The sequence below is a fragment of the Bradyrhizobium sp. LeoA1Lang genome (assembly GCF_055413685.1).
The window spans coordinates 1-82,457 of sequence record NZ_JBVAPG010000016.1 but is presented as its reverse complement, the minus strand read 5'-3'; the positions used below and the strand labels follow the sequence as shown (position 1 = coordinate 82,457).

74 protein-coding genes and 1 pseudogene are annotated in these 82,457 nt (G+C 62.5%); 47 read left to right on the top strand and 28 right to left on the bottom strand.

The features are described from left to right. Window positions 1-503 precede the first annotated feature (503 nt). Complete coding sequence (locus ACZYOF_RS08700; protein ID WP_130577567.1) at window positions 504-713, bottom strand: hypothetical protein; 210 nt, start codon at window positions 711-713, stop codon at window positions 504-506. Between the two features lie 423 nt (window positions 714-1,136). Between ACZYOF_RS08700 and glsA the strand changes: the two genes are divergently transcribed. The 8 genes from glsA (at window position 1,137) to ACZYOF_RS08660 (ending at window position 9,264) form a co-directional block, all read left to right on the top strand. Continuing rightward, window positions 1,137-2,129 carry a glutaminase A gene (gene glsA, locus ACZYOF_RS08695; protein WP_463715488.1) on the top strand — a complete coding sequence of 331 codons (993 nt, stop codon included), beginning with the start codon at window positions 1,137-1,139 and terminating at the stop codon, window positions 2,127-2,129. A 74-nt stretch (window positions 2,130-2,203) separates the two neighbouring features. Beyond that, the gene (locus ACZYOF_RS08690; protein WP_463715487.1) at window positions 2,204-3,853 is read left to right on the top strand and encodes an MFS transporter; all 1,650 of its coding nucleotides are present in this window, start codon (window positions 2,204-2,206) and stop codon (window positions 3,851-3,853) included. 42 nt (window positions 3,854-3,895) lie between these two features. Beyond that, complete coding sequence (locus ACZYOF_RS08685) at window positions 3,896-4,459, top strand: HdeD family acid-resistance protein (protein WP_394569091.1); 564 nt, start codon at window positions 3,896-3,898, stop codon at window positions 4,457-4,459. 185 nt (window positions 4,460-4,644) lie between these two features. After that, a complete protein-coding gene (locus ACZYOF_RS08680; protein WP_463715489.1) occupies window positions 4,645-5,955 on the top strand; it encodes a metal-dependent hydrolase family protein in 1,311 nt (436 codons plus the stop codon). 267 nt (window positions 5,956-6,222) lie between these two features. After that, the gene (locus ACZYOF_RS08675; RefSeq protein WP_463715486.1) at window positions 6,223-7,254 is read left to right on the top strand and encodes a peptidylprolyl isomerase; all 1,032 of its coding nucleotides are present in this window, start codon (window positions 6,223-6,225) and stop codon (window positions 7,252-7,254) included. Between the two features lie 71 nt (window positions 7,255-7,325). Then, on the top strand, window positions 7,326-7,910 hold the full coding sequence (locus tag ACZYOF_RS08670; RefSeq protein ID WP_394569089.1) for a YbjN domain-containing protein: 585 nt from the start codon (window positions 7,326-7,328) through the stop codon (window positions 7,908-7,910). A gap of 18 nt (window positions 7,911-7,928) precedes the next feature. Further along, window positions 7,929-8,387: a hypothetical protein gene (locus tag ACZYOF_RS08665; RefSeq protein ID WP_463715485.1), complete on the top strand. Its 459-nt coding sequence runs from the start codon at window positions 7,929-7,931 to the stop codon at window positions 8,385-8,387. 13 nt (window positions 8,388-8,400) lie between these two features. Further along, window positions 8,401-9,264, top strand: coding sequence for a lytic transglycosylase domain-containing protein (locus tag ACZYOF_RS08660; RefSeq protein ID WP_463715484.1), 864 nt, complete (start codon window positions 8,401-8,403; stop codon window positions 9,262-9,264). Window positions 9,265-9,536: 272 nt separating this feature from the next. Here ACZYOF_RS08660 and ACZYOF_RS08655 read toward each other — a convergent pair whose 3' ends face one another. Continuing rightward, the gene (locus ACZYOF_RS08655) at window positions 9,537-10,784 is read right to left on the bottom strand and encodes a multidrug effflux MFS transporter (protein WP_463715483.1); all 1,248 of its coding nucleotides are present in this window, start codon (window positions 10,782-10,784) and stop codon (window positions 9,537-9,539) included. A gap of 358 nt (window positions 10,785-11,142) precedes the next feature. On the opposite strand from ACZYOF_RS08655, the gene ACZYOF_RS08650 reads away from it, so the two are divergent. Next, window positions 11,143-11,976, top strand: coding sequence for a DUF1194 domain-containing protein (locus ACZYOF_RS08650; RefSeq protein WP_282532476.1), 834 nt, complete (start codon window positions 11,143-11,145; stop codon window positions 11,974-11,976). 471 nt (window positions 11,977-12,447) lie between these two features. Further along, on the top strand, window positions 12,448-12,630 hold the full coding sequence (locus ACZYOF_RS08645; RefSeq protein WP_463715482.1) for a hypothetical protein: 183 nt from the start codon (window positions 12,448-12,450) through the stop codon (window positions 12,628-12,630). 93 nt (window positions 12,631-12,723) lie between these two features. On the opposite strand, the gene ACZYOF_RS08640 is transcribed toward ACZYOF_RS08645, so the two are convergent. Further along, complete coding sequence (locus ACZYOF_RS08640) at window positions 12,724-13,683, bottom strand: abortive infection family protein (RefSeq protein WP_463715481.1); 960 nt, start codon at window positions 13,681-13,683, stop codon at window positions 12,724-12,726. 27 nt (window positions 13,684-13,710) lie between these two features. Here ACZYOF_RS08640 and ACZYOF_RS08635 point away from each other — a divergent pair, with 27 nt between their 5' ends. Together ACZYOF_RS08635 and ACZYOF_RS08630 are read left to right on the top strand one after the other, a co-directional pair. Continuing rightward, entirely contained in the window at window positions 13,711-14,343 is a 633-nt protein-coding gene (locus ACZYOF_RS08635) for a hypothetical protein (RefSeq protein WP_463715480.1), read from the top strand. Window positions 14,344-14,548: 205 nt separating this feature from the next. Beyond that, window positions 14,549-14,800 (top strand): hypothetical protein, encoded by a 252-nt coding sequence (locus tag ACZYOF_RS08630; protein ID WP_463715479.1) that lies wholly within the window; start codon window positions 14,549-14,551, stop codon window positions 14,798-14,800. Here the strand turns inward: ACZYOF_RS08630 and ACZYOF_RS08625 are convergent. The 3 genes from ACZYOF_RS08625 to ACZYOF_RS08615 all read right to left on the bottom strand — a co-directional run bounded on the left by ACZYOF_RS08625 (window position 14,797) and on the right by ACZYOF_RS08615 (window position 17,456). Next, window positions 14,797-15,186, bottom strand: a complete 390-nt coding sequence (locus tag ACZYOF_RS08625; RefSeq protein WP_463715478.1) for a hypothetical protein — start codon at window positions 15,184-15,186, stop codon at window positions 14,797-14,799. The genes ACZYOF_RS08630 and ACZYOF_RS08625 overlap by 4 nt on opposite strands. Window positions 15,187-15,333: 147 nt before the next feature. Continuing rightward, window positions 15,334-15,678: a hypothetical protein gene (locus ACZYOF_RS08620; protein ID WP_463715477.1), complete on the bottom strand. Its 345-nt coding sequence runs from the start codon at window positions 15,676-15,678 to the stop codon at window positions 15,334-15,336. A 41-nt stretch (window positions 15,679-15,719) separates the two neighbouring features. Beyond that, window positions 15,720-17,456, bottom strand: coding sequence for an ABC transporter permease (locus tag ACZYOF_RS08615; protein WP_463715476.1), 1,737 nt, complete (start codon window positions 17,454-17,456; stop codon window positions 15,720-15,722). Window positions 17,457-18,507: 1,051 nt separating this feature from the next. Between ACZYOF_RS08615 and ACZYOF_RS08610 the strand changes: the two genes are divergently transcribed. The 4 genes from ACZYOF_RS08610 (at window position 18,508) to ACZYOF_RS08595 (ending at window position 23,342) form a co-directional block, all read left to right on the top strand. Then, window positions 18,508-19,428, top strand: a complete 921-nt coding sequence (locus ACZYOF_RS08610) for a helix-turn-helix domain-containing protein (RefSeq protein WP_130584320.1) — start codon at window positions 18,508-18,510, stop codon at window positions 19,426-19,428. Between the two features lie 210 nt (window positions 19,429-19,638). After that, entirely contained in the window at window positions 19,639-21,975 is a 2,337-nt protein-coding gene (locus ACZYOF_RS08605; RefSeq protein ID WP_463715475.1) for a TonB-dependent siderophore receptor, read from the top strand. Between the two features lie 9 nt (window positions 21,976-21,984). Further along, window positions 21,985-23,148, top strand: a complete 1,164-nt coding sequence (locus ACZYOF_RS08600; RefSeq protein ID WP_130580317.1) for a PepSY-associated TM helix domain-containing protein — start codon at window positions 21,985-21,987, stop codon at window positions 23,146-23,148. A gap of 17 nt (window positions 23,149-23,165) precedes the next feature. Continuing rightward, entirely contained in the window at window positions 23,166-23,342 is a 177-nt protein-coding gene (locus tag ACZYOF_RS08595) for a hypothetical protein (protein ID WP_245476389.1), read from the top strand. A 12-nt stretch (window positions 23,343-23,354) separates the two neighbouring features. Here the strand turns inward: ACZYOF_RS08595 and ACZYOF_RS08590 are convergent, their stop codons facing one another. Next, the gene (locus ACZYOF_RS08590; RefSeq protein ID WP_463715474.1) at window positions 23,355-24,764 is read right to left on the bottom strand and encodes an aminotransferase-like domain-containing protein; all 1,410 of its coding nucleotides are present in this window, start codon (window positions 24,762-24,764) and stop codon (window positions 23,355-23,357) included. Between the two features lie 46 nt (window positions 24,765-24,810). On the opposite strand from ACZYOF_RS08590, the gene ACZYOF_RS08585 reads away from it, so the two are divergent. Then, complete coding sequence (locus ACZYOF_RS08585) at window positions 24,811-25,257, top strand: DUF983 domain-containing protein (protein ID WP_463715473.1); 447 nt, start codon at window positions 24,811-24,813, stop codon at window positions 25,255-25,257. A 505-nt stretch (window positions 25,258-25,762) separates the two neighbouring features. After that, the gene (locus tag ACZYOF_RS08580) at window positions 25,763-26,584 is read left to right on the top strand and encodes a class I SAM-dependent methyltransferase (protein WP_463715472.1); all 822 of its coding nucleotides are present in this window, start codon (window positions 25,763-25,765) and stop codon (window positions 26,582-26,584) included. Window positions 26,585-26,602: 18 nt separating this feature from the next. Here the strand turns inward: ACZYOF_RS08580 and ACZYOF_RS08575 are convergent, their stop codons facing one another. The 4 genes from ACZYOF_RS08575 to ACZYOF_RS08560 are packed head-to-tail and all read right to left on the bottom strand — an operon-like array spanning window position 26,603 to window position 30,266. Beyond that, complete coding sequence (locus ACZYOF_RS08575) at window positions 26,603-27,016, bottom strand: hypothetical protein (RefSeq protein ID WP_207234519.1); 414 nt, start codon at window positions 27,014-27,016, stop codon at window positions 26,603-26,605. Beyond that, entirely contained in the window at window positions 27,013-28,188 is a 1,176-nt protein-coding gene (locus ACZYOF_RS08570) for a glycosyltransferase family 4 protein (RefSeq protein ID WP_463715471.1), read from the bottom strand. The genes ACZYOF_RS08575 and ACZYOF_RS08570 overlap by 4 nt, the downstream gene beginning before the upstream one ends. A 9-nt stretch (window positions 28,189-28,197) precedes the next feature. Then, entirely contained in the window at window positions 28,198-29,472 is a 1,275-nt protein-coding gene (locus tag ACZYOF_RS08565; RefSeq protein ID WP_130580321.1) for a glycosyltransferase, read from the bottom strand. After that, window positions 29,469-30,266, bottom strand: a complete 798-nt coding sequence (locus ACZYOF_RS08560; RefSeq protein WP_463715470.1) for a WecB/TagA/CpsF family glycosyltransferase — start codon at window positions 30,264-30,266, stop codon at window positions 29,469-29,471. The genes ACZYOF_RS08565 and ACZYOF_RS08560 overlap by 4 nt, the downstream gene beginning before the upstream one ends. 206 nt (window positions 30,267-30,472) lie before the next feature. Between ACZYOF_RS08560 and ACZYOF_RS08555 the strand changes: the two genes are divergently transcribed. Beyond that, a complete protein-coding gene (locus tag ACZYOF_RS08555) occupies window positions 30,473-31,576 on the top strand; it encodes an endo-1,4-beta-xylanase (RefSeq protein ID WP_463702713.1) in 1,104 nt (367 codons plus the stop codon). Window positions 31,577-31,584: 8 nt separating this feature from the next. On the opposite strand, the gene ACZYOF_RS08550 is transcribed toward ACZYOF_RS08555, so the two are convergent. From ACZYOF_RS08550 to ACZYOF_RS08505, 10 genes are all read right to left on the bottom strand, one after another. Then, window positions 31,585-33,021 carry a lipopolysaccharide biosynthesis protein gene (locus ACZYOF_RS08550; RefSeq protein WP_394565394.1) on the bottom strand — a complete coding sequence of 479 codons (1,437 nt, stop codon included), beginning with the start codon at window positions 33,019-33,021 and terminating at the stop codon, window positions 31,585-31,587. A 2-nt stretch (window positions 33,022-33,023) separates the two neighbouring features. After that, window positions 33,024-34,076 carry an acyltransferase family protein gene (locus ACZYOF_RS08545; protein WP_463715469.1) on the bottom strand — a complete coding sequence of 351 codons (1,053 nt, stop codon included), beginning with the start codon at window positions 34,074-34,076 and terminating at the stop codon, window positions 33,024-33,026. After that, complete coding sequence (locus ACZYOF_RS08540) at window positions 34,073-35,182, bottom strand: acyltransferase family protein (RefSeq protein ID WP_463715468.1); 1,110 nt, start codon at window positions 35,180-35,182, stop codon at window positions 34,073-34,075. Before ACZYOF_RS08540 ends, ACZYOF_RS08545 begins: the two co-directional genes overlap by 4 nt. 4 nt (window positions 35,183-35,186) lie before the next feature. Further along, entirely contained in the window at window positions 35,187-36,260 is a 1,074-nt protein-coding gene (locus tag ACZYOF_RS08535) for a glycosyltransferase (protein ID WP_463715467.1), read from the bottom strand. Window positions 36,261-36,280: 20 nt separating this feature from the next. Next, window positions 36,281-37,573, bottom strand: a complete 1,293-nt coding sequence (locus ACZYOF_RS08530; RefSeq protein WP_463715466.1) for a VpsF family polysaccharide biosynthesis protein — start codon at window positions 37,571-37,573, stop codon at window positions 36,281-36,283. An 80-nt stretch (window positions 37,574-37,653) separates the two neighbouring features. Beyond that, window positions 37,654-39,972 carry a polysaccharide biosynthesis tyrosine autokinase gene (locus tag ACZYOF_RS08525; RefSeq protein WP_130580326.1) on the bottom strand — a complete coding sequence of 773 codons (2,319 nt, stop codon included), beginning with the start codon at window positions 39,970-39,972 and terminating at the stop codon, window positions 37,654-37,656. After that, window positions 39,953-41,224 carry an outer membrane beta-barrel protein gene (locus ACZYOF_RS08520; protein ID WP_463715465.1) on the bottom strand — a complete coding sequence of 424 codons (1,272 nt, stop codon included), beginning with the start codon at window positions 41,222-41,224 and terminating at the stop codon, window positions 39,953-39,955. The genes ACZYOF_RS08525 and ACZYOF_RS08520 overlap by 20 nt, the downstream gene beginning before the upstream one ends. 457 nt (window positions 41,225-41,681) lie before the next feature. Continuing rightward, complete coding sequence (locus ACZYOF_RS08515) at window positions 41,682-42,275, bottom strand: polysaccharide biosynthesis/export family protein (protein WP_130580328.1); 594 nt, start codon at window positions 42,273-42,275, stop codon at window positions 41,682-41,684. Between the two features lie 137 nt (window positions 42,276-42,412). Next, window positions 42,413-43,147, bottom strand: coding sequence for a metallophosphoesterase family protein (locus ACZYOF_RS08510; RefSeq protein WP_463715464.1), 735 nt, complete (start codon window positions 43,145-43,147; stop codon window positions 42,413-42,415). 88 nt (window positions 43,148-43,235) lie between these two features. After that, window positions 43,236-43,373: a hypothetical protein gene (locus ACZYOF_RS08505; RefSeq protein WP_165421215.1), complete on the bottom strand. Its 138-nt coding sequence runs from the start codon at window positions 43,371-43,373 to the stop codon at window positions 43,236-43,238. Between the two features lie 561 nt (window positions 43,374-43,934). Between ACZYOF_RS08505 and ACZYOF_RS08500 the strand changes: the two genes are divergently transcribed. From ACZYOF_RS08500 to ACZYOF_RS08460, 9 genes are all read left to right on the top strand, one after another. Next, window positions 43,935-44,696: a sugar transferase gene (locus ACZYOF_RS08500; RefSeq protein WP_130580079.1), complete on the top strand. Its 762-nt coding sequence runs from the start codon at window positions 43,935-43,937 to the stop codon at window positions 44,694-44,696. Between the two features lie 40 nt (window positions 44,697-44,736). After that, window positions 44,737-46,170 carry a mannose-1-phosphate guanylyltransferase/mannose-6-phosphate isomerase gene (locus ACZYOF_RS08495; protein ID WP_463715463.1) on the top strand — a complete coding sequence of 478 codons (1,434 nt, stop codon included), beginning with the start codon at window positions 44,737-44,739 and terminating at the stop codon, window positions 46,168-46,170. A gap of 79 nt (window positions 46,171-46,249) precedes the next feature. Beyond that, the gene (locus tag ACZYOF_RS08490; RefSeq protein WP_463715462.1) at window positions 46,250-47,041 is read left to right on the top strand and encodes an FkbM family methyltransferase; all 792 of its coding nucleotides are present in this window, start codon (window positions 46,250-46,252) and stop codon (window positions 47,039-47,041) included. A 45-nt stretch (window positions 47,042-47,086) separates the two neighbouring features. Next, window positions 47,087-48,406 (top strand): UDP-glucose dehydrogenase family protein, encoded by a 1,320-nt coding sequence (locus ACZYOF_RS08485; protein WP_463715461.1) that lies wholly within the window; start codon window positions 47,087-47,089, stop codon window positions 48,404-48,406. 372 nt (window positions 48,407-48,778) lie between these two features. Beyond that, a complete protein-coding gene (locus ACZYOF_RS08480) occupies window positions 48,779-51,094 on the top strand; it encodes a bifunctional salicylyl-CoA 5-hydroxylase/oxidoreductase (RefSeq protein WP_463715460.1) in 2,316 nt (771 codons plus the stop codon). After that, window positions 51,091-51,873: an SDR family NAD(P)-dependent oxidoreductase gene (locus tag ACZYOF_RS08475; protein WP_463715459.1), complete on the top strand. Its 783-nt coding sequence runs from the start codon at window positions 51,091-51,093 to the stop codon at window positions 51,871-51,873. The genes ACZYOF_RS08480 and ACZYOF_RS08475 overlap by 4 nt, the downstream gene beginning before the upstream one ends. Window positions 51,874-51,910: 37 nt before the next feature. Further along, complete coding sequence (locus tag ACZYOF_RS08470) at window positions 51,911-52,750, top strand: enoyl-CoA hydratase family protein (RefSeq protein WP_394565385.1); 840 nt, start codon at window positions 51,911-51,913, stop codon at window positions 52,748-52,750. A gap of 21 nt (window positions 52,751-52,771) precedes the next feature. Beyond that, window positions 52,772-53,167: a RidA family protein gene (locus tag ACZYOF_RS08465; protein ID WP_282529212.1), complete on the top strand. Its 396-nt coding sequence runs from the start codon at window positions 52,772-52,774 to the stop codon at window positions 53,165-53,167. A 131-nt stretch (window positions 53,168-53,298) separates the two neighbouring features. After that, window positions 53,299-54,543 carry a flavin-dependent oxidoreductase gene (locus ACZYOF_RS08460; RefSeq protein WP_394565384.1) on the top strand — a complete coding sequence of 415 codons (1,245 nt, stop codon included), beginning with the start codon at window positions 53,299-53,301 and terminating at the stop codon, window positions 54,541-54,543. A 248-nt stretch (window positions 54,544-54,791) separates the two neighbouring features. Here ACZYOF_RS08460 and ACZYOF_RS08455 read toward each other — a convergent pair whose 3' ends face one another. After that, window positions 54,792-55,244 carry a cupin domain-containing protein gene (locus ACZYOF_RS08455; RefSeq protein ID WP_463715458.1) on the bottom strand — a complete coding sequence of 151 codons (453 nt, stop codon included), beginning with the start codon at window positions 55,242-55,244 and terminating at the stop codon, window positions 54,792-54,794. A gap of 28 nt (window positions 55,245-55,272) precedes the next feature. Then, on the bottom strand, window positions 55,273-56,439 hold the full coding sequence (locus ACZYOF_RS08450) for an ABC transporter substrate-binding protein (RefSeq protein ID WP_463715457.1): 1,167 nt from the start codon (window positions 56,437-56,439) through the stop codon (window positions 55,273-55,275). 274 nt (window positions 56,440-56,713) lie between these two features. On the opposite strand from ACZYOF_RS08450, the gene ACZYOF_RS08445 reads away from it, so the two are divergent. The 3 genes from ACZYOF_RS08445 (at window position 56,714) to ACZYOF_RS08435 (ending at window position 59,802) form a co-directional block, all read left to right on the top strand. After that, window positions 56,714-57,208 (top strand): MarR family winged helix-turn-helix transcriptional regulator, encoded by a 495-nt coding sequence (locus ACZYOF_RS08445; protein ID WP_027582003.1) that lies wholly within the window; start codon window positions 56,714-56,716, stop codon window positions 57,206-57,208. Then, the gene (locus ACZYOF_RS08440) at window positions 57,205-58,017 is read left to right on the top strand and encodes an alpha/beta hydrolase (RefSeq protein WP_463715456.1); all 813 of its coding nucleotides are present in this window, start codon (window positions 57,205-57,207) and stop codon (window positions 58,015-58,017) included. The genes ACZYOF_RS08445 and ACZYOF_RS08440 overlap by 4 nt, the downstream gene beginning before the upstream one ends. A 141-nt stretch (window positions 58,018-58,158) precedes the next feature. After that, the gene (locus tag ACZYOF_RS08435; RefSeq protein WP_463715455.1) at window positions 58,159-59,802 is read left to right on the top strand and encodes a benzoate-CoA ligase family protein; all 1,644 of its coding nucleotides are present in this window, start codon (window positions 58,159-58,161) and stop codon (window positions 59,800-59,802) included. A 255-nt stretch (window positions 59,803-60,057) separates the two neighbouring features. On the opposite strand, the gene ACZYOF_RS08430 is transcribed toward ACZYOF_RS08435, so the two are convergent. Further along, window positions 60,058-60,960: a LysR family transcriptional regulator gene (locus ACZYOF_RS08430; protein WP_130580067.1), complete on the bottom strand. Its 903-nt coding sequence runs from the start codon at window positions 60,958-60,960 to the stop codon at window positions 60,058-60,060. A gap of 163 nt (window positions 60,961-61,123) precedes the next feature. On the opposite strand from ACZYOF_RS08430, the gene ACZYOF_RS08425 reads away from it, so the two are divergent. The 9 genes from ACZYOF_RS08425 to ACZYOF_RS08385 all read left to right on the top strand — a co-directional run bounded on the left by ACZYOF_RS08425 (window position 61,124) and on the right by ACZYOF_RS08385 (window position 69,399). Then, the gene (locus ACZYOF_RS08425; protein ID WP_463715454.1) at window positions 61,124-62,344 is read left to right on the top strand and encodes an amino acid ABC transporter substrate-binding protein; all 1,221 of its coding nucleotides are present in this window, start codon (window positions 61,124-61,126) and stop codon (window positions 62,342-62,344) included. Between the two features lie 108 nt (window positions 62,345-62,452). Beyond that, window positions 62,453-63,319: a branched-chain amino acid ABC transporter permease gene (locus ACZYOF_RS08420; RefSeq protein WP_130580065.1), complete on the top strand. Its 867-nt coding sequence runs from the start codon at window positions 62,453-62,455 to the stop codon at window positions 63,317-63,319. Further along, complete coding sequence (locus ACZYOF_RS08415; protein ID WP_130580064.1) at window positions 63,316-64,251, top strand: branched-chain amino acid ABC transporter permease; 936 nt, start codon at window positions 63,316-63,318, stop codon at window positions 64,249-64,251. Before ACZYOF_RS08420 ends, ACZYOF_RS08415 begins: the two co-directional genes overlap by 4 nt. Further along, complete coding sequence (locus tag ACZYOF_RS08410) at window positions 64,244-64,993, top strand: ABC transporter ATP-binding protein (protein ID WP_463715453.1); 750 nt, start codon at window positions 64,244-64,246, stop codon at window positions 64,991-64,993. Before ACZYOF_RS08415 ends, ACZYOF_RS08410 begins: the two co-directional genes overlap by 8 nt. Beyond that, window positions 64,986-65,717, top strand: coding sequence for an ABC transporter ATP-binding protein (locus ACZYOF_RS08405; protein ID WP_394565376.1), 732 nt, complete (start codon window positions 64,986-64,988; stop codon window positions 65,715-65,717). The genes ACZYOF_RS08410 and ACZYOF_RS08405 overlap by 8 nt, the downstream gene beginning before the upstream one ends. Before the next feature lie 45 nt (window positions 65,718-65,762). Beyond that, window positions 65,763-66,512, top strand: a complete 750-nt coding sequence (cnbZ, locus tag ACZYOF_RS08400; protein WP_463715452.1) for a 2-amino-5-chloromuconate deaminase CnbZ — start codon at window positions 65,763-65,765, stop codon at window positions 66,510-66,512. A 306-nt stretch (window positions 66,513-66,818) separates the two neighbouring features. Continuing rightward, window positions 66,819-68,414, top strand: a complete 1,596-nt coding sequence (locus ACZYOF_RS08395; protein ID WP_463715451.1) for a flavin monoamine oxidase family protein — start codon at window positions 66,819-66,821, stop codon at window positions 68,412-68,414. Then, a complete protein-coding gene (locus ACZYOF_RS08390) occupies window positions 68,411-68,836 on the top strand; it encodes a c-type cytochrome (protein WP_463715450.1) in 426 nt (141 codons plus the stop codon). Before ACZYOF_RS08395 ends, ACZYOF_RS08390 begins: the two co-directional genes overlap by 4 nt. A 71-nt stretch (window positions 68,837-68,907) precedes the next feature. After that, window positions 68,908-69,399 (top strand): RidA family protein, encoded by a 492-nt coding sequence (locus ACZYOF_RS08385; protein WP_463715449.1) that lies wholly within the window; start codon window positions 68,908-68,910, stop codon window positions 69,397-69,399. A 17-nt stretch (window positions 69,400-69,416) separates the two neighbouring features. Here the strand turns inward: ACZYOF_RS08385 and ACZYOF_RS08380 are convergent, their stop codons facing one another. The 3 genes from ACZYOF_RS08380 to ACZYOF_RS08370 all read right to left on the bottom strand — a co-directional run bounded on the left by ACZYOF_RS08380 (window position 69,417) and on the right by ACZYOF_RS08370 (window position 73,894). Beyond that, window positions 69,417-70,589 (bottom strand): PepSY-associated TM helix domain-containing protein, encoded by a 1,173-nt coding sequence (locus ACZYOF_RS08380; RefSeq protein ID WP_463715448.1) that lies wholly within the window; start codon window positions 70,587-70,589, stop codon window positions 69,417-69,419. Between the two features lie 279 nt (window positions 70,590-70,868). Continuing rightward, a complete protein-coding gene (locus ACZYOF_RS08375; RefSeq protein ID WP_463715447.1) occupies window positions 70,869-71,891 on the bottom strand; it encodes an extracellular solute-binding protein in 1,023 nt (340 codons plus the stop codon). An 8-nt stretch (window positions 71,892-71,899) separates the two neighbouring features. After that, window positions 71,900-73,894: a TonB-dependent siderophore receptor gene (locus ACZYOF_RS08370; protein WP_463715446.1), complete on the bottom strand. Its 1,995-nt coding sequence runs from the start codon at window positions 73,892-73,894 to the stop codon at window positions 71,900-71,902. 157 nt (window positions 73,895-74,051) lie between these two features. Between ACZYOF_RS08370 and ACZYOF_RS08365 the strand changes: the two genes are divergently transcribed. The 7 genes from ACZYOF_RS08365 (at window position 74,052) to ACZYOF_RS08335 (ending at window position 82,324) form a co-directional block, all read left to right on the top strand. After that, window positions 74,052-74,327, top strand: a complete 276-nt coding sequence (locus ACZYOF_RS08365) for a hypothetical protein (protein ID WP_463715445.1) — start codon at window positions 74,052-74,054, stop codon at window positions 74,325-74,327. Window positions 74,328-74,549: 222 nt separating this feature from the next. Next, window positions 74,550-75,977, top strand: coding sequence for a M20/M25/M40 family metallo-hydrolase (locus ACZYOF_RS08360; RefSeq protein ID WP_463715444.1), 1,428 nt, complete (start codon window positions 74,550-74,552; stop codon window positions 75,975-75,977). A gap of 328 nt (window positions 75,978-76,305) precedes the next feature. Next, window positions 76,306-77,178 (top strand): FAD binding domain-containing protein, encoded by an 873-nt coding sequence (locus tag ACZYOF_RS08355; protein WP_463715443.1) that lies wholly within the window; start codon window positions 76,306-76,308, stop codon window positions 77,176-77,178. Then, window positions 77,168-77,659, top strand: a complete 492-nt coding sequence (locus tag ACZYOF_RS08350) for a (2Fe-2S)-binding protein (RefSeq protein WP_463715442.1) — start codon at window positions 77,168-77,170, stop codon at window positions 77,657-77,659. Before ACZYOF_RS08355 ends, ACZYOF_RS08350 begins: the two co-directional genes overlap by 11 nt. Continuing rightward, window positions 77,656-79,998: a molybdopterin cofactor-binding domain-containing protein gene (locus ACZYOF_RS08345; RefSeq protein WP_463715441.1), complete on the top strand. Its 2,343-nt coding sequence runs from the start codon at window positions 77,656-77,658 to the stop codon at window positions 79,996-79,998. Before ACZYOF_RS08350 ends, ACZYOF_RS08345 begins: the two co-directional genes overlap by 4 nt. Beyond that, complete coding sequence (gene atzD / locus ACZYOF_RS08340) at window positions 79,995-81,113, top strand: cyanuric acid amidohydrolase (RefSeq protein ID WP_463715440.1); 1,119 nt, start codon at window positions 79,995-79,997, stop codon at window positions 81,111-81,113. Before ACZYOF_RS08345 ends, atzD begins: the two co-directional genes overlap by 4 nt. Further along, on the top strand, window positions 81,113-82,324 hold the full coding sequence (locus tag ACZYOF_RS08335) for an FAD-dependent monooxygenase (protein WP_463715439.1): 1,212 nt from the start codon (window positions 81,113-81,115) through the stop codon (window positions 82,322-82,324). The genes atzD and ACZYOF_RS08335 overlap by 1 nt, the downstream gene beginning before the upstream one ends. Before the next feature lie 28 nt (window positions 82,325-82,352). Here ACZYOF_RS08335 and ACZYOF_RS08330 read toward each other — a convergent pair. Continuing rightward, window positions 82,353-82,457: pseudogene (locus ACZYOF_RS08330) on the bottom strand (IS110 family transposase); the annotation flags it as partial.

Here is an 82,457-nt window from a genome sequence, read left to right as displayed (position 1 = left end):
TAAAGCCTTCGTGGTAACGCTTGTCATGGCGTGGTCTCCAGCCCGGCGCGTCAACGCCGGGTGATTCGAGGTTGATCACCCCGGAGACTACGCCACTTTCAATTCCAACCGCTTTTCGGACGGCACCGCGTCGGGCCCCGATTGTCTTCAAAAAACGGACGGACAGCAGAAACGCCTCAGAAGGGCGCCAAGCGGACATCTGCCCGATGTGCCAAGGTCTGCAGTGGGTCAAAATGCGACTTACATCCTGCGTCTGCTCTTGGGGCAAAGCGGACTTCAAGGTCAGCAAGTCGAGGGTGGGTAACCGGGAGGGCCCTAGACTTGATGGCCTCGCTATTGGCTTAAATCGACTCGCTTTTACCTTTAGGGCACATGTGCGGAGGCAAGCGCCTGGTAACGCGGACTGCTGATCGTCAACAACCGCCCATTGTCCGAAGTGGCGAACGAAGTGAACCGCTATCGCAGCTGGCACATCCTCATTCTCAACGCCAACCGCAAGCCAGCTATCCGAGCGGGCTTCCTTGATTCCGTCTGATGATCTTGAGCGTGAGCAGGACGGCGCCAAGCACAAGAAACAGAACGCCGACAGTCGTTGTGCTGGTGGATTCGAACGTCACGCCAACTGCCGTCAGCAGGCATCCGATGATAATCGCGACCAACCCACCAAGCTTCTTCACCAGCAGGAAATGTCCGTCACTCGTACTTGCCACCATGATCAGCCTCGCTGTTCAGATGATGTCCCGCCTTCTCCAATTCTCGTCGCGTCCGTTTTTTCTCAGCTAGATTGAGCATGATCTTTTCGGAAAACCGGTTTCCACTTTTCCGTATCATGCTCTAAGCGGCAGGCTCGCGTGAGCAAACACAATCGTACACTCGAACGGCCACGTTGCAAATTTCCCGGCGTTCGGATTCTGCAGTCAATGGCGGCTCTTTGATTCAATTGCGTGCGACAACGATTGCGACAGCCTGCCTTACCTAACGAGCGTTGGAACCTTGCTCCGTCGTGAGAAGAGAACTCGATGGCAATCGGCACATTTGCTGGTCTGTCAGCAAATTGTTGCACGGGTTGCAGATTGACTCGTTTTAAACGTAGGCGTTAGATCAACAACATAGCCCCCGTCGGGCGGAGTGGTGCGATGGCGTCACGATCGGCGATCGATGAACGGCCTTACGTTTCGACCGGTCATCTACCGAATCCCGAGATGGTGCAGTCGCTGGTGGAAGACGCGCACCGGCGCCTTAAATCGAACGCTGACGGCAATAATTCACAGGTCTACCCGGCGCTCGCCCGAGTCCCGAGCGAGCTGTTCGGCGTTTGTGTCGTTGGAACCGATGGGCACGTCTACGGCGCGGGAGACATAGGCTACGAATTCTCCATCATGAGCGTGTCGAAGCCATTCGTGTTCGCGCTGATCTGCGAGACCATTGGTCCGGAACAAGCGCGCACGAAGCTCGGCGCCAACGCCACCGGACTTCCATTCAACTCGCTTGCCGCGATCGAGAATGGAAGCGGGCGTACCAATCCGATGGTGAATGCTGGTGCGATCGCGACGACGAGCCTCGCGCCGGGAGCGTCCGCCGAGGCGCAGTGGGAGTTTATCCACGATGGGCTGTCGCGCTTCGCAGGCCGCAAGCTTCCGCTCAACGAAGAGGTCTACGCCTCCGCGTCGCAGACCAATTTCCGCAATCGCAGCATCGCGCGGCTGTTGGAGAGCTACGACCGGATCTATTGCGACGCCAAGCAGGCGACCGATCTCTACACGAGGCAGTGTTCGTTGAACGTGACCGCCAAAGACCTCGCCGTGATGGGGGCGACGCTGGCGGACGGTGGGGTGAACCCTATCACGAAGCAACGCGTGGTCGATGCTGCGGTTTGCCATTACGCCTTGGCCGTGATGATCACGGCCGGCTTGTATGAGACGTCAGGCGATTGGCTTTACGACATCGGCCTGCCCGGAAAGAGCGGGATCGGCGGCGGCATTGTCGCGGTTTCTCCTGGAAAAGGCGGCTTCGGCACTTTCGCTCCGCCGCTGGATGCGGCCGGCAACAGCGTGAGAGGACAACTCGCCGCGAAATTCCTGTCGCAGCGATTGGGCATGGATCTGTTCGTCTCGCAACCGGAAGACTGACAAATGTTGACCGGATCGGCGTCCCGTCCACCTAGTCGATCCTGAAAAGCCCGAGCAAATCGGAGGACGCCATAGTGACACAGACAATCTCGATCGGCGGCATCCACCAGGAGGAACGCGCATCATGGATTCCCATGATCGCGATCGCGCTCGGCCAGATGATCATGTCGTTCAATGTCGCTTCGTTGCCTGTGGCGATGGGGGGAATGGTCAAGAGCTTTGGCGTTCCTCCGACCACGGTCGCAACCGGCATCGTGGCCTATTCCATGCTGGTCGCCGGCTTCGTCATGCTGGGCGCAAAGCTCGCGCAGCGATACGGCGCGCTGCAAGTGTTCCGCGCGGCCGTCGTGCTGTTCTTCATATCCCAGGTCATGATGACGTTCAGCCCCACGGCCGTCGTGATGATCACGGCGCAGGCGCTCTGCGGCGCCGCCGGCGCGGTGATCGTACCCTCGCTGGTCGCCCTCATTGCCGAGAACTACACCGGACGCCAGCAGGCAACCGCCGTGGGTGCGCTCGGCTCCGCACGCGCGGCAGCCGGCGTGCTCGCATTCGTCATCGGCGGCGTACTGGGCACCTATATCGGCTGGCGGCCGGTGTTCGGAATTCTCATCGCCGTTGCCGCCATTGTTTTCCTGCTGAGCTTCCGCCTCAAGCGCGACCATGGCCGGCCGGACGTCGAAGTCGATATCGTTGGTGTCATACTCGCAGCAGCCGCGATCATTTGCATCAGCTTCGGCTTCAATAATCTCAACAGATGGGGGCTCGTGTTGGCGAGCCCAAACGCGCCGTTCGGCCTTCTCGGCCTGTCTCCCGCGCCGATCCTGATCGTGGCGGGCATCGTCTGTGGCCAGGCATTCCTGATGTGGACACACAAACGCGAGGAGGCAGGCAAGACTCCTCTCCTCGCGCTTCAGGTGATCGATTCACCTGAGGAACGAGCGGTCGTCTACGCGATGTTCACAGTCGTCGCGCTGGAGGCCGCTCTCAACTTCTCCGTCCCGCTCTACATTCAGATCGTGCAGGGTCGTAGCCCGATCGCCACTGCGGTGGCGATGATGCCGTTCAACCTTACTGTATTCTTTGCCGCGATGCTGATCGTGCACGTCTATGATAAGCTGACGCCGCGGCAGATCGGGCGAGCAGGCTTCTTCCTTTGCACCGTCGCGCTGTTGTGGCTTGCATTCGTCGTGCGCAACGACTGGAGCGAGGTGCCGGTGCTGCTCGGGCTCGTTGTCTTTGGTATCGGGCAAGGCGCGCTTGTCACGCTGCTGTTCAACGTGCTGGTCACGGCTTCGCCCAAGGAGCTCGCAGGGGACGTCGGATCGCTGCGCGGCACCACCAACAACCTCGCCGCCGCCGTCGGAACGGCAGTGGCTGGCGCGCTCCTTGTTGGTCTGTTGAGTGCGATCGCGCTGAGCAGCATCGCCGCGAGCCCCAAGCTCACACCCGAACTGCAGGCGCAGGTCGATCTCGACAACATCAATTTCGTCAGCAACGACCGACTGCGGACCGCGCTGGAGGGCACCAGCGCCACGCCGCAGCAGGTCGAGGAGGCGGTGCGGGTGAACACCGAGGCGCGGCTGCGTGCGCTGAAGATCGGGCTGTTGATCATGGCAGGCCTTGCGTTGCTTGCGATCATTCCGGCCGGGCGGCTGCCGAACTATCGACCGGGAGAGATTCCGAGCGATGAGACGGCGGGCGAACGCGGACAATCGAGTTGATGCGTAACGGGTTCGACGACTTCTGGAATCGAGGAGAATGATATGACCACCTATGACAACGGTCCGGCGATGCGTCTCACCGGGCTGCCGACACCGCCTTTATGGATATGCATCCTGCTCGGGATCGTGATGATCATCGCGGGCCTGCTGGTCCTCGGCGATCTCGCACTGTTCACCGTGATCAGCACCATCTTCATCGGCTGGATGGCGATCATCGCCGGTGGATTCGAGATCATTCACGCCTTCTGGACCAAAGGGTGGGGAGGGTTCGTGTGGCAACTGCTGCTCGGCGCGCTCTATCTTGCATTCGGCGTCGTGCTGGTGACCCAGCCGCTGACCAGTGCGCTGATCCTGACCCTTGTTCTCGGTCTGCTGCTTCTGATCTCCGGGTTCGTCCGTATCCTGGTCGGCATCAGCCATTGGCAGCAGTTCGGCTGGATCATACTGCTGTCCGGGCTGTTCGGCGTCCTGGCGGGTCTCATCATCCTGACGGGATTTCCGGCCACCGGGACGTGGGTGCTCGGATTGCTGCTGGGCATCGACCTCTTGTCTCACGGCATCGGCTGGCTGACCCTTGCCTGGCTGCCGGCCGTAAGAACTGGGTAGCGGCCGTCGATTGACAGGGGACTGGCAATACACTCGCTGACCGCCCGCGATCACGTCGGGCGTTCCCTCCCGCACAGCAAGATCAATGCGAGCCTTGCGCCACGCACCATTGGCGGAGATCAGATATGTCAGGTTTGAGAACGCCGGGTCGAACTTTCATTGCTGCGCTACTGGCTTCAATCGGAATGAACTTCGCGGCCTCGCCGACGGCGCAGGCTCAACAAGCTTCCGCTGTGCTGTTCCAGAACGTTCGCATCTTTGACGGAAAGAATGCCGCGCTCTCCGCGCCGTCCAATGTCCTGATCCGCAACAACAAGATCGAGAAGATTTCGGTTGCGCCGATCCAGGCTGACGCTCAGGTGATCGCCGGCGGCGAACGCGTGCTGATGCCCGGGCTGATCGACGCGCATTGGCATGCGATGCTGGTACGCCCAACGCCGGCGGCCGCCCTGGCTGACGACGTCGGCTACAACAATCTTCTTGCGGCAGCGGAAGCCACCGCCACGCTCATGCGGGGCTTCACCACGGTCCGCGACATGGGCGGGCCGAGCTTTGGGCTCAAGCGCGCGATCGACGACGGTCTCGTCGCCGGCCCGCGCATCTATCCGTCCGGCGCCGTGATCACCATCACTGGTGGCCATGGCGATTTCCGGCAGCTTACCGATCTGCCAAGAACGATCGGCGGCATGCTCAGCCGCATGGAAAGAATTGGTGGCAGCATGGTGGCGGACAGTCCGGATGAGGTTCGTGTGCGCGCCCGCGAGCAGCTCATGCAGGGGGCATCGCAGGTCAAGCTCACCGCGGGCGGTGGCGTGGCTTCGCCGTTCAGCCCGCTCGATGTGTCCACGTTCACCGAGCCCGAGCTGCGTGCCGCCGTCGAAGCTGCCGAGAACTGGGGCACCTATGTGGCCGTGCACGCCTATACGCCGGCTTCGATCCAGCGCTCGATCGCGGCGGGAGCAAAGTGCGTCGAGCACGGCCACCTGATGGACGAGGCCACGGCGCGCCTCATGGCCGAGAAGGGAATCTGGTTGAGCACGCAACCTTTCCTTGATCTGGCAGGCGCAAGTGCGCTGGGGCCGTCGGAGCAGGCGAAGATGCGGCAGGTGGTTGCCGGCACCGATAGAGTCTATGCGCTGGCAAAGAAATACGGAATCAAGACCGCGTTCGGCACCGACATTCTGTTCTCGCAGGCGCTGGCTGAGCGGCAAGGAGCCATGCTGGCCGATCTCACGCGCTGGTACACGCCGGCTGAAGCGCTGGCCATGGCGACATCGACGAATGCCGAATTGCTCAGCCTGTCCGGACCGCGAAATCCATATCCCGGCAAGCTGGGCGTGGTGGAGGAGGGCGCGCTCGCCGACCTCCTGCTGGTCGATGGCAATCCAATCGACAACATCAAGCTCGTGGAAGATCCGGCGAAGAATTTCCTGGTCATCATGAAAGGCGGAAAGGTCTACAAGAACCTTCTCGCCCAAGAGCCTTCTCGGCGCTGATCCGCCATGCGCGTACAGAGATACCAGTAACCGGCCAAGATCGGTCGCCAACTGATGGACTGTTATGAAAATGTGACATTTGGTGAGTAGTGGCTAACGAACCGCTACTCGGTTTCCGTCGCGTCGAGATCCAGAACCTGTTGCAGGATTACGGCGACCGGATTCTGAACCAGAAGATCGAACCCTGAGGTCACTATGATTGCCTATCGTCCTGCGTTTGAACGCCCAACACCGCGATACCGTCGCGATCGTGTCGGCCGTCACCTCGTGGCTTTGGCGATCATCGGACTGGCCGGCGGATTGGGCGGGGCCGAACCCGCTTTCGCGCAAAATCCTCCCCCGGCGGCACCGCAGCGGGTGGTGAAGCCGAAGGCGCCCGCCGCCGCGCCCGCGCCTGTTGCTGCGGCCCAGCCAGCCGCTCCGGCGCCACATGCCGAGGCGGCGGCGTCGGGCAACGAGCCGGTGGCGCGCGTTGGCGGACGTGACGTCTCCTCGTCGGAAATCCGCGCCTTCCTGGCCGCCGTCGGGCCCGATCAGCGCGCCGCGCTCGCCCGCGATCCCGCGCTTCTCAACCAGACGCTCCGCGCGATGTTTGCAAGGCAGCTCGTCCTCAAGGAAGCCACGGACAAGAAGTGGCAGGACCAACCGGCCGTCGTCGCTCAACTCGCCAAGCTGCGCGAGGAGGCCATCTTCGAGACCTACCTGCAGTCGGCGTCGGTGCCGCCGGAAAATTATCCGGATGAGGCGGAAATCCAGAAGACCTATGACGCCAACAAGGGCGCGCTGATCATGCCGCGCCGCTTTCATCTCGCCCAGATCTATGTCGCGCTGGCGGAAGGATCGGACGCCGCGGCCGAAGAGAAGGCCAAGGCGAAGCTCGCGGACATTCAGGCCAAGCTGAAGCAGCCGAAGGCGGATTTCGCCCAGATCGCCAAGGACACCACCGACCAGCGCGAGCAGGCTGACAAGGGCGGCGATCTCGGCTGGCTGCCCGAGCCGCAGCTCGTTCCCGAGATCAAGAGCCGCGTGATGGGAATGGCCGTCAATACCGTGAGCGAGCCGATCAAGCTTGCCGACGGATATCACATCGTCAAGCTGATCGAGACCAAGCCGTCCGAAACCATGCCGCTTGCCGACGTGCGGGACACCCTGGTCCAGCGCCTGCGGGCACAGCGTGCCGAGCTCAATCGCCGCGCCTACCTTGCCCGCGCGCTCGAGCAGAATCCGCCCGCGATCAACGAAATCGCTCTGTCCCGCATCGCCAGCGAGCTGACGCAGTCGGCAGGCGCTGCCCGCTAACCGCGTTTGTCGTCCCAGATCCCAAATAGCTGTTGCAAACCTGATCACGTTATTGGACAGAGGAGATTAACATGTCCATGAGCACTAGCGTCGCGCAAGCACCCGCAGATTTGTCCAACGCCGGGATGCAGTCCTTTGTCACGCTCGAGGAGCTGCGCGCGGCGCTCCAAACCGCCGGCTATCGCGCCGAGCTCGTGACCGACGGCAATATTTCTCTGTTGCGGTCGGCGAGCAACGGCCTCGGCTTCGACGTCCGCCCGGGCAATGCGTTTCCCGGCAAGCCTGATCATTTCGCGGATGTCGCCTTCGTTGCGGTCCTGACCGTGCAGGGATCGATGCCGCTCGATCTCGTGAACAAGTGGAATCGCATGCACAGGTTCTGCCGGCTGTTCGTGGACAAGCCGCAGGGCACCGATGAATTTCTGGTGCTGACGCTCGATCTCTCCATCGCCGGCGCGGTCTCGCCGAACTATGTCCGCACCCAGCTCCAGATCTGGGACAGTTTGATCCAGCAGCTCATCCCCTGGTTGCGCGAGGAGCTCGGCAGGTTGGCCTCGAGCCTCGAATCGGCCAAGGAAACACCCAAGCAAGCGTCCAAGGAAGCATCCAACGCGGACGCGAACCTGGCGCCGCCGCGGCCGGCCCTCAATAGCTGATCGGACAGCACTGTAGCGATGGCGTCGAAATCCCCGATCAACGGGAATCCCGGCAGGCTGCGGCGTCTGCTGCACTCGTTCGGCCTCGTGGCGCTCGGCCTTTCCGCCGGGCGCGCGCCGGCTGCGGCGCAAAGCACAGACTTCAAGGCCGCATCCGAGGCGCCCGCCGCCTGGCGCGAGTATGCGTCCCGGCTGCAGGGTGCCTTTCAGCATCAGATCGAGGGCGACGGCGACATGTCGCAGTGGCTTGTGACTTTCGCGGCGGGGCGCGAGAAGGACAACAAGCCGCTGACATTCGTGGTGAGCGCCTCGATCCTGCCGGACGGCAGGATGGACCGCATCGCATTCGACAGCAGCATGGATCCGGAGCTCGGCGGCCGGCTGCGTCCGCTGCTCGCCGCCGCCAATGCCGGCGCGCCACCTCCCGACATGCTTCAGCCGCTGCGTCTTCGCCTGCGGCTTCGATCCACAGAGTGAGCGAGGCGGGGGCGTGCGGGGGCATCGGCAGACCAGGCTGTTACTCGGGTGGTTGCTTGCGCTGGCGACCGGCGTCGGTCTGCTGACGAGCACCTTCGCGTTCGCCGATACGGTGCCCGCGGTGCCGGAGGAAGCTCCCGCTGCTGAGGCGCCAAGCGAGCCTGAAAAGAGCGAGCCTGAAAAGGAAGCCGCTCCAGCCAAGGAAGCTGCGCCGGCCGAGACGCCGTCGGCCATCGAACGGCGATGGCGCGAGAATGCCAAGATCGGGTTGCCCCCGACGCGAGGGGGCGCGACCTCGACCTCAACCTCCAGCGCACAGCCTCGCTCCCGCTATCGCGACCTGATCGAGAAGCAGACCTCCGGCACGGGCCTTGCGCCCGAGATCGCGGAAGCCGTGATGGGCGTGGAGAGCGGCTACAATGCGGGCGCGATCGGCGGCGTCGGTGAAATCGGATTGATGCAGGTGCTGCCCTCGACCGCGCGGATGCTTGGCTTCACCGGCACCAATGCTGAACTCGCCGTGCCCGAGACCAACATCCGCTATGGCGTGACCTACCTCGCCCAGGCATGGCGGCTGGCGCGCGGCGATCTCTGCACGGCTGTGATGAAATACCGCGCCGGCCATGGCGAGACGCGCTTCTCCCATCTGTCGGTGAGCTATTGCCTCGCGGTGCGCTCGCGGCTGATGGCGCGCGGCTTCCAGGTTACCGGCACCGTTCCCGTCGCCACCTTCGGCGATCCGGCCCGTGGCGGCGGTGGTGGCGGCGGCGGATGCAAGCGCAGATGCATGGCCGGCCTGGGCGGCGCGAATGTCGATTACAACAAGCTGAACGCCCGCCTGAGCGCGCTCGTGATCCAGGTGCGCGGCGGAAAATAAGCGCAAGGATGCGAAGCGATTGACGACCCCTCTCCCTCTCCCCGTTCTTACGGCCGTTCTTACGGGGAGAGGGTTGGGTGAGGGGCTGTCTCCGCAAGTACGGTGAGAGATGAGCTCGTGGAGGCTCCCCCTCACCCGAAATTCAAGCGGAGCCTGTCATCGGGCGGCGCTTCGCGCCGACCCGTTGGCTTGAATTTCGACCTCTCCCCGCAAGCGGGGCGAGGTGAATCCGAGCCATTGCTCTATTCAAGAAAAGCATCACACCTGCGCAACTACATCGTCGTATGATGCGGCTTGAACAGGCGGCCCTTTTCCGTCGCCAGCACCACTGCGAGCGCCGCCAGCGCGCAGAGGAAGAAGCCGGTCGAGAACGGCAGCAGCGTGCCGTCGTAGCTCTGGCCGATCACGATGCCGATGCCGATGGCGAGCAGCGTCGTGATCGATCCGTACAGCGACGAGGCGGTTCCGGCGATATGGCCCTGCGGCTCCATCGCCAGCGCGGTGAAGTTGGCGATCATCAGCCCGAACGTGAACATCATCAATGCCGCCAGCGTCATCAACAGCGACAGCGGCAACATCTGCAGCCTCGCCGCCACCAGCATCGTAGCGGCAACGAGGACGAACGCGACCAGCCCGCCGTGCGAGATCACGCGCATGCCGAGCCGCCCGACAAAGCGGGAGTTGAGAAAGCCCGCAATCGCGATGCCCGCCGCGATCGAAGCGAATGCCAGCGGAAAGTAATGCCCGAGCTGGTAGATGTCGGTGAAGAGCTGCTGCGAGGTGAAGACGAAGGAGAACAGCGCCCCCTGTATGCCGCCGGCCGCCAGCGCATAGCCCAGCGTCTGGCGATTGGTGAGCGTCTGCCGGAAGGCGCCGAGCACGTCGCGGATCGCGAGCGACTTGCGCAATTCCGCCGGCAGCGTTTCCGGCATGCGCAGCGCGCTCCAGGCCAGTGCGATCACGCCGTACAGCATCAACGCAACGAAAATGCCGCGCCACTGCGTCAGCAGCAGCACCGCCTGGCCGAACGATGGCGCGACCACGGGCACCGCGATGAAGACCATCATCGCGAGCGACATCACGCTCGCCATGCGCCTTCCGGCGTAGCAGTCGCGCACGATCGAGGTGGCGATCACGCGCGTCGCCGACGTGCCGAGGCCCTGCAGCGCACGCGCCAGCAGCAGCGTCTCGAAAGATGTCGCCGCGATCGCAAGCAGGCTTGCGACACCATAGACGGCCATGCCACCGAGCAGCACCGGACGGCGGCCGAAGCGATCCGACAACGGCCCCATCACGAACTGTCCGACGCCGAAGCCGAACAGGAAGATCGACAGCACCATCTGCGGATGGTTGGCATCGGCAATGTTGAATGCGGCGCCGATGCTCGGCAGCGCCGGCAGCATCATGTCCATGGCCAGCGGGTTCAGCGCCATGATCGATGCGATCGCAACTACGAATTCGGGGAAGCCCATCGGGCGGTGGCCTGACGATACCCAGGCCTCGGCATTAATTTCAGACACGTGGCATCCTTTTGCGGAGGCGCAATCTAGCCATCGTGCTGCAATGCACAATCCCGTGTTTCGGAATGGGGGACCGGCGGTTCCAGACGGGTTAGGCAACACGGCGCGCTTTTAGGCAGCCGTGACTTGCCGAATTCCGGAATATGGACACCGAGTCGCCAATCTCTCCGCTTTGCCCTGTGAAACTTGCGTGTCACCATCATATCGAGGCCAGAGCATGATCCGGAAAAGTGGAAACCGGTTTTCCCTCGCGACAAACGCGAAGCGTTTGCGCGGAGATCATGCGCAAACAAAGAGCTAAAGCGGGATGACGATTCGAAGAAAAGTCATCGCGCTTTAGGGATCGAGGAGGTCCGCGATGCGATGGTGCATCTCGATCGCAGCGGTGCTGGCCGCCGGCATGCTCGCCGGCGCCGCGGGCGCTGCGGCGCCTGGTCAGCCACCGGCACTTGCCGACCGGCAGGGCCCGCCTTCCGTGGATATCGAGCTTATCATTGCGGCCGACGTCTCCTATTCCATGGATACGGACGAGCTCACGGTGCAGCGCGAGGGGTATGCTGAGGCCATCGTTTCCAGGGAATTCCTGCAGGCGCTGAAGGGAGGCCCGAACGGAAAGATCGCCTTGACCTACTTCGAATGGTCGGCGTTCGGCGACCAACGGGTGATCATTCCCTGGCGGGTGATCGACGGCCCCGAGACGGCCGACGCAGTCGCCAGCGAAATCATGCAGGCGCCGATCCGGCGCGGGTCGCGCACCTCAATTTCGGGCGCCATCCTGTTCGGGACGCCGCTCTTCGACGAGGACCCTAGCCGCGGCTTTCGGCGTGTCATCGACATTTCCGGCGACGGCCCCAACAACAACGGACCACCTGTCACGCCCGCTCGCGACCAGGCGCTGGCGAAAGGCATCGTCATCAACGGCCTGCCGATCATGATCAAGGAGCCGTCCCATTCAATGATGGATATCGATAATCTCGATTGGTACTACGAGGATTGCGTCATCGGCGGGCCCGGCTCCTTCGTCGTGGCAATCAAGGATCGCGAACGATTCAAGGAAGCCATTCGCACCAAACTGGTACTCGAAGTGGCCGGACGTGATCCCGAGCACAAGGTCGTTCCCGCCGCCGTGAAGGAACCAAGGATCAATTGCCAGATCGGCGAAAAGCTCTGGGAGGACCGTTGGGGACGCTAGAGCATGATCCGATCAGATGGAATCGGATCACGATCTCTCTCTTTGTTTGAGCATGATCTTTTCAGGAAACCGGTTTCCACTTTTCCGGATCATGCTCTAGCAGGCGGGTTAGCAGGCCATCGGGCAAGGGGACGGCTGGCCATGTGCCAGATATCTGGCATGATCTTGGCCGCAATCCTTGCCGTACGCGATCTGGTTGAATTCGATTCGCGTCGAGGTCAAGGACTGTGAATTTGTCTGATGCAGCGGGTTTATCCACGGGTATCGACTAGTCACCCGCGAATCTCTTGCACAATAAGCGTGTCGGCGAATCTGATTCGCCTGATGATGAAAAAACCGGGCCAACCCCTGCAAGGACGCCCGGCTTTCCTGAATTGTAACTCCCATGCGGCCTTTTGGCCGTCTCTTATAACTTCAGTAATACTGAAGGTATGAGTCTGGTCAAGGGGTCCAATACAAAGGACTCTAAAATTGAAGAAGACGAAGTTTACGTTCGACGAAGCTGTGGATGTCTGGTTGCGTTATTGGGGTGGCCAGCTTCAGCACGACATCGCTGCCGATTTCCGCCTCAATGCGGGACGCGTCAGCGAGGTCCTGACTGAGAAGACTCATCTAGGTAGCAGGCAAGTCGCAGCTTCCAAGCGTTCTGCGTAAACTACTACGGACGGGCGGCTTCGGCCGCCCGTTTTCTTTCCCCAACGCGGTATTGGCGAACGAGTCAGTTTTGTCTGCGCTTTACCCCCTGCGTCATTTCTTTCGCCCACGGGCTTCCCATGTCTCCAAAATGAACAGCGTCATAGTATGTGCGGCATGCACCGCGAGTCGTGCATGTCTGGCTTCGATTTTATATGTTTTGTTCGCGTGACCATGCGCCGAGCCTTCGTGGGTTCGGAGAGCACCAACTCCGGCGGCGATGCTGAATAACCCTGACAGGATTTGTTTGAGGTCGTCATCAGCCATCTGGCCGGGGGAGAGGCCCAGGTTCTTGGCCACTTCCGTCCACAGCGGCGCAATCGTCTGTTTGTTGGGAAGCGGAATATTCTCGGTCTCAAGGTAGTGTTTGCATACCGCTTCAACGATTGCGCAGGCGGCCGTCACCGCAGCTCCGGGGTCGGAGCCAATCGAGTTGTAAGCGCGCTGGTACTCGAGATCTACAGCGGCAAGACCACCCGCCTTGAGGCGTTCTCCCAAAGACCTCGAAGGTCCCTTGAGATGAGCCCCGATGATGTAACCACCCCGCCGGTAGGTTAATTGCTCTTTTTCGAGGACAGTTTTCATTCGCTCACGGGCGTCACCATCCTTTGCATACTGCTCCATTCGCCACGGTGTGGGTTCAACGTCCATCAACTCGGCTATGAGCGTTCCAAACAGGCTCAGCGGGTCCGCGCACTCTACATTCGCTCTGCGCAGCCAGGACAGGCACTTTTGGGTCTTATTGCCCTCTGGGGGATCGCCTGGAAAGCCCGCCTGCATAAACAGGGCATTGAGTTCTGCATGAGTATAGTGTGCGTCAAGAATCGGGGCCGTTGTCCCTATTAGGGCTGGCGGAATTTGGGTCATTTCAAGTCCACTATCTAACGGGCTTTTGGGGGAGCCGTCATGGTCGACGCTAGATCGTTTTTTAAGGCAATCCGGAAGAACCCGGCGCAGTATTTTATCATACACTATTCGTCTGAAATGCTTTTCGATGAAAATCTTGAGGGCCACTCACCTCGCATTACATCGATCGTGGTCATGCATTACCCGACCAGCCAAACGCAGAGTTTTGCCTTTCATGTATCGGCCGATCTGCTGAATATTCGAAAAGACGACGTAGACAACCATCTAGACGACATCGAGATGGACTTGCTGTCAAAGTTCTACAAGTTCGCCCGCGACCGGCGCCAGATGTATTGGATACATTGGAATATGAGGGGACAATTATTCGGGTTTGAACACCTCGAACACCGCTATCGCAAGTTAACAGGCTTGGACGCTCCTAACATCCCGGTCGAGGTCCGACTTAACCTAAACGACATTCTCCGCGAGCGTTATGGTCGCGACTATGCCGACCACCCCCAACTCAAAAATCTCATGTTGCTCCAAGGCGACCTTCCGAAGGGATTTCTTGAGGGCAAGGAAGAAGCAGAGTGCTTCAACAAGCGCGAATTCATCCGCATGAATGAGTCCACTAACACCAAGGTGCACTTCTTTCGGCACATCATCGACCTAGCACTGAGGGGCAAGCTTAGAACCGCTGGCCAATCCATTGCGAACCGCATCGACAAATTGCTGGAAAGCCGTACCTCACGTGTCTTGGCGCTGACCGGCACTGTTCTCGGCCTGCTAAGCTGGGTAGGCTGGCTAGTTTTGATCGTGAAACCCTAATTTCACCTAAGCCAGCTCCCAAGGCCAAATCCTAACGGCCCGCGCGACTTCGACAACTGAATATTTGCGGGCTTCGCCCAACCGCTCGGCCAGCTTGCGGTAAAACATCATGCGGTGATCGTGCATTGCAGGGTAAGAGCGACTCTTGTAGTGGCGGCTGGAATGTTTGATAGATTGCACACAAGCACTGTCAGGGTGTCCTGAAATGAAGATCGCGATCCTATCTGCCGCAGATGTTTCCGGTTGGTATGGTGCTACGCTAATGGAGCGTGGGCACAAAATCATATTTGGCCCCTTCGGTCATGTTCCCACGGCAGTGGCGACCATGATCAAGGATGGGATTGAGGGCGTTCTTATCTTGACTGACGATGATGAGAACTTGGAGGAGATTGCAGCGTGCTTCACTAAGGCGACCGGCCGCCCTGTATGGCGCAACCTGACTGAAATCCCGCGCTAGCCCACAGCCACTTCCGTGGGCTCAGCTGCATAGGTCTCCTCTCGCACCCGGTTGATTGCGCCGTTTCTCAGCCAGCGCGGCCATCGGATCCGGGTGCCACTGCGAATGCCGTTACTTAGCATCTTATGAAGCAGTTTGGCCCCTCGCTTCTCATTGGCGTCCGGATGTTTGAGTGATGTCACGTCAGATGGCGGGACTTCCCAAGGCGATAACTTCAGGCTTACTGTTTGCGCGCATGAGGCAGCAAACCGCGCGACGTCTTCCCACTTCTCATGCTCCAGTTTTCTGTCAAGCTGGTCACTGCGTTTCTGGCTTTCCCGTCTCGCGTATTGCATCGCCAAGGTGAGCGCGGCGTAATCATCTGGCCGTAATTGGTCATATTGCATCACTCGTCATCGTCATCGAACATGGTGTCATAAGGGGACGGCTGGACACTGACACCGCTCGAAGGAGGACGACCGGGTCCGCGCCTTGGCCCTATCGCCAAGCCGAGCTTGTGCAGCGTGCGGACCAGAAACACGCGCGACAAATGTTCAACCCGCAATAGCGGGTGTGCTCGCAAGCCTGACTTGCCTTGTATGGTCATGCCGTCTTTTCCGATAATCCTGATCGCCGTCCTCGATCCTGTCGGCGGCGAGGCAGCACTGCGTGATCAGTTCGAGCTCCGATGGATTGTCGCCAACCCTGAATTCGGTGATTTCGGCCCACAGCTTCTCACCGGCCTTGCCGAATTTGTCGGGCTTGCGCGGCTTGGCATCGTAAGCCGATCTACGCAACCGAGGTGCCGCGCGATAACTAGCGGTTGGCACCAGCTTTAATGGCGGTTGTGTCCTAAAGCGCCAGGCGATCAGGTTGAATCGATTGCCGATCGGCTTCACCTCCACCGCAAGAGGCGGAGCGAGCGCAGCTTCTCCGCTCCTCAGCCGAGACGAAGACGACGTTCGCCGAAGGCATAGAGCTGCCGCCAGAGCAGGCGATTGAACAGCGTCACCATCACGCACATGACGGCGATGCCGAGCACGACCCGCGGAAAATCGCCGGCTTCGGTCGCTCGCGCGATATAGGAGCCGAGGCCAATGGCGGTCAGATGGGTGTCGCCCCAGCTTGCGACTTCCGCGACGATCGAAGCATTCCACGACCCGCCCGAGGCGGTGATCGCTCCGGTGACGTAGTAGGGAAAAATGCCGGGCAGGATCACCTTCACCCACCAGCGCCATCCCTTCAGGTGGAAGCTGCCGGCGGCTTCCCGCAAATCGCTCGGGAAGGCGGCGGCTCCGGCGATCACGTTGAACAGGATGTACCACTGGGTGCCGAGGATCATCAGAGGGCTGAGCCAGATGTTCGGGTTCAATCCGAAATGCACGATCAGCACGACAAACACCGGAAAGGCGAGGTTGGCCGGGAACGCCGCCAGGAACTGCGCGAGCGGCTGCATGCGCTCGGCGAGTTTCGGCCGCAGCCCGATCCAGACGCCGATCGGCACCCATACGATCGTTGCCAGCGCAATCAGCACGACCACGCGCGCGAGCGTGGCGAAGCCGTATCCGACCGCGGCGGTCACGTCTGACCAGCCGAGCGTGGCGGAGAGATATTGATAGATCTTCCATGCGGCGTAGCTCGTCACGGCGGCGACCACCGCCACCCATACGCCGTCGACGACGCGCGAGGGTTGGCTGCTCTTGGCTGGTGGCCGCAGCACCGCGGGCACGCCGATGCGCAGCGTCGAAATGGCCTTGTTCGCGGCGCCGAGCGGATAGGTCAGCGCACGCAGCGCACGCGTGCGCCGGAAGAGGTCGAGCATCCAGGACGTCGGCGGCTCGCCGGAGGCGGTCTGCTCAAAACGGAATTTGTCGGCCCAGGCGACGATCGGACGAAACAGGAGCTGGTCGTAGGCGATGATGACGAGAAGCATGGTCATCAGCGCATAGACGATCGCCGGCAGGTTCTGCTCTTGAATGGCGAGCGCGACATAGGAGCCGACGCCGGGCAGGGTGACCGTTGTGTTGCCCACGGTGATCGCCTCCGATGCCACCACGAAGAACCAGCCGCCGGACATCGACATCATCGCGTTCCAGATCAGGCCTGGCATCGCAAAGGGCACATCCAGCCGCCAGAACCGCTGCCAGCCGGACAGGTGAAAGCTTTGTGTCGCGTCCTCGAGATCCTTCGGCACGCTGCGCAGCGACTGGTACATGCTGAAGGTCATGTTCCAGGCCTGGCTGGTGAAGATCGCGAAGACACAGGCCAGCTCGGCGCCCAGCACCTGCCCCGGAAACAGGTTCATGAAGAACACGACCGTGAAGGTCAGGAAGCCGAGGATCGGCACCGACTGCAGGATGTCGAGCAGCGGGATCAGCACGATCTCCGCGCGCCGGCTCTTGGCGGCGAGCGTGGCATAGATGAAGGTGAAGACGGTCGAGCAAATGATCGCCAGCAGCATCCGCATCGTGGTCCGCAGTGCGTAGAGCGGAAGATTGCGCGGATCGAGCGTAACAGGCGTATGCTCGAGCTCCGACAGCGGCTCAATCGTCTGCTGGCCGCCATAGACGATCAGCACCAGGACGCCGATCAAGAGCAGCAGCGCCACGAGATCCCAGACATTGGGCCGGAGCGAGTTTTGCCCGAGGACGGCGGCGCGAATATTCTGAAACGTCATGAACCACCTCTGGTCAGAACTCGGCGCGGTCGGCCCGAGAGGATCGAGACCGGACCGCGATCGGCGTTATAGGCAGGGTTCACGACGAACCGATAGTCGAGGCCGGTCGTGAGCTGCCCGAGCCGCGCGCAGAGTCACGTTTGGACGAATTTTATGAATTATTTCAATGTGATTTGCCCCGTCCAGCGCTGCGGTGAAAAATAAACCGCTTAACCCGTCGGGCAAATCAGTGATTTAACTCCGCGTGTCTCACCCGAATGAGGGGCGGCTCGCGATCGTCACGAACGTTGCGGTGAGATGCGGTGGACGCGATGGGTGTGACTGACGAGCACGCGCATCACGGACGGCGAAGTCGTGTGGTCCTGGCGCCCCGACGCTGGCGCTAAGTCCTGGGGGATGGAAACATCCCTAAGGGTGACGGTGGCAAGAAAGCCCGGTCACCGGGGAGAGCACGAAGGAAGCCGTAACACCATCGCGCAGGGAAAGCCGGAATGCTTCGGTTGAACCTGTGGTCCTACCCCCGTGCTTTTTGTTGCACGGGACCCATGGGTGCAACCGGCACCCGGCTTTCCCTGCGCCCTCTGATTTCGAGGAGGGTGAAACGAGACGCAAAGCTCGGACGCAATGCGCCGCGAGAATGCGAGCGCACATCCCGCCATCATACTCCATCGTCATGCCCCGCGAAGGTGGGGCATCCAGTACTCCGCGGCGTCTCAACTTAAGCTCAGCCGCCCCTGGAATACTGGATCGTCCGCCTTCGCGGACGATGACAGCGGAGAGCTGTTTGACATTTGAATCAGAACTCTCCCCGTCATTGCGAGCAAAGCGAAGCAATCCATGCGCTTTCGCGGGGACGACAATCGTAGGATGGGTAGAGCGCAGCGAAACCCATCATTCGCGCCGCTTGCTCCATGGCGATGGGTTTCGCTGCGCTCTCCCCGTCCCACGGACTGCGGACACAGCGCTGCACTTTGAAAGCGTTCTAATTGCCTCGGCAACGGTTGAGAGGCAGATAGACTCAAGATTCGCTGGCCGGCTCTAGGCAAAGGACGTGACGCACATTTATCATCGCATCTTCGATCAGTTCCGCGTCCTCGATTCCGAGGGTGCATCAAGGGAGGACGACTTCGCGGAGACCGCGCGATGGCTCGAATTTCCCGGCTGCCTGTTCCAGCGAAACAATTTCATCCTTGATCGCATCATACGCAGCGAAGGCGTGATCAAGGCCGGATTGTTTGTCACCATCGTGTTGAAGGGCTCGGGGCAGGGAGGTCCGCACCGCGACGTCACGCGGTTCCGCTACTCGGAAAATTCGATTGTCGTGATGGCCTTGCGAAAGCCGCAGCTCTGGACCGGCGAGACGTCCGGCGGCGGGCGCATGTTCGCCGCTGGCCTGGCGTTTCCCAAGGCATCGATCGATCGCCTCGGCCTGCAGCGCGAGTTCCTCGAGCTGTTTTCCTCGGCGGAATCGGATGAATTCGTGGTCACGCTGAAGGCGCCGCCACGCATTCTTGCGATGGCAACCGAAATGCTGTCTCCGACACTGGATGGACGCGCCGAAGAGCTGCTGCTGTCCGCGCATGCCATGGAGATCCTCGCGCGGGTCATATCGATCGCGGGCAAGCGCGCGAGCATGGAGATGGCGGGCGATCACAAGCAGCGGCGGCTGCGCGCGATCCGCGATGCGATCGACGCGGATCTGCGGCGTCCGTGGAAAGTCTCCCAATTGGCGCGCGAGGCAGGCATCAGCCGCCGCTCCTTCAACACCCACTTTCGACGGGCGTTTGGCGTCAGCGCCTCCGAATATCTGCGGACGCGTCGGCTCGAATCGGCGCGCGATGCGATCATCGAGCAGGGCGTATCGATCAACGAGGCGGCCTATCTCGCGGGTTATGGTAACCCCGCCAACTTCGCGACCGCGTTTCGCAAGCACTTCGGATATGCCCCCAGTCGCTGCCGTCCACCGAATTAGAATAAGAATAATTCTACACAGCAGGCCAGACGATTGCGACGTGTGCACCAATCTAGCGGAGCGTGTACTGCGACGGAACGTCTCGACGGAAGTCTGGAGCTTGTCGACAATAGATCAAAGAGTTTTTGCGCAATCGCAAAGGCGTGAGCTTCGCAATTCTTGCACTCAATCCCCTGAGTCTGCGGGCGTTCCGCGACGGGGGATCTAGCGATGGAATTCAAGCGAAGGAGCGAGTGGGGACTCGCCCTGATGACGATTTGTGGGATCGCCGCGGTGGCACTCACGGACACGCCGGCACTGGCGCAGAGTCCGTCCGGCGCGGAGCAGCCGAGATCGAACAGCGAATTGCCGCCGGTCACGGTCGATGCGCCACGCCAACAGCGCAGCCGCGTGGCTCCGGTGCGATCGACGCGGGCGGCGCGATCCGGCCGCAACGTCGCGCGGCGGACGCCGGCTCCAGTGACGCAGGAAGCCGCCGCGCCGGGCGGAGCAGCGGGACGCTCGACCGGGGAGAGGGGCACTGGTCCGGTGGTCGGCTATCTCGCCAAGCAAAGCGTGAGCGCGACCAAGACGGACACGGCGATCCTGGAGACGCCGCAGTCGATTTCGATCGTCACCCAGGACCAGATCCAGGCGCAGGGCGCGCAGAACGTCGCCGAAGCATTGCGCTATACGCCTGGTGTCACGGTGCAGAGTTTCGGCGCCAACGCCTTCTTCGACAATTTCAAGCTGAGGGGGTTCGATGCGCCCAGATATCTGGATGGCCTGCGGCTGCCGCAGGACAACACGACCTTCGCCGTGCCGCGGATCGAGACCTATGGGCTCGAGCGGATCGAGGTGCTGAAGGGACCGTCGTCGGTGGTCTATGGGCAGTCCGATCCGGGCGGTCTGCTCAACATGGTCAGCAGGCGGCCGACGGCGACGCCGCAATACACGATCGAGGGTACGTTCGGCTCATTCGATCGCTTCCAGGGCGCGTTCGACCTCGGCGGCCCGATCGACAAGAATGGCGAGTTCCTCTACCGCATCGTCGGGCTCGCACGCGACAGCAATACCCAGACCGACTTCGTGCAGGACAACAAGCTGTTCATCGCGCCGAGCTTCACCTGGGCCCCGACGACGGACACCAGCTTCACGCTGCTCTCGCAGTATCAGAAGGCCGACAACAGGGGTTACCAGCAATACGTGACGGGCCAGGTGTCGTTCCTGCCCAACCCGAACGGACACGTTCCATACAGCCGTTATCTCGGCGTACCCGGGGCTGACGGCTACAATCTCGAGCAGTTCATGGTCGGTTATGCCTTCGAGCACCGCTTCGACAACAACCTGCAGTTCCGCCAGAATCTGCGCTACACGGACGTCACCAATGATCTCTCCTCGGTTCGGACGGAAGGCATGGCAACCGACCGTCTCGTCAACCGCAGCTATAACTATGTGAAGGCAAGCGCCGCCAACATCACCGTCGACAACCAGGTGCAGGCGGATTTCCTGACCGGACCGCTCGCCCACAAGGTGCTATTGGGCTTCGACTACTTCAATCTCTGGTCCCGCACCGACTATCGATCCGCCGGCATCGCTCCGATCGATGCCTATGCTCCGGTATATAACACTGCGATTCCGTCCTTCGCGTCATTGGCGCCATTCATCCTGCGCGACGACAAGCTCAGCCAGGCCGGTCTCTATCTGCAGGACCAGATCAAGCTCGACCGCTGGACGCTGACGCTGAGCGGACGCAATGACTGGGCCAGCACGGATTTCAAGAGCTTCGCAGTCTTTCCGCTCGCCGGCAGCTATTCCCGCGACGACCGGGCGCAGACCGGACGCGTCGGCCTCAACTATCTCTTCGATTTCGGACTGTCGCCCTATGTGAGCTATGCGACGTCGTTCACGCCGAACCTCGGCGCCGATCTCGCCGGCAATTCGTTCAGGCCGACGACCGGTGAGGGGACTGAAGCCGGCGTCAAATTCATGCCGAACGGATCGAACCTGATGCTGACGGCGGCCGTGTTCGAGATCAAGCAGCAGGACGTCCTCACCGCAAGCCCGATCAATCCGCTGTTCAACGTGCAGACCGATGCGCTACGCGTTCGCGGCTTCGAGTTTGAAGTGAAAGGCAACATCACCCGCGAACTGGAGATCGTCGGCGGCTACAGCCATCTCGATCCGAAGGTCTCGGCGAGCATTGCCGGATATGCCGGCAAATACATGATGAACACGGCCCAGGACCAGGCTTCGCTTTGGGGTAAGTACACCTGGTACGATGGTCCGGTTGCGGGTCTTGGGCTCGGGTTCGGCGTGCGCTATGTCGGCGAGACCTACGGGGACAGCTTCAACACGTTCGTCATCCCGGCCTATACGCTGTTCGATGCCGCGGTGAGCTACGATTTCGGCTATCTGCGGCCCGACTGGAAGGGATTGAAGGCGCAGGTCAACGTGACCAACCTGACCGACCATTTCTACGTCGCGTCGTGCTTGACCGGCTTGCCCTATTGCGGATTGGGGAATGGGCGTACGGTGCTCGGCACATTGAAATACAGTTGGAACTAGGAAGGCAAAGTGACGGCGGCGACCAGGTCTCTTCGGCGATGGGGTTTCGTCCACAAATGGACGAGCCTCATCTGCACGGTGTTCATGCTGCTCCTGTGCGTCACGGGGTTGCCGTTGATCTTTCATGAGGAGATCGACGACCTCCTGCACAGCCAGGTGAAGCCGGCGGAGGTGGCGGCGGATGCGCCGCTGGCCGATCTCGACCATCTGCTTGCCAATGCAATCGCCAATGCAGCGGGACAGGTCCCGCATTTCCTGATCTGGGACCGTGACGATCCGAACGCGATGTTCGTCAGCGTCGGGCCTTCGATCACGTCCGATCCGAGCAAGAACCTCTTGATCCGGATGGACGCGCATACGGGCGCCTATCTGGACGCGCCTGATGTCACCGGCCGCTTCACCTACATCATGCTCAAACTGCATACGGACATGTTCGCAGGCCTGCCGGGCAAGCTCTTCCTTGGCCTGATGGGCATCCTGTTCTGCGTCGCCATCATCTCCGGCATCGTCGTCTATGCCCCCTCGATGCGGAAGCTGAGCTTCGGCACGTATCGCGCGGGCCGAACCCGCGTGGTGCGCTGGCTGGACGTCCATAACCTTGCCGGCATCCTTCTCGTTGCGTGGACGCTGGTGGTCGGCTTCACCGGCGTCATCAACACATGGGCCGATCTGGTCCTGAAGATGTGGCAGTATGGCCAGCTTGCCGAGATGACCGCGCAATATCGCGATCGCGCCCCGCCCGCGAAGCTGACGTCGGTCAATGCGGCGGTCGAGGTGGCGGCCCATGCGGTGCCGGGGATGACGCCTAGCTTCGTCGCGTTCCCCGGCTCGATCTTCAGCAGCAAGAGCCACTACACCGTGTTCCTGCGCGGCAACACGCCGCTCACCTCGCGCCTCTTGAAGCCGGCCCTGATCGACGCCGAGACCGGCACGCTCACCGACAGCCGCGACATGCCCTGGTACGTCTCGACGCTGTTCGTTTCCCAGCCGCTGCATTTCGGCGACTATGGTGGCATGCCGCTCAAGATCCTCTGGGCACTGCTCGACGTGCTTACGATCATTGTCCTCGTCACCGGGATCTATTTGTGGGTGCGGCGGCGAAGGGCAGGGGTCAGCGTCGATCGCGTGATCGCGCACTCCTCCGGCGTCGAAAGTCCCGCATTATCGTCCTGATGATGTCGCGCAAATCCATGCATCGTACGCTTCGGCAGATCTTCATCGCGCCCCTGCTGGTCGCGATCGTCAGCACGCTCGGCCTCGTCGGCGCGCTCGTGGGAGACGGCTGGTGGGATGCCCTCGCATGGGTGACCCTGGCCGTCCCGGTTGTCCTCTACTCGCTCTTCATCTGGTGGCGAAAGCCGAATTGAGCGGCCGGCGCCTCAGACGATCTGCGTCGCCATGACCGACAATTTCATGGCCGCGGCGAGCACCTGCATGGCCTGGCTGACATCGGCGCGGTTGCGCGCCGCGCCGAGGGAGACGCGGATCCCGCGCGGCGGCTTGTCGACGACGGCGAACGCATCTTCGCCGACAACGGCAAGCCCGTGACGCAGCAGATGCGAAAGCAGGTCCATCCGATTCCAGGATGGCGGTATCTCCAGCCAAAGGTGATGGCTTGCGGGACGGGATGCGAAAGCGATGCCCTTCAGGATACGGCCCGCCAGTTGCTGTCGTCCCTTGGCTTCGTTGCGTACCGCCTCGATGATCTCATCGGCGATGCCGTTTCGAATCCAGTGGGTGACCAGCGCGACCATCAGGGGTGGTGACATCTGCATCGTCGCCTGCAATCCGCTGCGCATGGTCTGCGCTGCGATGGAATCAGGTGCCTGCAGATAGGCGACGCGCAGTCCTGGTGCGATGCATTTCGACATGCTGGCAGCGAAATAGCTCCGCTCGGGGATCAGGTTTGCGATCGGCGACGTCGACGGCTCAAGCGCACCATAGGCGTCGTCCTCGATCAGGAAAGTCCCCGCATAGCGGATGATTTCGGCGATAGCCTTGCGGCGCGCCGGACCCGCCGTCGCAGTCGTCGGGTTCTGCTGCGTCGGCACCAGATAGACGGCCTTGGGCTTGTGCTTGCGGCATGCGTCCTTGAGCGCGTCCGGCCGCACGCCTTGCTCGTCCATCGGCAAGCCGATCAGGCGAACGCCCAATCGGGCGGCCGCCGTCTTCAGGCCGGGATAGGTCAGCGCCTCCGTCAGAACGACATCACCGGGCGAGGTGAGGACGAGAAGCGCATTGAAGACGATAGCCTGCGATCCCGGAAAAATCACGAGACGCTCGGCGTTCGCGTCGTGCACGCGATGGCGCAGCCAGTTTGCCGCCGTCTCCAACTCGAGATCGCTGCCGCCGGGTCTTGCGTAGGTCAGGAATGCGCCGAAGCCGCTTTCCCTACGAATGGTCTCCAATCCCTGCGCGATCCGAAGATCCAGATTGGCTTCCACGGGTTGAGGCGGAAGATTCATCGAGAGGTCGATCGTGACTTGCGAGGGAACGTGCGACGGCGAACGCACCGTCGTCTCCGAAACGAACGTTCCCTGGCCGACCCTGGCGTCCAGCAGCCCGCGCCGGCGCGCTTCGCCATAGGCGCGGGTGACGGTGGTGAGATCGATGCCGAGTTCGGTCGCGAGCGCGCGGTGCGTCGGCAGCCTTTGTCCGCGAACAAGCCGGCCGCTCTCGATGTCGGACGCGAGCGCATCGACGATGCGCATGAACAGGGGGCCTTGCCATTCGGAAAGTGTAGGGATCCAATCCATACAATAGGCCTGTTTGTCTTTGATTGTATCCATACATTCTCGTACCGTATGGACATGCCTCAGGTCAAGGAATTCAGCCATGACACAGCCAGTTTCGCTTGCCCAAGCCGTGCGGCGCGGCTTCACCATGCGATGCCCCAATTGCGGGAAGGGTCATCTTTTCCGCCGCTTCCTGAAGGTCGTGGATCACTGCGAAGTCTGCGGCGAGGATTACACGCCGCAGCGTGCCGATGACTTTCCCGCCTATCTCGTCATCGTCGTCGTCGGACACGTGGTGGTGCCGGCGTTGCTCGCCGTCGAGATAGCTTACGCGCCGCCGGCGTGGCTGCAGCTTGCGATATGGCTGCCCGTGACGCTGTTCTCATCGCTTGCGCTGCTTCAGCCGACGAAGGGTGCGATCGTCGGCCTGCAGTGGCAGACGGGAATGCATGACTTCGCGGAATCGAAGAACCGCAGGTCCGCTAGTTCCACGAAATCGACCCAGTCCACCAACACCACGTCGATGAAGAGCCACGCGCTCATTTGAGCTCTGCTCGGACTGACTATTCGAGCAGAGAAGTTCCGTGAACCATCCTCACACAATCAGTCCACGATCAAGATCGCGGCGACGATCGGCGTAGCCATCGTGCTGACAATTTGAAGATTCATTCTCTCATCCGGAAGCGCGGGCTCGCATCGCTGCGTGACGTGACCGGCGGCGGTTGTGTTGTGGCTTGCTGAAGGCGAGTCCATCCGACCACCACACAGAACCATCTTGCCCCGCACGCGTTGGCTTGTTGTGTCGCACAGGCGCCGCAATTTGCATCAAAAAATCGAGACACAGTTAGTTCCTAGGCGGAACCCAGGAACGTCGCTTGAACCAAGGGGCCTCATTGGATTCCTCTGTCACCGACCGATTGGACACATGGGCGCAGACCGATTGGTGGCGGCGCGCGGTTCGCTGTCCCCGCTGTGCGGCGTCGCTGCGCGAGATCGACGCGCGACCGTTCTGTTCCAACGTGACGTGTGAATACTCTGGAAGCGGGTTTCCGGTGGTCGAGGACCAGCCGGTGCTGATCGATTTCGCCGCCAGCGTCTTCGAGCGCGGAATGTATCGCGGCGGCAATGGTTCGGTCTTTCACCGCGATGTGTCGCGCCGCTCGATCAGTTCGCGCCTCCATCAGCTCACCTTCGGCGGCAATCAGGTGGCACAATCCAACTGTGCACGCTTTATCGAGCTCCTGAAGCAGGAATCCGAACGGCCGGTCGTGCTCATCATCGGCGGAGGTGCGGTTGGCGACGGCGCCGACGAACTCTACGCGGATGACTGCCTCGAGTTGATCGGGACGGATGTCTACGCGTCGCCCTACACGCTGCTGGTGGCCGACGCGCACCGGCTGCCGTTCGAGGACGGCGTGTTTGACGGCGTCTGGGTCCAGGCCGTGCTCGAACATGTCCTTGAGCCTGCGTCCGTCGTCAACGAGATTCACCGCGTGCTTCGGCGCAGAGGCCTCGTCTATGCCGAAACGCCGTTCATGCAACAAGTGCATGAGCGCGGCTATGATTTCTCGCGCTTCACGCGGAGCGGCCACCGCTGGCTGTTCAAGCAGTTCTCGGAAATCTGCGCGGGCCGCGTCGGTGGCGCAGGCGTCGCGCTGGTGTGGTCGATCCGCTATTTTGCCCGTGCGCTCGGTGCCGGCGACAAGCTGTCGCGTCTGATCGCGCTACCGTTCTTCTGGATCCGCCTGCTCGATCCGTTGACGCGCGGCCGCCCCGGATCGGATGCGGCGAGCGGCTTCTTCTTCCTCGGACGCCGGGCGGAGCGCCCGCTCGATCCGCACGTCATGCCGCGATATTACGACGCGCAGAGATGACGCTCGGCGACTTCGGCTTCAGGTGAGTCCTTTGATCTTCTTGCAGGGTGTCGCCGAGGTCGACGAAAGCTGCACGATCCCGACGACGGATTTTATCGTCAGTACTTCCTTGCTGGTGAGGAAGCGCAGCGTCGCGCTCGGATAGGCGTCGCAGAATTGCGACAATGTCGACGCCGTGGCAGGAATGGTGTCCTGCTTGGGAACGACCGCGATGCCGCCGTCCTTGAGGATATAGGCGTCCTTGACATTCGTCATGCTGCTCGCCGCCAGGCAGATCTTGAACAGATCGGTGTAGGATTGGGGCGGCAACTTCAGATCGCCGCCGAGGCTACCCAATAGATATTCGCGGCTTCGGCGGCAGTTGTCGGCGCCGGCGTGTGCCGCGCCGGTGGCGAGCACAAGCAGGATCGCGGCGGCGACGATCTGTCTCATGCCGTCACGACTTCGGCCTGGGGCGCAGGCCGCTCGTTCCGAGACAGTCCGTAGGTCGCGGTGGCGCAGCGTTCCCAGGACAATGCGCGTGCATGGGCCAACGCGCCTGCGGCAAGGCTCCCACGCAGTTCATCATTCTCAGCGAATCTGGCGATCGCCGCGCAAATGCTGTCGATATCGGGCGGAACAAGAATGCCGCTTTGATCCGGCATCACCGCGTCGGGAACGCCGCCGACGGCCGTCGCAACGCTCGGCACGCCGCCGGCACCGGCCTCGAGATAGACCAGTCCGAATCCTTCGACCCTGCCGGAGGAATCCGGAAGCCCCGTCAGGCTAAACAGATCGGCCGCGCCATAGATGTCGCGGATCTCTTCGTTCGGTAGCGGACCGAGCAGGCGAACATCGCAGTTCGCCGTTTCGATCAAGCGCTGAAGTTCGTTGACGTAGTCGGCCTCGCCGTTCGGGCCGATCACGAGCCAGGTGATACGCTGGCGCAGCCGCTCGGGGAGGCGCGCCAGTGCCGCGAGCGTCAGATGATGTCCCTTGCGGTGGGTGATCCGCGCGACGGTGACCATCACCAGCCGCTCCGGCGCCAGCCCAAGCCCTGCGCGGATGTCCGCCCGATCGCGTCGATCTCCGAACCAGAAGTCGGAAACGCCGAGACTGATCGCGCTGATCTGTCCTGCGTCGACGGAAAACCGCTCGCAGAACAGATCCCGGGTATAGCGGCTGTTCGCAACGATCTCGGTCCGAGGTCCGAACACGCCGGCGCTGCGGATTGCCAGCCGCTTCAACGGCGTCTGGGTTTCGTTGATCTCGGTGCCGTGCACCGTCATCAGCACGCGTGCCCGCGTCTGCCAGCGCGACAATGCGACAGGAATGAAGAACGGCCAGTCGGCCGCATGAATCACATCGTATGGGCGCTCGCGAACCCTATTGCGTGCCAGCATCATTTTCGCCGGCAAGTCCGTCATCGAATGCAGGCCACCGGCAAAGCGGGCCACTTCGAACGGCAGCGTGCGATCGCGGCCTGCATTGTCCTGTCCGTAGTCCGGCGCCACCACGGTGACGCGCGCGCCGAGCCGCGCCGCGGCGGCGGCGATCTCCCCTGCGTAGGTGCCGATCCCGCCCATGGCGGGCGCAAACTCACTCGTCAGCAGCAGGATGTCCACGTCGATGCCTCAAGAGGCCGTGGCGGCGGCGAAGCCGCGGGCGTCCTGAATTTCCTGATGGTAGCGGTACACGCGCGCCAGTTGCGTGGCCGGCGTGAAGTCCTGGATCGCATCGGCGACCTGCTCGGGCGTGATCTTGCCGCTGTCGATGGCGTCGCGGACATCGATGAAGCGCTGTGCGAGAGTCTCCACCATATCGTCACGGCTGCCATCGCGTGTCACCAGATAGCCGCTCTGGCCGTCATGGATGACCGACTCGAGCTGCGGCAGATGCATCGCGACCACGGGACGGCCGACCGCGAGCGTTTCCAGCACGCAGCGCGGCATACCCTCGAATTCGGAGGTGAGAATGCCTGCATGCGCGTCCGCCAAGGTCTTCGCCATGCCCATGGCATCCTTGAAGCCGTGGCGAACGGTGATGTCCTCGATCGCGGCAAACTCGCTGAAGCGGTGCGGATCGCTGGTGCCGATATAGTGAAAGCGGATCGGGCCGTTCAGCCGCTGCCGGAAACGATCGATGGTGCGGAACATCAGCGGCGGATCCTTGAATTCGTCGAGCCTGCCGGCGAACACGATCTGGAACGGCGACATGCTTTCCGGGAACGGCTGCGGCTGGAAGATGTCGGTGTTGACCCAGGTCCACAGCGTATCGATCTTCTCCTTGCTGCGCGGATAGGTCTTCTGCATCCGCTCGGTGATGAACGGATTAACGCAGAGGAACTTCTCGCTCATCGTCACCGCGAACCGCTCGCCGGTATTGTGCACGAAGGAATATTTCCGGAGCAGCGAATCCATCTGCAGTTTCGGCGCGCCCTCGCCATGCAGCATCTGCACGAAGGGAAGACGAAGTACCGCCGGCAGCCAGGAGAACTCCACCCGTCGCAGGTCGATTGAACACCGCCGTGTCCGTACCAGCCGTGCGATCTGGCCGAAATGACGCAGCAGCGCCACGAAGAACTGGCCTGTCAGCGAGGAACGAATGGTGCGCGCGGCTTCACGCGCCTGGGCATCGCTGTAGCGCAGGATCGGAAGGAAATCGAAGGTGCGGCCGCGGAACGTAACCCGGTGCACTTCGCCGAGGGTGAGGTCACCGATCGAATCCACGCCGACGAACAGGATGTCGGTGTTGTCAGGATGGAAGGTGATGAAGTCGCGGATATAGGTCTCGAGCCCTCCGACCTTTTGTCCGCGCGGGTCGAACGGATGGAGCAGGCAGATCTGATAGCGTGGCCGAACGCGGCTTGCATTGCGGGCGCGCAGCGCCAGTGTCACGGTCGAGGTCATGCGGTCTTCCGGATTCGTGCGTTGATGATCTGGGGCAGGGTCCGCGCAACGAGTCCCGGAACGGCGGCCATGCAACGGGCATAGCGCGGTCCGAGCCGGCTTGGATTGTTCAGCATGCGCCAGGCCCATTCGAGCCCGGCCTTCTGCGTAACCGACGGCGCGCGCTTCTGCGTGCCGGCGATGAAATCGAGCGCGGCGCCGATGCACAACACGCCGGTGCCATCGAGCTCGTCGAGACAGCGCGCGGCAAATACTTCCTGGCGTGGCGCTCCGAGCGCAACAAAGCAGAGTCTTGCACCGGACTCGCGGATCAATTCGATCGCATGGTCGGCCTCGGCGGAATAAGGATCGAAGTTGGGGCCGGGCGCGTACCATCCCACAACTTGCAAGCCTTGGAACCGTTCCGATAAACGTTGCGCGGTCATCTTCAATGTCGCGTCATTCGACCCGAGAAGGAACACAGGAAGGCCTTTCTTCCGCGCTTCCTCGCAGAGCGGTTCCACAAGATCGGCGCCGGTGGTTCGCTCGATATGCGTACCAAGCAAGCGCGACAGCACCACGATCGGGAACCCGTCAGCCGTCACAAATTTGGCACGACGATAAGCCGCCCGGAAGTCGGGCCGATGTTGCAGTTGAACGACATGATCGAGATTCAACGTGCACACGCTGAAATTCTCGCCTCGTTGCGCAGCCGATACGATCGAGTTCACCGCTTCGGGAAGTGAACCAATGTTGATGGCGATGCCATCAACATTGAGATTGGATGTCGCAGGCTGCGTCTGTATTTCCGGCATGTCGATCTCCAGGTGAAAGAGAAGCCGAGGTGCGCTGATGGAAGTCGTCGGCATGCTCAATGCTTGTGCGATGGGAACTCGCATCTCGAAGACTCTTCCTCGACGAGCGCCGCCACGAAATAGAACTATTGCGTCGCAACGATGGCGTTGCCGCTGTGCAAAAATGATTCAGCGCAGCGAATGCATTCACTTGATGGAGAGCAGCCATGCAGATGTCGCGACGAAATGCACTCGCCATTCTCGCAGGGGCAGGCGTCGCTGCGCGTGCCGAAATGTCGACGGCCGCGCCGGCGCAAAGTCAGGGTCTCGGCGCGATCGCTGCACAACATGGATTTGCTTTTGGTGCTGCCGCTGGTCCTGTCATTGACAAGGATCTTGCCTATCGCGAGCTCTACACGACACAGACGCGCATCATCACGACCGACATTGCGATGAAAATGGGCACGATCGCGCCACAACCTGGCCCCAAACGTTTCGAGAGCGCGGATCGTCTGCTGCAATTTTGTGCGAGCAATCATATCCCGATGCGCGGCCATTGTTTGATCTGGAACGAATGGGTTCCGCAGTGGATCAAGAATATGAGCAGCGCGGAGCGCCAGGCGTTCTTCGATTCCTACATAGAGGAAGTTGTCAGCCGCTATGTCGGCAAGTTGCATTCTTGGGATGTCGTCAACGAGCCGTTCTGGCCGGGCCACAAGGCGCCCGGCGGCTACAGACTCGGACCGTGGTATGACGCATTTGGCGGAACCGGCTACATCCGCCGCGCTTACGAACGCGCGGCCATGGTCGACAAGAAAACCAAATTTGTTCTTAACGAGGCGCAGACCGAGCGCGATGACGAAGTGGGGCACATCGTACGTAGCGGATTGTTGCGTCTTGTCGATGAATTGAAGCAGGCTGGTGTGCCGCTCGCGGCCGTCGGCCTGCAGGGGCACCTGCAGCCGCGCTATCCGCATGATCCGGGACGGTTTGCCGAGTTCCTGCACGAACTCGCGTCACGCGGCGTGGATATCTACATCACGGAATTCGATGTGCGCGACGACACGTTCCCGGACGATATCGCCACCCGCGACGCGATGATCGCCGAGACCGGCGAGAAATTCCTCAACAACGTATTGCGAGTGCCTGCGGTCAAGATGGTAATCGCCTGGGAGCTCGCGGACAATTATTCGTTCTACACGGACGCGGCCAAGAAGAAGGATCCGCTCGCGCAACGCCTGCCGCGGCCGCTGCCTTATGATTCATCGATGCAGCGAAAGCCGTTGTGGTTCGCGATCGCGCGCGCGTTCGAGAATGCAAAGAAGGCATAACAGAATCGTCACGCGCCGGAATGTTGCGGGCGTGCCCGCAACATCTTCAGCAGTGACGGTGCGTACAGCAGCGCCAGTACTGTGAGATAGACTGCCGCACCTGCGGCGATATGCGCGGCGAGCATGATCGCGTTTCCCGCTTCCGGGAACTCGCGCAACAGCGCCGCCATCGCGACGGTCGCAACCGCGATCCGCGCCAGGTGTGAAAACGGAAGGGTCAGCCCGAACAGCGAGAAGCCGATGCTGAAGCTCGTGGCGGCTGCCGCAGTTGCGGCGAGAACGGTGGCGCCGGCCGCGCCGGCAAGTCCCCAGTAGCGCAGGCACACCACGCTGAGGATCACCGTCAGGGTGGCATCGATGGCGGAAATCGCCATCATCCAGCGCGTGCGGTTGTGCAGCAGGAAGACCTGGTCGCCGAAATGGGCACGAAGGTTGCGGATCGCGCCGGCGAGCGTTGCGAGCGGCAGCACGCTCAGCGTTGCCTGCTGAAACGGCGCGGCGATCAGAAGATGCACGATCTCGAACCGCAGCATGAAGATGCCGGTCAGGCTTGGCGCGAGGATCGCAACGAGCAGCGCGGTGTTGTCGGCAAGCTGCCGCATGGCGGCCTTGCTGCCGCTTTGTTCCATGCTCTTGACCGCCAGCGGAAAGGCGGCGGCCGTCACCAGCATGGCGGCGACCGCGGCGGCGCGCTGGCCGAGTCCGTAGCCGACGGCGAACAGGCCGGCGGCGGCCACACCCGACATTTCGTTGATGATGAAGCGTGAGGCATTGAGCCCGACCCAGCCGAGCCCGCCGCCGATGATCAGGGGAACGCCGTAATGCAATGCGTGCACTACGATCTCGCGATCGATCGGCCACAGGCGGCGACCGTAGGCGATCTTCGGCAGCACCACCAGCGCGGCCGCGAGTTGCGCGATGGCGTAGCCGGCCAGCGGCCATTCGGCGGATTGGCCGAACAGCTTGATCATCACAAGGCCCACGGCAAAGCCAACCGCGGGCCCGACCACCTGCTGGATCGTGTAGACCCAGATCTGCTGCTGGGCGCGAGCGCGCTCGCCGATATAAAGGTTCAGCGAACGCGTGACCACGTAGGCGATGGCGGCAAGCAGCATGCCGAAGTGCGCATCGGGGGAAATGACGAGGCGCAGCACGACGACGATGACGAGGCTCTGCAGCAGGACCGACGCCAGCAGCACCGCATTTTCGGTGCGGTAGAAGCGTGGCGCGTCGCCATCCTTGTAGCGACCGGAGAAGCGCAGTGCGTATTGCGACCACCAGGCGAGGAAGGCGATCTGCAGGAATTCGTGCGTGGCGGTGACCAGTGTGATGATGCCCAGCGTGTGATCGTTGACCACATGGGTCCACACGATCATCGCGATCAACTGGAACAGCGGCCCGACGAACTGCGCAGGGAGATACAGCAGGGTGTGGCGCAGCAGCATCGTTACGCTCCCAGCCAGCGGGCGACGCGCGCGGAGGAGAGCTGCCTGACCGCGCCGAGCGCAGCGATACTGACCATCGCTGTCAATCCGAAGGTGATCGCAAAACTCGCCGCCGAGCCGAACTGGCGCAATCCGGCGTGGTCGCGCAGCAACATCACGATGAAGATGTGCCAGAGATAGATGAAATAGCTGCCCGAACCGAGGCTCGCGAGCCAGGCGGCGCTCGGCTGCAGCACCAGCAGCGCAACGCTGAACAGCGCCGCGTAGAGGAAGAATGCCGTTGAATCGTAGACCGCGGCATCGCCGACCCCGGACAGGCGGACGGCCAGATACAGCAAATAGGCAAACAGCATGGCACCGACGAGGATCGCGCGCATGTTCCGCGCGGTCGCGCCGGCGAAAGATGCCGTCAGCGCGCCGAGTGCCATGAACGAAAACCAGAAGGGGATATCGCGCATCCGAACTTCTTCGACGAAGGAGTCGGCAAAGCCGAGATGGAACAGCAGGGGATCGAGGTAGCTTCCAGCGACAAGCCCGAAACCGATCGCAAGAGCAAGCAGGATTGTCATCCGCTGCGCTGTGTCCTGCCGGTCCGTTCCGCCGGCAGCATAGATCAGCCACAGTACAATGGTGCAGCCGACATAGACGAACACGTAGTAGTACACGAATACATAAGCGAGCGCGAACCGCGCCACCGTCGTGGTTACGCGATGATCCATCGCGGGATTGTGCAGGGTCATGTAGAGATAGGCCGCGATGAAGGCGATTGTATAGGGGATCACCGCAGCCTTCAGCCGCTTGAACAATGGCACACGTCCGGCGCGCGCGGTCAGGTAGCCGGACGCGAACAGGAAGATGGGTACGCAAGGCCGCAGCGCGGCATCGATCGCTTTGGTCCAGGCGAGATCGAGCGGCTGCGGCAGGGAATGGATCCCGATCACCATCAGGATGGCAACGCCCCGCATAGTGTCGATCACGGCGTCGCGGCCCTTCGCCCGAGCGTTCGCGCGGGTGTGAACGAGTTCTGCCTGAGCGGATGCCGCGAGCGTCATCATGCGATCTCCCGCTGCGGGATCGGTGCCGCTACCGCCGGTGCGAAGCGGCGATCGTAGAGGTCGGTCAGGTAGCGCCGCGCCGGCGTCTCGAAGTATCGGTAGGACAGCACACTGGTGATGCCAAGGACGATGAACGACACCGGCGCCAGGATCAGCTTGGCTTCTGGAGAGGCGAAGAGCACCAGACGCGAATCCAAGGTGATGATGACGGTCGCGATGGGCATGTGCAGCATATAGCTGGAATAGGTCAGCGGTGCGAAGCGATCGAGCCTGAGCATCGATAACAACGTATCGCTGCCGCTGCAGTCGAGTTGGATCGCAAGTACAGCGATCACGTAGACCGCAACCAGCGCACCCATTGGTGTTAGCCACGAGCCGAACAGGGTGAACCCGCCGAGCGCCAACATCAGCGCGCCTCGCGTCGCGGGCCAGCGCGCGATCTGGTCGCGGTAGACGGAACAGGCAATGCCGAGGCTGAACGCGGGCACCGCGCGGAAGGCACCGCCCTCGTTGATCCACTCGGACCATGGCAGGGTTTCCATGGTCGCGGCCCAAACGCTGTTGGCAAACGCGGACAACGCCACGAACACGATGATCAACGTTTTGCGCCGCAATGCGAGCGCAACGATCAGCGGAAACAGCAGATAGCAGAACATTTCCGCCGACAATGACCAACTCGGAAAGTTGAACGTCAACCGTTCGCCGACGAATGCATGCAGCAACAGAAACTGCGCCGGCAGATCGGAGAACGAATAGCGCGCGGGATTGTCCGAGCGCGCCATGCCAAAGGAAAGCGCGAGGGCAATACAAATATAGAACGTCAGCGTGGCGAGATGCAGCGGGTAGATGCGGGCGATGCGCCGCCAGAGGAAGCGTCCGATTGCTGCGCCGTCGCCGACGTGATCAAAATATTGGCGCGCGATGACGAAGCCGGAAACCACGAAGAACAGGTCGACGAACAGGTTGAAATGCCAGAGATGGGCGATGATGATGCGCCCGAGCGGCAGCTCCTTGAAATAATCGGAATAGTGCAGAATCACCACGGCGCAGGCGGCGATGATCCGCAGGCTGTCGAGGTGCCGCATCGCGTTGGTGGTCTTGTGCAAAAGTCTAGATCCGCTTCGGGTTGAACTGGCTGGAAGTGTGGGGGTGGGCAGCAAGGCGTGAGATCAGGTCGATCACAGCTTCGCGGTCGCCATGGGCAAGCGCATTCCAGCGAGCAAGATTCTGCTCGGCGAGCGCGACGTAGCGCGCGCGCCAGTTCTGGATCGACAGCGCGGCCGCGATTTGCGCCGCGGCGGCGGCGGGCTCGGCGGGATTGATGAAGATGCCGGAGGTGTCGAGCACCTCGCGGAAGATCGGCGCATCGGGTGCTGCAATCGGCAGCCCGGCATATTGCGCTTCGAGCAAGGGCAGGCCGAGCCCTTCGTCATGTGACGTGCAGACGAACAGGTCGGCCGTATCAAGCAATTCCCTGACGCGCTCGGTCGGCTGATAGTCGTGCAGCGTAACGCCCGGCATGGCTTCCAGCGCTTGCCAATCGTCGCCCCAGCCACGCCGGCCGACAATATCGAGCATGGCGTCGGAAAAACCTCTTCCGCGCAGCGCCCCAACGAGCGCGGCGGCCGCCTTGAAATTCTTCCGCGGCTCGACGGTGCCGAGTGCGACCAGTCGCAGCGGTCGCGGCGCAGTCGCGCGGCCGGCGCGCTGCTCCGACTGTAATCCGAACACGTTGCGCACGGAGGGACGGTACAGCGTGATCTCGGCATCGGGTCGGGTATAGGCGGCGATCCGGCGCCTTGTATCGTTGGAATTGGCAAGGAAGCGGGGATAATGCCGCAGCGCCAGCTTGAAAGGACGCGCCATATAGAGGCGGGCACGTGCGTTCAGTTCGGCGGGCCGCGTCACCAGGAAATCATCGTGGATGTAGGGCAGCACGCGTGAGGCGAACGGCAGCAATAGCGGGCTGGGCGGAAAGCCGGGGCAAAGCAGCATCGCCGACGAGGTCGCAAGCCGCATCGGCAAGCCAAAGGTCTGCGTCGTCACCATCTGGCGTGTGCCGCGCGCGGTGACCGGCACCACATTGAGCGGAGCGAGCGCGGACGCCGAAAACAGTTCGAGCGTGATGCGCTCGAGCCCGGTGACGTGACGTCCGAGATGGGTGTTGTCGACGTAGATATCCATACGATGTCCTGACGCCAGATTTACGCGGGAACAGGCCGGTAACGGCGCTGGGCGACGGGAGGCGGAGCGGCTGTCCGCCGATATTCGTCGCGCGGCAGCAGCACGGTGATCAGGACGATGAACTGCGCAAGCTGGATATTCTTGGACGAGAAGCTCACCGAGCTCGCAGCGATCGTCAACATCAGCAGCAGCATCGCCCAGACGCCGCGATCGGCGCGCCGGATGATCTCGGTGAAGAGGCAAGCGAGCCCAACTGTCAGCGCCACGGTGTGGATGACGCCGAACTGCGCGATGCAAGAGATCCAGAAATTCTCGATGCCATAGTCGAGGCCGAGCTGGCTCTGCAGTGAAGTCACCCGGACCGGATTGGGGCCGAGGAGCAATTCTTGCCAGTCGAAATACGACAGCAGGTGAAAGGTGGCATAGCGTGCCAGCGTGCTGCCCTTGTCGGAGGAGAAGCGCAACAGCATCTTGTCGAAGATGCCGAGGTCGAGCGCCGCAAATCCGACTGCGCCCGCTGCGAACAGCAGGCATATGGCGAGGATCGCGGCAGAGAGCGGGATGCGCTTGCCCCGCAGCATGTGCAGCATCTCGATCCCGACAAGCAGTCCCATCACGATCAGCACGGTCACCAGCGCGGTCCGGCCGCCGAACGCCATCAACGAGGCCAGGCTGAAAGCGATCAGCGGCACCCGTATCAGAATCGGAGGGCAGAGCGCCGGCCGCAGCAGCAGGGCCAGCACATAGCCCGCGACGACGCCGGATGCCGTGAGGGGATGGCCGAGAAACGCCGAGGAGCGCCATTCGCCGAGGACGACGATGTCGCCCATTGTCAGTGGAATCAGGCGGTGACCCGAGAAATACTCATAGTAGCCGACCACGATATTGACGAGAATCGTGACATGGATCGCCCACGCCAGCGGCCGTCGTTGCGACGGCGAGAGCTGCCAGATGGCAAGGCACAACACGACCGGCGTCAGGAACGTGTCGAAGATCACCGTGAACGGCCGTTCCAGCACGAACATCTGCACCAGCAGGAACAGCCAGCAGAGCAGATAGAACAAGAGGAGTTTCGACTGCGAGAACATCCGGTCGATCTCGCCGATCGGCCCGCGGCTGCGCATCAGCAGCAGGAAAAAGGCGAGGAAGGTGAAGTACGTCGCCGGATGCAGCTTCTCGTAGAAATTGCCGCCCGCCGTCAGATAGTGGATCTTCACGTTGGTGAGCATGCCCGCCGAGAGCATGAACATCGCTACGATTGCGAGCACAAGAAAGCCCGTCGCCAGCCACTCGACAAAAGTGTCGAACGTCATCCCACGCGTCCGCGTTCCGGACGGAGCGTGCGACACCGCGCCAGGCAGGCTTAAAGGTTGGCTGGCAAAGCTGCGCGTGTTCACCGCGCCGCTCCGGGGCTGAGGTTCGCGGTTCCGTATGGCTTGAGATAGGCGGAACTGCGGTAATAGTCGTAGAACTGCAGGCGGCTGAGGTCGACGCGGGTGAGCACGGTGCCGAGGATGCGATCGGAGACCGGCGACAACAGGTCGATGGTGTGGCTCAGGACCTCGCGCGGGGTCTGATCCCAGGCCAGCGCCAGGATGATGCGGTCCGCAAGCTCGGCCAGCGCCCGGCCGTCGACCAGCGGCACCAGCGGCGGCGAATCGACGATGATCAATTCGTAGCGATGGCGCAGATGATCGAGCACGTCGACGATGCGGTCGGAGAACATCAGCTCGGTGATGATCTCGGCCTGCTTGACCGCCGTCGACGGCAGCACGGACAGGCCGGTGCTTTCGTCGGTCAGGATCGCCTGCTCGATGGCCGCGCGTCCCAGGGCAACGTCCAACAATCCGATGTCGGCACGCGGGCAGAGCGAGCGGGTGAGTTGCGGGTTGCGGAGATCGCCGTCGATCAGAAGCGTCCGGATACCCAACGTCGCCAGCGACTGCGCCAGATTGCCGGCAAGCGTGGTCTTGCCTTCGCTGTCGAGGGCAGAGGTGACGAGCACGACCCTGACCGGCTGCATCCGCATCGTCCGTTGCAGCGCCAGGCGAACCGAGCGAATCGCTTCCGCGAAGAATGTGGCGGGCTCGTCGATCGCATAGCGCATCAGGGGCGGTTGCAAGGCGGCAGGCAACAGCTTGACCGTTCTCGGATCATGATTTTCGAGTTCGCCGCGCCCGCGCCGCCGCGCCAATCCTGCAAGTTCCCTTGTGCCGATCAACGGCACGGCAGCCAGCGCCGGCACGCCCGATATTGATTCCGCCTGCTCCAGCGTCTTGATGCGGCCATCGAGATAGTCGGCGCCGAAGGCGAGCACGCTGCCAAAGCCGAGGCCGAGCATCCCGGCAAGGCCCAGGATCAGCATGGTCTTCGGCGAGGAGGGACGGATCGGAACGCTGGCCTTGGTCACCACCCGCGAGTCCGGCAGCTCGAGGCTTTCCTGCGACGTCGCTTCCTTCGAGCGCGCCAGATAGGATTCATAGAGAGTGCGGTTGGCTTCGGCCTCGCGCTGCAACTCATGCAGCCGCACCTGAGCCTGGCTCGACGTATTGGATACGTTCTGCAACTGCTCCAGGCTCTGGCTCAGCGAATTTTCGCGGGAGAGCGCCACGTCGTAATCGTGCTTGGTGCTCTCGAGGATCCGCTTGATTTCCTCGTTGATCAGCCGCTGGGTGTCCTTGAGCTGCGCGCGCACATTGGTGACGAGCGGATGTCGCGAGCCGTATTTGCTGGAGAGATCGGCCTCGTTCTTGGCGATGTCGGCATATTGCGTGCGCAACTTCGTGATCATATCAGACGAAATCGCCGCATTGATGCCGCCGGGGTCACCACCGGATTTGGCGATCTGCTGCACCTGATCATATTTGGCGCGCGCCTCCGCGGTCTGCACCCGCGCGGCGATCAGCTTGTTGTTGAGATCGGTGATCTGCTGGTCGTTGACGGTCACGCCCTGCGAAACCGTCAGATTGTTGGCGGAGCGGAAATCCTCGACCGCCTTCTCGGAGGTGACGACTCTCGATTTGAGATCGTTGATCTGGCCGCCGAGCCAGTTCGCGGCGATGCGGGTCGCGTCATTCTTGGCGCGGACCTGGTCCTCGAAATAGGCGTCCGCGACCGCGTTGGCGATAATAGCGGCCTTCGACGGCGATTCCGAGCTGACATTGATGTCGACCAGGAAGGTCGTGCCTTGCCGCGTCACTTTCATGCGCTTTTGCAGGATTTCGATCGAGCGCGCGCGCGCCGCGTCTTGCGGGTCCGCGGCCCCCTCGGGTGCGGCCGAGGCGAACAGCCGCTTGATCGGATCGAGGAGGCCCGGTGTCGGGATGAATTCCGGATCTTGCGTCAGCTTCAGCCTGCGGACCACGCGGTCCAGGATCGCGATCGACTGGATCAGCAATGACTGGCTTTCGATGGTTGCATCATCGGTGCCGTAGTTCGAAAGCGCGGTCTGGCTGTTGGTCTCGACGGCCGCGGCTCGGCGTGGATCGACCAGCACGGTCGCGGTCGCCGTATATAGTGTAGTGGCCAGCAGACAGTAGGTCAGCCCGAGTGCGACCAGCACGACAGCGGGCAGGACGGCAAACTTGTAGCGGCGGCGCAGGATGCGCGCCATCTCGCGTAGATCGACGGTCGGAGCCTGCCAGCGACTTGCGGCAGGTTCCCTGGTCTCTTCCGGGGGGCGAGCCAGGTGCTCAGAACTGCGTTGTAACATTCAATCCCACCAGGTGTTTGTCGTAGCTGAAAGTCGGGATGTTGCTTTCGCGTGACGTGAAGCGGTAATAGACCGCGATCGCGGCAAAGCGATTCAGAAGATATTTGACGCGGGCGTCGGAGGTGGTGACCTGATCCTTGCGCGGCTGCCCGAAGAAGCGGTCGCTCTCATAGCCGCCGTAGAACGAAACGATGACGTTGCGGCGCAGCTCATAGTCCAGTCCGAGCTGCACGGCATTGGCGAGCACGCCGGTTGCGCTGGTGTCGGAAGTCTCCGTGACGATCTGTTCGGCGTTGAAGTGAACGTCGATCATCCGCGTCGGGCTCCAGGTCAGCCTGGCGCGATAGGTCGGGCCTGCGATCGTGCCGACGGTCGGATCGACGAACTGTTGCTGCACATAGCCGAAGCCGATTTCGCCGGTGAGCAGACGCATCAGTCCGAGGGTGACGCCGGTGAGCGCACGATAGCCCTGGGAACTCAGCGGCTGGAGCGGCTGGCCGCGGAGCTCGCGCACATTGCCCTCGGCGCTGCCGAACCAGCCAAGAGTGTCGGAAAACGCATAGTCGATCCGGCTATGGAGCGAGTAGATCTGGCCGTCGCGGGCATCCTGGTTGATGGTCCTGCCGTCCTGCGAGACGGTCGAGCCGAAGTCGTAGGAATCGGTACGGAATCCGACCGAGGTGGTCAGCCGGTTGAATTCCTTGCGCAGGGTCACATCGCCTGAATACAGATTATAAGGTGTCGGCGCGATGGCGTTGGCGGGCGAACTCAGCGAACCAACGCCCTCGTTGAGATGCGCGATCTGGAAGCTGCCCAGCAGCGCCATGTCATGAGCAATGTCGATCCAGCCATTGCCCTTCAGGCTGGCATTGGTCTGGTTGAGGCTGGAGTTCTGCTTGTAGACCGTCTCCTGGGCATCGAGCTTGAGGTCGAGGCCGTGCCGCTCCCATAGGGAATGGGCGCGCAGCGACGGCTCGACCACCGCCGCGACGTCACTGCGGATGTCGGTATTCGACGCGAACACGTTGCTGTCGAAGAACCCGCCGGTGATCAGCGACGGATTGAACATCCAGGAGCCCGAACGAATGCCCACAGGCTCGTAGCCAGGCTGTAGGCGGCCTTTCACGGGCGTGTCCTCCGGCGGTATGTCCTCACGGGTGTCAGGATCGGTCAGCTTGGGCGGCGGGGATGGCTCGAAGATTTGTTGCGCGTTCCATGGCGGCGCCACCTCCTCATTTGGCCAGGGGAGCACTTGCGCATCCGCCGGTGATCCGAGTCCAAGAACAATCGCAGTCACCGGTGCGGGTACGATCTTCAGTCCACGGCGACCGAACGCGACGACCGAACGGGTTTGCGGCCCTCTCGTTCCAATCGCATTCAACCAGCCAAATGCAGTCGTGCGTCCCATAATCCATCCCTTGCGGGAACTCTGGAGGCGGTGAAGTCCTGAGGCTCGGTTGCCCGTGCTCACAAATTCACCGCGGACTGCGCATCGACATGACAGTCCATGCACTTGTTACGCGCGCACTACGGAGCATTGCTGGTTTGATCAGAGAACATCTCCCCGCGCATTAACGTGCGTCGCGGGAAAAAGTTTTCTGCATTGCAAAATAATACTCACCGCAAATCGACGACACTATGGCAGCGCGCATGACATAAATGTTTTACGCGCGTGATTTGCAGCGAGACCGCTCCGTCGAACGAGCCACTCAGAAGTAGCGCTCGGGAACCCGGATGTTGTCACCAGGAAACACCAGGATCGGCGTATCAAGCGGGTAGATCTCTTCCGCTGTGCTGCCCGATCGACGCACATAGACCTTGCCCTCGTTGGCGCGATAGGTGAATCCGCCGGCGCTGGCGACCGCATCCATCACGGTCAGACCAAGGCGGTACGGATACTCGCCGGCCTTCTTGACCTCGCCGAGAATGTAATAAGGTCGGTACGCGACGATCTCGACGTTCACTTTCGGATCACGCACGATGTCCTTCGATAGCGCGGATGTGATCGCGCGTTCCAACTGCTTGGTCGTCATGCCGGACGCCCTCATGCGTCCTGCAAGTGGAATCGAGACCTGACCGCTCGCGTCGATTTCATACTCTCCCGTGATGTCGGGCTCCCCATACACCTTCACACGCACTCTGTCGTTCGGACCGAGCACGTAGGTCCCCGTCGAGAACGCATGCGAGCCGGTTTGCGTTTGAGCCGATGCGAAAGTTGCGAAACCCGCGATACTCGCCAAAGCAAACGCAAATAGAATATTGCGTGGCGCCACGCGGGCGACACGGATTGATTGTTGCTGCATGACTGCATCCCCACGAAAGTCCGTCAGTAACGGCGCGGAGCATAAGTGAGCAAACAAGGCGAAAGAATGTGGGTGGTGGTTCCGCGACAGTTCCGTGCGGTTCCATGATCGCGCAGCGTTAATGGCGCCTGCGTCTGTCACAGCACCAGAATCGCTGTTCCTTCGATGGCGATGCAGGTCAGGGTCCCGCTTCTCCACGCGCCGGTGTCGATATTGATGCGATTGTGCCTGATGTCAGGATGGGGAACCGGGGTGTGGCCGTGCACGACATATTTGCCGTGATCTTCATCCGAATTGAGAAACTCCTGGCGGATCCAAAGCAGATCCTCCGGATGCTGCTGCTCGATCGGAACGCTCGGGCGCACCCCGGCATGGGCAAACAAGAAGTCACCACAGATAAAGCTGTCGCGCAGGCATTGCAGGAACAGGGCATGCGTACGTGGGAAGACGTTGAGAAAACGGCGCTGCAGATTGACTTCGGAGACTGGCATGTCGCGCGGAGACACGCCATAGGAGGCCAGCGTCTGCAGGCCGCCGAGCCGCTGCCACTGTGCGAACACCGCCGGATCGTCAAGAAAGTGCTGCAATAGCTCTTCATGATTACCACGCAGGCAAACTGCGTGATTCCTGACGAGGCGAATTGCCAACAGATCGAGCACGGTCTTGGAATCGGGACCGCGGTCAACGTAGTCGCCGAGATAGATCTCGAGCACGTAGCGGATCGGCCGCCGGCTTATGTCGTCGTCGATACGCGTAATGGTGTCGGCGAGCAGGTCGGCGCGTCCGTGAATGTCGCCGACCGCGTAGATGCGCGTGTCTGCGGGAGCCGAAGGTGCAACGTAGTGCGGATATGCAACTGGCGGCCGCATCATCGGTTGCTTCGATCATGGAACCGTCATGAGGTCAATCGGCGGCGACGCCGCCGGCACCTGTTCCCGACTTCTCTAAGTATATAAGGTCCTAGAAGAAGATCATTCGGATGAGCAGAATGATCACGATCCAGGCAAGCATGTTCGCCAGGATGATACGGTTCCTCAATTTGCGCCCCGCAGGATCGAGTCGTTTTGTTTCAGGGCGATCCAAACGCGCTGCGATCATTGGCGCCTCCCTGGAAAATTTTTCCGAGACGAGCGGCTTCTTGGTTAAGGCCGTTTCCCCGTGTTGACGTCTCGCAATCATCGACAAAACCACCAATTGAAACGATCGCAGCGGGCAGAATACGACTAGCCGTTTAGTATGCAGTGAAAAAAATCCTTCAAAAATGATCGCACAGATTAAGCGCTTGATGTAGCGGGTGCACGGTCGATTCCTGAATCGAATCCGATTCCCGCGCGGTTCCAGGTTTGCGTTAATGCATGGCTGCATCGAAAAACACGCAGCGCATTTCGCGTGCAGTTCAATCTAAGCGCTTCCGAACAAAACGGATTCTTTGCATCGCACAAACCTCACGATGCCGCGATGCAAAACCGCGCGCAACATTTTCGTTTTGCTGCCCCATTTCGCCCAAAGAGTTCGTAGAGTTATACCGCCGCGCGATCGAGACGCGTCTCTGCTACGCAGGAAAATTCGCAATTGCGAAGGTGCCCGCGAGATGGGCAGTGACGGTCTGCGTCGTCGCGCTTGTGACCTCTTTGGGTTCAACAGAGAGAGCGAGAGCAAATGGCCGCCATCGTCACAGCCAACTTCGACCAGGACAGTATCAGGTCGCTCCGCAACAAGCGGAGCATCATCTCGATGCGGCCGGTCGAATATGCCGGCAGCAATTCATATAGCCCCTATCGGGCAAAGCGCCCGCGCGGCTCGGTTCGCACCGAGCCGGGCTCCTCCATCGCAAAGCGCATCTTCGATATCGTGGTTGCGAGCGCAGCGCTCTTGTTCTTCGCGCCGCTCTTGATCGCGATCGCCATCGGCATCAAGCTGACGTCGCGAGGGCCCGTGTTGTTTCACCAATACCGGTACGGCTATCGAAACCGGCGCTTCAAGATCTACAAGTTCCGCTCGATGCGGACCGATGCCGGTGACGTGCGCGGCGTGAAGCAGACCGTGCAGGGCGACTCCCGCGTCACCTCGATCGGCAAGATCCTGCGCAAGACGAGCCTCGACGAAATCCCGCAATTGATCAATGTCATCAGGGGCGACATGTCGCTGGTCGGCCCGCGCCCGCATGTCCCGGGCATGCTGGCCGCCGAGCTGCCTTATGAGGACCTCGTGCCGTATTACTTCCAGCGCCACAGCGCTCGGCCTGGCATCACCGGCCTCGCGCAGGTGAGCGGGTGCCGCGGAAGCACGGTTGAGGCCGGCCGCGCAATCTCGCGGATCGATTACGACCTCGACTATATCGAGCGCTGGTCCTTGCGCATGGACGTCATGATCATCGTGCGCACCGTCCGCCGCGAATTCCTGTCCGGCAGCGGCTTCTAGCCCGCCGACATATAACCATCACATCAAGGGGAGCGACAGAATGCTGCAGCCACGCGGCCGCATAGTCCCAGTTCTTTTGTCGGGCGGAACCGGCTCGCGGCTCTGGCCGCTGTCGCGCGAGAACCAGCCGAAGCAACTGCTCGCGCTGCTCGGCGAGAAGACCTTGCTGCAGCAGACGGCGAACCGCGTGACGGAGCCGTCGCTGTTTGCCGATCCGATGGTGATTGCCAATGCCGAGCATCGCTTTGCCATTGGCGAGCAACTGCGCGCGGCCGGCATCGCCAATCCCACCATGGTGCTGGAGCCGTTCGGACGAAATACCGCGCCGGCGGTGGCGATCGCGGCGCTTCTCGCCAGCGAGGTCGATCCTGGCGCGGTGATCCTGGTGACGCCGGTCGACCACTGGGTGCGCGATCACGCGGCGTTCCGCGCCGCGATCGCGAGCGGGCTTCCGGCAGCGCGCCGCGGACAGTTTGTCCTGTTCGGCCTCAAGCCGACCGGGCCTGCGACCGGATATGGCTACATCCGCATGGGCGGCGGGATCGCCGATCTTCCCGAAATCCGCAAAGTCGCAGGCTTCGTCGAGAAGCCCGGCGTTGCGACCGCGGAGCGCTTGTTGGCCGGCAATGATCATCTGTGGAACAGCGGGATCTTCCTGCTGCCCGCACGAGCTTTCATCGATGAATTGGCGCGGCACGAGCCCGCCATTCTGGACGCCTGCCGCGCGGCGCTGGCCGGCGCGACGCGCGATCTCGATTTCCTGCGGTTGGAAGAAAAGGCATTCGAGTCCTGCCCATCTATCTCCGTCGACTACGCGGTGATGGAAAAAACCGACAAGGCCATGGTGGTGCCGGCCAGTTTTGACTGGAGCGACGTCGGAAGCTGGTCGGCGCTGTGGACGATGGGCGAGAAGGACTCCTCCGGCAATGTCGTGATCGGCGACGCGGTGGCCGAAGACAGCTCCGGCTGCTACGTGCGGGGAGACGGCCCGCTGGTTGCCGCCCTCGGCGTCGAGGATCTCGTCATCACCGCTTCGCCCGACGTGGTGCTCGTGACCAAACGCGAGCGCGCCCAGGATGTCGGCAAGCTGGTGGAGCGGTTGAAGGCCAACGGCCATCGCGCCGCGACGCAGACCCACAGCGTGCACCGTCCGTGGGGTTACTACACGTCGATCCATGCCGGCGACCGCTTCCAGGTCAAGCGCATCACCGTCAACCCGGGTGCCAAACTGTCGCTGCAGAAACATTTTCACCGCGCCGAGCATTGGGTGGTGGTGAACGGCACCGCGATCGTCACGCGAGACGACGAGGAGGTGCTGCTCCGCGAGAACGAATCGATCTTCGTTCCGCTCGGCTGCATGCATCGCCTGGAAAATCCGGGCAAGGTTCCGCTGAACCTGATCGAGGTGCAGTCGGGCACGTATCTTGGGGAGGACGACATCGTCCGGGTGCAGGACATCTACCACCGGGTGTGACGCGGCGACCGCAAGCCAATCCGGCAAGCGGCGTCTCGGAGTACCCGATCCGCATCAACACATAACGGAGGGAATGGACATGGGTGCCAAGCAGCAGGCCAAGGATCTCTTGAAGGATGCATTCCCATCGATCTGGCTGCAGTGGCACTTCATGCATCGCCCGAAATCGGCGGAGCGGGAGCTTTCCTATCTCGACAAGATCATCCCGGAAGATGCTGTCACGGTCGACATCGGCGCCAATTGCGGGCTCTACACGCGAAAGCTGGCGCGGCTTTCCCGCGAAGTTCACGCCTTCGAACCCTCGCACGACATGGCGCGCCTGCTGCGGCGGACGTCCGCTTCAAACGTCAGCGTGCACGAGATCGCGCTGTCGGACCACGAAGGTGACGCGGAGCTCTTCATTCCGCGCGGCGACACGGGCCTGGTCCACGGCCTTGCCTCGCTTGAGCGGCGGGTGATGGCGTCGGCCGATCCGATCGTCGCCGCCCATGTGCCGATGGCGCGGCTGGATTCGGTGATGCATCAGGAGGTTGCCTTCGTGAAGATCGACGTGGAAGGGCACGAGCTCAACGTCCTCAACGGCGCCGTCGAGCTCCTCGAGCGCTGCCAGCCGGTGTTCCTGGTTGAGGCGGAGGATCGTCATCGGCCGGCCGCGACGGAATCGGTGTTCGATTTCTTCCGGCAACGGTCCTATCGTGGTTTCTTCCTGAAGGAAGACGATGTGGTCGACGTCGAAAAATTCGATGTCGAGGAGCTGCAGGATGCGGCGGCGCTCGAGGCGGATGGTGGCCGCAAGGAAGGGCGGTTCTATATCAACAATTTCTTCTTCTTCCCGCAGCATCTCGACGGCGAGTCGATGCTGGTCAAATGATGACCAGTGCGACCGCTGCGATCATTTGGTCAGACAGGATAAGTCATGCATATCACGATGGTCGGCGCCGGTTATGTCGGACTGGTGTCGGGGGCGTGTTTCGCCGACTTCGGGCACTACGTCGTTTGCGTCGACAAGGATGAAAAGAAGATCGCAGCGCTCAACAAGGGCGAGATACCGATCCACGAGCCCGGGCTTTCCGAGTTGGTGGCGAGAAACATCGCGCAGGGCCGCCTGGCTTTTGTGACCGACTTGAAGGGGGCGGTCAGCCGTTCCGAAGTCATCTTCATCGCGGTCGGCACTCCGTCCCGCCGCGGCGACGGCCACGCCGATCTTTCCCATGTCTATGCCGCGACGCGCGAGATCGCCGCGGCCTTGCCGGAATCCGCCGTCGTAGTGACGAAGTCGACCGTCCCGGTCGGCACCGGCGACGAGGTCGAGCGCATCATCCGCGAGGAGAAGAAGGACGCGAAATTCGCCGTCGTCTCCAATCCGGAATTCTTGCGGGAAGGTGCCGCGATCCAGGATTTCAAGCACCCCGACCGCATCGTCATCGGCACCGAGGATGCATTTGCGAGGGAGGTGATGGCGGAAGTCTATCGTCCGCTGCATCTCAACACCTCGCCGATCCTCTATACCAGCCGCCGCACCGCGGAACTGACGAAATATGCCGCCAACTCGTTCCTCGCGACCAAGATCACCTTCATCAACGAGATCGCCGATCTTGCCGAGAAGGTCGGCGCCAATGTCCAGGAGGTCGCCCGCGGTATCGGGCTCGACAACCGCATCGGCTCGAAATTCCTGCATGCCGGTCCGGGCTTCGGCGGCTCCTGCTTTCCCAAGGACACGCTGGCGCTGATCAAGACAGGCCAGGACAACGAGGCTCCGCTGCGGATCGTCGAAACGGTGGTGGCGGTGAACGACCAGCGCAAGCGCGCAATGGCGCGCAAGGTGTCGAATGCCTTCGGCGGCAACATCCGCGGCAAGACCATCGCCGTGCTCGGCGTCACCTTCAAGCCGAACACCGACGACATGCGCGACGCGCCATCGATCCCGCTGATCACGGCGCTGCAGGACATGGGCGCGGCGATCCGCGCGTTCGATCCGGTCGGGATGGAGCAGGCCAAGAAGGTGTTCGAGAATGTCACCTTCTGCCGCGACGCCTATGATTGCGCGCGGGGAAGCCATGCGATCGTGATCGTGACGGAATGGGAGCAGTTCCGCGCGCTCGACCTGAAGAAGATGGCGACGATCATGGCAACGCCCGTGATCGTCGACCTCCGCAACATCTATTCGCCCGAGGATGTGACGCGGAACGGTTTTCATTATTGCGGCGTCGGCCGGCCGAAGCCGCTGGCGTATTAGAGACCCCCGAGCTCCGTTCACCTCGCCCCGCTTGCGGGGAGAGGTCGAAATTCGAGCGCAGCTTGAATTTCGGGTGAGGGGGAGTCTCCACGAGTCCGGTTGCCGCCGTATTCGCGGATAGAGCCCTCACCCCAACCCTCTCAGGGCGAGCTTTGCTCGTCCCGGCCCCATAAAGAACGGGGGAGGGAGAACCGCCGTCAATCGATCCGATCTGTCTAACCGGTTGCCGCGCCTAAGAGCGCGGCGAGACCGCTTTTTTGCCCGACCGGGCCGGGGCTCGCTTGACAAAATTATTTTAAGCATAAAATATTCCCATGTCGGTCCGGGACTGTCCGCGGAGATGCCCCGACGGCCGAAGGTGAGGAGACAGCCATGCGCATCGTCTGCATCGGGGGCGGGCCGGCCGGGCTCTATTTCGGCATCCTGATGAAGATGCTCGATCCGGCGCACCGGATTTCGGTGGTCGAGCGCAACCGCCCCTACGACACCTTCGGTTTCGGCGTCGTGTTCTCCGACGCGACCATGGACAACATGCGCAAATGGGATCCCGTCACGGCGGATGCGATCGAGGAGGCTTTCAACCACTGGGACGATATCGAGGTCCTGATCAAAGGCCGCCGGATGCGCACCACCGGCCACGGCTTTGTCGGCATCGGCCGCAAGCGCCTGCTCAACATCCTGCAGGCGCGCGCCGAGGAACTCGGCGTCGAACTTGTCTTTGAGCGCGAGGTCGATTCCGATCTCGAATTTCCGGATACCGATTTGATCGTCGCGGCCGACGGCGTGAACTCGAAGATCCGCACGCGCTATGCCGACAGCTTCCAGCCCGACATCCTGATGCGGCCGAACCGCTATATCTGGCTCGGCACCAACAAGCGCTTTGATGCCTTCACCTTCGACTTCCGCAAGACCGAACACGGCTGGTTCCAGGCGCATATCTACAAATTCGAGGAGGGCGCGGCGACCTTCATTGTCGAGACCACGGAAGAAGCGTTTCTGGCGCATGGTCTCGACAAGCTCGACCAGGCCGGCTCCATCGCCTTCTGTGAAAAGATCTTCGCCGAGATTCTCGAGGGCCATTCGTTGGCATCCAATTCGCGCCATCTGCGCGGTTCGGCCTGGCTTTCCTTCCCGCGATTGATCTGCGGCAAATGGACCGCGTTCAACGGCAACAGCCATGTCGTGGTGATGGGCGATGCCGCGCATACCGCGCATTTTGCGATCGGATCGGGGACCAAGCTCGCGCTCGAGGATGCGATCGAGCTGACCAACCAGTTCAAGCAGCTCGGCGCAACGCCGGACAAGATTCCGTCGGTGCTCGCCGCTTACGAAGAACTCCGCCGCGTCGATGTGGCTCGGATCCAGAACGCCGCGCGCAATGCTATGGAATGGTTCGAGGTGGTCGGCGCGCGCTATGCCGACACGCTGGAGCCCGAGCAGTTCATGTATTCGCTGCTGACGCGTTCGCAGCGCATCAGCCACGAAAATTTGCGGCTTCGCGACAAGACATGGCTCGAAGGCTATGAGCGCTGGTTCGCCGAACGCGCCGGGCTGCCGGATTCCAACGATCGTGTAGCACCGCCGATGCTCACACCGTTCCGCATCCGCGGTCTGTCGTTGCCAAACCGCATCATCTGCTCGCCGATGGCGATGTATTCGGCGGTGGAAGGCGTGCCGAACGATTTCCACCTCGTCCATTTCGGCGCCCGCGCGCTCGGCGGCGCCGGATTGATTTTCACCGAGATGACCTGCGTGTCACCGGAGGCGCGGATCACGCCGGGCTGCTGCGGGCTTTGGAACGACGAGCAGGCGAACGCCTACAAGCGCATCGTCGATTTCGTCCACGGCAATAGCGCGGCCAGGATCGGCATCCAGCTCGGCCATGCCGGCCGCAAGGGTTCTACGCGCGTGGCTTGGGAAGGCATGGACGAGCCGCTCCGGGGCGGAAACTGGCCGCTGGTGTCGGCCTCCGCCGTTCCCTATCTGCCCGACGGCCAGATGCCCGAGCCGATGACGCGCGCCGAACTGGATGAGGTGCGCGAGCAGTTCGTCGCCGCGGCCCGGCGCGGGGTACAGGCCGGCTTCGACATCCTCGAACTGCATTGTGCCCACGGCTATCTATTGTCGAGCTTCCTCTCGCCGCTCACCAACCGCCGGACGGACCAATATGGCGGCAGCATCGAGAACCGTGCGCGCTATCCGCTGGAAGTGTTTCGCGCGATCCGGCAAGTGTGGCCGCAGGACAAGCCGATCTCGGTGCGCCTGTCGTGCCATGACTGGACCGAGGGCGGCAACACGCCCGATGATGCGCTAGAGTTCGCAAGGCTGTTCAAGGAAGCCGGCGCCGACCTGATCGATTGCTCCTCGGGCCAGGTCTGGGCCGACGACCATCCGGTCTATGGGCGGCTCTATCAGACGCCGTTTGCCGACAAGATCCGCAACGAGGTCGGCATTGCGACCATTGCGGTCGGCGCGATTTCCGAGGCCGATCACGCCAATTCCATCATCGCCGCCGGCCGCGCCGATCTCTGCGCGATCGCTCGCCCGCATCTCGCCGATGCTGCCTGGACGCTGCACGAGGCCGCCAAGATCGGCGTGAAGTCGATTGCCTGGCCGAAGCAATATCTCTCCGGCAAGCCGCAATATGAGGCCAATCTGGAACGCGCGGCAGCGGGAGCGAAAGCATGACCCGGCATTTCTGGCCCAATGCGCATGCGCTCATCACCGGTGGCGGCTCCGGCATCGGCGCCGCGGCCGCACGCGCGCTGGCCGAAGTCGGCGTACGCGTGAGTGTTGCAGGCAGGAGGCCGGATGCGCTTGCCGAGACCGCGGCGTCCATTGGGGCGGGTGCAGGCGCAGTTCTGCCTGTCGATGTGACCGACGAAATCGCGGTCACCGAAGGCATCAAGCGGATCGAGGCTGAGGCCGGCCCGATCGACATTCTCGTCAACAATGCAGGGAAAGCATTGAGCGCGCCGTTCGAGAAGACGGATGCCGCGCTGTGGTCGGACATGCTGGCGAGCAACCTCTCCAGCGTCTTCCTGGTGACGCATGCGGTGCTGCCCGGCATGGCGCAACGCGGACGCGGGCGCGTCATCAATGTTGCGTCCACGGCGGGCCTGACCGGCTACGCTTACGTCTCGGCCTATGTCGCCGCCAAGCACGGCGTCGTCGGGCTGACGCGCGCGCTCGCGCTCGAATATGCGCGCCGCGGCGTCACCGTGAATGCGGTCTGTCCGGGCTATACTGATACGCCGTTGGTGGCCGAGGCGGCCGCCAACATCGTCGCCAAGACCGGCCGGAGCGAAGCGGAAGCGCGCGCAGCCCTGGCAAAGGTCAATCCGATGCAGCGGCTGGTGACGCCTGAGGAGGTTGCGGACACCATTCTTTGGCTCGCCTCCTCAAGCGCATCGTCCATCAACGGACAGGCCATCGCGGTTGCCGGCGGCGAGGTCTTCACGGGATAAGGGAAACGCCCAAGGAAACGCCCAAGGAAACAACATCATGTCTGAGATGAAAGCAAAGCTGCGACCGTTCAAGAATTATCCGGCGCGCCATTTCAAATGGTCCACCGATGACGATGCCCGCGTCGCCACCATCACGCTGAACCGGCCGGACAAGAAGAACCCGCTGACGTTCCAGTCCTACGAGGAGCTGCGCGATCTCTTCCGCGATCTTGCCTACGCCTCCGACGTCCGCGCCATCGTGCTGACCGGCGAGGGCGGCAATTTCTGCTCCGGCGGTGATGTGTTCGAGATCATCGAGCCGCTGACGCGGATGGCGATGCCCGACCTGATTGCGTTCACGCGCATGACCGGCGATGTCGTGAAGGCGATGCGCAAATGCCCCCAGCAGATTGTCGCGGCGATCGACGGTATCTGCGCCGGCGCCGGCGCGATGCTGGCGCTCGCGTCCGATCTGCGGCTGGCGACGCCGCAGGCCAAGACCGCGTTCCTGTTCACGCGCGTGGGACTCGCTGGCGCCGACATGGGCGCGTGCGGACTGTTGCCGCGGGTGATCGGGCAGGGGCGCGCCGCTGAGTTGCTTTACACCGGCCGGGCCATGAGCGCGGAAGAGGGATTTGCCTGGGGCTTTCACAACCGCCTGGTGCCATCGGCGGAGCTGTCGGCCGCGGCTCATGAACTCGCCCGTTCGCTCGCCGACGGCCCATGGTTCGCGCATGGCATGACCAAGACGATGTTCAACCAGGAATGGGCGATGGGCATCGACGAGATGGTGGAGTCGGAAGCGCAGGCGCAGGCGGTCTGCATGGCGACCGGTGATTTCCGCCGCGCCTTCGAGGCTTTCGCCGCCAAGAAGAAACCGGTCTTCGAGGGGAATTGAACCCGTGACGGGAACAAGCACATGATCGAACTCCTGCAACCGAACGGCTGGGCCCAGCCGGTCGGCTATGCCAATGGCGTTGCCGCGCGCGGCAAGATGATCTTTGTCGCCGGCCAGATCGGCTGGAACGCGCAATGCGTGTTCGAGACCGACGATCTCGTGGAGCAGATCGCCCAGACCCTGCGGAACGTCGTCGCGGTCGCCGCCAGCGGCGGCGCAACGCCGGAGCATATCGTGTCGATGACCTGGTTCCTGCTCGACCGCCGCGAATACTCCTCGCGGTTGAAAGAGATCGGCGCGGTCTACCGCGACATCATGGGCCGCCGTTTCCCGGCGATGACGGCGGTGCAGGTCTCCGGCCTGATCGAGGATCGCGCCAGGGTCGAGATCCAGGCCATCGCGGTGGTTCCGGATTGAGGTGGTGAGAGCGTTAACCTAAGTCGCGGGCGGAGTGGATGCTGAGACCATAAAGCGTCTTGCGAGCGGCTCTGACGCCGTGCGACCCTGCCAACCTCTCACAACGTCCGGGTTTCGAGCGGAGTAGGGCGATGAAGGCGATTATCGTCGGCGGCGGGATTGGCGGGCTCACGACGGCGCTGATGCTGCGGGCTCGCGGCATTTCCTGCGAATTGTTCGAGCAGGCGGAAACGATCCGCGAGCTCGGCGTCGGCATCAACACCCTGCCGCATGCGATCCGCGAACTCGCCGGGCTTGGCCTGCTTGACGCGCTCGACAAGGTTGCGATCCGCACCTACGAGCTGTTCTACCTGACGCGCCATGGCCAGCAGGTCTGGCACGAGAAGCGCGGGCTGGACGCCGGCCACGAGGTGCCGCAATTCTCCGTTCATCGCGGCCGCCTGCAGGGCGTCATCTATCAGGCGGTGGTTGAGCGGCTCGGCAGCGAGGCGATCCACACCGGTTGCCGGCTCGGCGCGTTCACGCAGGATGAAGGCGGCGTCGCGGCCTACTTCTTCGATCGTGCAGGCCAGCATGTGCACACGGCGCGCGGCGATATCCTGATCGGCGCCGACGGCATCCACTCGAAAGTGCGCGAGACGCTGATTCCGAACGAGGGGCCACCCTGCTGGAACGGCCTGATGCTGTGGCGCGGCGCCGCCGACTGGCCCGCGTTCCTGACGGGCCGCTCGATGATCATCGCCGGCGGCCTGAACGCCAAGGCCGTGATCTATCCGATCGCGGAAGGCTCGAGCCCGGCCAGCCGTCTCACCAATTGGGCGGTGATGGTGCGGATCGGCGACGGCGCGTCACCGCCGCCGCGCCGCGAGGGCTGGTCGAACCTCGGCAGGCGCGAAGAGCTGATGCCGCATGTGGCAGGCTTCTTGATCCCGCAGGTCGACTTTGCAGCGCTGGTCGGCGCCACGCCGGAATTCTGGGAATATCCGTGCTGCGACCGCGATCCCTTGCCCTATTGGACCAGCGGGCGCGTCACCTTGCTCGGCGATGCCGCGCATCCGATGTATCCGGTCGGCTCCAACGGCGCCTCGCAGGCCATTCTGGATGCGCGGTGCCTCGCCGATGCGCTGGCACGTTCGGAACATCCGCGTCAGGCGCTGGTCGCCTACGAACGGCAGCGCCTGCCGATGACCGCCGACATCGTCGCCTCCAACCGTCGCGGCGGGCCCGAGGGCGTGATCGATGCGGTCGAGCAGATCGCGCCGCAGGGGTTTACGGACATCGAGTCTATTCTGAGCTATGAGGCGCGCGAAGCGATCGTGCGCGGCTACGCCGCCAAGGCGGGCTTTGCCGCACGCGTGGTGGCGCGGCAATCGTAACGGGCGTCGGGGGCTTCATCCTTCGAGACGGCCGCTGCGCGGCCTCCTCAGGATGAGGTCTGCGAGCGAGGCGAGATCTTAGACCCTCATGGTGAGGAGCGCGGCTTGCCGCGCGTCTCGAACCATGAGGCCCCAGACCTCTCATCCTGCTCTTGCAGCGTAGCCCGGATGGAGCGCAGCGCAATCCGGGACACCGTCGATTGGGGCGATCAACCCCGGATTACGCTGCGCTCCATCCGGGCTACGTGCTACGCCGGGGGCGGCGGCAGGAAGTAGATGTTGTGCTCAGCGGCGAGTTTCACCACATCGTCCGGGTTCTGCTCCCGCATATTGTGGATCGCCCAGAACAGATCATAGAGCCGGTGCGTCGGCGACACCCAGAACAGCGTCTTCGCGGCCTGCTGCGACTTGTTGAAGATGCCGTGCGGCTTGCCCATGGGCAGGCGCACGAGGTCGCCAGGCGTTGCCGATTCATCGGCACCGTCGAGCATGAAGTCGAGCTTACCCTCGAGGATGTAAAGATATTCGTCCTGGTCGGGATGAATGTGCGGCGGCACGAAAGTGCCGGGCGGAAACGTCGCATGCCAGGAGAACGAGTGCTCGGTGCGGTTCTTCGGCACATAGGTCTGGCCGAGGATGTTCCAGGTGATGCCTTGCATGCCCTCGTTGGCGCGCGTGATGCCCGCGATCTCGTCGTTCATTGTTCCACTCCCTCGCTTACTTGCCCGTTCACTTGGCTGAGCAATCCTTGGCGTAACGGTCGCCGTAATTTTCAAACACTTTCTGTACGATCTCGGTCTGGAACTTTCCATCAGGACGTTTCGCGACCTGGGTCAGATAGAAGTCCTGGATCGGATAGCCGTTGGTGTTGAACTTGAAGCCGCCGCGAAGCGAGACGAAGTCCGCCTTCTTGAGCGCCGCCGCGACCGCCTCCTTGTTGGAGAGGTTGCCGTTGACCGCCTTCACCGCGCTGTCGATCAGCAGCGCCGCGTCGTAAGCCTGCATGGCGTAGGTGCCCGGCACACTCTTGTAGGCGGCTTCATAGGCAGCGACGAACTTCTTGTTCTGGGGATTGTCGAGGTTGGGCGCCCAGTTGGCGCCGCCGAACATGCCCACCGCCGCATCCTGCTGCTCCGGCAGCGTCGATTCATCGACCGTGAAGGCTGACAGCACGGGCACGGTGGCGCCGGCCTGCTTGTACTGCTTCACCAGATTGACGCCCATGCCACCCGGCATGAAGGTGAACAGCGCATCCGGCTTCAGCGAGGAGATTTTTGTCAATTCGGGCTGAAAGTCGAGCGTATTGAGCGGCGTATAAGATTCGTCGACGATCTCGCCTTTGTAGTCGAGCTTGAAGCCGGCCACCGAGTCGCGTCCGGCCTGGTAGTTCGGCACCAGGAGATAGACGCGCTTGTAGCCACGATCCTGCGCGACCTTGCCGAGGATCTCGTGCACCTGGTCGTTCTGATAGGAGGTGACGTAGAAGAACGGGTTGCATTCCTTGCCGGCGTAGCTCGAGGGGCCGGCGTTGGGCGAGATCAGGAACGTCTTGTTCTCGGTCACGGGACGGTGGATCGCCTGCAGGATGTTGGAGAAGATCGGTCCGACCACGAAGTCGACCTTGTCGCGTTCCAGGAGCCCGCGCACCTTGGTCACCGCGCCATCCGGCTTGAGCTCATCGTCGACATTGACGACCTCGACGTCGCGGCCCGCCATCTTGCCGCCGAGATCCTTGATCGCCAGCGCAAAGCCGTCGCGCACCTGTTGGCCGAGCGCGGCGGCCGGGCCCGACGTCGTCACGATGACGCCGATCTTGATCTTCTCCTGCGCCAGCGCGGGTCCGGCAGCAAGGGCGAACAGCGCCGCCAATCCTGCCAACTTCAATGCCCGTTTCATGGTCTCTCCCCGCGCCAACAAAGATCAAAATCTCGCGCCACAGCTTATTCTGACGACGGCAAGCGCCGCAAGCGAATGCCTCGCCGGGTCTGGGCCGCCCGCGGACCGTTCAGCCGCCCGCGGTCTGTATGCAAGCGCCGCGCCAAATTGCTTGAAGCTTAAAGAGATCCCGCGATATCATGGAGCATCGCTCATTCGGCTTGCGATATGCCGCGAATTGTTTGAAGGTCAAAACGATCGGCTGCGATTGGCGCCGCGAAAGGCGTGACTGCCCATGATGCTTGATTCCGAGACAAAAGCGGTCGAACTGCCGGAAGATCATGGCACGGAGCTCCGGCTCTGGCTTCGGCTTCTGACCTGCACCACCCTGATCGAGGGCGAGGTGCGCAGCCGCCTTCGCGAGCGCTTCGACGTCACGCTGCCGCGCTTCGACCTGATGGCCCAGCTCGACAAGGTGCCTGACGGCATGACGCTATCAGACCTTTCCAAGCGCATGATGGTATCGAACGGCAATGTGACCGGCCTGGTCGAGCGGTTGGTGGAATCGGGTCATCTCGACCGCCGCACCTCGGAGACAGATCGGCGTGTGCAGTTCATCCGATTGACGAAACTCGGCCGCGCCGAGTTCCGCAAGATGGCGGCCGAGCACGAGACCTGGATCGCCGATATCTTCGCCGACCTCTCGCGCAAGGATATCAGCGAATTGATGCGGCTGCTCGCCAAGACAAAAGCATCGGCGCAGCGATCGGCCAAGGCGCGGACGCCATGAGTGGTGTCGACTATGAAGTCGAATACAACAATCGCGCGCGGGTGCCGGAACATCAGGCGCTGATCGAGGGCTGGGCCAGGGACGCATCCGCCTATCGCGCGCAGCATGCGCCGCGCCGCATCGCCTACGGCCCCGGCAATCGCCACACCATTGATTTGTTTGAAAGCGGCGAAGGGCCGATCGTCGTCTTCATCCACGGCGGCTATTGGCAGGCGCTCGACGGCTCCTTCTTCAGCCATTGCGCGCGCGGGCTCAATACCCACGGGGTCACGGTCGCTGTGCCGAGCTACGATCTCTGTCCTGCCGCCACCATTGCCGATATCATCGGCCAGATGCGCGATGCGTCGCGCGAATTGGCGCGCCTCGGACGACTGCTGGTGATGAGCGGTCATTCTGCGGGCGGGCATCTCGCCGCCTGCATGCTCGCGACCGATTGGATGGCGTTCGATAGGTCGTTGCCGAAGCGGCCGGTCATATCGGCCTATTCGATCTCGGGCCTGTTCGAGCTCGCGCCGCTGGTCGAAACCTCGATCAACAAGGCGTTGCGTCTGGATGCTGCGGCAGCCGAGGCCGCAAGTCCGCTGTTCTGGCGGCCGCCAGCCGGAACAGCGCTGGATGCGGTGGTCGGCGAAACCGAAAGCGCCGAATATCATCGGCAAAGCCGCACCATCGTCGAGCAATGGGGCGCGGCCGGCGTTGCCACCCGGTTCGGTGTCGTCGCCGCTGCCAATCATTTCACCGCGATCGCGCCGCTGGCCGATCCAGACTCGGCGATGGTTACGCGCCTGCGCGAATTGGCGCAGGGCTGAATTCTCCTCACGTTCCGGCGAAGCGCAAAATCGGCCCTTGCGCGGAATTGTTTTAAGTATAAAATTGTTGCCGGATACGCTGCCGGGCGTCCTCGATGTGTGATCGTGAGCATTCTTGCTGGAAAGCGAGGGGCGATGGATATGGCAGTTCTTGCACCGAAGCTGGGCCCTTCCGCCCATGTCGATACGTTCACGCGCGACAATCTTCCGCCGCTCCATCAGTGGCCGGACCTGCTGCTCGACCGGCCTGAATTTCAATATCCAGAATATCTCAACGCCGCGGTCGAACTGACCGACCGCATGGTCGAGAAGGGGTTTGGCGACCGCATTGCGCTGATCGGCAACGGTCGCCAGCGCACCTACAAGGAATTGACCGACTGGTCCAATCGCCTTGCGCATGCGCTGGTCGAGAACTATGGCGTCAAAGCCGGCAACCGTGTGCTGATCCGTTCCGGCAACAATCCGGCCTTCGTTGCCGTCTGGCTCGCCGCGACCAAGGCTGGCGCCGTCGTCGTCAACACCATGCCGATGTTGCGCGCCGGCGAACTGGAGAAGATCGTCGACAAGGCCGAAATCTCGCTGGCGCTGACCGACAGCCGTATCGCCGATGAGCTCGTCGCCTGCGCGAAGATCAGCAAATTCCTCAGGCAGGTCGTCAATTTCGACGGCACGCAGAACCACGACGCCGAGCTCGATCGCGTCGCGTTGAGCAAGCCGGTGCGGTTCGAGGCGGTCAAGACCGGCCGCGACGACGTCGCGCTGTTGGGATTCACATCGGGCACGACCGGCGAGCCGAAGGCGACGATGCATTTCCACCGCGATCTCCTGATCATTGCGGATGGTTATGCGAAGGAAGTGCTTGATGTCACCGAGGACGACGTCTTCGTCGGGTCACCACCGCTGGCCTTCACCTTCGGCCTGGGCGGGCTCGCGATCTTTCCGTTGCGGTTCGGCGCTACTGCGACGCTCCTGGAAAATGCCGCTCCGAACCAGATGGTCGAGATCATCGAGACCTACAAGGCGACAATCTGTTTCACTGCGCCGACGGCGTACCGCGCGATGATGGCCGCGATGGACAACGGCGCCGACCTGTCCTCGCTGCGCATCGCAGTTTCTGCCGGCGAGACACTGCCGGCGCCAGTATTCGAAAGCTGGACCAGGAAGACCGGCAAGCCGATCCTCGACGGCATCGGCAGCACGGAGATCCTGCACATCTTCATCACCAACCGGATCGGCGATGCCGTAGCGGGCACGACCGGACATCCGGTCTCAGGCTATGAGGCAAAGATCGTCGATGACGACATGAACGAGTTGCCGCCCGGCAAGGTCGGCAAGCTCGCGGTGCGTGGCCCGACCGGGTGTCGCTATCTCGCGGACCCGCGCCAAACCAAATATGTGCGCGATGGCTGGAACCTGACCGGCGACGCGTTCGTACGCGACGAGAATGGCCGGCTCTCTTTCGTCGCCCGCGCCGACGACATGATCATTTCTTCCGGCTACAACATCGCGGGTCCCGAGGTCGAGGCCGCGCTATTGACACATCCCGACATCGCGGAGTGTGCGGTGGTGGGGCAGGCCGATGAGGAGCGCGGGCAGATCGTTTCGGCCTATGTCGTGCTGAAGCAGGGCTGCCGCTGTGACGATCTGCAGGTCAAGCTCTTGCAGGATCACGTCAAGGCCAGGATCGCGCCGTACAAATATCCTCGCGCCATCAGCTTCGTCGACGCGCTGCCGAAAACGCAGACCGGCAAGATCCAGCGCTTCAAATTGCGCGAAGCGAGCTGACCTAGAGCGTAGTGCCATTTGGTTGGACTGGCCACGAGTCCGCTTCACCTCTCCCGCTTGCGGGGGAGGCATAGGCCGCCTTTGGCGGCCGTTCCTCAGAACGCCGAAGCGGAGCTTCGGCTATGACGTCAGCGTCGGGTGAGGCTCTCTCCACACGATCGGACAGTGTGAATCGCGGAGAAACCCCCACCCTGGCCCTCCCCCGCAAGCGGGAGAGGGAGCGCAGCACCTGTCCCGGACGCAATCGAGCTGACCTCAGTCCTGCTCTTCCCGCATCCGGCCGATCAGGAGGTCGGCCACCAGCCGGCAGGACGGCGACAGGTTTCGGCTCGCCAGCCGGACCATGGTGACCTGCGTTGCTTCCAGCCGCTTGTCGCGTAGCGGCACGGCGACGAGCAGGCCGGCCTCCAGCGCCGACACTGCGGCGACGCGCGGCAGGAAGGTGGCGAGATCGGTGCGGGCGGCAAGCCTTTGTGCGAAGGCGAGCGAGTTGGTCTCGGTGCAGACCTCGAGCCTGACCTTCGCTTGCGCGCAGGCCCGATCGACTTCCTGGCGGATGCCGAAGGACGGATCGGGGACCACGACGCGTAGCCCTGCGAGTTCCTTCACCGTGCAGCTCGCCTTGTTCGCCAGCGGGTGGCGCGGCGAGACGATCAGGCACAGCGACTGCCGCATCCGCCCGAGCTCGATCAGATCGCTGCGCGGCGCGCGGCCGAACACGAAGCCGAGGTCGACATCGTTGTGGCCGACTCTCTCGGCCACGTCGCGCGAGCCCACCATCGTCATCGAGATCGAGATGCCCGGATAGTCGCCGGCAAGGTCGACGGCGAAATTCGACAGAAAGCTCATCAGCATGCCCTCAACGGTGGCGATCCTGACCTGCCCACGCCGCGAACTATCGAACTCCTGCACCTTGACGCGGATGCCGTCGAGCTGATTGCGGTTCTCGACCGCGTAGCGGTAGAGTAGGTTACCGGCGCCGGTGAGCTGCATCCCGCGCGGGCCGCGCTCGAACAGTTTTGCCGAAAGCTCCTCCTCGATCGCCTGCATCTGCCGGCTGATCGCGCTCGGCGCGATCCGCAGCGAAGCCGCCGCCTGCTTGATCGAGCCGCATTCGGTGACCTCGCGGAAATATCGGATGGCGGCTGACTCGATCATGCGGCTTTCGTCCTCCCCTCGCGGCCTGCCCAACAAGGCGGCAGGCGCTGACCAGGGGTCGAATTATTCGACCTCAGACCTCTAATTTCAATGCTTTTATTCGAATGCGGGATTTGCCATGATTTTTATGTTTCAGTCTCTGGCTGCCATGGAGAAGTATTCTATGAATAAGTCTTGGGTCGCTCGTTACGCGCGTCTTGCAGCCCCGCTATGGGCGGCAGCGGTTCTCTGCGGCGCGCAGACTTCTAACGCGTCGGCCGAGGACGTCATCCGTTTCGGCGCGCCGCTGCCGATCACCGGCCCGCTCGCGCCCGAAGCGATCAAGCAGCAGCAGGGTTATGACCTCTGGGCCGAGGAGGCGAACAAGGCCGGCGGCATTTCCGTCGGCGGCAAGAAATACAAGGTCGAGATTGTCTACGCCGACTATCAGTCGAACACGCCGCGCGCGGTGCAGGCGACCGAGCAGATGATCAGCCAGGACAACGTCAACTTCATGTTCGGCGCCTTCGGTTCCGGCGCGGCCAAGGCGGCGAGCACCGTGTCCGAGAAGTACAAGGTGCCGACGCTGGCGGCGACCGCGTCCTCCGTCCAGGTCTATGACCAGGGCTACAAATATCTGTTCGGCACCTTCACGCCGAACGACACGCTGACGACGCCGCTGACCCAGATCATCAAGGCCAAGGTGCCCGAGGTGAAGAAGATCGCGATCCTCGCGCGCAACGATTTGTTCCCGCTCGCGATCGCGCAGGAAATGGAGAAGTCGGCCAAGGCCAACGGCTTTGACCTCGTCTATTTCGAGAAATATGCGATCGGCACACTCGATCACTCGGCGACGCTGTCGCAAATCAAGTCGCTCGCGCCGCAATGGATATTCGTCACCGGCTACATCAACGACCTGCTCCTGATCCGCAAGCAGATGGTCGACCAGGAGATGAAGGCGCCGATTGTCACGATGATCGCCGGTCCGGCCTATCAGGAATTCATCGAGTCCGGCGGCAAGACCGCCGAGAACATCACCAGCGCCTCCTGGTGGCATCCGGCCGAGCGGTATGAGGGCAAGGACATCTTCGGCTCGACCGAGAATTTCGTGAAGCTGTTCAAGGCCAAGTACAAGAGCGAGCCGGACTACGGCCAGGCTTCCGCGGCACTCTGCGGCGCGCTGTTCCAGATGGCGATCGAAAAGGCCGGCTCGCTCGATCGCGACAAGGTGCGCGATGAGCTCGCCAAGCTCGACGTGGTGACCTTCTTCGGCCCCGTCAGGTTCGGTGCCAACGGCCAGATCAACTCGCTCGATCCGCCGGTCTTCCAGATCCAGGGCGCCAAGCCCGTGGTGTTGTTCCCGGAAGCGATCAAACAGGGCGATCTCAAGGTTGGCGTCAACTGATGACCAACCGTCATTGCGAGCAGAGCGAGGCCGCCAGAAAGAATGGATTGCTTCGTCGCTGCGCTCCTCGCAATGACGCACGGCAATAAGCGCGGCTAGGCATCACACATGCACGCAGCCCAGATCCTGGTGAACGCGGTGGTCCTCGGCTGCCTCTATGCCTGCATCGCGATCGGCTTCTCGCTGGTCTGGGGCGTGCTCAACGTCATCAACCTGATCCACGGCTCCTTCATCGTGCTCGGCGCCTATCTCGCCTTCGGGCTCTACAACGCGCTGCACATCTCGCCCTGGTATTCGATCGCGGTCGCCGCGCCGCTGTTCTTCGTGCTCGGCTACCTCCTGCAGCGACTATTGCTCAACCGCGTGATCACGGCGCCCGTCCTGGTGACGCTGACGATGACGTTCGGACTCGACCTGATCCTGAACAACGCGATGATCTATTTCTTCAAGGCCGATTACCGCAAGCTGACGCTGACGCCGTCGCTGGGATCGGTCTCGATCTTCGACGTGGTGGTGCCGGTCGACCGTCTCATCGCGACGGTTTCCGCGCTGGCCCTGACCGGATTGCTCTATCTCCTGCTGCGGCGCTCGCGCGTCGGGCGCGCCATCGTCGCGGTGCGGCTGGACCGCGACGCGGCCGTGCTGATGGGCGTCGACGTCAAGTCGATCTACGCGATCGCGTTCGGCCTCGGCGCTGCGCTTGCCGGCTGCGCCGGCGTGCTGATGGCGCTGATCTTCCCGATCTCGCCATTGACCTCGTCGGGCTATCTCGGAAAGGCCTTCGTGGTCTGCGTGCTCGGCGGTCTCGGGAGCGTCTCGGGCGCGCTCGCGGGCGGCCTGCTGCTGGCGCTGGTCGAAGGGATCGGCTCGACCTTCTTCGGCCCGGCGCACGCGACGACGCTGTCCTTCATCCTGCTCATCGTCTTCCTGATCCTGCGCCCGCAGGGGCTGCTTGGCCGGAAGGGTTTCGAATGACGAAGTCGAATATCGCGCTGCTTGTCCTGCTCGCGGTCGTTGCATCGCTGCCGCTGTTCGGCGGCGCCTATGCGCTGCGGCTCGGCACCATCGCCTGCATGTATGCGATCATGGCGCTGTCGTGGAATGTGGTCGGCGGCTTCGCCGGCTATCCCTCGTTTGCGACCGCGGCCTTCTTCGGCTTCGGCGCCTACACCGCGGGCGTGCTGCTCAACAAGGGATTGCCGCTCTGGCTCTGCGTCGTCATCGCGGCGGTCACCGCCTTGCTGATCGCGGCTGTACTCGGCGCGGCTCTCCTGCGCCTGCGCGGACATTACTTTGCGATCGCAAGCCTCTCGCTGGTCGAGGTGCTGCGCGAGCTCGTCAACAATGCCACCGATCTCACCGGTGGCGGCATGGGACTCAACATCCCCCTGGGTTCCGGCTCCGGCGTGCTCGCCGAAGCGATGTTCTTCTTCTACGCGATGTGGATCCTGCTGCTGCTCACCGTGCTGATGGTGATGGCCGTCGCCGGCTCGAAGCTCGGCTTCGGGCTCGCCTGCATCCGCCAGAACGAGACCGCCTCCAGCATGGTCGGCCTCAACACCACTCTCTATAAGAGCATCGCCTTCGGCCTGTCGGCCTGTTTCGTCAGCGCGGCCGGCGGCGTCTATGCCGCCTGGGTGCACTATATCGACCCGTCCGATGTCTTCGATATTCTCTATTCGGTGAAGCCGATCGTGATGGCGCTGATGGGCGGGCTCGGCTCGCCGCTCGGCGTTGCCTGCGGTGCGTTCCTTTATCTCGGGCTCGAGGAGGTGGTCTGGCGCAACTACATTCAAATCCACACCGGCGTGCTCGGGCTGATCATCGTCCTCTTGCTCCTGTTCCTGCCGCATGGCCTGATCTCGTTGCGGCCGGCCAACCTCTGGCGACGGGTCAAGCATGTCTGAGATCCTTCGCCTCGAAAACGTATCCCGGCATTTCAGCGGCCTGCAGGCCCTGCGCGATGTCACGCTCACCGTCAACAGGGGCGAGGTGCTCGGCCTCATAGGACCAAACGGCGCCGGCAAGACCACGCTGGTCAACACCATCTGCGGCGTCACGCCGGCCAATTCCGGCAAGATCACTTTCGATGGCAAGGACATCACACGCATTAAGACCTATCAGGCGGCGCGGCTCGGCCTGTCACGTACCTTCCAGATCGTTCAGCCCTTTGCCGAATTTACCGCGCTGGACAATGTCGCCGCAGCCGCGCTGTTCTCGCAGCCGGGCCAAAGCCTGAAGATGGCGCGCGAGCAGGCAATGGCTCATCTGGTCTATGTCGGTCTCGAGCTGCAGGCCAATCACCCTGCCGCTACGTTGACGCTCGCGATGCGCAAGCGGCTGGAGCTTGCGAAGGCCCTCGCGATGAAACCAAAATTGCTGTTCCTCGACGAGGTCAATGCCGGCCTCAACAGTGCCGAGGTCGAGCGCGCGACCAAGCTGATCCATGAGCTTGCCGCCAGCGGCATCACCATCGTGATGATCGAGCATCTGATGAAGGTCGTGCTCAATGTCTGCACCCGCATCGCGGTACTGCACAACGGCGCGCTGATCGCCGATGGCGCGCCGCGCGAGGTGATGGAGAATCCCGCGGTGGTCGAGGCCTATCTCGGCCAGCAATATGCCAAACGGAATGTCGCCCGTGGCTAACTCCCTGATCCTCGAACTGAAGGGGCTGTGCGCCGGCTATGGCGAGATCCAGGTGCTGTGGGGCATCGATCTCGACGTCCGCCACGGCGAGATCACCGCATTGATCGGCTCCAATGGTGCCGGCAAGACCACGCTGATGCGGGCGCTGTCGGGCCTGATCCCGACCACCGCGGGCAATTATTTCTCGGAAGGCCGCGATCTCACCGGCGACACCGCCGCCGGGATCCTCGCGCACGGCATCGTGCATGTGCCGGAGGGACGGCGGCTGTTCGGCGCCATGAGCGTCGAGGAGAACCTCCTGATGGGCGCATATTTGCGCGACGCTGGTCGCGCCGAGATCAATCGCGACCTCGAGCAGGTCTATGCCACGTTCCCGAAGCTGCGCGAGCGGCGGCGGCAAGCGGCGGCGACCCTGTCAGGCGGCGAGCAGCAGATGTGCGCGATCGGCCGCGGCCTGATGAGCGCGCCGCTGCTGTTGATGATCGACGAGCTCTCGCTCGGGCTCTCGCCCTTGCTGGTCGAGCAGCTCGTGGCGGCGCTGCGCGAACTCAACGCTGGCGGCACGTCGATCCTGCTTGTGGAGCAGGACGTCACCATCGCGCTCGATCTCTGCCACCGCGCCTTTGTCATGGACATGGGCCGTATCGTGCGGAGTGGCTCGGGAAGCGAACTGCTCGCCGATCCGATCGTCCGCGATGCCTATCTCGGCGTTCTCCACGAATGACCGAACCCGGGCTTTCCTAACCCCTTTACGTTGCAAAGAGGTATCATGATTACGACCATCGAGGTTCAAGACGGCGGTTATCGCTTCATGCCGGGCGTCAGCCAGTATTCCTGCGGTATCGGCGCGTTGCCGGGTTTCACCATCGAACGCGTCCGTTTTGCCGATCCGGTGCCGCTGAAGGCAGGCTTTGCGCGGATCGCCGAAATCCTCAACAATGCCGGCCGTCCGCTGACGGCGTTCGGCGCCTGCGAATTGCGCTCGCCCGCGCCGTTCACCGAAGAGGGCTTTCGCGCCTTCAACGACATCTACATCAAGACCCTGATCGAATGGGGCATAATGAAGGACGGCGTCAATCCGGTGGCGCGCAGCAATGTCTGTCCGAAGATCGGTCCGCCGTCCGAGCCCTGCTTCCACGCTTTCTCCTACGCGGTGACGGCGCCGCAGGCGGCGCCGTCTTTCGTGATCGCCGGCAGCGGCGAGTCGGCCGAAGGCAAGGCGAACTATCGGGATCACATCATCAGTCCCGGCGACGTCAGCCCGGCGGGCATGCTTGCCAAGGCAAAATGGGTGCTGGATGAGATGGAACGTCGCATGAGCGCGTTCGGCGGCACCTGGAAACAAACGACCGGTGTGCAGCTTTACACCGTGCAGGACGTCTATTCGATCCTGGAAAGCGAGCTCGGCCGCCGCGGCGTGTTCAGGAATGGCCTGACCTGGCATTTCAACCGCCCGCCGGTGGTCGGTCTCGACTACGAGATGGATTGCCGCTGCGTTCACATCGAAAAGGTGATCTGACTTTCTCCCTCTCCCCGCTCTTCGCGGGGAGAGGGGCGGGGTGAGGGGCTCTCTCCACGCAGACGGTGACAGACGGACTCGCGGAGGCTCCCCCTCACCCGAAATTCAAGCGGAGCTTGAATTTCGACCTCTCCCCGCACTCGGGGCGAGGTGAGGCGGAGTTCGCCTCTCGATCTCGCAGCATCATCACATCCAGTTCGCATCAAAAGCGCGTGTTGGCGCGTGTTCAACCAAGCCGCTTCCTTGACAGGTGAGGAGCCAATCGTTTCCTTTGCTGCTCCAGATCTTGCTCCGGCTGGGACGTCAATGCAAAGCGAAGCGGCAGTCATCAGGCGGCGTGATCTTTTCTCGTTGATCGGCGCGATGGCCGGCAGCGCGGCGATGTATCACGCGATGACCAGCCTCGGCTTCGCCTCCGAGTCGAACTACAAGGGGCCGGTGAGGCTCGAGGGCGACCCGAAGGGCGCATCCGTCCTGATCCTCGGCGCGGGACTTGCCGGCATGACGGCGGCGCTGGAGCTGCGCAAGGCGGGCTACAAGGTCCAGATCCTCGAGTTCAACAACAGGGCAGGCGGCCGCAACTGGACGCTGCGCGGCGGCGACACGTTCGTCGAACTCGGCGGCTACAGGCAGACCTGCGAATTCGATCACGGTCTCTACATCAACCCAGGCCCGTGGCGGATTCCCTACCACCATCGTGCATTGCTTGACTATTGCAGGCGGCTCGGGGTTGCGCTCGAACCCTTCATTCAGTTGAACCACAACGCCTATCTGCACGCCTCGCGTGCGTTCGGAGGTACACCGCAGAAGATCCGCGCGATCAAGGCGGATTTCCAGGGCCAGGTTTCCGAACTGCTCGCGAAAGTGACCCAGCAGGGCAAGCTCGACGAAGCGGTGTCCAAGGAAGACCAGGAAATCCTGCTGCAGGCGCTGCGCTCCTGGGGCGCGCTCGATTCCGACTACAGATACAATGCCAATCTCGTCTCGGCCGAGTTCCGCGGCTATGCGCGCGAGCCCGGCGGGGGCTTAAGTTCCGCGCCGCTGCCGAGCGACCCCGTCACTTTGTCGGAGCTCTTGCGGTCGCGGGTCTGGCGCTACTTGCAGAGTTTTGCGCGCTACAATTTCCAGACCACGATGTTCCAGCCGGTCGGCGGCATGGACATGATCGGCAAGGCCTTTGCCAAGGAGGTCGGCGACCTCATTCGCTATAACGCCAAGGTGACGCAGATCCAGCAGAACGACCGCGGCGTCACGGTGAGCTATGTCGACACGACAAGTCCCTCGACGGTGCTGCACGCAAAAGCGGATTGGTGCATCTGCACGATCCCGCTGTCGATCCTGAGCCAGATCCCGATCGACGTCGGTAGCCGCATGGAGGCCGCGATCGACGCCGTTGCCTATGCCGGCGCGGTCAAGATCGGCCTGCAGTTCAAGCGCCGCTTCTGGGAGGAGGACGAGGCGATCTATGGCGGCATCAGCTATACCGACCTGCCGATCCGGCAGATCGCCTACCCCAATGCAGGCTTCAATCGCGCCGGCCGCGGTGTGCTGCTCGGCGCCTATCTGTTCGAGGGTGCGAATGCCTATGAGTTCACCGCGATGACGCCGGCGGAACGGATCGCAAGCGCCGTCGAATTCGGTTCCATGATCCATCCGCAATACAAGCAGGAGTTCGACAACGGCGTTGCGGTCGCCTGGCACCGCGTGCCCTTCACCCTCGGCTGCAGCGGTGAATGGACCGACGAGGGCAGGGCGAAACACTACAAGAATCTGTGCCAGATCGACGGGCGCATCGTGCTGGCCGGCGAACACGCATCCGATCTGCCGTCCTGGCAGGAGGGGGCGATCCTGTCCTCGCTCGACGCCATCGCGCGACTGCACGAGCGGGTGGTGAAAACATGAGGCCGACGAGAGCCCATTTCGTTGCGCCAGCGGCAGGCGCCGTACTGCTCGCGTTCCTCCCAGCGGCCGCGGACTTCGCGCAGGACAACACCGCCACGCGCCCGACCTTCAGCTCGGGCTACCGCTTCGTCGAAATGACCGGCGAGGAACTGTTCGCCAATGTCTGCCAGGGCTGCCACATGCCCGATGCCTCGGGTGCCACCGGCGCCGGGGCCTATCCCTCGCTGATCGCCAACCGGAATCTTGCAACCTCTAGCTATGCCGTCCATCTCGTCGTCAACGGCCGGCGCGGCATGCCGGCCTTCGGCGACATGATGACCGATGGTCAAGTCGCCGCGGTTGTGAATTATCTCAGGACGCATTTCGGCAACAGCTATACGGATGCGGTGACGGCCAGGGAAGTCGCCGAAGCGCGCCGCTAGAGCATGATCCGGAAAGGTGGAAACCGGTTTTCCGAAAAGATCATGCTCAAACAAATTAAACGGGGGAGCACATGAAATTTCGTACAATGCCGCTGATTGTCTTGCTCGCGGCGATGGTTTCCGTGCCTGCGCAGGCCGAGATCGTCAGGCATCCAATTCCCAATTCGACATTTCCGATCGCGCAGTCGGTGCAGGTCACCGGCAACGCCACGATCTATTATGTCAGCGGCCAGGTGCCGCCGGTGATCAACAAGGACGCCGATCCTTCGAGCCGGGAGGCCTATGGCGACACCAAGGCCCAGACCGTCGGCGTGCTCAACCGGATCAAGGGCATCCTTGAGGGGCTCGGCCTCGGCATGGGCGATGTCATCAAGATGCAGGTGTTCCTGGTGCACAGCCCGACCGCGCCGATGGATTTCAAGGCCTTTATGGAAGGCTATACCCAGTTCTTCGGCGGCGGCCAGCCGAACCTGCCGGCGCGCTCGGTGGTCGGCGTCGCCTCGCTCGCCAATCCCGGCTTCCTGGTCGAGATCGAGGTGGTCGCGGCAAAGGACGCGAAATAATTCACGGCTGCGCGGATTCACTCGCCCGGAACCAGGCTCCCGAGCGGCGGCCGCGAGAGACGCCGATGCCTTCGGCGCGAAAGATAGAGCAGAAAGCCGGTGACCACGAAGAGCGGCATCAGGGCCGCGGCGACCATGAACAGCAGCTTGCCCGGCCAGCCAAAGATGCTGCCGCGGTGAATATCGAGCACGCTCGAAAGCATCCGCTCCCCGAGGGGCTTGTCCGCGTAGATTTCCGACGACAGCAGCCGGCCGGTGATGGCATCGATGCGGAATTCGTCGCGCGCGCCCGGATGCGAGGCATCGCGCGCCCACGACCGGATGCGCACGACGGTCCCCGCGTCGGCAGGCGGCGCCAGCAGGGCCGTCGCGTAGCGGCTGCCCTGTTCGCGCCGGAATGTCGACCATACGCGATCGAGCGCAAGCGGCTTGGCATCGGCTGCGCTGACGTCTCGCGCCGGCTTGGGCTTCATCGGTGCAGCAGCGGTTGAAGGACGCGACAGCAGCCAGGTGGCGCCGCTCTTGTACCAGTCGAACGAATACCACAGGCCGGTGAGCACCATCACGAGGTAGATCGGCAGCACCCAGGTTCCAACGACGGCATGGAGCGACCTGTGGAAGCCGCGACCGCGCAACGCCAGGTTCGGCTTCAGCCACATTCTCACGCTGCGGGCGCGATGAGGCCATCGCAGCACGATCCCGGAGATCAGCATCGCGATCAGGCCGATTGCAGCCACGCCGGTGATCTGCCGGCCATAGCCTTTGGCATCGCCGGGCAACAGCAGCCAGCGATGCAGCTTGCGGACGGTGACGAAAAACTCCTCGCCCCGCGGCGAGCCGAGCACATGCCCGTCATAGGGATCGACATAGATCGAGGAAGGCCGGGAGCCATCCGTGCTGCGGGTAAACCGGATCCGCACCGCCGCGGACTGGTCACTGGCCATCGTCACGGACGCAACTTTGCCAAAATCGGGATTGGTCTGCAGACGCGCGATCAACTGGTCCGGCGTCAGCGTCGGGGCCGCGCGAGCCTCGACCTGCGTGATCGCCACATTCAGGCTGGCCTGGATTTCATCCTCGAAGCTCATGATCGCGCCTGTCATCCCGACCACGGCCAGCACCAGTGACAGCGCAAGGCCAATGACGGAGTGGACCTGCAACAGGGCGGCCTTGATCGGGTATTTGCTCATAAATTGGAAGGAACAGGTCGCGGGATCAGCGTCGAAATCGGCGAGGCCTGATGATCACCGCCCACTCAACAGCGTTATCGGAACGATACCGAAAAGATATTCGTCCCGCCACCCAAGCGAGGCTTGCACAGTTTGTAATAGTTCTATGTTGTGTGCCGACGCGCCATTGAGCACGCTCCACAACACTTGCCGCGAAGAATAATGTCATCTTCGCGGAGTATATGACAATTTTGTTTTCGCCTTCCGATCCGGCGGTCGCTGCGCTTTCGGCGAGGGCGCTCACTCGTCGAAGCCGACTTTCTTGACCAGGGCAACCGCAGTCTGCTGATGCGCGGCGATCTGATCGATCAGCACCGCATCGGCTCTGAACGATCCGATTTCCGCGAGGATCGGATCGCGGTCTGCCGAGGCGAGCACGGGATATTCCAGTTCGGCTGCGGCATAGATTCGTTGTGCCGCCGGCGTCACAAGGAACTCGATGAATTTCAGCGCGGCGGCCGTGTGGGGCGCATGCTTCGCAATGGCAGCGCCCGTCAGGTTGACATGGCTGCCGCCGCCCTTGAACGTCGTCGGGACGGCCTTGACGGTTCGGGCCCATTCGCGCCAGTCGCCGCCTTCCCGTCCGTCCCGCAATTGCGCCAGTGCCACGGTATTGGCAATGCCGATCTCGCACGTTCCCTGCGCGATCTCGCGGATCACATCATTGTCCTTGCCGGCCGGTTTGTGGACGAGGTTGTCTTTCAGACCCCTGAGCCAGGCCTCTGTCGGTCCTTCTCCGTGATGAACGAGGTAGGCAGCGATCAGCGCAATGTTGTTCTGGTGCAGTGGCGAGCGCATGCATAGTTTGCCGCGCCATTTCGGATCGGCGAGGTCCTCATAGTCGATTGCAGCGAGCGGGCTGTCCCCGCGCGCCATCACGACGCGTGGCCGGATGGAGAGGGTGATCCATTGCGAAGACCGGCCACGCAGGTTTGGCGGCGCGGCTCGCTCAAGGAGCGGCGATGCCGAGGCCTGCGTCAAACCCTGGTTTGAGAGCTGGGTGGTCTTGTCCAGTCCGATCGTGATCAGCACGTCCGCTGGCGACGCGTTACCTTCCGATGTCAGGCGCTTGACCAGGCTGTCTTCAACAAAGACAGGATTGACCTTGATGCCGCTGTTTTTCGTGAAAGCCGATATCACCGGCTCGATCAGATTTATCTCTCTGGTCGAGTAAAGGGTAATCTCATCGGCGCGGCTTGCCGCCATGCCGGCAACGAAGACGGAGGCCAGCGCGACCAGCAACCCGGTGGCTATCCGCGGCATGCTCATGCCTAGAACTTCACCGTCGCCGAGAGCGAGACGCGCCGTGCGTCGCCAAGAGCGACGGCCAGATTGCTCACGGCCGAGGGATAGTAGACGGTGTCGAACAGGTTCTTGACGTTCAGTTGGTAGATGACCGGCAGGTTGTCGTATTTGGTCTCATAGCTCGCGAAAACGTCCGCGACGACATAGGACGGCAGGACGAAGGTGTTCGCCGCATCGCCCGGCCGGTCGCCGACATAATGCGCTCCACCGCCCAGCCGGAGCCGGCCCGGAAGGGCGGTGCCGAAATCGTAGACCAGGTAAAGCGAGGCCGTGTTCAGGGCGACATTCTGCAGCGCCATGCCGGCCAGCGTCGGATCTTCGATCACCCGCGCGTCGGTGTAGCCATAGCTCCCGATCATGCTCCAATTGTCGGTCAGCCTTCCGGTGACGTCGATCTCGATGCCGCGCGAGCGGACCTTGCCGGCGGTGCGAAATTCGACGATTCCCGTGGCGCTGTTGAGCTGCGATACCAGCACGTTCTTCTTCTCGATATCGTAGAACGCCACGGTTCCCGAGAGCCGGTGGTTGAAATCGAACTTGGCGCCGGTCTCCCACGAGACGCCCTCTTCGGGCGCGATATTGGAGCCGATCACCACGCCGCCGGTGAGCGGCGCGATGGTCGAGGTCGGCTTCAGCGATTGCGTATAGCTTGCGTAAAGGGACAGCTCGTCGGTGAGCTTGAGGATGGCGCCGCCGAGCGGGAGCACCTTGTCTCCGGACAGATCGGTGTTGGTCTTGAACGGGCGTCCGCGCCCCGCCAGTTGGTCGAAATCCATGTAGCGCACGCCGGCGACCACCGCGACCCGGTCCGTCACATGCAGCGTGTCCTGGAAGAACAGGGAGTATTGGCCAAGCTTGTCGGTCTGGTCGCTGTCGCCAGGGGAGACCGTCGTGCCCGGGAAGACCAGCCCATAGACCGGATCATAGAAATTGAACGAGGGAGGCGCCTGCCGGATCAGATTCTTGCGATAGATCGTGCGATACTGGCCGTCGCCGCCGAACAGCACGTCGTTGCGCATGCCGCCGATCCAGAAGCCGCCCTGCAGGTAGGACGTTCCGTAGCTCACATTGCTGAGCGAACCCTGCGTGCCGTCATTGCTGCGCGTCTCGATGCCGGTCAAGGCATTGACGCCGGTGATGCGGAGCTGGTTGGCGCTGAACGTCTCGGTGTTATAGCTGTAGCCGGCGTAGAGCTTCCAGTCCTCGTTCAGCCGTTGCTCGACCGAGCCCTGCACCAGGTCGGATGTCCCCCACATATTGTTGAAGGGCTCGTCGAGCCGGCGCGTTGCCGGAATAGGCAGCGGCGCCTTGGTGATGGGATCGAATGCCGTGCCGCGATCGAACGGGTAGATGAAATCGCGATGCTCGTAGCTGAGTTGGACCGTGGTCGTGTCGCCGTACCACGCCAGCGACGGCGCAAGCAGCGTTTCGCGGTGACGCCCGAAATTGCGCCAGTAGTCCTCGTTGACGCCATAGCCGATGAAGCGATAGGCGAGACCGCCTTGGCCGATCGGGCCGGTGATATCGAAGGTCGCATCGGCGCCGTTCTTGCTGTTGCCGTAGGTCGAGCCGAGCACGGTGATCGATCCGTGCTGATAGAGTTCCGGGCGCTTGCTGATCGTGTTGACGATGCCGCCGGGATCCATGATGCCGTACAGAAGTGATGCAGGTCCTTTCAGCACCTCGACGCTTTCGACGGCGGGGTTGAAGCTGCGGCCCTGGACCAGCGGCATGCCGTTGCGCATGATCGAGCCATCGCGATTATCGCCGAATCCGCGCCTGATGACGGCGTCCTGGGTGCCGGCGAGCGTATTGGTCTGGGTGATGCCGCTGACATTGACGAGGGCGTCATCGATATTGCGCGGCAGTTGATCCTTCAGCACCTGCTCGGGCACGACGTTGACGACTTGCGAGGTGTCGAGCGGCGAAGCGCCGGTGCGCAGCGTGGTCGAGCTGGGCATCGCGCGATAGCCCAGCTTGGCTTGGTACAGCGCCGCCGCTGCTGCGGTAGCGCGCTCCGATGGCGTAGGCTCCGCAGGCGCAACATTTCGATTTCGTTGCGGCGCCGCCGTCGCTGCTTGAGTCCGCCGCGCGGAGGGGGCCGCCGGACGCGCCGGCTTGCGCTTCTGCGCCGGCGATTCGACCGTCACGGATGGCAAGGTCACGCTCGATTGTGCCCGCGCGATCGTGATCGAAGAGGAGCAACCAGCCAGCAAGGCCACGGTGCCGATGAAAAAATGTGCGCGGCTACTGCCGGCTCGGTTTCGATGGTCTCCGACGAGACGGCGAACAGCACTGACGTTCACTTCGATTCACTTCCAGGACGAAATTGGCGCGGAGCCTTTAGCAGCCGCCGCGAACGGAAAGAACAGCGCTGGAATTGAATCTCTCTAAGGACGTGCTTTGCAGGAGTGATTTGCAAATCCGTCACGCGATACAGCGAATGCCTGTTGCTGCATCGAGCCGCTTCATCAATTTGTAGCGAAGGAGCGGTGGAATGCTTGACAGTCGGCTCCGGATAAGCCGTCGCCGCCACCAGGCCTTGCGATCTTGCAAAACCTCTGCGTCCCTGTCTGAATGTCTCGCAACTGGGGCGGGTGGAATCGGAGACCTGAGATGGTTGGAAACGTCAGACCAAGGCTTTCAATCCTGCTGTCGACCGTGCTCGCCGCGGCTCTGCTGGGAACCCCCGCAGTCGCTGCGGAAGGGCTGAGCCCGGATCGGCAGTTCGCGCGCGACATCTACCAGGAGCTGATCGAGATCAACACCGTCACCGCGACTGGCGACACCGCGAAGGCGGCCGAGGCGATGGCGGCCCGGTTGCGCGCTGCCGGCTTCCCGGACAGCGACGTGCAGGTTTTCTCGCCGGCGCCGCGCAAGGGCAATCTGGTGGCACGGCTGCGCGGCAGCGGTGCGCGCAAGCCGATCCTCCTGCTCGCCCATATCGACGTGGTCCCGGCCAATCGCGAGGACTGGTCGTTCGATCCGTTCAAGCTGACCGAGCAGGACGGCTATTTCTATGCCCGCGGCAGCGGCGACGACAAATACATGGCCGCGGCCTTCGTCACCAACCTCATCAGGTACAAGAAAGAAGGCTACAAGCCCGACCGCGACATCATCCTGGCGCTGGAGACGGATGAGGAGATCCTTGATAGCAACGGCCTCGGCATCCAATGGCTGTTGAAGAACAAGCGTGACCTGATCGATGCCGAATTCGCGCTCAACGAAGGCGGCGGTGTCGGTCTGAAGGGCGGCAAGCCGATCCGTAACAGCGTGCAGACCTCCGAAAAGGTCTCGCTGAGCTATCTGCTCGAAGTCAAGAACAGGGGCGGCCACAGCTCGGTGCCGGTCAAGGACAATGCGATCTATCGCCTCGCCGAAGGATTGGTTCGCCTGTCGAAGTTCAGTTTCCCGATCAATTTGAACGAGACCACCCGGGCCTATTTCGAGCGCACGGCACAGTTCGAGAGCGAGCAGACGGCATCCGACATCCGCTCGGTGCTCTCGGACAAGCCCGACCCGGCCGCGATGTCGTTTGTCCGGCTCGCGGCCAATCCTGCCTATAACGCCCAGCTCCGCACCACCTGCGTCGCGACGATGCTCGAGGCAGGCCATGCCGTGAACGCGCTGCCGCAGCTTGCGACCGCCAAGGTGAACTGCCGCATCATGCCGGGCGAACCGGTCGACGGCGTCAAGGCGACGCTGGAGCGTGTGCTCGACGACGATCAGATCAAGGTCACGCAGATGGGCCAGGCCGTGTTGAGCGCGCCGTCAGCCCTGCACGAGGAGATCATGGGCGCGATCGATAAACTGTCGCACGAATTCTGGCCGACGGCGGCGGTGATCCCGACCATGAGCACCGGGGCCACCGACGGCAGCTATCTGCGCAACGCGGGCATCCCGACCTACGGTCATTCCGGCCTTGCTGCCGATATCACCGACATCCGCGCCCACGGCAAGGATGAACGGATTCTCGTGAAATCATTCTACGAAGGCGAGGACTATCTCTACCGCCTGGTGAAGACGCTCGCCGGCGGGACGTGACCGGTGCCACCCGTCATTGCGAGCGGAGCGAAGCAATCCATGCCTCCACAAGCGGTGAAATGGATTGCTTCGCTTACGCTCGCAATGACGCGGATACAGCGTCACGAATGCTGACTCCACAAGGAGGACGCATAATCGCTCTGCACATCAACTTTCTGTGCCGCCCAATGTTTATGCAGGGGTGAGAAGAATGAGCAGGGATTAGCTGCATTTACATGCAGTTCTGGGCGCCTCTGGGCTCGCCGAGTTTTGACTGGCATTGTTAGATTACAGATAGTCTTATCTCCTGTTTCGAGCCGATGCGGATGCGTTCGTCGAACGAGCCTTTATGAAGCCTGCTCCCTTCAAATACATCGCCGCTTCATCGCTGGATCACGCGCTCTCGCTCAAGGCCGAACATGGCGACGAGGCGAGATTCCTGGCCGGCGGCCAGAGCCTGGTCCCGGCGATGAATTTTCGCTTGGCGCGGCCGGCGGTCGTGATCGATATCAACGGTCTGGATGAACTGGCCGGCATCGCTCACGGTTCAACCATTCGTGTCGGCGCGCTGACGCGCTATTGCGCGCTCGAGCGGGATAGCGAGTTCCTCAGCTCCTGTCCGCTATTCGCCGACGCGTTGCCGCACATCGCGCATCCGCAGATCCGCAACCGCGGCACCATCGGCGGCAACCTCTCGCATGCCGATCCGGCGTCCGAGCTTCCCGCGCTTGCGGTCGCGATGGAGGCGCAGATGCGGCTGAAATCGGCCGGCGGCGAGCGAATGCTTGCAGCATCCGAATTCTTCCAGGGATCGCTCACCACCGACCTCGCCGCCGACGAGATGCTGGTCGATGTCGAGTTTCCCGCGCTGCCGCCGCGCAGCGGCGCCTGCTTCATGGAAGTGGCGCGGCGTCGCGGCGATTTTGCCATCGCCGGTATCGCCGTCATCGTAACGATGGATATTAGGGGCCGCTGCAGCAAGGTCCGGCTCGCGTTGTGCGGCGTCGGCGAGACACCGGTCGATGCCAGCGAGGTTGCCGCGCCCCTGATCGGTCAGGCCTGCGCCGATGGGCCGATCAAGGCTGCCGCTGCCGCCATTCAGGCAGCGATCGAGCCTGCCGGCAATGTCCACGCCAGCGCCGACTATCAGCGGCATCTCGCCGGTGTGCTGGCGCAGCGCGCGATCCGTACGGCCTTTCAGCGGGCGGCAAATGCAGCCTGACCGCCACGAGATCAGCGTCTCCGTCAACGGAACCGCTTATCGGCGCAGCGTCGAGTCGCGGATGCTGCTGAGCGATTTCCTCCGCCACGATCTGTTGCTGGCGGGCACCCATGTCGGCTGCGAGCATGGCGTCTGCGGCGCCTGCACGATCCTGCTCGATGGCGCGCCGATCCGCTCCTGCCTTATGCTGGCAGTGCAGGCCAATGGACACGAGCTTTCGACCATCGAAGGCCTCGCCTCTGACAGCGGCGAACTCAGCCCGGTGCAGAAGGCGATGCACGAGCATCACGGCCTGCAATGCGGCTATTGCACGCCGGGCATCCTGATGACCATGACGGCGTTCCTGAAGCAGAACCCGTCACCGTCGGAAGAGCAGGTGCGCGAGGCGCTGTCAGGCAATCTTTGCCGTTGCACCGGCTATCAGCACATCGTCGATGCCATGATGGCCGCGGCGCAGGCGATGCGAGCGGCCGCGCCATGACGACACGGTTCTTCGGCGCCCCCGTCAAGCGCAATGAAGATCGCAAGCTCCTCACCGGGCAGGCGCTGTTTGTCGACGATGTCGAACTGCCGGACATGCTGCATGTGGCGTTCCTGCGCAGCCATGCCGCGCACGCGCGCATCAAGCGCATCGATGTTTCCCGTGCGCTGCAGCGCCCGGGCGTGGTGGCGGTCTACACCGCCGATGACTACGGCGCCTATTGGCAGCCCGGTCCATTGTTGGTGCCACCGCCACCGATCCCGGGCAGCGTCTTCAACCAGCGCACGCAAGTGCCGCTCGCCAAGGACAAGGTTCGGCATGTCGGCGAGCCCCTGGCCGTCGTCGTGGCCGAAAGCCGCTACATCGCCGAGGATGCGCTCGACGATATCGACGTCGATCTCGAGCCGCTGCCGGCGGTGATCGATCTTGAAGCTGCGTTGCGCCGCGACTCAGCGCTGGTGCACGACGACCTCGGCTCCAACATCTCAGCGCATGTGCATCAGAGCAAAGGCGACTACCGCGCGGCCGCCGCCAAGGCGCATCTGATCATCAAGCGCCGCTTTGCCTACGAGCATGGCATCGCCTCGACCATCGAGACGCGCGGCGTCGTCGCACACTGGGAGCCGCGCAGCCAGCATATGACGATCTGGGACACGACCCAGGCGCCCGTGTTCGTCCGCAACGGCCTTGCCGCCATGCTCGGCCTCGGCGAGCGGCAGGTGCGGGTGATCGCGCCCTTCGTCGGCGGCGGCTTCGGGCCGAAGATCATGATGTTCTATCCGGAAGAGGTCGCGCTGCCCTGGATATCGATGCGGCTCAACCGTCCGGTGAAATGGATCGAGGACCGACTGGAGCATTTCTTCGCTACCACGCATGAGCGCGGCCAGATCCACGACGCCGAGATCGCGGTTACGCGCGACGGCCGCATCCTCGGCGTCAAGGACGTCTTCCTGCACGACGGCGGCGCCTATGATCCTTACGGGCTGACGGTGCCGATCAACAGCCAATGCACCCTGCTTGGTCCCTACGTGGTGCCGTCCTACGACTCCACCTTCACCGCCGTTTTCACCAATCTGCCGATCGTGACACCCTATCGCGGCGCCGGGCGGCAGCATGGCGTGTTCGTGATGGAGCGGTTGCTCGATCTTGCCGCGCACGAGCTGAACATCGATCCCGCCGAGATCCGCCGGCGCAACCTCATCCCGGCCGACGCATTCCCGTACAAGAACGGGATCATCTACCAGGATTTTTCCCAGCTCGAATATGACAGCGGCAATTACGAGCCGGTGCTCGACCAGGCGCTGCAGGCGATCGGCTATGCCGAGTTCAAGCGGGAGCAAGAGAAGTTGCGTGCGCAGGGCCGTCACGTCGGCATCGGCATCGCCTGCTATGTCGAAGGCACCGGCATCGGGCCCTATGAGGGCGCGAGAGTGCAGGTGCAGGCCAATGGCAAGGTCAGCGTCGCCACCGGCATCGGCACGCAGGGGCAGGGGCATTTCACGAGCTTTGCCCAGATCGTCGCGGATCAGCTCGGCGTCGACGTCACCGATGTCGACATCGTCACCGGCGACACCGACCAGTTCTATTGGGGCGCCGGCACGTTTGCGAGCCGCGGCGCGGTCGTCGCCGGCAATGCGGTCAACGAAGCCTCGCGCGCGGTGCGGCAGAAGGCGTTGAAGCTTGCCAGCGATGCCTTCGAATGCGCCGAGGAGGATCTGGTGCTTGCCGACGGCAAGATCTCGATCGTCGGCATTCCCGAAAAATTCTTGAGCCTCGGCGAACTCGCGCGGCGCGCCAACCCGATGCGCGGCGCGGTAAAGCCAGGCACCGAGCCTGGACTGGAATCGACGCAATATTTCGGGCCGCCGAGCGGCGCGACCGCCAATGGCGTGCATGCCATGATCGTCGAAGTCGATCCTGATACGTTCGACCTCAAGATTCTGAAATACGTCGTCGTCCATGATTGCGGCACGGTGATCAACCCGCTGATCCTCGAAGGGCAGATCCATGGCGGCGTCGCGCAGGGCATCGGCAACGCCTTCTACGAAAAGCTGGTGTTCGACGACCAGGGCCAGCTCCTGAACGCCTCGCTCGCCGACTATCTGCTGCCGACCGCGCTTGAGGTGCCGCGCATGGAGCTCGGCCACACCGTGACGCCGTCGCCGCTCAACCCGATGGGCATCAAGGGTGCCGGCGAAGCGGGCGCGATTCCCGTTGGCCCCCTGTTCGCGCAGGCGATCGAGGATGCGCTGCAGCTCAAGGAAAAGAACGTTGAACTTCTGGAGATTCCCTTGAGCCCGAGTCGGATTTTTGAGCTGATCAAGGCGAGCGAGCCATGAGGACGGCGCGGGTTTTCCGGCTATCGATGGCGCATCCCGGCGATCTGTCCGAGCTCGATCGCCTGATCGCCGACGGCGCGGTCCGCGCGGCCGATGTCGTCGCCATCATCGGCAAGACCGAGGGCAATGGCGGCGTCAACGATTTCACCCGCGGCTACTTCACCCAGACCTTGATGCTGCTGCTGTCGAAGTATCTGGACAAGCCGGCGGCGCAGTTGATCCGTGAAATCCCCTGCGTGCTCTCGGGCGGCACCGAAGGCGTGATGAGCCCGCATTACAGCGTGTTCTGCATCAGCGAGACCGAACCGGCGCCAGAGGCTGGATCGTCGCTCGCGATCGGCACCGCGTTCAGCGAGCCGGTCCCGGCGCAGGATATCGGCCGCCGCGCCCATGTCGACAGCGTCGCCGATGCCGTGCGCGCCGCGATTGCCGATGCCGGGATCGAGCGATTGCAGGACGTCCACTTCGTGCAGGTGAAGTGCCCCTGCGTGACGGTCGCCCGCGCTGCCGCCGCGCTCGCGGCCGGCAAGACCCCGCTCACCAACGATCCTAACAAGTCGATGGCTTTTGCCCGTGCCGCCGGCGCATTCGGCGTGGCCCTTGCGCTGGGCGAGCTGGCGCCATCGTCCTTCGCCGACGCGTCGCTGCTCAGCGACTTCTCGATCCAGTCACCGCGCGCCAGCATTTCCTCCGGCGTTGAAGTGGAAAGCAACGAGGTCGTCGTGCTCGGCAACAGCCCGCGCTGGACTGGCCCGCTGCAGATTTCGCACCGTCCGATGGCGGACGCGCTCGACATCGGTGCGGTCGTCGATGTGCTCGCCGATCTCGGCATCGCTGCCAATCCGCAAGTCTCGGCTACCGACGCCGCGCGGATCGCGACCGTGCTGGTCAAATGCGAGCCCGACCGGCGCGGAAAAATTCGCGGCAACAGGCACACCATGCTCGACGACACCGATATCAACGCCCAGCGTCACATCCGTGGCGCGGTCGCCGGCCTCGTTGCCGGCGTGATCGGCGACAGCAGGATCTTCGTCTCCGGCGGCGCCGAGCATCAGGGCCCTGATGGCGGCGGCCTGATTGCCGTCATTGCTTCGCAAGAGGAAGGTTTGGCCTGATGCGCATTGTCATCATCGGCGCAGGCGTCGCGGGATGCGTGATGGCGCGCAGGCTCGCGCCATTGGACGGCGTGGAGGTAACCTGCCTCGAGCGGGTCTCGCGCGACGATCATTCCGAAGCCGGCACCGGGCTCAATGTCGGGCCGAACGCCGTCAAGGCGATGAAGCTGATCGATTCGGAACTGGCCGAGCGCATCACCGCGGCGGGCTTTCTCTGGGAAAATTGGCGGATCTCGCTCACCGACGGCACCGTCCTGTTCGACCTGCCGCTGCAGGAGGTCGCGGACGGACCGGGCTGGCGCATCCGCTGGTCGGAGCTTTACCGCGTGCTGCGCGAGGCCGCAGGGGACACGGTCTCCTATGGCTGCGAGATCGTCGAGGTCGGCCGCGACAGCGTCGATCCACGCAAGACTTTTGTCAGTTGGACGCAGGATGGGACAACGCATCGGCTCGACAACATCGATCTCCTGATCGCCGGCGATGGCCGCTACTCCGAGGTGCGCCGCACGATTTCCGGCGAGCCGCGGATCACGCCGACGGGAGTGGCCATCTTCCGCGTGCTGGTGCCGGACACTTCGCGCGGCCTGATCGACGATTACGAACAATGGTTCAACGGACCCCACCGTCTCTTGTCGTTCCGCGTGCCACCGGACCACATCTATGTCGCCGGCACTTTCCCGATCGATCCCGAGGCGCAGATTTCCGAGAGCCAGAAGACGCCCGAGGTCCTGCGCGCCGCCTACACGCCGCGCGCCGCGCCGCCAAGCGATCAGGCGCGCTGGCTGATCGACACCGTCTGCAACAACGTCGCCGACACCCATTGGGCGCGGATGCAGGAGCATGAGGTGCTCTACCGCGCCGCCGATTGCAGCGTGCTCTATCTCGGCGATTCCGCCCACGGCATGGTGCCGACATTGGGGCAGGGCGCGACCCAGGCGCTGGAGGATGCCGCCAATGCGGCCGCGCTGATCACGCAGCGCTACAACGCCGGAAGCCGTGATGTCGCAAGCTGGCTCACCGAGTTCGAAGCCCTGCGCAAGGACCGCATGCGTTTCGTGATGGAGTTCTCGCTTGCTGCCACCGACACGATGCTAGCAGGCGCCGATCCCGTCGCTGGAACCCTGCACAAGAACGAAGCGCCGTTCCTGAACAAGTTGAAGTCGCTCTATTGCGACGTCGGACTTCTCCCTCTCCCCGCTCTTGCGGGGTGAGGGGCGGGATGAGCGACTATCTGGATTGTCAAGTTGCATTGGCGTAAGCGGCACGCGCCTCGCGTGCTTTGGCGTTGAGGCGGACCAGGAGCTTACGGGCGAGCGCAATGCGAATGACCATTTTTTCCTTTCC

Excerpts from the sequence above, each read along its gene's own strand:
- ACZYOF_RS08485 (WP_463715461.1), top strand. The coding sequence starts at position 47,087 with ATGCATATCACGATGGTCGGCGCCGGTTATGTCGGACTGGTGTCGGGG.
- ACZYOF_RS08380 (WP_463715448.1), bottom strand. The coding sequence starts at position 70,589 with ATGAGCAAATACCCGATCAAGGCCGCCCTGTTGCAGGTCCACTCCGTC.
- ACZYOF_RS08370 (WP_463715446.1), bottom strand. The coding sequence starts at position 73,894 with ATGCCCAGCTCGACCACGCTGCGCACCGGCGCTTCGCCGCTCGACACC.
- ACZYOF_RS08460 (WP_394565384.1), top strand. The coding sequence starts at position 53,299 with ATGAAGGCGATTATCGTCGGCGGCGGGATTGGCGGGCTCACGACGGCG.
- ACZYOF_RS08595 (WP_245476389.1), top strand. The coding sequence starts at position 23,166 with ATGCATCGTACGCTTCGGCAGATCTTCATCGCGCCCCTGCTGGTCGCG.
- ACZYOF_RS08625 (WP_463715478.1), bottom strand. The coding sequence starts at position 15,186 with ATGCAATATGACCAATTACGGCCAGATGATTACGCCGCGCTCACCTTG.
- ACZYOF_RS08360 (WP_463715444.1), top strand. The coding sequence starts at position 74,550 with ATGGTTGGAAACGTCAGACCAAGGCTTTCAATCCTGCTGTCGACCGTG.
- ACZYOF_RS08515 (WP_130580328.1), bottom strand. The coding sequence starts at position 42,275 with ATGCAGCAACAATCAATCCGTGTCGCCCGCGTGGCGCCACGCAATATT.
- ACZYOF_RS08390 (WP_463715450.1), top strand. The coding sequence starts at position 68,411 with ATGAGGCCGACGAGAGCCCATTTCGTTGCGCCAGCGGCAGGCGCCGTA.
- ACZYOF_RS08685 (WP_394569091.1), top strand. The coding sequence starts at position 3,896 with ATGACCACCTATGACAACGGTCCGGCGATGCGTCTCACCGGGCTGCCG.
- ACZYOF_RS08525 (WP_130580326.1), bottom strand. The coding sequence starts at position 39,972 with ATGTTACAACGCAGTTCTGAGCACCTGGCTCGCCCCCCGGAAGAGACC.
- ACZYOF_RS08630 (WP_463715479.1), top strand. The coding sequence starts at position 14,549 with ATGAAGATCGCGATCCTATCTGCCGCAGATGTTTCCGGTTGGTATGGT.
- ACZYOF_RS08335 (WP_463715439.1), top strand. The coding sequence starts at position 81,113 with ATGCGCATTGTCATCATCGGCGCAGGCGTCGCGGGATGCGTGATGGCG.
- ACZYOF_RS08490 (WP_463715462.1), top strand. The coding sequence starts at position 46,250 with ATGGGTGCCAAGCAGCAGGCCAAGGATCTCTTGAAGGATGCATTCCCA.
- ACZYOF_RS08615 (WP_463715476.1), bottom strand. The coding sequence starts at position 17,456 with ATGACGTTTCAGAATATTCGCGCCGCCGTCCTCGGGCAAAACTCGCTC.
- atzD (WP_463715440.1), top strand. The coding sequence starts at position 79,995 with ATGAGGACGGCGCGGGTTTTCCGGCTATCGATGGCGCATCCCGGCGAT.
- ACZYOF_RS08415 (WP_130580064.1), top strand. The coding sequence starts at position 63,316 with ATGACGAAGTCGAATATCGCGCTGCTTGTCCTGCTCGCGGTCGTTGCA.
- ACZYOF_RS08505 (WP_165421215.1), bottom strand. The coding sequence starts at position 43,373 with ATGATCGCAGCGCGTTTGGATCGCCCTGAAACAAAACGACTCGATCCT.
- ACZYOF_RS08425 (WP_463715454.1), top strand. The coding sequence starts at position 61,124 with ATGAATAAGTCTTGGGTCGCTCGTTACGCGCGTCTTGCAGCCCCGCTA.
- ACZYOF_RS08420 (WP_130580065.1), top strand. The coding sequence starts at position 62,453 with ATGCACGCAGCCCAGATCCTGGTGAACGCGGTGGTCCTCGGCTGCCTC.
- ACZYOF_RS08605 (WP_463715475.1), top strand. The coding sequence starts at position 19,639 with ATGGAATTCAAGCGAAGGAGCGAGTGGGGACTCGCCCTGATGACGATT.
- ACZYOF_RS08535 (WP_463715467.1), bottom strand. The coding sequence starts at position 36,260 with ATGGATATCTACGTCGACAACACCCATCTCGGACGTCACGTCACCGGG.
- ACZYOF_RS08350 (WP_463715442.1), top strand. The coding sequence starts at position 77,168 with ATGCAGCCTGACCGCCACGAGATCAGCGTCTCCGTCAACGGAACCGCT.
- ACZYOF_RS08545 (WP_463715469.1), bottom strand. The coding sequence starts at position 34,076 with ATGATGACGCTCGCGGCATCCGCTCAGGCAGAACTCGTTCACACCCGC.
- ACZYOF_RS08375 (WP_463715447.1), bottom strand. The coding sequence starts at position 71,891 with ATGCCGCGGATAGCCACCGGGTTGCTGGTCGCGCTGGCCTCCGTCTTC.
- ACZYOF_RS08680 (WP_463715489.1), top strand. The coding sequence starts at position 4,645 with ATGAACTTCGCGGCCTCGCCGACGGCGCAGGCTCAACAAGCTTCCGCT.
- ACZYOF_RS08500 (WP_130580079.1), top strand. The coding sequence starts at position 43,935 with ATGGCCGCCATCGTCACAGCCAACTTCGACCAGGACAGTATCAGGTCG.
- ACZYOF_RS08565 (WP_130580321.1), bottom strand. The coding sequence starts at position 29,472 with ATGACCTCGACCGTGACACTGGCGCTGCGCGCCCGCAATGCAAGCCGC.
- cnbZ (WP_463715452.1), top strand. The coding sequence starts at position 65,763 with ATGATTACGACCATCGAGGTTCAAGACGGCGGTTATCGCTTCATGCCG.
- ACZYOF_RS08445 (WP_027582003.1), top strand. The coding sequence starts at position 56,714 with ATGATGCTTGATTCCGAGACAAAAGCGGTCGAACTGCCGGAAGATCAT.
- ACZYOF_RS08700 (WP_130577567.1), bottom strand. The coding sequence starts at position 713 with ATGGTGGCAAGTACGAGTGACGGACATTTCCTGCTGGTGAAGAAGCTT.
- ACZYOF_RS08575 (WP_207234519.1), bottom strand. The coding sequence starts at position 27,016 with ATGAGACAGATCGTCGCCGCCGCGATCCTGCTTGTGCTCGCCACCGGC.
- ACZYOF_RS08345 (WP_463715441.1), top strand. The coding sequence starts at position 77,656 with ATGACGACACGGTTCTTCGGCGCCCCCGTCAAGCGCAATGAAGATCGC.
- ACZYOF_RS08395 (WP_463715451.1), top strand. The coding sequence starts at position 66,819 with ATGCAAAGCGAAGCGGCAGTCATCAGGCGGCGTGATCTTTTCTCGTTG.
- ACZYOF_RS08550 (WP_394565394.1), bottom strand. The coding sequence starts at position 33,021 with ATGCTGCTGCGCCACACCCTGCTGTATCTCCCTGCGCAGTTCGTCGGG.
- ACZYOF_RS08560 (WP_463715470.1), bottom strand. The coding sequence starts at position 30,266 with ATGCCGGAAATACAGACGCAGCCTGCGACATCCAATCTCAATGTTGAT.
- ACZYOF_RS08455 (WP_463715458.1), bottom strand. The coding sequence starts at position 55,244 with ATGAACGACGAGATCGCGGGCATCACGCGCGCCAACGAGGGCATGCAA.
- ACZYOF_RS08495 (WP_463715463.1), top strand. The coding sequence starts at position 44,737 with ATGCTGCAGCCACGCGGCCGCATAGTCCCAGTTCTTTTGTCGGGCGGA.
- ACZYOF_RS08430 (WP_130580067.1), bottom strand. The coding sequence starts at position 60,960 with ATGATCGAGTCAGCCGCCATCCGATATTTCCGCGAGGTCACCGAATGC.
- ACZYOF_RS08435 (WP_463715455.1), top strand. The coding sequence starts at position 58,159 with ATGGCAGTTCTTGCACCGAAGCTGGGCCCTTCCGCCCATGTCGATACG.
- ACZYOF_RS08510 (WP_463715464.1), bottom strand. The coding sequence starts at position 43,147 with ATGATGCGGCCGCCAGTTGCATATCCGCACTACGTTGCACCTTCGGCT.
- ACZYOF_RS08665 (WP_463715485.1), top strand. The coding sequence starts at position 7,929 with ATGGCGTCGAAATCCCCGATCAACGGGAATCCCGGCAGGCTGCGGCGT.
- ACZYOF_RS08590 (WP_463715474.1), bottom strand. The coding sequence starts at position 24,764 with ATGGATACAATCAAAGACAAACAGGCCTATTGTATGGATTGGATCCCT.
- ACZYOF_RS08440 (WP_463715456.1), top strand. The coding sequence starts at position 57,205 with ATGAGTGGTGTCGACTATGAAGTCGAATACAACAATCGCGCGCGGGTG.
- ACZYOF_RS08585 (WP_463715473.1), top strand. The coding sequence starts at position 24,811 with ATGACACAGCCAGTTTCGCTTGCCCAAGCCGTGCGGCGCGGCTTCACC.
- ACZYOF_RS08650 (WP_282532476.1), top strand. The coding sequence starts at position 11,143 with ATGCGATGGTGCATCTCGATCGCAGCGGTGCTGGCCGCCGGCATGCTC.
- ACZYOF_RS08450 (WP_463715457.1), bottom strand. The coding sequence starts at position 56,439 with ATGAAACGGGCATTGAAGTTGGCAGGATTGGCGGCGCTGTTCGCCCTT.
- ACZYOF_RS08465 (WP_282529212.1), top strand. The coding sequence starts at position 52,772 with ATGATCGAACTCCTGCAACCGAACGGCTGGGCCCAGCCGGTCGGCTAT.
- ACZYOF_RS08635 (WP_463715480.1), top strand. The coding sequence starts at position 13,711 with ATGCATTACCCGACCAGCCAAACGCAGAGTTTTGCCTTTCATGTATCG.
- ACZYOF_RS08555 (WP_463702713.1), top strand. The coding sequence starts at position 30,473 with ATGCAGATGTCGCGACGAAATGCACTCGCCATTCTCGCAGGGGCAGGC.
- ACZYOF_RS08480 (WP_463715460.1), top strand. The coding sequence starts at position 48,779 with ATGCGCATCGTCTGCATCGGGGGCGGGCCGGCCGGGCTCTATTTCGGC.
- ACZYOF_RS08475 (WP_463715459.1), top strand. The coding sequence starts at position 51,091 with ATGACCCGGCATTTCTGGCCCAATGCGCATGCGCTCATCACCGGTGGC.
- ACZYOF_RS08355 (WP_463715443.1), top strand. The coding sequence starts at position 76,306 with ATGAAGCCTGCTCCCTTCAAATACATCGCCGCTTCATCGCTGGATCAC.
- ACZYOF_RS08530 (WP_463715466.1), bottom strand. The coding sequence starts at position 37,573 with ATGACGTTCGACACTTTTGTCGAGTGGCTGGCGACGGGCTTTCTTGTG.
- glsA (WP_463715488.1), top strand. The coding sequence starts at position 1,137 with ATGGCGTCACGATCGGCGATCGATGAACGGCCTTACGTTTCGACCGGT.
- ACZYOF_RS08470 (WP_394565385.1), top strand. The coding sequence starts at position 51,911 with ATGTCTGAGATGAAAGCAAAGCTGCGACCGTTCAAGAATTATCCGGCG.
- ACZYOF_RS08410 (WP_463715453.1), top strand. The coding sequence starts at position 64,244 with ATGTCTGAGATCCTTCGCCTCGAAAACGTATCCCGGCATTTCAGCGGC.
- ACZYOF_RS08385 (WP_463715449.1), top strand. The coding sequence starts at position 68,908 with ATGAAATTTCGTACAATGCCGCTGATTGTCTTGCTCGCGGCGATGGTT.
- ACZYOF_RS08670 (WP_394569089.1), top strand. The coding sequence starts at position 7,326 with ATGTCCATGAGCACTAGCGTCGCGCAAGCACCCGCAGATTTGTCCAAC.